This window comes from Nocardioides proteolyticus (assembly GCF_051280635.3).
GTDB lineage: Bacteria > Actinomycetota > Actinomycetes > Propionibacteriales > Nocardioidaceae > Nocardioides.
Genome location: NZ_JBNBPO030000006.1, coordinates 55860 through 149227, shown reverse-complemented (window position 1 = coordinate 149227; position 93368 = coordinate 55860). Strand labels below are relative to the sequence as shown.

The following is a 93368-nucleotide window of genomic DNA, read 5'->3' as shown; positions in this document are numbered from 1 at the left end:
CGGGCCGGATCGCGATCCGGCCGCCGGAGAGACCCTTGCCGACGTAGTCGTTGGCGTCGCCCTCGAGCCGGAGCGTGATGCCGCGCGGCACGAACGCACCGAACGACTGACCCGCCGACCCGAGGAACGTCAGGTCGATCGTGCCGTCCGGGAGTCCCTCGCCGCCGTACCTCTTGGTGACCTCGTGGCCGAGGATCGTGCCGACGGTGCGGTTGACGTTGCGGATCTGCAGCTGCGCGCGGACCGGCTCGCCGTGCTCGAGCGCCGGCGTCGCCAGCGGCACGATCTCGGTGACGTCCAGCGACCGGTCCAGGGCGTGGTCCTGCTCCTTGGTGCAGCGGACGTCCTGGTCGGGGAAGTGCGTCTCCGACACCTCCACCTTGTGCAGGATCGGCGACAGGTCCAGGCCGGCCGCCTTCCAGTGGTCGACGGCCTCGACGGTGTCGAGCGCCTGCACCTGGCCGACGGCCTCGTCGATGCTGCGGAAGCCGAGCTCGGCGAGCAGCTCGCGAACCTCCTGCGCGATGAACTCGAAGAAGTTCACGACGTACTCGGCCTTGCCGTTGAACCGGGAGCGCAGCACCGGGTTCTGCGTCGCCACGCCCACCGGGCAGGTGTCGAGGTGGCAGACCCGCATCAGGATGCAGCCGGAGACCACCAGGGGTGCGGTCGCGAAGCCGAACTCCTCCGCACCCAGCAGCGCCGCGATGACCACGTCCCGCCCGGTCTTGAGCTGTCCGTCGGTCTGCACCACGATCCGGTCGCGGAGGCCGTTGAGCAGCAGCGTCTGCTGCGTCTCGGCGAGACCCAGCTCCCAGGGGCCGCCCGCGTGCTTCAGCGAGGTGAGCGGGGACGCACCCGTGCCGCCATCGTGACCGGACACCAGGACCACGTCGGCGTGCGCCTTCGACACGCCGGCCGCCACGGTGCCGACACCGACCTCGGAGACCAGCTTCACGTGGACGCGGGCCGACGGGTTGGCGTTCTTGAGGTCGTGGATCAGCTGCGCCAGGTCCTCGATCGAGTAGATGTCGTGGTGCGGCGGCGGGCTGATCAGGCCCACACCGGGCGTGGAGTGCCGGGTCTTGGCGACCCAGGGGTACACCTTGTTGCCCGGGAGCTGGCCGCCCTCGCCGGGCTTTGCGCCCTGCGCCATCTTGATCTGGATGTCGTCGGCGTTGGTGAGGTACTCGCTCGTGACGCCGAACCGGCCGGAGGCGACCTGCTTGATCGAGCTGCGGCGCTCGGGGTCGTAGAGCCGGTCGGGGTCCTCGCCGCCCTCACCGGTGTTGGACTTGGCGCCCAGCCGGTTCATCGCGATGGCCAGCGTCTCGTGGGCCTCCCGCGAGATGGAGCCGTAGGACATCGCACCGGTGGAGAAGCGCTTGACGATCTCCGAGACGGGCTCCACCTCGTCGACGGGGATCGGCTGACGGCCCAGGGCACCCGGGTCCTTGAACCGGAACAGCCCGCGGAGCGTCATCAGCCGCTCGGCCTGCTCGTCGACCGCCCGGGTGTACTGCTTGAAGATGTCGTAGCGACCCGTGCGGGTGGAGTGCTGCAGCCGGAACACCGTCTCGGGGTTGAACAGGTGCGGCTCGCCCTCACGCCGCCACTGGTACTCGCCACCGATCTCGAGCTCCCGGTGGGCCGGCGCGATCCCGGCGGGCGGGTAGGCCTTGGCGTGACGCGCGGCGACCTCGTGGGCCACCACGTCGAGGTCGACGCCGCCGAGCTTGGAGGTCGTGCCCGTGAAGTACCTGTCGACCACCGCCTGGGACAGGCCGATGCACTCGAAGATCTGCGCGCCCGTGTACGACGCCACGGTGCTCACGCCGATCTTGGACATCACCTTCACGACGCCCTTGCCGAGCGCCTTGATCAGGTTGCGCACCGCCTGCTCGGGGTCGGTCTTGACGTAGTAGCCCTCGCGGGCGAGGTCCTCGACGGTCTCCATCGCGAGGTAGGGGTTCACCGCGGCCGCGCCGTAGCCCACCAGCAGTGCCACGTGGTGGACCTCGCGGACGTCACCGGCCTCGACGAGGAGGCCGACCTGGGTGCGGGTCTTCTCGCGCACCAGGTGGTGGTGGACCGCACCGGTCAGCAGCAGCGACGGGATCGGAGCCAGCTCGGCGGTGGAGTGCCGGTCCGAGAGCACGATGATCCGGGCGCCGGCGGCGATCGCGGCGCTGACCTCGGCACAGATCTCGTCGATCCGGGCCGCCATCGCCGCTCCCCCGCCCTCGACCGGGTAGAGACCGCGCGACACGTGGGTGACGAAGCCCGGGTGGTCGCCGTCGCGGTTGATGTGGCGGATCTTGGCCAGGTCGTCGTTGGAGATGACGGGGAAGGGCAGCACGACCTGACGGCAGGACGCGGGAGCCGGCTCCAGCAGGTTGGACTCCGGGCCGATCGAGCCGTTGAGCGAGGTGACGAGCTCCTCGCGGATGGCGTCGAGCGGCGGGTTCGTCACCTGGGCGAAGAGCTGGCTGAAGTAGTCGAACAGCAGCCGCGGCTTGTCGCTCAGCGCCGCGATGGGGGTGTCGGTGCCCATGGAGCCGATCGGCTCCCCACCGGTGTTGGCCATCGGCGTGAGCAGCACCCGCAGCTCCTCCTCGGTGTAGCCGAAGATCTGCTGGCGGCGGGTGACGGAGGCGTGCGTGTGCACGATGTGCTCGCGCTCGGGGATGTCGTCGAGGTGGATCATCCCGGCGTGGAGCCACTCCCCGTAGGGGTGCTCGTCGGCGAGCTGCTCCTTGATCTCCTCGTCCTCGACGATCCGGTGCTCCTCGGTGTCGACGAGGAACATGCGGCCCGGCTGCAGCCGGCCCTTGCGCACGACCTTGGCGGGGTCGAGGTCGAGCACGCCGACCTCGGAGGCGAGGACCACGAGGCCGTCGTCGGTGACCCAGAACCGCGAGGGACGCAGGCCGTTGCGGTCGAGCACGGCGCCGATCTGGGTGCCGTCGGTGAACACCACGCAGGCCGGCCCGTCCCACGGCTCCATCATCGTGGAGTGGAAGCGGTAGAAGTCGCGCCGCTTCTCGTCCATCTCGCCGTGGTTCTCCCACGCCTCGGGGATCATCATCAGCACCGCGTGCGGGAGGCTGCGCCCACCCATGTGGAGCAGCTCGAGGACCTCGTCGAACGAGGCGGAGTCCGAGGCCCCGGGGGTGCAGATGGGGAACAGCCGCTCGAGGTCGCCGGGGATCACCTCGGAGTCGAGCAGCGCCTCCCGCGCCCGCATCCAGTTGCGGTTGCCCATCACCGTGTTGATCTCGCCGTTGTGCGCGATGAACCGGAACGGGTGGGACAGCGGCCAGCTCGGGAAGGTGTTGGTCGAGAAGCGGGAGTGGACCACCGCCAGCGCGGAGGCCATCCGCTCGTCGAGCAGGTCGGGGTAGAAGTGGTCGAGCTGGTCGGTGGTCAGCATGCCCTTGTAGGCGAGCGTGCGGGACGACAGCGACGGGAAGTATACGTCGGTCTCGCGCTCGGCCCGCTTGCGCAGGCAGAAGGCGAGACGCTCCAGCGCCATGCCGGTGACCGGCTCCGCGGCGAAGGGGTTCGCCTGCACGAACAGCTGGGTGAAGGTCGGCATCACGCTCAGCGCCATGGTGCCGAGCACGCCCGGCTCGACGGGGACCTCGCGCCAGCCGAGGACCGAGAGGCCCTCCTCCGCCGCGATCTCCTCGATCCGGCCGCGGGTCTTGGCGACCTGCTCCTCGTCGCCGGGCAGGAAGGCGGTGCCGACGGCGTAGCCGCCGGCGGCCGGCAGCTCGAACCCGGCGTCCGCCGCCACGTCGCGGAGGAACGCGTCGGGGACCTGCATCAGGATGCCGGCGCCGTCGCCGGAGTTCTGCTCGGCACCGGCTGCGCCGCGGTGGTCGAGGTTGCGAAGGGCCGTCAGGGCCTTCACCACGATGTCGTGGCTGGCCTCACCGGTCAGCGTCGCGACGAAGGCGACGCCACAGGCGTCGTGCTCGTGACGCGGGTCGTAGAGACCCTCCGGCGGCGGGAACGCGTGCGTGTAGGGCACCAGGGTTCTCCCGTCGACTACGTCTGCGACCGCTCCGGTGACCGGACGGACCGCAGAAGGTGGGGCGCAAGGGACAGCACTGGCCCACGCGGCGGAAGCCTCAGGTTACCACCCTGTGAACCGGCTCCGCCCCATCTCAGTCGCTGGTGGACGCCTCGTCGGTCACATCCGCGGCGTCCCGGCTCTCCGTCGGGCTCGCCTCGTCGTCCGGCGCAGCCTCCTCCGCGGGCTCCCGCCCGTCGACGTACACGCTCTCCTCGCGGCCGGGCCGGTGCCGTCGGGACCACCAGAAGTACACCGCGGCGGCGACGAACAGCACGATCGAGGTCCACACGTTGAACCGGAGGCCGAGCACGTCGTCGAGCTGGACGTCGTCGATCCGGATGTACTCGATCCAGCCGCGGCCGAGCGTGTACGCCATGACGTACGCCGCCATCACCCGGCCGTGGCCGAGCCGGAACCGGCGGTCGAGCCAGATGATCAGCGCGAAGGCCGCGAGGTTCCACAGGCACTCGTAGAGGAAGGTGGGGTGGAAGGTCGCCACCTCCGGCGGCACCCCTCCGTTGGCCGCCACGGCGTCCCGGTAGTCCTGGCTGGCGAGGTAGGCGCTGCTGAAGTGGTCCTGGTCGATCTCCAGCGCCCACGGCAGGTCGGTGGGGCGACCGTAGAGCTCCTGGTTGAACCAGTTGCCCCAGCGGCCGATCGCCTGGGCGACGAGCAGGCCCGGGGCGACGGCGTCCATCAGCGGCAGGATCCGGATCCCCTTGCGGCGGCAGCCCAGCCAGGCCCCGACCGCGCCGAGCGCGACACCGCCCCAGATGCCGAGGCCGCCCTGCCAGACGTAGAGCGCCTCGACCGGGTCGCCGCCCTCACCGAAGTAGCGCTTCCAGTCGGTGGCCACGTGGTAGAGCCGCGCACCGACGAGACCGAAGGGGACCGCCCACACCGCGATGTCCTGGACGTCGCCGACGGTGCCGCCCCGCACCTGCCAGCGCCGCTCCCCGATCCAGATGGCGGCGACGATGCCGAGGATGATGCACAGCGCGTAGCCGCGCAGCGGGAACGGACCGAGCTCCCACACGCTCTGCGAGGGGCTCGGGATGGTGGCGGCGATCAGCTGCAGCGGCACGGCGGAGTCCTAGTCCTCGTTGAGCAGGGTGCGGATGTCGGCGGCGAACTCGGTGCTCGACGTCTCCTGGTTCCAGAGGACCACGGCCTCGTCGTCCTCGTCGATGCCGAGGGTGAAGGTCGAGTGGCCGCCCAGGTCGTAGCCGCCACTGGGGAGCTTCTTGCCGTCGTTGACGTAGATGGCCAGCGGGTCGCCGACCTCGACGATCGTCTCGAGGTCGCCGGTCAGCCCGATGAACGCGGGGTCGTAGCCGTCGAGGTAGCGCCGCAGCGTCCTGCGGTCGTCGCGCGCGGGGTCGGTGGTCACGAAGACCACGTCGACCTTCTCGCGCTCGTCCTCGTCGAGCCGGTTCATCGCTGCCGCGATGTTGTTCATGACGAGGGGGCAGTAGTCGGGGCACCGGGTGTAGCCGAAGAACACCAGGGTCAGCGGCTCGTCGGTGTCGGCGGCCAGGGAGAAGGGCTCCCCCGCGGTGTCGGTCAGCGGGATGTCCGGCGCCTGGTAGGGCTGCTGCACGCGGGTGCCGGAGAAGGTCTCCGGGTCCGCTGTCGTGCACGCGGCCGCGAGCAGGCCGAGCACCGCGCCCATCAGGACCGCGATCGGGCGGCGACTAGGCACGCGCTCCCCCGGCTGCCCCCTGGGCGAGGTCTTCGGTGAGCGCGGCCAGGGCAGCGAGCCCGGCCGCCCGGTCACCCGGGTGGTCCAGCAGCGTGCGCACGAACGCCGACCCCACGATCACGCCGTCGGCGTACGACGCCACCTCGGCCGCCTGGGCGCCGCTGCTCACGCCGATGCCCACGCCGACCGGGAGCTTCGTGGTGGCGCGGGCGCGGGCGACCAGCGGGCCGGCCAGCTCGCTGGACGTGGTGCGGGCACCGGTCACCCCCATCACCGCCGCGGCGTAGACGAACCCTCGGCACGCCGCCGTCGTCATCGCGATCCGCTCGTCGGTGGAGGAGGGCGCGACCAGGAAGACCTTGTCCAGGCCGCGGGCGTCGGCGGCGGCACTCCACTCCGGGGCGAAGTCGGGGGTGAGGTCCGGCGTGATCAGGCCGGCGCCGCCGGCGTCGTACAGGTCCTGCGCGAAGCGCTCGACGCCGTAGCGCTCGACCGGGTTCCAGTAGGTCATGACGAGGGTCGGGGTGCCGGTGGCGGCGACCGCCTCGACCGTGCGCAGCACGTCGGCGGTCCGGACGCCACCGTCGAGCGCCTGCTGGGCGGCGGTCTGGATGGTGGGTCCGTCCATGACGGGGTCGCTGTAGGGCAGGCCGATCTCGATCACGTCGCAGCCGGCGTCGACCATCGTCCTCAGCGCGGCGATCGCGCCGTCGACGTCGGGGAAGCCGGCGGGGAGGTAGCCGACGAGCGCGGCGCGGTCCTCGCCGCGGGCCTTCTCGAACGCGGCGCCGCTGGGGCTGCTGGAGGTGCTCATCCCTCGACCCCCTCGCCCGGCGGCTGGTCGGCCGGGCCGGCCCTGCCGAGCCCGAAGTGCTCCAGCGCGGTGCCCATGTCCTTGTCGCCGCGGCCGGACAGGTTGACCAGGATCGTCTCGCCGGGGCGCTCCTCGGCGAGGCGCAGCGCGCCGGCGACGGCGTGCGCGGACTCGATCGCCGGGATGATGCCCTCGGTGCGGGCGAGCAGCGCCATCGCGTCCATCGCCTCGGTGTCCGTCACCGGGAGGTACGACGCCCGGCCGGTCGCGGCGAGGTGCGCGTGCTGCGGGCCGACACCGGGGTAGTCCAGGCCGGCGGAGATGGAGTGCGACTCCACCGTCTGGCCGTCCTCGTCCTGCAGGACGTAGGTGCGGGCGCCGTGGAGCACCCCGACGCTGCCGGCGAAGATGGTCGCGGCGTGGCGCCCGGTCTCGACGCCGTCGCCCCCGGGCTCGAACCCGTAGATGGCGACCTCCGGGTCGTCGACGAAGCCGGCGAACAGGCCGATCGCGTTGGACCCGCCGCCCACGCACGCGGCGATCGCGTCGGGCAGCCGGCCGGTCAGGTCGAGGCACTGGCGGCGGGCCTCGTCGCCGATGCCGCGGACGAACGACAGCACCAGGCTCGGGAACGGGTGCGGGCCCGCGGCGGTGCCGAACAGGTAGGCGGTGTGGTCGACGCTGGCGACCCAGTCGCGCAGCGCCTCGTTGATCGCGTCCTTGAGGGTGCGGGAGCCGCTCTTGACCGGCACCACCTCGGTGCCCAGCAGCTGCATCCGGGCGACGTTGAGCGCCTGGCGCTCGGTGTCGACCTCGCCCATGTAGACGGTGCAGTCGAGGCCGAGGTAGGCCGCCGCGGTGGCGGCCGCGACGCCGTGCTGGCCGGCCCCGGTCTCGGCGATCACCCGGGTCTTGCCCATCCGCTTGGTCAGCAAGGCCTGGCCGAGCACGTTGCGGATCTTGTGGGCACCGGTGTGGTTGAGGTCCTCGCGCTTGAGCAGGATCCGCGCGCCGGCCCGCTCGGAGAGCCGCCGGGCGTCGTACAGCATGCTCGGGACGCCGGCGTAGTTCTGCAGCAGCTGGTCGAACTCGTGGGTGAAGGTCGGGTCGAGCATCGCCTTCTGCCAGGCGGTGTCGAGCTCGTCGAGGGCGGCGATCAGGGCCTCCGGCATGAACCGGCCGCCGAAGGCGCCCGGCCCGCCGAACCAGCCCAGCTCGTCGGCGTCGTAGCGGCTCGCCGGGGTCATCGGGTCAGTCCCGTCATCGCGGCGACCGCGGCCCGCGGCGCCCCGTCCTTGACCAGCGCCTCACCCACCAGGACCGCCCGGGCGCCCTCGTCGACGTAGCGCTGGACGTCGGCCGGGCCGGTGACGCCCGACTCGGCGACCAGCACCCGGTCGTCGGGGATCTGCGGAGCGAGCCGGCCGAAGACGTCGGCGTCGACCGCGAGGGTCTTCAGGTTGCGGGCGTTGACCCCGACCAGCTCCGCCCCGAGGTCGACGGCGCGCTCGGCCTCGGCCTCGTCGTGCACCTCGACGAGCACGGTGAGACCCAGCTCGCGAGCGGTGTCGTGGAGCCGGCGCAGCTGGTCGCCGGGCAGGCTGGCGACGATCAGCAGCGCCAGGTCGGCGCCGGCCGCGCGGGCCTCCAGGAGCTGGTAGTCGGTGACGATGAAGTCCTTGCGCAGCAGCGGGACGTCGACCGCGGCCCGAACCGCGCGCAGGTCGTCGAGGCTGCCACCGAACCGGCGGCGCTCGGTCAGCACGCTGATCGCCGCTGCGCCGCCCGCGGCGTACTCGACCGCCAGGGCGGCCGGGTCCGGGATGTCGGCGAGGTCGCCCTTGCTCGGGCTCCTCCGCTTGACCTCGGCGATCACCGACGAACCGGCGGCCCGCAGCTGCGGCATCGGGTCGAGCGCCGGCGCCACGTCGGCCAGCGCGGCCCGCAGGTCGGCCTCCGGGACCTCGGCCTGGCGGATCGCGAGGTCCTCGCGGACCCCGGCGACGATCTCGTCGAGCACCGTGGCCCGGGCGGTCTGAGGGGCCTGGGGGGCCGACATGCCGCCTCCGTAACGTCTGGACAACCGCCGGCGACTCTCGCCAGCAGGTGGTGTCGAGTCTCCCATGCGGCCGTTAGGGTGCCTCACACCGCCCGAAACTCGGTCGGGCAACAGCCAAGCGACAGAAGGGTCTTTCACCGTGAGCTATTCCAACGAGCCCCCCAACTACGGGACTCCTCCGCCGCCCCCGGGCGGCTACGGCGGCGGCCAGGGCGGGTACGGCGGCGGCCAGGGCGGCTACGGCGACCAGGGCGGCTACGGCGGCGCCCAGCCGCAGCAGACCTCGGTGATGGCGATCATCTCGCTGGTCACCGGAATCCTCGGCGTGCTGTGCTGCGGGTCGCTGATCTTCAGCGTCGCCGCGATCATCCTCGGCTACCTCGGCAAGAAGGAGACCGACTCCGGCCAGAAGAGCGGCGGCGGCATGGCGCTCGCCGGCCTGATCCTCGGCGGCGTGGGCGTCGTGCTCAGCATCATCTGGATCATCCTGTGGATCACCACCGGGAGCTTCAACTTCTACAGCGACATCTGACCACCACCGGCAGCAACCGCACGGTCGGCGGGGTCAGGGCGCGAGCCAGGACCCCGCCGCTGTGTTTCTCAGCGCGGTGAACACCACCATCGCGCCGACCAGGGCGAGCATCCCCACCGTCACCGCCCGGTCGGACGGCTGCCAGCGCCGACCCGACCAGCGGCCCGCCGCCCACAGCCAGAACACCACCGCGAGCACCGGGATCGCGGCGACGAAGAGCAGGTTGCTCGACGCGGCGTCGGCGAAGCGCAGGTTGGTCAGGTCGTTGACCGCCCGGAGACCGCCGCAGCCCGGACAGTCGAAGCCGACGGCGGCCAGCGGACAGAGTCCCCAGGAGCCCTGCTCGTGCGGGTCGCGCAGGTGCAGCGCCAGGGTCGCGGCGCCGAGACCGCCGGCCACCAGCGCGGGCGGCACCATCCGCCGCCAGCGAGGCTTCTCGCTGCGGGCGACGGGCGGGGCCGCGAGCGTCACGGGATCAGTGGCCGGAGCTGTGGAGCCCCAGCTTGGCGAGCACGGCGAACACCACGGCGCTGCCGACGACCAGCGCGCAGCCGATCCAGAACAACGCCCAGTTCAACGGGGAGGTCGACATGCCGATCGCACCGACCACGAAGCCGACCAGGGCGACCAGGACGGCGGTCCAGGCAGCGGGGGTGTTGCCGTGGTTGTCGGCCATGTGTAGTGAGCTCCTCGTTCAGGCGGGCGGATCGGGCTCGATTCTAGGGCGTCGCCGTTCGGTGGGATCGGTGCCCTCGTCCAGCGACTTCCACAGGTCCAGGTTGGACTGCTCCTCCGGCTCCTGATCGGCACCTGCGGCCGCCTCCCGGTCGGTCACCGCACCGCCCGTCGGGGCGTCGTACCGGGTGCCCATCTCGGGCCAGCCGGGCGTGAACCGGATCGCGGCGGCGGCGGCCGCTACGGCGAGCAGCGAGGCCGCCAGGGCGACCCAGAACCACACCGTGCGCTCGACCGGCACCGCGCCCCCGCCGAGCCCGATCCGCGCGGCGAGGTCCGCCGCGGCGTCCTCGTGCTGCACGAACCCGCCGACCGCGACCACGGCCAGCATCCCGGCAGCGGCGACGGCGGCGAGCACCGCGACGACCCTGCGGAACAGTCCCCGGGTCACCAGCAGCACGCCCCAGCAGGCGAGCGCGACGAGTGCCAGCGCGCCCGCCAGCGGGAACTCGACCCGGTTGAAGTCGTCACCGGTGTAGGCGGACGCGCCGATCGCGCGGAGGTGCTCCTCCGACACCCGGAGCATGGCGCGGTGCCCCGCGACCGCACCGAAGCCGCTGGCCGCCAGGCCGAGCAGCACGACCGGCCCGAAGGTGCGGCGGGCGGCCGGCGGCTCAGCCACCGAGCAGCCCGTCGTCGAAGCAGGTGCGGGTGCCGGTGTGGCAGGCGACGCCGACCTGGTCGACCTTGACCAGCAGCGTGTCACCGTCGCAGTCGACCCGGACCTCCCGGACGTGCTGGGGGTTGCCGGAGGTCTCCCCCTTGACCCAGTACTCCCCGCGGGAGCGGCTCCAGTACGTCGCGCGCCCCGTGGTGAGCGTGCGGTGCAGCGCCTCGTGGTCCATCCACGCCAGCATCAGCACCTCGCCGGTGTCGTGCTGCTGGACCACCGCGGGCAGCAGCCCGTCGGGGGTGCGCCGCAGGCGCTCGGCGATGGCGGGGTCGAGGGAGGTCACCGGCCCATTATCGCCTGCCCTGCTGGGCGACCCAGGACGCGTGCAGCCGGGCGTACGGCGCGTCGGGCTGGCCGAGCAGCTCGGCGTGCGGTCCGTGCTGCACGATCCGCCCGCGGTCGACGACGACGACCACGTCGGCGGCCTCGGCGGTGGAGAGCCGGTGGGCGATGGTGACCGACGTCCGACCGCTCATCAGCCGCTCCAGCGCCCGGGCGATGCGGGTCTCGAGCTGCGGATCGACCGCACTGGTGGCCTCGTCGAGCACCAGCAGGTCGGGGTCGGCGAGCTGCGCGCGGAGGAGCGCGACCAGCTGCCGCTCGCCTGCCGACAGCGACTCCCCGCGCTGGCCCACCCTGGTGTGCACCCCGTCGGGCAGGCCGGCCAGCCAGTCGCCGAGCCCGATCTCCTCGGCCGCGTCGCGGATCTCCTGCTCGGTCGCCCCGAGACGCCCGTAGCGGACGTTGGCGGCCAGGGTGTCGTCGAAGAGGAAGCCCTCCTGCGGCACCAGCACCACGCTGCTGCGCAGCCACGTCTCGGCGATCTCGCGCAGGTCGACCCCGTCGAGCAGGACCCGGCCCCGGCCCGGGTCCATCAGCCGCGTCAGCAGCTTCGCGATCGTCGACTTGCCCGACCCCGTCTCGCCGACCACGGCGACGCGCTGGCCGGCCGGGATCTCGAGGTCGATGTCGCGGAGCACCTCGGCACCGCCGGGATAGGCGAACGACACGCCGTCGAACCGGACGTCGATCGCCCCCTTCGGCAGGGTGCGGCCGCCCGGACCCGGGTCGACGAGGTCGGCGGGCGTCTCCAGGATGCCGATCACCCGCCGCCAGCCGGCGATGGCGTTCTGCGCGTCGGTGAGGATCTGGGTGCCCATCTGCACCGGCCCGACGAAGAGGGTGACGAGGAACGCGAAGGCGAGCACCTCGCCGGCGGTGATGCCGCCGCCCCAGAGGTAGCCCTGGCCGAGCCAGATCCCGACGATCAGCACCGCCGCGTTGGCGAGCCCGGCGGAGATGCCGCCGAGGCTGAACGAGAACGCGGTGAAGCCCTGAGCGCGGGTGCTCGCGGCCCGGTGCCGGTCGACCGCGGTGTCGATCCGCTCCTGGGTGCGCGCCTCGATCGCGTAGGACTTCACCACCGCCGCCCCGACCACCGGCTCGGAGACCGCCGACAGCAGGTGGCCGACCTGGCGTCGTACGGTGCCGTAGGCGGCGGACAGCTTGCGCTGGAAGTAGCGCAGGCTCAGGAACAGCGGGGCGAAGCAGAGCCACACCACCAGGGCCAGCTGCCAGCTGTAGACGAGCATCACGATCGTCGCGATGAGCACCTGGCCGATGCTCACCACGAACAGCAGGCCGCCGAAGACGAGGAACTGGCTGACCTGGTCGACGTCGCTGGTCACCCGGGAGACGAGCGCGCCGCGACGCTCGGTGTTCTGGGTCAGCAGCGGCAGGTCGTGCACGTGCCGGAAGGCCTTGACGCGCAGGGTCGCCAGGCCGCGCTCGGCGGTGGAGAACAGCCGCGCGGTCATGGCGTACGACGCCCAGCTGGTCACCACGATGGCCGCTCCGGCCAGGACCGCCATCCAGGCCGTGAAGGTCGCGTCCGGGCCGTCGGGGCCACGCAGGCCGTGGTCGATGGTCTGCTGCACCGCGATCGGCACCACGACCTGGCCGACGGAGGCGAGCACCGCGAGGAGCAGGGTGCGACCGATGCCCTCGACGAGCTCGGGCGAGTGGCGGATGCCGCGGCGGATGGTGTCCCAGGCACCGATGTCCTCGCCGGTGCTCATCAGGGTCTGCTCGGGGGCGGCCGTGCTCATCGGGTCACCACCTCGGGCTCGTCGGCCTCGTAGGCGTTGACCAGGCGGGCGTAGTCGGCGTTGCGCGCGACCAGCTCCTCGTGCGGGCCGCGGTCGGCGATCACGCCGTCGACGAGGTACAGCACCTCGTCGGCGAGCCCGATCGTCGCCTTCCGGTAGGCGACGACGACGAGCGTCGTGTCGGTCTCCCCCAGTCCGGCCAGGATCCGGGCCTCGACCTCCGGGTCGACGGCGGACGTGGCGTCGTCCAGGACCAGCAGCCGCGGCCTGCGCGCGAGGGCGCGCGCGAGCGCGATCCGCTGCCGCTGGCCACCGGACAGCGACGTGCCGCGCTCACCCAGCCGGGTGTCCAGGCCGTGCGACAGTGCCGCGACGAACCCGTCGGCCTGGGCGGTGCGGAGCGCCTCCCACACCTCGGCGTCGGGGATGTCGGCTCCGAGGGTGACGTTGCCGCGCACCGTGTCGTCGAACAGGAAGGCGGTCTGCGGCACGACGGCGAGCGTCTCGGCCAGCGCGCCGTGGCGCAGGTCGCGCACGTCGGTGCCGTCGACCCGGATGACGCCGTCCTCCACGTCCACGAGGCGGGCCAGCAGCGTGGTGAGCGTGCTCTTGCCGGAGGCGGTGGCGCCGACGAGCGCGACGGTCCGTCCCGGCTCCACCGTGAAGGTGAGGTCGCGCAGGAGCGGCCGGTCGGGGGTGTAGCCGAACGCCGCGTGGGCCACCTCGAGCCGCGCGCCGCGGCCGGCGTCGGGCGGCGCCGGGCTGTCGCCGTACTCCATCGCGCCGCGGGCGCGCAGGACCGCCGAGACCCGGCGGTAGCCGACGACGCTGCGCGGGAAGTCGCCGAGCAGCCAGCCGATCGACCTGATCGGGAAGGACACCACGGTGAGCAGGTAGGCGACGGTGACCACGTCGCCGGCGACCGACGCGCCGCTCACGACGCGCTGCACGCCCAGCACCAGGACGACGAGCACCGCCAGGTTGGGCAGCGCCGCGAGCGTGGGGTCGAAGGCGGCGCGGATCCGGCCGACCTTGATGTTGGCCTCCCGCAGCTCGGCCGCCTTGGCGCGGAACCGCGCCGTCTCCTCCGGCTCGCGCCCGAGGGTCTTGACGACCAGCGCGCCGTCGAAGGACTCGTGGGCGATCTCGCTGAGCTCGGCGCGGAGCTGCTGGGCGCGGGTCGCCCAGCCCTGGGCGAGCCGCTGGTAGACGACGTTGGTGCCGATGACGAGCGGGAAGACGAGCAGGCCGACGGTCGCGAGGGCGAGGTCGACGACCAGCATCTGGATGACGGCGATCACCATCATCGCGACGGTGCCCACGGCCATCGGCAGCGGCGCGATCGGCCCCCACGCAGCCTCCACGTCGGCGTTGGCGTTGGACAGCAGCTCGCCGGTGGGATGCCGCTGGTGCCACTCGAGGGGCAGGCGGAGGTACTGGCGGGTGACGGCGCGGCGGCTGTGCGCCTGCATGCGGTACTGCATGACGCCGGCGCCGAGCCGGCGCGCGACGATGCCGACCGCACGGAGGATGGCGACCCCCAGGAACAGGCCGAGCACCGCCCACAGCAGCCCCGCCCCGATCTCGCCGTCGCGGAAGGCAGGGAGGACGACGTGGTCGGTCGACCAGCCCAGCACCCAGGCGTCGGCGACGGTGAGGGCACCGAAGAGGAGGCTGCCGACCGTGGAGAGGGTGAAGATCACCGGCTCGCGCTTGATCGCCACCCAGAGGACGCCGAACCCCGCGGAGGTCGTGCCGCGTGCCGTGCTGTCCGTGCTCAAGTCGCTCCCTGCGCTTCCCCGTGGTTCTCGCCCAGCCTGCACGCTGTGCGCGCCGCTCGCGACGCAATAAGCGCCAACCGTGCGAGAGTGGCCGTCTATTCCAAAGACCGCAAAACCACGGCGCACGACCACAGGGGGAGTCATGGCGGACGACCGCAGTCGCGAGGAGCTGTTCCTGGGCCACCTCGACCGGCTCACCGGCGGCGCCGAGCCGCAGTTCGCGTCGGTGGAGTCGACGACGCCGGACCTGCCGGGGGTCACCGCGATCGCGTACGACGACCTTCCCGAGCCCGGCCACTTGGTAGGCATCACCTACGGCCTCTCGCTGGCCGAGCACGAGGCCTGGCTCTACGGCAAGCCGGAGCTGTGCATCTGCGTGCGGTCCGAGGACCGGCGCTGGGCGCTCGCCGTCGCCTACCTGGCCGAGGTGCTGCGCGGTCGCGCGCCGTTCTCCTACGGCGACCTGCTCGAGCTCGGCGAGCCGATCTCCCCGGAGTCGGAGATGGACGGCTTCGTGGTCTTCGCGCCGGCCGTCCTCGAGGAGGCCGACGCGGCGATCGACCTGGGCGAGGAGCTGCCGGTGCACCTGATGGGCGTGTACCCGACGTACGAGAGCGAGCGCACGTTCATCGACGAGCAGGGGCTCGAGGCGTTCTGGAAGCTCGACTGGGACCCCTACGACGTGACCCGCCCGCCCGCGGCCTGACGGCCGCCTCCGGACGACCACGCGTCAAGGACCCGCCGGATGATGGCGGTGGTCGAGATCTCCGTCGTGCGAGGGACGAGCTCCAGCTTCCCGGCGGCGAGGGCTGCGCCGTACACGGCTTCGGCGGCCGGCGGGGCCAGGTCGTCGCCGTGGACCACGACGTCGATGGCGTGCTGGGCCAGGAACTCCTCGTCGACCTGGAACGGTGCGTCGGCGATGACCTCGTCGACGTATCGACAGGCGGCGACCACGGCGACCCGCTCGGCGAGGCTCATGATGGGCCGCCGCTTGTAGGCTTCCGCCGTCTCGTCGCCCAGGACGCCGACCAGGAGCCAGCTGCCGCGGGCGCTGGCGGCCTGGAGCAGCTCCACGTGCCCCGCGTGGAACAGGTCGGCGACCATGTCGACGTAGACCCGCGGACCATCCGATGCCGGTGTCAGAGCATCCATGCCGACTGATCATTCCCCAGATCAGGTGACCCTTCAGCCGGAGGCGGATTCAGGCGGTGGTCGCACCGGGTGGTCCTGTTCGCCCCGACAGTAGCTAGTCCAGGGCTTCGGCGGGTGCGCCAGTCGAAAGGCTTTCGGGGACGGTTGTTGAGCTCGGCGGCGATCTGATCGAGCATCCCGGGCCCGTAGAAGGACAGGTCCGAGATTGGCCATCTCGCTGCCCTGGTCCCAGGTCAGCGTGCGGCGAAGTTGATCGGGCAAGGTCGCCATCTTCGCGACCATCTCCTGCACGACGTCGGCGGTGTGCGATCCGGGCAGGTGGAGCAGCATCACGAAGCGGGTGGTCCGCTCAACCAAGGTTCTCACCGCGGTGCCCGGCGTGCCGAGGATCAGGTCACCTTCCCGATGGCCGGGGCACGGCCCGGTCCTCGACCTCGGCCGGCCGTTCGCTGATCGGCACCATCCCGCGCAGCCGTCCACGGCGTTGGTCCTCCTTGCAGTGGGGCTTACGGATGCTGCGGCCGGTGCGCAGGTGCTGCACGAGTTCTCGTTTGAGCGCACCGCGACTCTGCACGTACAGCGCTTGGTAGATGGTCTCGTGTGACACCCACATCTCCGGTTCGTCGGGGAAGTCGATTCGCAGCCGGCGAGCGATCTGCTCGGGACTGTGGTTCTCCTTCAGACGATCCTGCACCTCGTTCCTGAGTGGGGTGTTGGCGGCCAGCTTGGACGGCTTCGGACGCCGCAGTTCACGGTCAGCATCAGCCTGCGCGACCGAGGGAATGTAGCGACGAGCGCAGTAACGGTCCTTGCCGCTGTAGTGGTACTTCAACCGGCGCAGCTCGCGGCTGATAGTCGATGGGCTTCGGCGCAGAGCGCGCGATGGCGCGCACGCCCTGTCCTTCGGCGCGTAGCAGTCCGATGTGCTCACGTTCGGCGAAGCTAAGGCATCGGCTCCGCTCATGGGTCCCCGCTCGAGGCATCACCCCACCACGCTGCTGAAGAGCTTGCTGGTCACCGCCTGTGACACGCCGATGATCTCGCCGACGGTGTCCCTTGAGCATCCTGTCCGGATCGCCGTCCAGAACTTCGCGACCTGCTCTGCCGGCATGGCCGGCTTGCCACGCCTGACTTCTTCCACAATGCCCTCCAGGCCCGGGATCAGGTGTTGCGATCACCGCGAGAACTCGAGGGGCGACGCCTGTCGCGTTTGTGTCGGAGGCTGGTGCTGGAATTGCTTCATGACGCCGGCACTGCAGGACATGACCGAGGACCAGCTCCTCGAGCATGCCGAGGACTGCCACCGGCGGGAGCGCGAGGCGGCGGTCGAGAAGCTGCGGATCGCCTACCAGTGGGCTGTGCTGCACAACCCGGAGCGGCTGGGCGCCGACACCGACAAGCCCGGCCGGCTCAAGGCGAGGCGACTGGGCGGCGCAGGCACGCCGATGGTCACCGAGACCGCAGCTGCGAGGCTCGGCGCCCGGCTGGGCCTGTCGCTGTACGCCGCGCAGGGCCTGATCGCCGACGCCCTCGACATCTACCTGCGCCACCCCCAGCTCGCCGAGCGGGTCGAGGCACTGGAGGTCAGGGCGTCCTACGCCCGCCACGTCGTGGCGCAGACCCGCGACCTGACCGCCGAGGAAGCCGCCTTCGTCGACCACGAGGTCACCGAGTCCGCCGACGGCCGCATCCCGTGGTCCCGCTTCGAGTTGCTGGTCAGGGCGAAGGTTGCTGCGGCGGCCCCAGAGCTGACCCGGCGTCGCGAGGAGGAGGCAGCCAGGGCCACGTTCGCCAAGAAGTGCCGTGGCGAGGGCCATGGGATGGCTACGTTCATGGTGCGGGCCGACGTCGCCACCATCGACCTGCTCGACGCCGCCGTCGGCGCCGCGGCCGGGAGGCTCGCCGCGTCCATGCCCGAGGCCACCGACGACGAGCGACGCGTCCACGCCGTCCGCCTGCTCTCCAACCCCGGCGCCGAGGGCGCCGCAGCGGACCTCCACGACCTCTCCCCTGCCGTGCAGCTCTACGTGCACGTCTTCCCCGGCGGTGACGGGATCGCCCGTCTCGAGGGCCACGGGCCCGTCACGGAGGCCTGGATCAGTCGCGTCCTCGGGCCGCGGTGCCGGTTCCGGATCACCCCGGTCCTCGACATCGCCGGCCAGGCGCCCGTCGACGCCTACGAGATCCCGGCCCGGCACCGCACCGCGGTCCGGATCCTGGCCCCGGCCGACATCTTCCCGTTCGCCGCCAACACCACCCGGGCCACGGAGATCGACCACACCATCGCCTGGTCCGACGGCGGCCCTTCCGCCATCGGCAACTACGGGCCGATGACCCGCCGCCACCACCGGATCAAGACCCACGACACATGGGACGTCAAGCAGCCCTATCCCGGCATCTACCTGTGGCGAGATCCCCACGGGGGCTACTTCCTCGTCGACCACACCGGCACCCGACGCCTCGGCAACAGCGATCCCGACCCGCCACCCGACGGTCACCTCAGCCCCAGCGAGATCGCCTTCACCCGGCTCGCCCTGGAGTACCACGCAGCCTGATCGTCGAACCGCTGTCGTGTCGCGTCCGTTCTGATCAGCCGATGCTGCGGCGATGCGCGAGGCGAAGGGCTGTCATCACCCTCCCGCTGGGCAGGGGCGTGGCGAGGCCGGCAGTTTCTGCAATGGTGACGGTCGTGAAACGCCCCGCACTGCACATCTGGCCCGACATCGCCTGAGGATCCGACTCGCTCGGCCACAGGTTGATCGTCGACGTCGTACCTACGGGCTCTCCCTGAAGTTCGAGGATCTTGGAGAACGCCGAACACGCCTCCGTCGCTGTCAGGGCACGCCCCGCTTCGAAGGTCTCGCGAATCTGCTGCAGGGTCTGCTCCCCGTCGGCATCCAGAGCCGGGCCTGCGTCCTCCATCATCCGAACGAGTTCAGGTAGCCCCTGCGCCCAGTCTTCGGCGGACAGCGATCCGACCTGCACGAAGCCTGCATCGGTGGGCCACTGGCATGCCGGTAACCCGCCTACGAGTTCGGGCCTCGCCTTCCCGACGGGGCTACCCGCGAAGGCTGCCAGTTCTTCGGCGGACAGCAGATCACAGGAGTCCGTATCCGCCGTCGCAGTCGTCTGCGTCGTGGCCGATTCCGTCCTCGGGGACGAAGGTGAGGACGAGTCGGAAGAACCCGAGGAGCACCCGCCTGCCAGTAGGGCGGCGGAGACAAGCGCGACTGCGGCACGCATGAGCTGGATGCTTGCACATTTCGAACGCAATGCTTGGCCGGATCGATTCGGCCGCGGCCACTCACGATGAGCCGACTGCTCGCGATCCGATGAGTCCAGTCCTCCGCACCGGTCCAGAAGAGAGCGACACCCGAGGCAGGAGGACCAGCATGATCATCGTCGCGGGCTCGCTCACCGTCGCTGCCGATGAGCGGCAACGCTACCTGGACGCCGTCGAGCAGGTGACGAGGGAGGCGCGGCGGGCGCCGGGATGTCTGGACTTCGTGCAGTCCGCTGACCTCGTCGAGCCGACCCGGATCGTCATCTACGAGCGGTGGTCGTCGGAGGAGGACCTTCACCGGTTCCGCAGCGCCGGGGACCCGGCGAAAGCGGCGCCGGCCGAGCTGCCGCAGGTCGTGGCGGCCGACGTCGCGAAGTACCGGGTCGCCGCCGTCGAGGCTCCGTGAGGGCCGATCCACCGGCCACGCGCGCGGCCGTATCCGCCCGGGGCCTCGCGTGATGGCCTTGCGCCACGTCGTTAACTGGATATGATGTGTCCGGTTTCACTGAGAGGAGTGCCCGTGCGGATGAGCGAGGGCGTCGAGTGGGCGGCGCACGTCTGCCTGCTCCTCCACTGGCTGCAGGCCGACGACCCGACCCCGGTGCCGGTCGCCCGACTGGCGGAGGCCTACGACCTTCCGGCGCCCTACCTCGTCAAGCAGGTGCAGGCGCTCACCCGGGCAGGGATCACCGAGTCGGTGGCCGGCAAGAACGGCGGCGTACGACTGGCTCGCTCGCCGGAGCAGATCACGCTGATGGACGTCGTCGCCGCCATCGAGGGCCCCGACGACGCCTTCGTGTGCACCGAGATCCGGCAGAACGGGATGAACGCCGGGCGCCCTGCGCGCGACTTCGCCCGCCCCTGCTCGATCGCTCACGCCATGCGGCAGGCCGAGCTGGCCTGGCGGCGCCACCTCGCCGCGACCAGCATCGCCGACCTCTCCGCCGATGTGGGCCCCGGCGTCCACGCCGACGCCCGGCGCCACTTCGCCCGGGCCTGACACCGGCACGTCCCCACGCGCGCCGACGAACCGCCAAAACTGGACATCCGATATCCACGACAACGAAGGAGACGCCATGACCCGCCCCACCCTGCACGAGGCAGCACCGGAGACCGCTCGGCTCGTGCTCACCCTGGACAAGCGGATGCGCACCTCGCTCGGCCCGGTCCTCTACGACCTGGTCAAGCTACGCGCGTCCCAGATCAACGGCTGCGCCTACTGCGTCGACATGCACGCCACCGACCTGGAGCGGCAGGGCGTGCCCGGCCGGACCGTGCACGGAGTCGCGGCGTGGCAGGAGAGCCCCTTCTTCGACGCCGAGCAGCGCGTCGCGCTCGCCTTCACCGAGATCCTGACCGCGGGTGTCGGTGCGGTCGACGACGCTCTGTGGGAGGAGGCCGGGCGCCTGCTCGGCGAGGAGCGCCGCGCCGACCTGGTCGCGGCGGTCGGCGTGATCGGCCTCTGGAACCGCGTCAGCATCACCTCCCACGTCCAGCCCACCCCCTGAAACCGAAGGGCCCCCGATGAACGCGCTGCTCCAACGGCTCCGTCCGACCATGGCGGGCCGCCTCCACACCGCGGACGACGCAGACCTGGCCGACCACGCCCGACCGTGGAACCTGGCGGTCCGCCAGTCCGTCCTCGCGGTGGCCGAGCCGATGTCGGTCGACGAGGTGGTCGCCCTGGTGCGCGCCGCACGCGACGCGGGCCTGGTGCTCGCTCCGCAGGCGAGCGGTCACGGGGCGAGCGGCAACACCGCCGACACCGTCCTGGTCCGCACCCACCGGATGCGCGCCGTGACCGTCGACCCGGTTCGACGGACCGCGGTCGTCGGCGCCGGCACGTCGTGGGGCGAGGTGCAGGCCGCTGCGGCGCGCCACGGCCTCACCGGCCTGCCCGGCAGCTCGCCGGTCGTCACCGTGACCGGCTACACCCTCGGCGGCGGGCTGAGCTGGTTCGGGCGCCGGCACGGCTGGGCCTCCGACGGCGTGGTCGCGATCGAGGTCGTCGACGCCACGGGCACGGTGCGCCGCGTCACCGCGGACAGCGAGCCGGAGCTCTTCTGGGCACTTCGTGGGGGCGGCGGCGACTACGCCTTCGTCACCAGCCTCGAGATCACCCTGCACCCGGCTTCCGAGCTCCACGGCGGCCGGATGACGTGGCCCGTCGCCGCCGCTGCCGACGTCCTCGCCACCTTCCGCGAGGTCGCGGCGCACGCGCCGCGCGAGCTGACCACGTGGTTCGAGCTGCTCCACTTCCCCGGCTCGGAGCCGATGGTCGCGGTGGACGCCACCTACCTCGGCGCCGAGGCGGAGGCACGCGCGCTGCTGGCGCCGTACGACGCGATCGCGGGGCGCTTCGCCGACAGCCGCCGGCGGTTGGGGGTCGACGAGATCGGCACGATCACCGCCGAGCCGACCGACCCGGCCCCGGGTGCGTCCCGGGGTGAGCTGCTGCGGGTGCTCGACGACGAGGCTGCCACGGCGCTGCTGAAGGACCCGATCGCTCCGCTGCTCACCGTCCAGGTGCGCCACCTCGGCGGAGCCCTCGCCGAGCCGTCCGACGGTCCGCACGGCGCGCTCGAGGAGCCGTTCGCGCTCTACCTGTTCGGGATCCCCGGCTCGCCCGAGGCGGCCGCCGCGGTCCGCGCCCGCCAGGCCGACCTCGTCCACGCGCTCGGCGACCGGGTCACCGGTCGCAAGCCGTTCAGCCTCCTCACCCCGGGCGACACGCCGGCCGCCGCGTTCCCCGCGGCGACCCTCGAGCGGCTCCGGGCCGTCAAGCGACGGTGGGACCCCACCGCGCTGTTCCGGAGCAACTACCCGGTCTGACCGCGACGCGGCTCGCGAGCCTCAGTCGAAGTCGGCGGCCGAGTACTCGCGAGGCTCGACGAGCACCATCCAGTTGCCGCTGTTGTCGCGGACGACGGCTTCGACGCCGTAGGGGCGCTCGGCCGGCTCCTGGACGAACTGCACGCCCTGGGCACGCAGCTCCTCGCACGTCTTGCGGCAGTCGTCCACGTTGAGTCCCAGGCCGTGCATGCCGCCCTCGTCGAGCGCCCGGTTGATCGCCTCCACCATCTGCGGGGAGTGCGGCGGGCCGGGGACGGTGAGGTTCACCTGCAGCTCCGGCTGGCTCGGGTGGACGACCGTGCACCAGCGGTAGCCGTCCCCGAGGCTGATGTCGTCCTTCTCCTGGAATCCCAGGACGTCGACGTAGAAGCGCTTCGACGCATCCACGTCCTTGACGAAGACGCTCGTGATGCTGATGTTCGTGATCATGGAACGGGAGGCTAGCTGCGGGCGTCCGCCACCGGCTTCTCCTGGATTGCGGAGCCGTGAGCCTCGTCCGGGGCTCGCTCGGCAAGGCCCCACATCAGCACGAAGCAACCCGGGATCCGCGGAGCGGCCGCGCCCCACCGCTGCTGGAAGGCGCGTGGAGTCTCGCCCGTCACCTTGCGAAACCGGGCGCTGAAGGACCCGATACTGGCGAACCCGACGGCCTGGCAGACCTCGGTCACGGTGAGGTTCGTGGTGCGGAGCAGATCCTGCGCGCGCTCCAGCCGCCGTTCCGACAGCAGCACGCCGGGCGTCGCGCCGTACGTCGCCGCGAACAGCCGGTGGAAGTGGTACTTGCTGAGCCCGGCGGTCCGGGCCAGGTCGTCGAGGTCGAGCGGCTCCGCGAAGTCGCGGTCGATCCGGTCGCGAGCACGCCGCAGGTGCACCAGGACGTCGTCCGGGGCCCTGCGACCGGTCGTGCTCACCGGACCGGTGCGCCTGCCGCGGCGAGGGTCTGCTTGACCTCGCCGATGCGGAGGGTGCCGAAGTGGAACACGGTGGCGGCCAGGACGGCGTCCGCGCCCGCCTCCACCGCGGGCGGGAAGTGCTCGAGCGCACCGGCACCGCCGGAGGCGATGACCGGGATGCCGACCTCGGCGCGGACGGCCCGGATCAGCTCGAGGTCGAACCCGTCGGTCGTGCCGTCGGCGTCCATCGCGTTGAGCAGGATCTCCCCTGCGCCCAGCTCGGCGGCCCTCGCCGCCCAGGCGACCGCGTCGATGCCGGCGGAGCGCCGGCCGCCGTGGGTGGTGACCTCGAAGCCCGAGTCGGTCGGGGCGCCGTCCCGGACGCGGCGTGCGTCCACCGACAGCACCAGCACCTGGTTGCCGAACCGGGTCGCGATCTCGGCGATCAGCTCGGGCCGCTGGATGGCGGCGGTGTTGACCGCGACCTTGTCCGCGCCGGCACGCAGCAGCCGGTCGACGTCCTCGACCGAGGAGACGCCCCCGCCCACGGTGAGCGGGATGAACACCTGCTCGGCGGTGGCGGAGACGATCTCCATCGTCGTCGCCCGCCCCTCGTGGGAGGCGGAGATGTCGAGGAAGGTCAGCTCGTCGGCGCCCTCGGCGTCGTAGAGCCGGGCCAGCTCGACCGGGTCGCCGGCGTCGCGGAGCTCCTGGAAGTTCACGCCCTTGACCACCCGGCCCGCGTCCACGTCGAGGCACGGGATGACGCGCACGGCCAGCGACACGCTCAGCCGCCCTTCGTGAGGGCGAGGGCGTCTTCCAGCGTGAACTGGCCGGTGTAGAGCGCCGTGCCGGCGATGGCGCCCTCGACGCCGAAAGGCACGAGGTCCATCAGGGCCCGGATGTCGTCGAGGGTGGTCACGCCGCCGGACGCCACCACGGGCCGGTCGGTGGCGGCGCAGACGTCCCGGAGCAGCTGGAGGTTGGGGCCCTGCAGCATCCCGTCCTTGTTGACGTCGGTGACGACGTAGCGTGCGCAGCCCTCGGCGTCGAGCCGGGCGAGCGTCTCGTAGAGGTCGCCGCCGTCCTTGGTCCACCCGCGCGCCGCCAGCGTGCGGCCGCGGACGTCCAGCCCGACGGCCACCCGGTCGCCGTACGTCGCGATGGCGCGTGCGCACCACTCCGGCTGCTCGAGCGCGGCGGTGCCGATGTTGACCCGTCGGCAGCCGGTCGCCATCGCGGCCTCGAGCGACTCGTCGTCGCGGATGCCGCCGCTCATCTCGACCATGATGTCGAGCCGGCCGACGATCTCGGCCTGGAGCTCCCGGTTCTCGCCCTGGCCGAACGCCGCGTCGAGGTCGACCAGGTGGATCCACTCGGCGCCGGCCTGCTGCCACCGCAGGGCCGCCTCCACCGGGTCGCCGAAGCGCTTCTCGGACCCGTCGACGCCCTGGACGAGCTGGACCGCCTGGCCGCCCTTGATGTCGACGGCAGGCAGCAGCTCGAGGTACTCGCTCAACGGACTTCTCTCCTCTAGAGGGACTGGACCCAGTTGCGCAGCAGCTGCGCTCCCGCGTCGCCGGACTTCTCCGGGTGGAACTGCGTCGCGGCGAGCGGGCCGTTCTCGACCGCGGCCACGAACCGGTCGCCGCCGTGCTCGGCCCAGGTCACCAGCGGCTGGTGGGAGTCGGGCGTGCGGTCGTTGGTCACCAGCCGCCAGTGCCGCACGCCGTAGGAGTGCACGAAGTAGAACCGCTCCTGCTCGATGCCGGCGAACAGCCGGGTCCCCTGCGGTACCTCGACGGTGTTCCAGCCCATGTGCGGCACGATCGGCGCCTGCAGCCGCTCGACGACCCCGGGCCACTCCCCGCAGCCGGCGGTCTCGACGCCGTGCTCGATGCCCCGCTCGAAGAGGATCTGCATGCCGACGCAGATGCCGAGCACCGGCCTGCCACCGGAGAGCCGGCGGGCGATCACCCGCTCGCCGCGGATCTCACGCAGCCCGCGCATGCACGACTCGTAGGCACCGACCCCCGGCACCAGCAGGCCGTCGGCCTCCATCGCCGCCTCCAGGTCGCCGGTCAGGGTGACGTCGGCGCCGGCGCGCTCCATCGCGCGCACGGCCGAGCGCAGGTTGCCGGAGCCGTAGTCGAGGACGACGACGGAGGGTGTCTTGGCGGACATCGGCTACAGGGTGCCCTTGGTGGAGGGCACGCCGGTCTCGCGCGGGTCGACGGCGACGGCGTCGCGGAAGGCACGGGCGAAGGCCTTGAACTGGGTCTCCACGATGTGGTGCGGCTCGCGGCCCGCGAGCACGCGCACGTGCAGCGCGATGTGGGCGTGGAAGGCGATGGTCTCGAAGACGTGCCTGGTCAGCGAGCCGAGATACGACACGCCCGAGCCGCCGAGCGCGACGTACTGCTGGCCCTCGGGCTCGCCGGTGTGCACGCAGTACGGGCGGCCGGACACGTCCACCACGGCGTGGACCAGCGCCTCGTCGAGGGGCACCGTCGCGTCGCCGAAGCGGCGGATCCCGGTCTTGGCACCGAGCGCCTCGCGCAGCGCCTGGCCCAGCACGATGGCGGTGTCCTCGACCGTGTGGTGGGCGTCGATGTGCGTGTCGCCCTCGGTCTGCACGGTGAGGTCGACGAGCGCGTGGCGCGCGAAGGCGGTGAGCATGTGGTCGTAGAACCCGACGCCGGTGGAGACGTCGTGGCGGCCGGTGCCGTCGAGGTTGACCTCGACGACGACCTTCGACTCGCTCGTCTGCCGCTCGATGCGTGCGGTCCTGGCGGTCATGCTCGTTCTCCGTTCACTTCGGTCAGTGCGGCCCGGAAGGCCGCCATCTCCTCCGGTGTGCCGACCGAGACCCGGAGCCAGCCCTCCGGGCCGGTCTCCCGGATCAGCACGCCGCGGTCCAGCAGACCCTGCCAGACAGCATGGCGGTCGGCGAATCGGCCGAACAACACGAAATTGGCGTCCGACTCGGCGACGGCGTACCCCTCGGCGCGGAGCCAGCCGACCAGCTCGTCGCGCTCCGCGCGCAGCTGGTCGACCTTGCCCAGCAGCTCAGGGGCGTGCCGGAGCGCCGCGAGCGCCGCGGCCTGGGTGACCGCGGAGAGGTGGTAGGGCAGCCGGACCACCCGGATCGCGTCGCAGATCGCCGGGTCGGCCGCGAGGTAGCCGAGCCGCAGGCCCGCGCCCGCGAACGCCTTGCTCATGGTGCGGGTGACCACAAGGTTGCGGTAGCTGGGCAGCAGCTCCAGGGCGCTCGGCACGCCCGCGCGGCGGAACTCGCCGTACGCCTCGTCGACCACCACGACGCCCTCGTCGCCCGCCGCCTCGCACAGCACGGCGACGGCCTCGCGGGGCAGCGCCGTGCCGGTGGGGTTGTTGGGGCTCGGCAGCAGGATCACGCTCGGCTGCTCGCGCTTGACCAGGTCGCGGGCCGCGTCGAGGTCGAGCGCGAAGTCCTCCGCTCGGTGGCCGGTCACCCAGCGGGTGGAGGTGTCCCGCGCGTACTCCGGATACATCGAGTACGTCGGCGCGAAGCTCACCGCCGTGCGCCCGGGCCCTCCGAAGGCCTGGAGCAGCTGCAGCATCACCTCGTTGGACCCGTTGGCCGCCCACACCTGCTCGGGCCGGATCCGCCCGTCACGACCGTCGCTCCCGTCCCGCGACAGGTACGACGCCAGAGCGGCGCGCAGCGCCACGAACTCGCGGTCCGGGTAGCGGTTCAGCGTGGCGGCAGCCTCGGCGACGGCAGCCGCGATGTCGGCGACGCACTCCGGGGACGGGCCGTAGGGGTTCTCGTTGACGTTGAGCTGCACCGGCGCGACCTCGGCGGACAGCTGAGGGGCGCCGTAGGGCTCGATGCCCCGCAGCTCCTCGCGCAGCGGCGGCCAGGCCGGCCCGGTGGTCGGTGCGGTGCCCGCGCGGTCGGGCGTCACGGCGTCATCCGCACGGTCACGGCGGCGCCGTGGCCGGGCAGGTCCTCGGCCTCCGCGAGGGTCACCACGTGGCCGGCGACGTCGGCGAGGCCCTCGCGGGAGTACTCCACGACGTGCACGGACTTGGTGAAGGCGCGTACCGACAGCCCCGAGGAATGACAGGCGCAGCCGGCCGTCGGCAGCACGTGGTTGGACCCGGCGCAGTAGTCGCCCAGGCTCACCGGCGCGTACGGACCGACGAAGATCGCCCCGGCGTTGCGCACCCGGGCGGCCCAGGCGGCAGCGTCCTCGGTGTGGATCTCGAGGTGCTCGGCGGCGTAGGCGTCGACGACCGCGAGCCCCTGCTCCAGGTCGCGGACCAGCACAATGCCGGACTGCTTGCCCGCCAGCGACGTGCTGATCCGCTCGGCGTGCCGGGTCACGGCGACCTGCTTCTCCAGCTCCGCCTCGACGTCGGCGGCGAGGCGCTCGGAGTCGGTGACAAGCACGGCCGCGGCCAGCGGGTCGTGCTCGGCCTGGCTGATCAGGTCGGCGGCGACGAAGCCGGCGTCGGCGGAGTCGTCGGCGAGGATGGCGATCTCCGTCGGGCCGGCCTCGGAGTCGATCCCGACCTTGCCCTTGAGGATCCGCTTGGCGGTGACGACGTAGATGTTGCCCGGGCCGGTGACCAGGTCGACGCGCTGCACGGGCGCGCCGCCCGGTCCGGACGCGGGCAGGCCGTACGCGAACATCGCGATCGCCTGCGCGCCGCCGACGGCGTACACCTCCTCGACGCCGAGCAGGGCGCACGCGGCGAGAATCGTGGGGTGCGGGAGGCCGCCGAACTCGCGCTGCGGCGGGCTCGCCAGGGCGATCGACCCCACGCCGGCTGTCTGGGCGGGCACGGCGTTCATCAGCACGCTCGACACCAGGGGTGCCAGGCCACCGGGCACATAGAGCCCGACGCGGTCGACGGGCACCTTGCGGTGGGTGACCCGCGCACCCGGCCCCAGGTCGGTGACCGCGTCCTGCTCGAGCTCGTTGGCGCAGGTCGCGCGGAGCCGGCGGATCGACTCCTCCAGCCCGGACCGGACGCCGGGGTCGAGCTCGGCCAGCGCCCGCTGCAGCTCCTCGGGCGGCACGCGGAGGTCGTCGACCAGCACGCCGTCGAACCGCTCGCCGTACTCCCGGACGGCTTCGAGGCCACGGGTCCGCACCGCCTCGCAGATGTCATGCACCGCCGGCACCGCGGCCTCGACGTCGAAGTCGGCACGGGGCACGGCCGCGCGGTAGTCGACGCCCGCCGACGTGGGGTCGAGGTCGCGCAGGTCGATGCGGCGGATCCGCCGGATCGAGCTTGTCGAGGTCACCGGTCGATTCTACGCGGGCCTCGCGCCACGCCTGGTGTCGGCGACGCCTGCCGGACGGCCGGTGGCTAGGGTCGGGACCGTGACCGTCGAGCTCCCGATGTTCCCGCTCAACAGCGTGGTCTTCCCGGGAGTCAGCCTGCCCCTGCGCGTCTTCGAGGACCGCTACCGCGCGCTGGTCCACCACCTGCTGCGGATCGACGACCCCGCCGACCGGGTGTTCGGCTCCGTCGCCATCCGCGAGGGCTACGAGATCGGGGAGCACGGCGCACAGTCGCTGTTCCGGGTCGGCGTGCGACTCCAGCTCACGGAGGTCGAGGCGCACGCCGACGGCACCTTCGACGTGGTCGCCGTCGGCCGCGACCGGATCCAGCTCGACCGGCTGCGCACCACCGAGGACTACCCCGTCGGCGAGGTCAGCGAGCTGCCCGAGCCCGAGGTCGACGTCCCGACGGAGGTGGTGCAGCGGGCACGCGCCACCTTCGCGGCCTACCGCATGGTGCTGCAGGAGATCGCCGCCGACCCGCTGGACGGTCCGCTCCCGGCCGACCCCGGCTACCTGTCGTGGACGCTCGCCGCCTGCGCGCCGCTGCCCATGGGCGAGCGCCAGGAGCTGCTGGAGGCGCCGGACGCGGCGGAGCGGCTGATGCTGGTGACCGACCTGCTGCGCACCGAGCTGCGGGCGATGAACGTGATCTCGTCGCTCCCCGCGACCGAGGTCGCGCGCACCCGCTGGTCACCGAACTGATTCTGGCCAGGAGGGGACGTGGCGACGAGGAGGAAGGCCCTGGGAGGGACCCCGGCGACCGTCGCGCTGACGGCGGCCGGCGTGCGCTTCACCGTGCACGACTACGCCCACGACCCCCGCTCGGAGTCCTACGGCGAGGAGGCCGCGCAGGCCCTCGGTGTGGAGCCGGGCCGAGTGTTCAAGACGCTGTTCGCCGACGTCGACGGGGCGCTGGTGGTGGGCGTGGTGCCGGTCTCGGGACAGCTGGACCTGAAGGCCCTCGCGCGCGCGATCGGCGGCCGCAAGGCGGTCATGGCCGATCCCCGGACGGCCGAGCGCGCCACCGGGTACGTCGTCGGCGGCATCTCCCCGCTCGGACAGCGCAAGCCGCACCCGACGGTGGTCGACGAGTCCGCCACCACGCATCCGACGGTCTTCGTCTCCGCCGGCCGCCGTGGCCTGGAGGTGGAGCTGGACCCGGCCGACCTAGTCAGGCTGACGGCTGCTCGGGTCGCTCCCATCGGCCGCTGAGGGCGAGCATCACGACGAGGTAGCCGAGCAGGCCGCCCACCGGCCACACCAGGTAGGGCGTCGGGACCTCGACGACGCCGTCGTCGTCGTGCAGCACGTCGGCGACGAAGCCGGGGAGGGACACCACGCCCTGGGCGACGTGGAGGTGGCCCGGCAGCCGAGTGCCGATGTCGACCTGCCCCACCTTCTCCTGCGGGTCGGGCGGGCTCTGGCTGACACCCACGAAGAACATCACGACCGCGCCCACCACGCCGGCGAGGGCGACCACGACAACCCCCGCGATCGCGCGGTCGCGGGACAGCAGGGCGGTCACCACGCCGAGGACCAGCCCGAGACCGATGCCGAGCAGGACGTAGGTCGCCGTGCCGCCGAAGTCACGCGCGACGCCGGGGTCGAACGGCGTCGGCAGCCACAGCGGCCCCTGGGCCGTCTCGTAGATCCTGCCCGTGGGCGCCGGGGCCCACCAGCGCCACCACAGCCACCCCCCGAGCGCACCGAGGGCGCCCGCCAGAGCCAGCGGGACGGCGATCACCCGGGTCACGGAGCGACGCTCATCCCGCGAGGCACCCGGGGCCGAGGAGCTGCTTGAGGTCGGCGAAGAGGGCCGGGCTGGGGGTCACCCGGAGATTGTCCCCCAGGCGCATCACCTTCGTGGAGTCGCGGCTGAGCAGCTGGAGCCGGACCTCGGTCAGCCCGGGGTGGGTGGTGAGCACCTCGCGGAGCTGCTGCACGACCGGGCCGGTGCACCGGGTGGACGGCAGGCTGATCACGACCGGGCCGTCGCTGCCCCGGTCGAGGTCGGGCACCGTGACCTCCTGGCCGCGCAGCTGGGGCGTGTCGCGGTCCTTGTCGAGCGCGCCCCGGACCCGGACGATGGCGTCGTCGGTGAGGTACGGCGCCGCGAGCCGGTAGGAGCTCGGGAAGAGCAGCACGTCGATGGCGCCCTCGAGGTCCTCGAGCGTCACGGTCGCCCAGGGATCGCCGTTCTTGGTGATCTTGCGCTGCACCGAGGTGATCAGGCCGCAGACCGTGACGTTGGAGCCGTGCGGGCGGTCCTCGTCGGTCACCAGCTGGCCGATCGTGCAGTCGGTGCCGTTGGAGAGCACGTGCTCGAGGCCCAGCAGCGGGTGGTCGGAGACGTAGAGCCCGAGCATCTCCCGCTCGTGGCCGAGCAGCGTCATCTTGTCCCACTCGTCGAGCTCGGGGATGGAGACGGTGACGCCGAACCCGGCACCGACGCCGTCGTCCCCGCCGTCGTCGCCGAGCCCGGCGAACAGTGAGTCCTGCCCGATCGCCTCGTTGCGCTTGATGTCGACGTACTGGTCGACGGCGGTCTCGTGGATCGCGACGAGGGCACGCCGGCGGTGCTTCATGTCGTCGAACGCACCGGCCTTGACGAGCGAGTCGATGACCCGCTTGTTGCACACCTGCGCCGGCACCTTCGACAGGAAGTCGTTGAAGTCGAGGAACCGGCCCTTCTCCAGCCGGGCCGCGACGATCCCGTCGACGACGTTGGCACCGACGTTGCGGATGGCGGTCAGGCCGAAGCGGATGTCGCGGCCGACCGGGGTGAAGTTCGACGCGGACTCGTTGACATCGGGCGGCAGCACCTGGATCTTCATGCGGCGACACTCGTTGAGGTAGATCGCCATCTTGTCCTTGTCGTCCTTCACCGACGTCAGCAGCGCTGCCATGTACTCGGCCGGGTAGTTGGCCTTGAGGTAGGCCGTCCAGTACGACACGACGCCGTACGCCGCGGAGTGCGCCTTGTTGAAGGCGTAGTCGGAGAACGGGAGCAGGATCTCCCACAGCGTGGTGATCGCCGCCTGGGAGTAGCCGCGCTCGAGCATGCCGGCCTGGAAGCCGGCGTACTGCTTGTCGAGCTCCTCCTTCTTCTTCTTGCCCATCGCCCGGCGGAGGTTGTCGGCCTGTCCCAGGCTGAAGCCCGCCAGGACCTGGGCGATCGCCATCACCTGCTCCTGGTAGACGATCAGGCCGTAGGTCTCCCCCAGCACCGGCTCCAGGGCGTCGGCCAGCTCGGGGTGGATCGGCTCGATCGGCTCGCGGCCGTTCTTGCGGCGGGCGTACTTGTTGTGCGAGTCGGCGCCCATCGGACCGGGGCGGTAGAGGGCGCCCACGGCGGAGATGTCGGCGAACTTGTCGGGCCGCATCGACCGGAGGAGCGCGCGCATCGGGCCGCCGTCGAGCTGGAAGACGCCGAGCGTGTCGCCGCGGGAGAGCAGGTCGTAGGTCGCCGGGTCGTCGAAGGGCAGGTCCTCGAGGACGACCTCCTCCTGCCGGTTCATCCGGATGTTCTCGAGCGCGTCGTCGAGGACGGTGAGGTTGCGCAGGCCGAGGAAGTCCATCTTGACCAGCCCGAGCGCCTCGCACATCGGGTAGTCGAACTGCGTGATGATCGCGCCGTCCTGCTCGCGCTTCATGATCGGCACGATGTCGATCAGCGGCTCGCTCGACATGATCACGCCGGCGGCGTGGACGCCCCACTGACGGATCTGGCCCTCGAGACCCAGCCCGGTCTGGTAGATGGTGCGGACCTCGGCGTCCTGCTCGTAGAGGGAGCGGAACTCGCCGCCGTCGCCGTAGCGCTTGTGCTCGGGGTTGAACAGGTCCTTGAGCGGGACGCCCTTGCCCATCACGTCGGCGGGCAGCGCCTTGGTGATGCGGTCGGAGATCGCAAAACCGTGGTCGAGCACCCGGGCGGCGTCCTTGATCGCCTGCTTGGCCTTGATCCGACCGAAGGTGGCGATGTAGGCGACCCGGTCGCTGCCGTACTTGTCGCTGACGTACTGGATGACCTCGGTGCGCCGGCGCTCGTCGAAGTCGATGTCGAAGTCGGGCATCGAGGGCCGCTCGGGGTTGAGGAAGCGCTCGAAGATCAGGCCGTGCTCGAGGGGGCACAGGTCGGTGATCCGGAGGGCGTACGCCGCGATCGACCCGGCGCCGGAGCCGCGGCCCGGCCCGACTCGGATGCCGTTGTCCTTGGCCCACTGGATGAAGTCGGCGACCACGAGGTAGTAGCCGCAGTAGCCCTTGGCGGAGATGACCGACAGCTCCATGTCGACCCGGTCGCGGACCTCCTGGGTGAGCCGGTCACCGGGGTAGCGCGACTCGATCCCGCGCCACACCTCCTTGACGAACCACGACTCCTCGGTCTCGCCGGCGGGGACGTCGGCGCGCGCCATGTAACCACCGGTGGACTCGGTGAACTCCACCTCGCAGCGCTCTGCCACGAGCAGGGTGTTGTCGCAGGCCTCGGGCATGCCGAACCCGTCGGCCCACAGCTCGCGCATCTCGGCGGCGGACTTGATGTAGTAGCCGCCGCCGTCGAACTTGAGCCGGTTGGTGTCGGCCAGCCGCTTGCCCGAGGCGACGCAGATCAGCGCGTCGTGGGCCTCGGCGTCCTCGGGGTTGTTGTAGTGCGAGTCGTTGGTGGCGATCGGCGCGATGCCGAGCTCCTTGCCGAGCCGCAGCAGGTCGTCACGGACCCGCTTCTCGATGTCGATGCCGTGGTCCATCAGCTCCAGGAAGAACGAGTCCTTGCCGAAGATCTCCTGGAACTCCGCGGCCGACCTGCGCGCCTCGTCGTACTGCCCGAGGCGCAGGCGGGTCTGGATCTCGCCCGAGGGGCAGCCGGTCGTCGCGATCAGGCCGCGGGCGTACTCGTGGAGCAGCTCGCGGTCGGCACGCGGCTTGTAGTAGTAGCCCTCGAGGCTCGACCGGGAGGAGAGCCGGAAGAGGTTGTGCATCCCCTCGGTGGTCTCCGCCCACATCGTCATGTGGGTGTAGGCGCCACCGCCGGCGACGTCGTTGCCGCCCTCCTCGGCACCGTCCACCCCGTTGCCCTTGCCCCAGCGGACCCTCCGGCGCTCGCTGCGGTGGGTCTGCGGAGTGAGGTAGGCCTCGATGCCGATGATCGGCTTCACGTCGTGCTTGCGGGCCTTGGACCAGAAGTCGTACGCGCCGTGCAGGTTGCCGTGGTCGGTCATCGCGATCGACCTCATGCCGAGGTCGTTGACGCGGGTGAAGAGCCCGTCGAGCAGCGACGCACCGTCGAGCATGGAGTACTCGGTGTGGACGTGCAGGTGGACGAAGTCCGCTCCCCCGGAACCGGCTGCCATCGGGTGTGTGGGTCTCCTCTGCTCCGTGCGGGCGTGGTCGTTCGACGCAGGTCACGACCTGTGGGCCGAAGGGGAAGGACCACAGACTACGTGACCGCGGACGTGATGGTCGCAGGGCTCACCGACACATCGGGGGCGCCCCTCAGCTGGTGGCCACCGACACCACGAAGCCTGCGGCAGCGGCCACCAGGAGCAGGGCGGCCGGCGCCGCGAACACCGCGACCAGGACCAGGCGCTGCGCCCTCCCGAGCACTCCCGGCCGGCGCTGCGCCCACCACCAGCCCAGCGTGAGCCACAGCAGGGCCACCGCGACCAGCGGGAGCGAGAGGGAGGCCCACCGCGCCCAGAGGCTGGTGCGGTAGGCGGTCCCCGACCCGGGGTCCGCCCGGACCGCGTAGGACTCCCCGGGCTCGCCGTCGTGGTAGAGCTCGGCGGCATAGGGCCGGCCCCCGTCGGCCGGGGTGAGCACGCCCACGCACTGCGCGCGGGCGGTCGTGCCGTCGTACTGCAGGTCGCGACCGCAGTCGGTCGCGGTGAACGAGCCTGCCTCCCCGGTGACGCCGAAGCCGAGCAGCAGCTCCTGGCGGCTGCCGAGGAGCAGCAGCACCAGCACCACCAGGAGGACGCCTGCGAAGCCGAGGACGCCGCGCCCCGACGTCCCTGCTGGGCCCGCGTCCGCCGCGGCGACCGGTGTCTCGCTCATGACCCGCATTCTGCTGCGGGTCGCCCGTCGCGGGTGGGCAATTCGGGCGTCAGGGCCCGCGCCACTCCATCCGGATGTCCGGTGCCCCCTCCTCGTTGCCGGAGCCGTCGGTGCGCTCGCGCTCCGCGAGTCCGCGCGCCCCGTAGAAGTCGCGGGCGGGCCGATTCGACTCGAACACCCAGAGCCCGAAGCCGTGCGGTCGCAACGACTTCACGAGGGCCAGCAGGGCCGACCCGATCCCGCGGCCGGCGTGCTGCGGATCGACGTAGAGGTCGTCGAGCCACGTCGCGGTGAACCGGGCGTAGCCCACCACCCGGCCGTCGAGCTCGGCGACCCACGTCTCCTGCCCGGCACCGTGCTCGGCGATCCGCTCGGTCAGCCAGGCTCGCACCTCGGGCTCCTCGTGCACTGACGCCGGCATCGGCGCGGACGCCCGTGCGGCGAGGTGCACGTCGGCGACCTCCGCGGCGTCCTCGGCGGCTGCCGGGCGCAGGACCAGGCCCTCCACGCCCGTCAGTCGGAGTCGCGGATGACCTCGAGTGCGCGCGCGAGGTCGTCGGGATAGGTCGACTCGTACTCCACGTGGTCGCCGCTGTCGGGGTGATCGAAGCCGAGCCGGACCGCGTGCAGCCACTGGCGGGTCAGGCCGAGCCGCTTCGCCAGGACCGGGTCGGCGCCGTAGGTCAGGTCGCCGCAGCACGGATGCCTCAGAGCGGCCATGTGCACCCGGATCTGGTGGGTGCGTCCGGTCTCCAGGTGCACCTCGAGCAGGCTCGCGAACCGGTGGGCCTCGAGGGTCTCGTAGTGCGTCACGCTGGCCCGGCCGCCGTCCATCACGGCGAACTTGTAGTCCGCGCCCGGGTGCCGCCCGATCGGTGCGTCGACGGTGCCCGACAACGGGTCGGGATGCCCCTGCACCAGCGCGTGGTAGGTCTTGTCGACGGTGCGCTGGCGGAACGCGTTCTTCAGCACCGAGTAGGCGTGCTCGGACTTGCAGATGACCATCACGCCGGAGGTGCCGACGTCGAGGCGCTGCACGATGCCCTGGCGCTCCGAGGCGCCGCTGGTCGCGATCCGGAAGCCGGCCCCGGCGAGGTGGCCCACCACCGTCGGCCCGCGCCAGCCCGGTGAGGGGTGTACGGCGACGCCCACCGGCTTGTCGATCACCACGATCGAGTCGTCGTCGTGGATGATCTTGATGCCCTCGACGATCTCGGGCACCACCTCGAGGGGGTCGGCCTCCGCGGGGATCTCGACGTCCAGGACCGACCCGGGCAGCACGCGCTCGCTCTTGGTCGCGACCTCCGCGCCGTCGAGCCGGACCAGCCCGTCGGCGACCAGCTCTGCAGCGCGCGTCCGCGAGAGTCCGAAGAGCTGCGCCATGGCGACGTCGACGCGCTCGCCCTCCAGGCTCTCCGGGACCGGGAGGCTGCGGCTGTCCGCCGTGCTCACCGGGCTCGCTCCCCGCCCGGACCCTCGGCGTCGCCATCGGCGCCGCTACCGGCGTCATCATCGGGATCGGTGTCCGCGTGGGTCTCGGTGTCCGCGTGGGTGTCGGTGTCGGCGGCCGGGCCGCTCGGGGCGGCCGGGCCGTCGCTCGCCGCCGTGGCGGGCTGCTCGTCGCCGAGCCGGCTGCCGTCCATGGTGATCCCCCGGACCACCTGCAGCAGGATCAGGCCCACGCCGAGGTTGATGCAGATGTCCGCGACGTTGAAGACCGGCCAGTTCGGCAGCATGAGGAAGTCGACGACGTGGCCGTGGAACGCCCTCGGGTCCCTCGCGAGGCGGTCGGTGAGGTTGCCGGCGATGCCGGCGAGCAGGCACCCGAGACCGACGGCCCACACCCGGTCGGCGAGGCGCCGGCTCATCCAGAGCACGACCACGGTCGCGACCAGCGCCAGGATGCTCAGCCCGACCGTGAAGCGGGTCCCCAGGCTGAACGCGGCGCCCGGGTTGTAGGTGAGGTGCAGCTGCAGCAGCTCACCGACGACCTGGACGTCGGGCTCGCCGGCGAGCCGGGTGACCGCGAGCTGCTTGGTGACCTGGTCGGTCGCGTAGAGGACGGCCGCGACCACGGCGAAGACCAACCACGTCCGGGGGGACACGGGACGGAGCGGCCGCCGGGGCTCCTCGGACCCGCTGCTGCGGTGGGTTACCGGCGTTCCTCGCGCTGCTTGCATGTCATGCACAGTGTGGCACGCGGGAAAGCCATCAGCCGCATCTTCCCGATGGCGTTGCCGCACGACTCGCACACGCCGTAGCTGCCGTCGTCGATCCGTGCCAGGGCGCGGTCGATCTGTGCCAGCTTCTCGCGCTCGTGATTGAGGACGGTCAGCTCGTGGTCGCGCTCGAAGCTCGTCGCGCCCAGGTCCGCCTGGTCCTGGCCGGCGCCGTCACCGGAGTCGCGGAGCAGCCCGGAGAGGTCCGCCTCCTGCTCCTCGAGGATCTGTGTGCTGTGGGCGCGCTGCTCGTGGAGCTCGGCGAGCACCTCGGCGAGCTCCTCCTTCGACCACGCCTCCTCGTGCTCGAGGACCACCAGCTCCTGCGGAGCGGCCTTCTTCGCCGGAGCCTTCTTCACAGCTGTCTCCTTCGCCGGGGCCGCCTTCTTGGCCGGAGCGGCCTTCTTGGCCGGAGCGGCCTTCTTGGCGGGGGTCGCCTTCTTGGCGGGGGTCGCCTTCTTGGCCGGAGCGGCCTTCTTGACCGGAGCGGCCTTCTTGGCGGAGGTCGCCTTCTTGGCGGGGGCGGCCTTCTTCGCCGGGGCGGCCGTCTTGGCCGGAGCGGCCTTCTTCGCCGGGGCCGCCTTCTTCGCCGGGGCCGCCTTCTTCGCCGGGGCCGCCTTCTTCGCCGGGGCCGCCTTCTTGGCCGGAGCGGCCTTCTTGGCGGGGGCCGCCTTCTTCGCCGGGGCCGCCTTCTTCGCCGGGGCCGCCTTCTTGGCGGGGGTCGCCTTCTTGGCCGGGGTCGCCTTCTTGGCCGGAGCGGCCTTCTTCGCCGGGGCCGCCTTCTTCGCGGCGGCCGACTCCTGGGACTTCCGGGGGCGGATGATCTTCCGCGCGGCGGACGCGGCCTGACCGGCCAACGACTTCTTCGTGGTGCGGGCCATGACGGTCTCCTCGGGAACCGGTGGCCGTCGCCGGGAGGCGACAGGCTGCACGGAGGCTAGCGGCTGTAACCCAGGTCACCAAGGGGGCGCACCGCGTCAGCCGGGATGATGTCCCGGAAAAACGCGACCGGCCGGCCGCTGGCGCGGGCCGGCCGGTCGTTCGAACGAGGGGCGCTCAGCCCTCCTCCTCGCCGAGGATCGAGCGCAGCCGCTTGGGCGCGGGGGCCTCCTCGACGGGTGCCAGCGTGTCGCCGGGCGCCTGCAGCGACTCCAGCTGCTGGGTGAAGTAGCTCTTGAGCCGCGAGCGGTACTCCCGCTCGAACGACCGGAGGGTCTCCACCTCGGCCGAGAGCTTGTCGCGCTCCTTCTCGAGGTCGCCGAACAGCTGCGTGCGACGCTCGGCCGTCTCGCTGTCGAGCATCTCGGCGCGGGTCCGCGCGTCGGCCTCGAGGCGGTCGGCCTTCGACTTGGCCTCCGACTCCAGCCGCTCCGCCTTGGTGCGCGCCTCACCGACGATCTTGTCGGCCTCGTTCTTGGCGTCCTCGACGAGCTCGTCGGCGTTGCGGGTCGCGATCTCGAGCAGTCGTGCGGCCGCGTTGGACGCCTCCGGGACCGTCTCGACGCGGATCGTCTCGACGCCCCCGACCACGGCGGGAGCGGCCACCGGAGCGGGCTCGGCCACCGGAGCGGGCGCCGGCTCGGGCTCGGGCGCGATCTCGGGCACGGGAGCAAGCTGCGTCGGCGCGTCGAAGGCGGCGGGGCCGCCGGCCTGGGCGGCCGCCAGCTTCGCACGGAGGTCGTCGTTCTCCTGGGTGAGGCGGGCGAGCTCTGCCTCGACCTCATCCAGGAACTGGTCGACCTCGCCCATGTCGTAGCCCTCGCGCAGCCGGACCGGCGTAAAGCGCTTGTTGCTCACGTCCTCAGGCGTCAGCGGCATGACCTCACCTATCTTCGAAGAACAGGACACTCTGTCTCACCGAACCTTAGCGCCTGCGCCCGAGAAGGCCGCACCACCCGGCATCCCGCCGTGCAGCAGCGCCCGATCGGCCCGTGACCGCGGCGTCCGCTGCCGCTCAGCCCAGCAGCGTGGACCGGTTCACGAAGAGCAGCACGTAGGCCAGGATCATCACCAGGATGAAGCTGAGGTCGAGCGCGAAGTTGCCGATGCGGATCGGCTTGATCACCCGGCGAAGTGCCTTGATCGGCGGATCGGTCACCGTGTAGGCGAGCTCGAGGAAGACCAGGACCGGGCCTCGCGGCTCCCACGACCGGGCGAACACCTGGACCCAGTCGGTGATGAAGCGGACCCAGAGGAACCCGATGAAGGCGAAGAGGATGCCTTCGAAAACCCACCCGACCACGGTCACGGGGCGAATGTAGTCGAGCGCTCCCAGCCTGCTGCACCCAGGTCAACTGCGCGCGCGGCAGCGCGGCGGGAGCCGCCGTACTGCGAGCCTGCTCGGCGTCCTGCGGCGAAGACGCGCTCGCGCCGAAGGCAGCTAGCTCTGGTTGAAGAACCCGTCGCCGGCGATCCGCGCCTTGTCCTCCGCGGCGACCGTGACGTTGGGCGGCGACAGCAGGAAGACCTTGTTGGTCACCCGCTCGATGCTGCCGCGGGTCGCGAAGATCAGGCCGGCCGCGAAGTCGACGAGCCGCTTGGCGTCGGCGTCGTCCATCTCGGACAGGTTCATGATCACCGGGATGCCCTCGCGGTACTGCTCGCCCACCGCGCGCGCCTCGTTGTACGTCGTCGGGTGCAGCGTGGTGATCCGGGACAGCTCGGCGACCACCGGCTGGGCCGGCGCGACCGCCACCGGCCGGCGACGCTCGTCGAGGTCGGCCACGGAGCCGGACGGCACGGCGCGGACGTTGCGGGTCGACCGGGGCTCGCGCGCCCCGGTGTCCTCGGTCGGCTCGTCGTCGTACGCGTCATAGCCGGTGTCCTCCAGCAGGCCGAGGTACTCACCGATCCTGCGCATCGCACCGCTCATGACTGAAGCCCTCCGTGATCTGTGCCCCAGCGCTTCGGGACACCTCGTGGTGTTGTGGACATTACTGGACCGCAGGCCTCGATCCGAGGACCGCGGTGCCGACGCGGACGTGTGTCGCGCCGGCCTGGACGGCCGCCTCCAGGTCGCCGCTCATGCCGGCGGAGAGGACGGTCGCATCGGGGTGGTCGACGAGGAAGGTCTCGCGGACCTCCGCGAGCCGGCCGAAGGCGGCGGTGGGGTCCTCGCCCAGCGGCGCGACGGCCATCAGGCCGCGCAGCCGCAGCTCGGGCACGCCGGCCGCCTGCTCGGCGAGCGCGGCGAGGCGGTCGGGCGGGACCCCGGCGCGGTGGTCGCTGCCGGGCGGGTCGAGGCTGACCTGGAGGAGTACGTCGACCTGCCGGCCGCTCTCCGCCGCTCCCCTCGCGAGGCGCGGCAGCAGCTCGGGCCGGTCGACCGACTCCACGACCGCGGCGTAGCGGGCGACCGCGGCCGCCTTGTTCCGCTGGAGCCCGCCGATGAAGTGCCACACGAGACCGGCCGCGGGGCCCTCCGCGCACGCAGCGACCTTCTCCTCCGCCTCCTGGTGGCGGTTCTCGCCGACGTCGGTCACCCCCAGCTCCGCGAGCAGCTCGACGTCGGAGGCGGGGAAGAACTTGGTCACCACCACGAGCCGGACCTCGTCCGCCGGTCGCCCGGCCTGGGCGCAGGCGGCAGCGATCCGCTCGTGGACCCGGCGCAGCCCTGCCGCGACCTCCGCACGCCGGTCGGTCCCGGGCGTCACGCGGCACCCCTCCGGACCAGGCCGGCCAGGCGGCCGGCACCGGCGCCGTCGCGCCGGAACGAGTAGAGGTCCGCCGACTCGCGCGTGCAGCGGGCCGCATCGACGACGCGCACGCCGGCGTCAGCGAGCTGGTCACGGACCCCGGCGCCGATGTCGAGCGACGGCGTGCCCCAGGACGTGGTGGCCCGGGTCGACGGAAGAGCGGTCGCGACCTCCTCCTGCATCGCCGCCGGCACCTCGTAGCAGGCACCGCAGACGTGGGGCCCGACCCACGCGGTGAGCGCGCGGGCACCGAGGCCGCGCATCTCCTCGACCGCGTGCGGCACCACCTCGGCCAGCAGCCCGGGGCGCCCGCAGTGGGCGGCACCGACTACCCCCGCCGTCGGGTCGGCGAGGAGCACCGGCACGCAGTCCGCGGCGCGGACCATCAGGGTGACGCCGGCGAGGTCGGTCACGACCGCGTCGGCCGACGGACGCGGCGCGCCCTCGGCCGGCGGCGCCCCGGTCACCACGTGCACGTCGCCCCCGTGCACCTGCACCAGGTCGACGAGCCGGTCGCCGGGGGCGAAGTCGGCGAGCACGATCTGGAGGTTGCGCGCCACGGACGCGGGATCGTCGTCGGAGGCAAGGGCCAGGTTGAGCGCGTCGTACGGCGCGGCGCTGACCCCGCCGGCCCGGTCCGTGAAGGCCAGGTCGACGGGGCCCTGCGACGTGCGGAAGGCGTACATCCTCCGGGACGCTCGTTCGGCTCGCTCCTCAGGGACCGCCGCCCTACTTGAGGAAGTCGGGCACGTCGAGGTCGTCGCCGTCGTCGAACTGCAGCGGCGCCGGGTTGGTCCGGGCCCCGACCGGCTGCGGCTCCGGCTGCGGCTCCGGCGTCGGCTCGGCGGCGCGGCCCTCGGAGCGGGCCTGACCGGCCTGCTCCTGGCCGGCGGGCTCCTCGCGCCGGCTGGCCACCGCACCCGCCGCGGCCCGCGTCTCGGCAGGGGTCTGCTGCGGGCGGGTCTCGCGACGGACGGCCGGCTCCTGGCGCTTGGGCAGGCCGCCGTCGAAGCCCGCAGCGATCACGGTGACCCGGACCTCGTCGCCGAGCGCGTCGTCGATGATCGTGCCGAAGATGATGTTCGCGTCGGCGTGGACCGCGTCGGCCACCATCGCCGCCGCCTCGTTGATCTCGAAGATGCCGAGGTCCGAGCCGCCGGCGATCGAGAGCAGCACGCCGTGCGCGCCGTCGATCGAGGCCTCCAGCAGCGGGCTGCTGATCGCCATCTCGGCGGCGGCCAGCGCGCGGTCCTCGCCCCGGGCGGAGCCGATCCCCATCAGCGCGGAGCCGGCGTTGCTCATCACCGCCTTGACGTCGGCGAAGTCGACGTTGATCAGGCCCGGGGTGGTGATCAGGTCGGTGATGCCGGAGACGCCCTGGAGCAGCACCTGGTCGGCCTGCTTGAACGCGTCGAGCATCGACACGTTGCGGTCGGAGATCTGCAGCAGCCGGTCGTTGGGGATGACGATGAGGGTGTCGACCTCCTCGCGGAGCTTCTCGATGCCCTCGTCGGCCGACTTCTTGCGCCGTGCGCCCTCGAAGGTGAAGGGGCGGGTCACCACGCCGATGGTGAGGGCCCCGAGCGAGCGGGCGATCCGGGCGACGACCGGCGCTCCACCGGTGCCCGTGCCGCCGCCCTCGCCCGCGGTCACGAAGACCATGTCGGCGCCCTTGAGCACCTCCTCGATCTCCTCCGCGTGGTCCTCGGCCGCCTTGCCGCCCACGTCGGGGTTGGCGCCGGCGCCGAGGCCCCGGGTCAGCTCGCGTCCGATGTCGAGCTTGACGTCGGCGTCGCTCATCAACAGCGCCTGGGCGTCGGTGTTGATCGCGATGAACTCGACGCCCTTGAGGCCGACCTCGATCATCCGGTTGACGGCGTTGACGCCGCCACCACCGATGCCGACGACCTTGATGATGGCCAGGTAGTTCTGTGCAGCTGCCACGACGCTTCCCCTTGGTGTGTCCGACGTCTGTTGTCTGTGTGATCCGGGCGACCGGCGTGTCCCACAACCCTTACCCTCAGGCTGAGGGTTATAGTTATGTCAACCTCGTCGTGCCGACGACAGTAGGTTCGGTTCGTCGGCCGACCGCGCAGACACGCCGCAGGCCGTGTCGATCCGGACGGAAAATGCCGGCGGTCAGCGCGTCGTCGGCTGGCCGGGCACCGACACGTCGTAGACCCGCGCGTCCCGGTCGAGCAGCGCGAGGAGCACGCGCGCCTTGTCGCCGGACTGCTCGGCGCTCCCCCAGCGGACCTCGCGACCGTCGCGGAGGTGCAGCAGGATCTGGTCGACCGTGCGCACCTCGACGTGGCCGACCAGGGCGGCCACCTCGGGATCGAGGGCGGCGACCACCTTCGCGCCCTCCTGCAGGGCGTCGTCGTCGGCCTCGGGGCCGACCTTGACCCGCGGCAGGTCGTCGGGTGCGCGCCGGAGGCTGCCGAACGGCACCCCGGCGGAGTCGAGCTTCTTCAGGGTGTCGCCGCGGTCGAGCACGGCGACCGGCGTCCGCTCGACGATCTCGATGCGCACGTGATGGGGCCACTTGCGGGAGACGTCGGCCGACTTCACCGTCGGCTCCACCCGCTCGAGCCGCTTCTCGATCCGCTCGAGGTCCACCGTCGCGAGCGGCCCGCCGGTCTCGACTTCGGCCACGGCCAGCACCCGCCGGTCGGTGAGCTGGTCGTTGCCGACCACCTCGACCCCCTCGGTGCGCAGCCAGGAGGAGAAGTAGAGGGCGTAGCAGGCGAGGCCGACGAGCGACACCGCCAGGACCAGCGCGACGACGTAGCGCCAGGTGAGCCAGCGCCTGGCCCGCTGGCGCCGTGCGAAGGCCTTGCGTGCCCGCTCCTGCGCGGAGCCCCGACCGCGGCGCTTGCTAGGGCGCACCATCGCCGTGCTCCCCCAGCGCCGCGAGCAGCTGCGGCGCGAGCGCCGTCACGTCACCGGCACCCAGCGTCAGCACGACGTCGCCGGGGCTGGCGAGGTCAGCCAGGACCGGCAGCACCGCGGAGCGGTCGGGCAGGAACCGGACCCGGTCCTGCGGGAGCGGGACCGCGGCGGCCACCAGCGCGCCGGTCACCTCCGGGTCGGGGACCTCGCGGGCGACGTACACGTCGAGCACGACGACCTCGTCGGCCGCACCGAGCGCCTCGCCCATCTCGACGGCGAAGATGCGGGTGCGCGACACCAGGTGGGGCTGGAAGCACACCACGAGCCGGCCCGCCTCGCCGACGAGCGAGCGCGCCGCCTCGATGTCGCCGCGGATCTCGCTGGGGTGGTGGGCGTAGGAGTCGTAGACGGTGACTCCGCCGGCCATCCCCTTGCGCTCCATCCGGCGGCCGGTGCCGACGAAGGAGCCCAGGCCGTCGGCGAGGGCGGCGAAGCCGAAGCCGAGCTCCAGGCCCATCGCGAGCGCGGCCAGGGCGTCGATCACGTAGTGGCGCCCGGGGATCCGCAGCGAGACCTCCCCGAGGACGGCGCCGTCGCGCTCGACCTCGAAGGTGGTGCCGCCGTCGACGGTGCGCAGCCGGACCGCCCGCAGGTCGGCGTCGCGGTCGACGGCCACCGACACGACCCGGCGGCCGGCGTCGCGCTGGCGCTGGGCGAGCCGGGCGCCTCCCTCGTCGTCGACGCCGCAGACCAGGAACCCGTCGGGGTGCACGCCGTCGGCGAAGGTCTCGAAGGCCTCGGCGTAGGCCTCGGGGGTGCCCCAGATGTCGAGGTGGTCGGCCTCGACGTTCAGCACGATCGCGGCGAAGGTGTCGTAGACCAGGAAGGCGCCGTCGCTCTCGTCGGCCTCGGCGACGAACAGCTCGCCGGCACCGAGGTCGGCGTTGCGACCGGTCGCGGTGAGCACGCCGCCCACGGCGTACGACGGGTCGGCGCCCGCCGCGATCAGCGCGACGGCGAGCAGGCTGGTGGTCGTGGTCTTGCCGTGCGTGCCGGCGACCGAGAGCACCCGCCGGTCGTGCATCACGGCGGCCAGCCCGGCGGACCGCGGGAGCAGCCGGAGGCCGCGGTCGACGGCCGCGACGACCTCGGGGTTGTCGTCGCGGGCCGCGGTCGTCACCACGAGCGTGTCGGCGTCGGCCACGTGCTCGGCGGCGTAGCCGAGGTGCACCGGCACGCCGACCTCGCGCAGCGGGACGAGGAAGGGGGTGTCGTTGTCGTCGCTGCCGGTGACCGGCACTCCGCGCCGCGCCATGATCCGGGCGATGCCGGAGAGCCCGGCGCCACCGATGCCGACGAAGTGGACCCTGCCCAGCTGCTCGGCGGGGAGGATGACCTCGGGGACGGGAAGCCTCATCCGCCGCCCTCGCGCCGTGAGGACGACCCGGCGGCGTCGGCGATGATGCCGGCGAGCCGCTCGTCGGCGTCGCGAGGCACCAGGGCCGCGGCCGCCTCGCCCATCCGCGCCAGCCGTGCCGGGTCGGACACCAGCCCCGGCACGGTCTGGGCGACGTAGCCGGCGGTGACCGCCGCGTCGTCGACCAGCAGCGCTCCCCCGGCGTCGACGACGGGGCGGGCGTTGAGCGCCTGCTCACCGTTGCCGATCGGCAGTGGGACGAAGATCGCGGGGACGCCGGTGGCGGCGGCCTCGACGACGCTGGACGCACCGGCCCGGCAGATCATCAGGTCGGCCGCCGCGAGCGCCAGGTCCATCCGCTCGACGAAGGGCAGCACGACGTAGGGAGCCTCGCCCGCAGCCGGCTCCCGCCACTCGGGGTCCTCGGCGCCCTTGGGGCCGACCACGTGCAGCACCTGCACGCCCGCGTCCGCGAGCACCGGAGCGGCGCCGGCGACGGCCCGGTTGAGCCGCCACGCACCCTGCGACCCGCCGGTCACGACCAGGGTGGGGCGCTCGGCGTCGAGGCCGAAGAACGCACGCGCCTCCGCGCGGAGGGCGGACCGGTCGAGGGTCGCGATCATCCGGCGCAGCGGCAGGCCGACGTACTCCGCCCTCCTCAGGGGCGTGTCGGGGAAGCTGACGGCGACCCGGGTGGCGACCCGGGCGCCGACCCGGTTGGCGATGCCGGGCAGCGCGTTCTGCTCGTGGACCACCAGCGGCAGGCGTCGCCGCCGGGCGGCGAGGTAGGCGGGCATCGAGACGTAGCCGCCGTAGCCGACGACCACGTCGGGCCGGACGTCGTCGACGACGTCGAGCGCGGCCCGCACCGCGGACCGGAGGCGCGCCGGCACGAGCGCCAGGTCCTTGCCCGGCTTGCGCGGCAGCGGCACGGGCGGGACCAGCCGCAGCGGGTAGCCCGCGGCCGGGACCACCGTGTTCTCCAGACCGCGCGGCGTGCCGAGGCAGGTGATCTCGACGCCGGGGTCGAGGCGGCGGAGGGCGTCTGCGGTGGCGAGCAGCGGCGAGGTGTGCCCCGCGGTGCCTCCACCGGCCAACAAGACTCGCATTGGATGAAGGCTATCGACGGGCCGACAGGCCGGCCGACCGGGCACGCCGGCGCTGCGCGAGCGCCCGCGCTGCCGCCGGCTCGCGTCGCGCGAAGCCGATGACGAGCCCCAGGGCGGCCAGGGTGGGCAGCAGGCTCGAGCCGCCGTAGGAGACCAGCGGCAGCGGGATCCCGATCACCGGGAGCAGCGCCAGCACCATGCCCACGTTGATCATCATCTGCCCCAGCAGCCAGACCACGACGCCGAAGGAGCAGTAGCGGATGAACGGGTCGCGGCTCTCGCGGGCCACCCGCAGGCCGGCGTAGGCGATGACCAGGAACAGCCCGACGACGAGCAGCGTGCCGACCAGCCCGAGCTCCTCGCCGAGCACGGCGAAGATGAAGTCGGTGTGGGCCTCCGGCAGCTGGCCCCACTTCTGCTGGCTCGCACCGATGCCCTCGCCGAAGATGCCCCCGCTGGACATGGCGTAGAGGCCGTGCGCCGGCTGCCAGCCGGTGCCGTGGTAGTCCTTGAACGGGTCGGCGAACGTGGCGATCCGGGCCAGCCGCTCGGTGTCCGTGGCCGCCAGCCCCAGCGCCAGCGCGCTGACCGCCATCAGGGCGAGCACGAACAGCCGGGTGGGCGCGCCGACCACCCACAGCATCGCGATCAGGATCGCGAAGAAGACCAGCGCCGTGCCGAGGTCGCGACCGACGACGACGAGCGTGGTGGCCAGCGCCATCCCCGGCACCACCGGCACCAGCATCTGGTGCAGGCTGCCGAGCCGGCGCTCCTTGTTGGCGTAGATGTGCCCCGCCCAGATCACGAGCGAGAGCTTCGCGATCTCCGACGGCTGGATCTGGACCGGGCCGAGCGCCAGCCAGTTGGTGTTGCCGTTGGCCTCCACCCCAATCACGGCGGTGAGCGCGAGCAGGAGCAGCGAGACCGAGAACGCCGGGTAGGCCAGGCCGCGCACCCAGCGGACGCTGACCCGGGAGGCGATCCACGCGCAGGGAATGCCGAGGGCTACCCACATCAGCTGGCGTCGTACGACGGCGTAGGAGTCGCCGGTCTCGCGGTAGGCGTAGACGCTCGAGGCGCTCAGCACCATGATCAGGCCCAGGGTCAGCAGCAGCGCGGTCGCCCCGAGCAGCAGGTAGTAGGTCGTCAGGGGCCGGTCGAGGGCGACCCGCAGTGCGGAGACCCAGCCGGGACGGCCGGAGCGGGCACCCCGGGGGGGCCGGCCGACGCGGAGCCTGGTGTGCTCGGGGTTCGCGGTGGTGATGGCGACCCCTCCTCCGTCGGTGCCGGCTACTGCTGCGCGATCGCTTCCCGCACGGCGGCGGCGAACGCGTCGCCCCGGGCGGCGTAGTCGGAGAACTGGTCCATCGACGCGCAGCCCGGCGCCAGCAGCACGGTGTCGCCCGGGCGGGCGGCTCCGGCGGCTGCGGCGACGACGCGCCTCATCAGGTCGCTCCCGTCTACCGCACCAGTCTCGCCGGGCGTCACCTCGATCACCGGCACATCCGGTGCGTGTCGCGAAAGCGCCTCGGCGATGACCCGGCGGTCGCGACCGATCAGCACGGCGGCGCGGATCCGGGATCCCACCTGCTGCACCAGCCCGTCGAAGCTGGCGCCCTTCGCGAGCCCGCCGGCGACCCAGACCACCGGCTCGTAGGCCGCGAGCGAGGAGGCGGCGGCGTGGGGGTTGGTGGCCTTGGAGTCGTCGACCCAGGTGACGCCGGCGTGCTCGCCGACGACGGCGATGCGGTGACCGTCGGGCCGGAACGCACGGAGCCCGTCGCGCACCGCGGCCTGGCTGACGCCGTGGGCACGCGCGAGCGCGGCCGCCGCGAGCGCGTTGGCGACGAAGTGCGGCGCGCCGGATGCGAGGTCGCCGACGGTGCACAGCTCGGCGGCGCTGGTGTGCCGCTCCTCGATGAACGCACGGTCGACGAGGTACTCGTCGACCACTCCGAGCATCCCCACGCCGGGGACCCCGAGCGTGACGCCGATCGCGCGGGCGCCCTCCACCACGTCGGCGTCGCGCACCAGCTGCTCGGTGACGGGGTCGGCTGCGTTGTAGACGCACGCCCGCTCGACCCGCTGGTAGATCCGGCCCTTGTCACGGGCGTAGTCGTCCATCGAGGGGTACCAGTCCAGGTGATCCTCGGCGACGTTGAGCACCGCGGCGCTCTCCGCGGCCATCGAGTCGGTGTAGTGGAGCTGGAAGCTCGACAGCTCCACCGCGATCACGTCGTACGGCTCGGGATCCATCACCGCCTCGGTGATGGGCAGCCCGACGTTGCCGGCGGCCACACTCCGCAGCCCCGCCTGGCGCAGGATGGCGTCGAGCATCTGGACGGTCGTCGTCTTGCCGTTGGTGCCGGTCACGCACAGCCAGGGCGCCGGGCGGTCGGGGTCGCGCAGTCTCCAGGCGAGCTCGACCTCCCCCCAGACCGGGACGCCTCGCTCCCGCGCGGCGACGAGGATCGGTGCGTCCGGCCGGAACCCGGGCGAGACCACGAGCAGGTCGGCGCGGTCGGGCAGGTCCGCGGTGGCGCCCGGGTGGATGTCGATGCGGGCGCCGAGCACCTCGAGAAGCTCTGCGCGCTCGAGGACCCGCGGGTCGGCACCCTCGGCGACCGCGTGCACGTCGGCGCCGAGGTGCAGGAGATTGTCGACCGCCGCGGCCCCGCTGGTGCCGAAGCCGGCCACGACCGCGCGGACGCCCTCCCACGAGTCCCGGCGGCCCAGAGCCGCCGGATCGGGCCGGCTCATCGGGGCACGCTCACAGCCGGGACACCCACTCGGCGTAGAAGATGCCCAGGCCGGTGGCGACGCAGAGCCCGGTGATGATCCAGAACCGGATCACCACGGTGACCTGCTCCCAGCCCAGCATCTCGAAGTGGTGGTGGATCGGCGCCATCCGGAAGATCCGCTTGCCCTTGGTGACCTTGAAGTAGCCGACCTGCAGCATGACGGACAGGGTCTCGAGGACGAACAGGCCACCGAGGACCACCAGCAGCAGCTCGGTGCGGGTGAGGATCGCGAAGCCGGCCAGCGCACTGCCCAGCGACAGCGAGCCGGTGTCGCCCATGAAGATCCGTGCGGGTGACGCGTTCCACCACAGGAACCCGAAGCAGGCCCCGGTGATCGCGGCGGCGATGATGGCGAGGTCGAGGGGGTCGCGGACGTTGTAGCAGCTCGCGGTGGGCTCGTCCTGGCAGTACTGGTTGTTCTGCCAGATGTTGACCAGCATGTAGGCGCCGAAGACCATCACCGACGCCCCCGCGGCGAGGCCGTCGAGCCCGTCGGTGAGGTTCACCGCGTTGGAGAACCCCGCGACGAAGAGCCAGATCAGCAGCAGGGCGAGCACGGTCGGCAGGACCAGCCAGTCGATCTCGCGCAGGAACGAGATCTTCTCGCTCGCCGGCGTCCGGCCGTTCTCGTCGGCCAGCCAGGGCGAGAGCGCGAGGCCCCCGAACACGAGCGCGATGACGGTCTGGCCGGCCATCTTCGCCTTGCTCCGGAGCCCGAGGCTGCGTTGCTTGGAGATCTTGATGAAGTCGTCGAGGAACCCCACCATCCCCATCCCGACGAACAGGAAGAGGAGCAGCAGGGCCGAGGCGCTGGGGTGGGTCCAGGTGATCAGCTTGGCCCCGAAGTAGCCCACGACCGCCGCGAGGATGATGACGACGCCACCCATGGTGGGCGTGCCGCGCTTGGTGTGGTGGCTCGTCGGCCCGTCGTCGCGGATCTCCTGGCCGTAGCCCCACTGGGTGAACCACCGGATGACGACACGGGTGCCCAGCAGCGAGATCAGCAGAGCGATGCCTCCGCCGAGCAGGATCGCTCTCACTGCGTGAAATCCTCCAGGATCTGCGCTGCCACCAGCTCCAAGGCGGCGCCGCGCGACGCCTTGACGAGGACGACGTCCTCCGCACCGGCATTCTGCCGCACCCACCGAGCGGCCTCGTCCCGGCCCGCCGTGACGACGATCTCCGCGGATCCTCCTGCGGTCGCGTCGGCCTCCTCGGCGCCCTCGGCAATGCCGCGCGCCTGCTCCCCCACCACGACCACCACGTCGACACCGAGCTCGGCGGCCGCCCGGCCGACGGAGCGGTGACCGGCGTCGTGCTCGTCACCCAGCTCGCGCATCTCCCCCAGCACGGCGACGGTACGACGTCGGCGGCGGTCGCCGCGGCCGATCGCGACCAGCGCCTCCAGCGCCGCCCGCATCGACTCCGGGTTGGCGTTGTAGGCGTCGTTGACCACCACCAGCCCGTCGGCGCGCTCGGTGAGCTCCATCCGCCACGGGGAGGCGGCCTCGGCCGACGACAGCGCCGTGGCGACGTCGGCGGGCGGCAGCCCGACGGCGATCGCCATCGCAGCCGCCGCGGCGGCGTTGAGGACCTGGTGCGGACCGGTCTGGGTGAGCGACACCGCATGCCAGTCGCCGTCGTGACCCAGCTCGAAGGACGGCCGGCCCAACGGGTCCAGGGCGACGCCGCGCCACCGGACGTCGCCGGCGGTGCCGAAGGTCAGCACACGGGCCGAGGTGCGCTCGGCCATCGCGGAGACCAGCGGGTCGTCGGCGTTGAGCACGGCCACCCCGTCGGCGGGCAGCGCGGCGACGATCTCGCCCTTGGCGCGGGCGATCGCGTCGCGGCCCCCGAACTCCCCGACGTGCGCGCTGCCGACGTTGAGCACGGCCGCCACGCGGGGCGGGGCCACGGAGCACAGGTGGCCGATGTGGCCGATCCCGCGCGCGCCCATCTCCACGACGAGGTGGCTGGTGGCCGGATCGGCCCGGAGCACCGTCAGCGGCACGCCGATCTCGTTGTTGTTGTTGGCGGTCGTCGCCACCACGCGCCCGTCGCCCGCCAGCGTGCGAAGCACCGACGCCAGGTAGTCCTTGGTGCCGGTCTTGCCCTGCGAGCCGGTCAGTGCCAGCACCGTCGCGTCGAGCCGGTCGGCGACGTGGCGGGCGAGCAGCCCGAGCGCGGCGACCGGGTCGGGGACGACGACGGTCGGCGCCGCCGTCGGGCGGCTGCCCAGCACCGCGTGGGAGCCCGCGGCGTAGTCGTGACCGTCCACGCGCTCCCCCACCACGGCGACGAACAGCCCGTCGGCGACCGGCGAGCGGCTGTCGACGTACGCCGGTCCGGAGACCAGGACGTCGTCGCCGACCAGCTGCCCGCCGGTGACGGCCGCGATCTCGGAGAGCCGCAGCGGGATCATCGGTCACCCCCCATCACGTCGTCCAGGATCTCGCGGACCACGGCGCGGTCGTCGAAGGGGTGCACCACTCCGGCGACCTCCTGACCGGTCTCGTGACCCTTGCCGGCGACGATCACGACGTCACCCGCCGAGGCGCCGGCGAGGGCCCGCGCGATGGCGGCGCGCCGGTCACCGACCTCCAGGACGTCCGCGCCGCCGGCCTCGCGTGCGCCGGCGAGCACCTCGGCCCGGATGGCGCCGGGGTCCTCGGTGCGCGGGTTGTCGTCGGTGACGATCACCAGGTCGGCCAGCGACGCCGCGATCCGTCCCATCACCGGCCGCTTGCCCCGGTCGCGGTCGCCTCCGGCGCCGATCACGACCACGAGCCGCCCCTCGGTGACGGGCCGCAGGGTGCGCAGCACGGCGTCGACCGCGTCCGGCTTGTGCGCGTAGTCGACGACCACGGTGAAGTCCTGCCCGGCGTCCACCCGCTCCAGCCGGCCGGGTACGCCCGCGGAACCGGCGATCCCGTCGGCCACGGCCTGCGCGTCGAAGCCCGCCTCGGCCGCGGCGGCGATCGCCGCCAGGGCGTTGGCGACGTTGAACCGCCCCGGCAGCGGTACGGCGCCCGCCACCGTCACGCCCGCCGGCCCCAGCACGGTGAACCGCGACCCGGCCGGCCCGAGCTCCACGTCGGCCACCCGCCAGTCGGCGTCGGCGCCGGCCGCCGCCGCGTAGGTGCGGACCGGCACGGGCGCCTCGGCGGCCAGCCGCCGGCCGTGCTCGTCGTCCACGCAGACCAGGCCCGTCCGGGCGTGCTCCGGCGTGAACAGCGTCGCCTTCGCCCGGAAGTAGTCCTCGACGTCGCTGTGGAAGTCGAGGTGGTCGCGACCCAGGTTCGTGAAGACCGCCACGTCGAACACCACCCCGTCGACCCGGCCCATCACCAGCGCGTGGCTGGACACCTCCATCGCGCAGGCGGCGACGCCGAGCTCGCGCATCCGTGCGAACAGCCCGTGGAGGTCGGGCGCCTCCGGCGTGGTGAGCGCGGTCGGGAGGTCCTCCCCGGCGATCCGGGTGCCGACGGTCCCGATCGCGGCGCTGCGCACGCCCGCTGCGAGCAGACCGCTGTCGAGCAGGCGGGTGACCGTCGTCTTGCCCTGGGTGCCGGTGACGCCGATCGTGCGGAGCGCCTCGGCCGGCTGGCCGTAGACGGCGGCCGCGACGGCGCCGAGGACGGCCCGGGGCCGGTCCACCACCAGGACCGGGAGGCCGGCGGGCTCGGCGAGCGCCGCGCCCTCGTCGTCGGTCAGCACGGCGACCGCCCCGGCCTCCGCGGCCTGGGCGGTGAAGGTGGCGCCGTGCGCGCGGGACCCGGGGAGCGCGGCGTACAGGTCCCCGGGCCGGACGGTGCGCGAGTCCAGCGTGACCCCGGAGATCTCGGCCTCCCCCCGCGCCGTGGTGCCCAGCCGGCGCGCGAGCTCCCGCAGCGGCGTCAGGGGCGGGCGCGCTGGGCGGGTGGCGGGCCGGTCCGTCACCACGCGCCCCTCACCACTCGACCGGCGTCTGGTTCGGGCGCCCACCGGTGGGCGGCACGCCGTACCGCCGGAGCGTGTAGCTCATCAGCTTGGCGAACGCCGGTCCGGCGACGCTGCCTCCGCCGCTGCCCTTGCGCGGGGCGTGCACCACGACGTAGACGGTGAACCTGGGGTCGTCGGCGGGCGCGAAGCCCGCGAACGACACCGAGGTGGTGCCGTCGTAGCAGCCGCACTCCTCACCGACCCGCTGCGCGGTCCCGGTCTTGCCCGCGACGCGGTAACCCGGGACGGCTGCCCGCGGGGCGACGCCTGCCTCGGGGTCGATCACGCGCTCCATCATCAGCATCGTCTCGTGGGCGGCCTTCTCGCTGATCACCCGGCGGCTGGTCGCCGACCCGCTGCCGACGGCCTCGCCCTCGTCGGTGGTGGCCGTGCCCTGCACCAGGCTCGGGTCGATCCGCACCCCGCCGTTGGCGATCGTGTTGACCGCGGCGACCATCTGCACGGCGTTGACCGACAGCGACTGGCCGAAGGCGATGCGGTCGCCGACCTGCGAGGTCCAGGCCGGGCCGCTCGGCACGATGCCCTTGGTCTCGCCGCCGAGCCCGATGCCGGTGCGCTGACCGAGGCCGAAGCGGGTGAGGTACCTGCGGAGCTGACCGCGCGCGAACTGGTCGGCGGCCAGCACCGTGCCGACGTTGGAGGACTTGGCGAGAACGCCGGCCAGGGTCAGCCGCAGCATCCCGTGGTCCCAGTAGTCGCCGATCGGCCGGTCCTGCCGGTGCAGCTTGCCGGGGACGCGGAACTTCTGCTCCTTGAAGGCCAGCCCGGCGTCGACCAGCGAGCCGATGGTCAGCACCTTCTCCACCGAGCCGGGCTCGTAGACGTCGGTGAGCGCGGAGGACTTGTACAGGTGCTCGCCGTACTCGTAGGGGTCGGCGGCGTCGTACGTCGGGTAGTCGGCGAGCGCGAGCAGCTGGCCGGTGCGGCTGTCCATGACCACCGCGATGCCCGACTCGCCACCCGAGCGCTGGACGGTCTGCTGGAGGACGCGCTGGGTGTACCACTGCAGGTCGCGGTCAATGGTCGTGCGGAGGTCCTTGCCGTCGACGGCGGGCGTCACGGTGTTGTCGCCGAGCGGGATCCGGTTGCCCGCCCCCACCTCGTAGCGCGCCTTCCCGTCCTTGCCGGAGAGATAGGTGTCGAAGGAGTCCTCCAGACCGGCGAGGGCTTGGGCCGAGCCGTCGTCGCGGGGAGTCCCGAGGAAGCCGACGAGGTTGGCTGCCACGTCGCGGTTGGGATAGATCCGCAGCGGGTCCCGCTCGGTGAACAGTCCCGCGAACGGCCGCCCCTTGTCGTCGCGGAACCGCTCGGCGGCGTCGGCGACGACCTTCTCGGCCCTGCTGGCCGGCACCTGCCGGGCGACGTACTGGAACCGGCTGCCCTCCACCCGGAGCCGCTCGAGCGTCTCGAAGTAGTCCACCCCCAGGCGGTCGCTGAGGAAGGTGGCGAGCTCGGGAGCGACCTTCGCCGTGACCGCGGGGTCCGCGACCACCATCCGCCCGTCGACCGACTCGGCGAGGGCCTCGCCGTTGCGGTCGAGGATCTCGCCGCGCGTCGCCGGCAGAGCGACCTCCTCCGACCCCTCCTGGGCCGCCATCTGGGCATAGGCCTTCGGGTCGACGCCCTGGAGCTGGACGAGCCGGGCCGCGAAGACGGACAGCACCATCGCGATGAGCAGGAACCCGATCTGCATCCGCCGGTGCGGCGAGCCGCGTCGGCCCCGGCCCGCCTGGCGCGACGGGATGCGCCGGAGGCGGCGGGTGGTGATCGGTCGGCTCAACGCTCTCGTCCTGCTCGCTGTGTGCTTCGTGCCCGGGCTCCACAAAACCTAGGCGGCCGGGTCACCGATTCCGTCGGGGCGCGCCGTCGCGCCCGGGCTCGGACCTGGCGGCGGGCTTCGACTTCGCGGTCACCCGGACCGGCTCGGGGTCCAGCGCCGCCGGCCTGCGGGGGCCGGGCATGCCCAGCGGGATGCTGTCCGCCGCCGACGCGGGCGTCGGGCGGCCCTCGATCCGGCCGGTGCCCAGGTGCAGCACCCCGGCGGGGGTCGAGGGGATGACCATGCCCAGCCGCTGGGCCTCCCGGGCGATCCGCTGCGGCTGGCGCAGCTCCTGGATCTGCATCTTCAGCGCCTCCTGCTGCGCGCCGAGGTCGGTGGCCTGCTGCTCCAGCGCGGTGGCCCGGAAGGACGCCTGCTGCATCGAGGTGTTGAACAGCAGCAGGCCGACCACCCCACCCAGCAGGATGACGCTGACGAAGGTCACGAACGGCACCCGCGGCGCCCGCGTGCGCCGGCGGGGCACGACCGTGAGCCGTGCCCGCTGCAGGGCGGCCTGCGCCAGCCGGGGCGCCACCTGGGGCAGCCGGCCCCGGGCCTGCGGCGCGGTGCTGCTCATGAGTGGTGGTCCCGGCTACGTGGTGAGGTGCTCATGGCTATGCGGCTCCTTTGCCGGACGACCTGCGTGGGCGGGTGCGCTCGATGGCGCGCAGGCGGACCGAGGCCGCTCGCGGGTTCTGCTCGATCTCCTCCGACGACGCCTGCTCGGCGCCCCGGGTGACCAGCCGGAAGGCCGGCTCGGAGCCCTCCGGCACGAACGGCAGGTCGACCGGCACCGTGGAGCGGGTGGCGTCGGCGAAGACCCTCTTCACGAGCCGGTCCTCGAGCGAGTGGTAGGACTCCACGACCACCCGTCCCCCGACCCCGAGCGCCTCGACCGCGGCCGGCACGGCGCGCTCGAGCACCCGCAGCTCGTCGTTGACCTCCATCCGGAGCGCCTGGAAGGTCCGCTTCGCCGGGTGGCCGCCGGTACGACGCGCGGGAGCCGGGATGGCGTCGTACAGCAGGGCCACGAGGCGGCCCGAGGTGGTGAACGGCTCCTTCGCGCGCTCGCGGACGACGGCGTCGGCGATCCGCCTCGCCATCCGCTCCTCGCCGTAGTCGCGCAGCACCCGGGTGAGCTCGGCCGCGCTGTAGGTGTTGAGCACGTCGGCGGCCGTCGGACCGGTCGTCCCGTCCATCCGCATGTCCAGCGGGGCGTCGACGGCGTAGGCGAAGCCGCGCTCGGGCAGGTCGAGCTGCATCGAGGAGACGCCGAGGTCGAACAGCACGCCGTCGACCTCCCGCAGGCCGAGGTCGGCCAGGACGTCCGGGATCTCGTCGTAGACGGCGTGCACGCCGGTGAACCGCTCGCCGTACGGCGCGAGCCGCTCGCGGCTCATCGCCAGCGCCTGCGGGTCCCGGTCGATGCCGATCACCCGAGCGAGCGAGCAGCGGGAGAGGACCGCGTCGCTGTGCCCGCCGAGGCCGAGGGTGGCGTCGACGAGGACGGCGCCCTCGCGGTCCAGCGCGGGCTCGAGGAGGGCGACGACCCGGTCGAGGAGGACGGGGACGTGACGCGGCGTGGTCATCGCGGCCTCAGCGACCCGCGCCGGTGGAGACCAGGAGGAGGAGGGCACAGCCGAGCGAGACCGCCGCGGAGAAGGCCATCAGCACGACCGCGTCGCGCGCCTGCTCGCGCACCCGCGGCCGTGGCCCGGCGGTGCGGCCGCCGGACAGCTCCGGCGGGTGCGTGCGCGTGACGCTCATCGTTCGACCCCTACTGCTCGGTCACCCGACCCGGTGACCCTGGACTGTGGACGCGGATCCGCAGAGCCAGGTCCCTGCCCGCTCCCGGTGCCGTGCGTGTTCGGGTGCCGTCTGGTGCCGGGGAAGTGCCCCAGATGGCGGGTGACCGCCGAGCCGTGCCCGCCTGGTGCCGGGGAAGGTGCCCCAGGTGGGTGCGGCGTCGGTGGTGCCGGGAGCGGGAGCGGGCTGAGACCTCGTCCTGCGGATCCGCTGTTGAGTTGTCAGGTGCTGCTGTTCGTCGGCTACTCGTCGTCGTCCTCGTCGAGGTCGGCGAACTCCTCCAGCGCCTCCGCCTGGAACTCGGCCCAGGCCTGGGGGTTCCAGATCTCGAGCCGGTCCCGGACCCCGATCACGACCACGTCGCGCTCGAGGCCGGCGTACTCCCTCAGGTGCGCGGGGATCCCGACCCGCCCCTGCTTGTCGGGCCGGCTCTCGTCACCCCCGGCGAAGAGCACGCGGGCGTAGCGCCGGGCGGCGCGGTTGGTCATCGGCCGCGCGGCAGCGCGCTCGGCCTCCTCCGCGAAGACGTCGGTCGGCCACACGACGAGGCACTTGTCCTGTCCCTGTGTGACCACGAGCCCCTCCGCCAACCGGTCCCTGAACTTCGCCGGGAGGAAGACGCGCCCCTTCTCGTCGAGCTTGGGGGTGTAGGTGCCCATGAAGAGCATCGGGCACCTCCGTCTTCCTCCACTTTCCCCCACAGTACTCCACTTTCCACCACCGTCAACCACCGAACGGCGCGATTCGCGCTCGGACCGGGCGGTCCGGGCCGGTGTCGGAACAGGGCCGCGACCTCCCCGGAACGGTCGGACGCGTCCGGAGCGATGTCGCGAACCCGCAGGTCAGCGGCACGCGGGGAGCCAGGTGGGGACCCGCAGCCGGTCGACGGCGGGGCCGGTGGAGCGGAGTGGAGGGAGAGGTGGAGCGCCGGTGGGGAATCGGCGCTCGGCACACCCGGCGTGCCCATCCGAGCCGTAGGCTCTCCACCGAGCGACCAGCACGACCGCGGAGGAGAACAGACGTGGAGCCGCCGACCACCGGGCAGCCGGGCCCCGCGGGCGACCAGACCCTGCGTCGCACCGCCGCGCCAGCCGCCGTCCCCTCCGCTGCCGGCTCCGCCGACGTCGACACCGTGGCCCGGGTGGCCGGCCGGATCCGGGCCAACATCGAGAAGGTGATCGAGGGCAAGAGCGACGTGGTCTTCGCCTCGGTGGTCGTCCTCCTCGCCGAGGGCCACCTCCTCCTCGAGGACGTGCCCGGCGTCGGCAAGACCATGCTGAGCAAGGCGCTGGCGCGCAGCATCGACTCGACCGTCCGCCGCATCCAGTTCACGCCCGACCTGCTGCCCTCGGACATCACCGGCGTGTCGGTCTACAACCAGTCGACCCGCGAGTTCGAGTTCCGGCCGGGCGGCGTCTTCGCCAACATCGTGATCGGCGACGAGATCAACCGCGCCTCGCCCAAGACCCAGTCCGCGCTGCTGGAGTGCATGGCCGAACGACAGGTGACCGTCGACAACGTCACCTACCAGCTCGAGACGCCGTTCATGGTGATCGCGACCCAGAACCCGGTGGAGATGGAGGGCACCTATCCCCTGCCGGAGGCGCAGCGCGACCGGTTCCTGGCACGGGTCTCCGTCGGCTACCCGGTGCCCGCCGCCGAGATCGCCATGCTCGCGAGCCACGGCGAGCTGAACCCGCTCGACGACCTGGAGCCGGTCACCGACGGCGCGGAGATCCGCAAGCTGTGCGCCATCGTCGGCCAGGTGCACGTCTCCGAGAGCGTCCAGCGCTACGCCGTCGCCCTCACCTCCGCGACCCGGGACAACCCCGAGCTGCTGCTGGGGGCGTCGCCGCGCGCCACCCTCCACCTGGTCCGGGCCGCCAAGGCCCGGGCCGCCCTGCACCGTCGCGACTACGTCCTGCCCGACGACCTGCGGGCGCTCGTCCAGCCGGTGCTCGCCCACCGGCTGCTGCCGAGCTCCGAGGCTGCCGTAGGCGGGCGCGGCGTCGCCGCCATCCTCGAGGGCATCGCGGCCCGGGTCCCGGTGCCCGACCCGCGCGCGTAGCGCCATGCGCACCGGCCTCTCCTCCCTGACCCTCCGCGGTCGCGCCTTCCTCGCCGCAGGCCTCACCGCGATCCTGTGCGCCGTGCTCTTCGGGCAGCCCGCACTGAGCCGGATCGGCGTCCTGGTCCTGACCCTGCCGCTGATCGCCGTCGTGGTGGTCGCGCTGCGCCGGCACGATCCCTCGGCGGAGCGGCAGGTCCGGCCGCGGCTGGTGCGCGCCGGCGAGCCCGCCGAGGTCGAGCTTCGCGTGCGCAGCGACCGGCGCCGACCCGATGGCGCGCTCCTGGTGGAGGACGCCCTCCCCTACGCCCTGGGCTCCCGTCCCCGGTTCGTGCTCCAGGGCCTCGGCCGGGAGTGGGAGCGCACCGTGAGCTACGCGGTGCGCTCCGACGTCCGCGGCCGGTACGTCGTCGGCCCGCTCGCGCTCCGGGTGGCCGACCCGTTCGGCCTGGTCGAGCTCCGCCGCGTGCTGCCCGGGACCGCGGAGCTCACCGTGACACCTCGGGTGCTGCCACTGCCGTCGATCCCGCTGGCCGGCGGCTGGCAGGGGTCGGGCGAGCACCGGCCGCAGGGGTTCGCCGCCGGGTCCGCGGAGGACGTCAGCGTGCGTGAGTACCGACGCGGCGACGACCTGCGGCGCGTGCACTGGCGCAGCTCCGCCCGGATGGGCGACCTCATGGTCCGCCGGGAGGAGCAGCCGTGGGAGGCGCGGGCCACGGTGCTGATCGACAACCGCGTGCTGGCGCACCGCGGGCAGGGACTCGCCTCCAGCTTCGAGGCGGCCGTCGTGGCCGCGGCCTCGATCGTGGTCCACCTCGAGCAGCACGGCTACACCGTCCGGCTGGTAACCGCCACCGCGACCGGGCCCGAGGGTGCCGAACAGTCGCTGGAGCACCTCGCCATGCTCGCCACCACGGGCCAGCCCTCGCTCGACGTGTCGTGGTCCGGCGAGCAGGCGCGTGGTGGCGTCGTGGTCGCGGTGCTGGGCGGCGAGGTGCGTGGCGACAGCACCGCTCTCCGGCGGATCCGCCACGACGCGGGCGTGGCCCTGGCCGTCGTTCTCGACGTCGACGGTTGGACATCGCAGCGCAGGAGCGCCGACCCGACGGCGATCGCGGCGCCGCTGGTGTCGCTCGCGTGGCGCGCCGCGGCGGTCGGCCCTCGCGACCGCCTGGACAGCGCCTGGCGCGAGCTCGGCAGCGCGCCGGCACGGAGCGGGGGGTCACGATGAGTCGACGCCGTACTCCGGTGGGCCGGAGCCTGGCGCTGGGCCTCGTGGCCGCTGCCACCACCTGGGCCGCCCTGACCTCCTGGCGCGGCTTCCTCGTCGGGGCGTCGGACTACCTCGCGCCGCTGATCCTCGTCGTCCTCCTCGTCGCCGTCTCGGGTGCGCTGCTGCGGTCGGCAGGCACGCCGCGACTGGTGACTGTGGCCGTCCAGGTGGCGCTGACGTCCGCGCTCGTCACCTACCAGGTGACCGGGTCCCCCCTGCCCGTCGGCCCCGGCGCGGCGGAGCTGACCGAGGCGCTGCGCGCCTCCGTCGAGTCGGCTCGGCTCTACGCCGCACCGATCCAGGCGGACGCTCCCCCGGTGTGGCCGCTGCTGCTGGTCGGCGGGGCGGTCTTCGCACTGGTCGTCGACCTGGTCGCCTGCACCTTCCGGCAGGTGCCGGGTGCCGGCCTGGCCCTGCTCGCCGTCTACTCCGTGCCGAGCGGCCTGCTGGAGGAGGGGCCTGGCTGGGGCAGCTTCCTGGTGGCCGCCGTCGGGTTCTTGGCGATGCTCCACCTCGACGCCCGCGAGCAGCTGCTGCAGTGGGGGCGTCCGGTCGGACCCGCCGACGGCGCGGCCTGGCACGACGGCAACCCGGTGCGCGACGCCGTCCGAGCCGGAGTCGGCCGGATCGGCGTGACCGCGACCGCACTCGCACTCGTGGTGCCGGCGTTCATCCCCGTCCTCGACGTCGACCTGTTCGACATGGGCGCGGGATCCGGCGGCGGCGACATCCGGATCCGCAAGCCCATCGCCGACATGCGCCGCGACCTCCAGCGCGACGCCGACATCCCCCTCATCCGGATCCGCACCGACGACCCGGCGCCCCAGTACCTGCGGGTCTCGGTCCTCAACCGCTACACGGGCGACGAGTGGAGCAGCGGCGACCGCGACGTCGCGAGCGACAACCGCGCCGACGGCCGCCTGCCCGACCCGGTCGGGCTCTCCCCCGAGATCCCGCGGCGGGAGTTCTCCTACGACGTCGAGGTGACCGACCAGTTCGACTCGACGTGGCTGCCCACCCAGTTCCCCGCGGCGGCGGTGGAGGCCGAGGGCGACTGGCGGTTCGATCCCGCCACCATGGACTTCCTCGCGGCCGACGACGACCTCGACACCCGCGGGCTGAGCTACCAGATGCGCGGCGTCGCGCTGGACTACGGCACCAACGGCAAGCACTTCCGCGACGCGACGACGGGCGCGGTGGGCCGCGAGGCGCTCGAGGTGACTCCGGACGTGCCGGCCATCGCCCAGGACCTCGCCGACAGCGTCACCGCCCCGGCCACCAACGACTACGAGCGCGCACTCCTGCTCCAGCGCTGGTTCCGGCGCGACGGCGGCTTCACCTACGACCTGCGCCGCGCCCCGGAGGGCACCGGCAACGAGACCCTGGCGACGTTCCTCTCCGCGCAGGGTCGGGTCGGCTACTGCGAGCAGTACGCGTCGGCCATGGCTGTGATGGCCCGGCTGCTGGGCATCCCCGCCCGGGTGGCCGTGGGGTTTCTGCAGCCGGACCGACTCGGCGACGGGACGTGGGAGTACAGCAGCCACGACCTGCACGCGTGGCCCGAGCTGTACTTCGCGGGCGCCGGCTGGGTCCGCTTCGAGCCGACGCCGGCCGGGCGCGTCCAGAACGTGCCCGACTACAGCCGGGTGCCGGTCGCCGGTCGAGGCGTCGACCTCCCCGACCAGCCGACCAGCCAGCCGTCGGCCAGTGCCGGCGCGACCACCGTGGCGCCGGGCCGGCCCACCACCGCACCTCCCGAGGAGCAGGAGGCCGCGGCGGGCGAGGCCGCCGGCGACGAGAGCGGACTCAGCAGCCGCCTGTTGGTCACCGCTGTCGTCGCCGCAGCACTGCTGGCCCTGCTGGCCGCGCTGGCCCTGGGCCCGCGCGCCGCCCGGGCCCGCGCGCGACGTACCCGCCTCGACGGCGGCCCCGACGAGGTGTGGGCGGAGCTGCACGCGACCGCGGTCGACCTCGGCGTGCCGTGGCCGGATGGGCGGTCTCCGCGCGAGGTGGGATCGGCGCTGGCCGGCCACCTCGCCGACCCCGACGCGCCGACGGTGGAGCGGCCGGCGACCGGCCCGGGCGCGGCGCCCGAGGCGGCCGACGCGCTCGACCGCGTCGTCTCGCAGGTCGAGCGCTCCCGCTACGCCCGCCCGGGCGCGGTGGCGACGATGGAGCGCACCGGCCTCCAGGCGGACGCGGCCACGGTGATCGACTCCCTCGCCGCCGGGGTGGCCCCCCGGGCGCGACAGCGAGCCGAGTGGTTGCCGAGGTCGCTGTGGCGCCGGCGGTGAGAGCAGCCCGAGGGGGCTAGAAGCCGCCGCTCTCCTTGCGGCGGCGCCAGCGCGCCTGGAGCGTGTCCATGAAGCCGGACGACCGGACCGGCGCGCGGCCCCCGCGGCCACGAGAGCTGCTGCGGCCCCCGTCGACGACGCCGAACCCGGAGGGGTGAGCGGCCATCCGCGGGTCGGTGCCGGTGCGCTGTCCGCGCAGCGCACTGAGCAGCATCGTGGCGGACAGCAGCATGATCACGAAGCCGGCGACGCCGACAGGCCAGTAGCTGCTGATCGCACCTGCCATCATCACCGTCACGCCGATGGCGAAGACCAGACCCGCGACGAGTGCTCGTCGCCGCGCCGCCTGCCGGAGCGTGGTGCCGCGCAGGGTCGAGGCGAACTTCGGGTCCTCCTCGCTGAGGGCGCGCTCCATCTGCTCGAGCAGTCGCAACTCCTCTTCCGAGAGTGGCACCAGTTCCCTCCGACACGTCCAGGGCGGAAGTCCGCCAATGGGTCCTCCAAGTGTAGGCAGGCATTCGCCGGCGGGGTAGGCCGTCCCCCGAAATTGTGCGGTCCACGTCACTTCGTGGACCGCGGGGCGGACGCCGGTCAGGGCGCGGAGCGCCGCAGCAGGCTGGCGCGGCGGACGGCGGCCTGACCGAACCGGCTGGTCGCCCGGTCGACCGCCCGGTCGGCGTCGGGCCAGCCGGGGTCGCGCTCACCGAGGGCGAGCTGCCGCCCGTCCCCCGGCCGTTTGCGCCGCAGGCCCTCGACGCGCACGCCGACCAGCCGCACCGCGGGGCGCCGAGGACGTAGGGCGTCGAGCAGGACGTCGAGCAGCCCCACGGCCACGGCATACACCTCCTGGGACACGTCGGTCGGCTCCGCCAGCGTCCGCGACCGGTGGACGGTGCTGAAGTCGCCGAACCGCACGGTGATCGCGACGGTGCGACCGACCTTGCCGGCCGCGCGCAGCCGGCTCGTGACCCGGGCGCTGAGCCGCAGCAGCTCCCGGCGGAGGGCACCGCGGTCGCGGACGTCGACCGCGAGGGTGTGCTGGGCCCCCATGCTGCCCTCGGGCTCTCCCTCGCCGAACCCGAAGACGCCGGCGCCTCCCGGGCGGAGCCGCGTGCGGTCGGCTCCCCACGCCAGCGCGTGCAGGTGGGAGCCGAGGTGCGGGCCGAGCAGCCGGCGCAGCTGGTCGACCGGGAGCGCGGCGACGTCGCCGACGGTGACCAGGCCCAGGCGGCGCAGGCGGTCGCGCGTGGCCGCACCGACGCCGTAGAGATCGCCGACGTCGAGCGGGTGCACCTCGGCGACGAACCGCTCGGGAGGGATGATCCGCACGCCGTCGGGCTTCGCCTGCCGACTGGCCAGCTTGGCGACCGACACCGACGCAGCGATGCCGACCGAGCAGGTGATGCCGTGCTCGGCTCGGATCCGGGAGCGGACGCGGGCGGCGATCGCCTCGGGCGGCCCGAACAGGCGCACCGCGCCACGCACGTCCAGGAACGCCTCATCGAGGGAGGTGACCTCCACGATCGGGGTGATGGCGCGGAACGTCTCCATGATCGCCCGCGACACCGGCGTGAGCAGGTCGAAGTCCGGTGGCATGGTCACCGCCTGCGGACACAGCCGGCGCGCCTCGACGCCGGGCATGCCGGAGCGGATGCCGAAGCGGCGGGCGGGGTAGTTGGCCGAGAGCACGACGCCGCGGTGCCCGCCGCCCACCACCACCGGCACGTCGTGCAGCTCGGGGCGGTCGCGCACCATCACCGAGGCGTAGAACGCGTCCATGTCGACGTGCAGGATCGGGCAGCGCAGCGGCTGCGACGGCCGCGGCGACCGCGGCGACCGCGGCGACCGCGGCGACCGCGGCGACATCGTCACGCCGCTCCCGGGAGCGACTCAGCCGCGCGTGGCCAGCAGGTGCAGCTGCGCGGCGAGGGGGAGGTACTCCGGCCGCTCCGCCACCGCGCGCTCGAGCTCGACCAGGGCCGTGGCAGCCCCCGGCTCGAGATCCACCAGCGCGGCCGGGACGAGGTCGGTGAACACGCGCACGCCGTGGACCGTGGTGACGGCGAGGTCGGCGTCGCGGAGCAGCGACATGATCTCGACCGCGGTGAAGCGGCGGCCGGTGCGGGCGTCGACCGGCTCCTGGTCGTCGAGCAGCGCCCGCGCCTGCTGGAAGTGACCGGCCATCGCCCGGGCGACCACGGCGGCGTGGCGCTGGCCGACCACGAGGCTGAGCGTGCCACCCGGCCGGAGGACCTCGGCGACGTGCCGCAGGGCGACCACCGGATCGGCCACCTCGAGCACCCCGTGGCACAGGACGACGTCGGCGGTGGCGGCACCCACCACGTCGACCAGGTCGGTGACGTCGCCCTGGAGGCCCGAGACGTCGACGTCCACCTCGCGCGCGCGACGCGCCAGCGCGGCGAGCGCGTCGGGGCTCGGGTCGACGACCCGGACCCGGTGCCCCGCCTCGGCCAGCCGTACGGCGAACCCGCCGGTGCCGCCGCCGAGGTCGACCACGTCGCGCGGGTCCCCGGCGAGCGCGGCCTCGAGGGCGTCCCAGACGACGGCGGTCCGGACCGAACCGCGCTGCTCGCGAGCCATGCGGTCACCCTACTGATCCCGCTCGGCGCGTGCGTCGCCGACGGCGCCACGCCGCCGCTCACCTCATCCGGCGGCGCGGCCCGCGAGCTGGTCGCCGACCGGCGCGTGCGGAGCCAGGCCAAGCGACTGCTCGACCACCGCGAGGAAGCGATCGGCATCACGCACGAGGTCGTCGGCCTCGCGCTCGGTGACGGCGCGGGAGGAGCCCGCCTCGGCGGCGGCCCGCTTGGCCGCGCCCGCCGCAAAGTAGGTGGCCCACTCCCCCATCTCGGGCGCGACCTCGGTGAGCAGCACCCAGGCGTTCTTCTGGTGGCGCCGGCGACCGGACGCGGGGCGGGCGCGCGCGGCCAGCAGCGCCGCAGCCGCCCTCAGCGCCGCGACGTGGGCGCAGGCGTAGCGGGTCGCGACGTCACGGGCGACGACCGCCTCGCTCAGCGACTCGGCCGCGCGCAGCAGGTAGTTGTGCGTGGTCGCCGGCAGCGTGTGCGGGCTGAACGGGTCGATGGTCTGCTGAGCCACGGTGTCCTCCTCCAGAGCGGGCGGCTCCGGCGGAGGCGGGGGGTCGAGTGCGCCTCCGCCGGAGAGTCGTTCGAACACGTGTTCGAACACTCCCGAAGGTACACCCCTCCCCCGACAGGGCTCAAGAGCCGCGTGCGCCGTCCCGGTCGGCGGCGCGGCGCTCGCGCTCCTCGGGCGGATAGGCCGCCTCGCGGACGAAGTGGCGGCTCTGCGGATGCCAGACGAAGACCAGCGTCACCGCGCTGACCACGGCGGCGGCGATGGCCGACCACTTGACCATGGTCGGCGGCGCGGTGCGGACCGTCGCCACGGTGACGAGGAAGATCCCGACCACGATGGCGGCCAGCGAGTGGCGCGCCCAGTTGTGCCCGTGGCGGAACAGCGGGATCAGCGTGGCGGCGAGCACGGCCGTGACGCCGTACAGCACCAGGATCACGGGCACGAACTCGACCGGCTGCACCGTGCTGTCGCCGTCCTGCATCGGCGACCAGACCATGCCGAGGTCGTCGCGGTAGACCACGACGAGCACGCACACCACCAGCCCGGCAGCCACCAGGAACCACAGCAGCCAGGTCGCGATCTCCACCGCCGGCGGTCGCTTGGTCATCGTTCCTCCCAGTTGCCTCGATAGGGTCGCCCCCATGTCGGAGCATCCCTCGATCACCCGGTTCCGCGAGGAGCACCACCGCCGGGGCGGAACCGGTGAGATCGTCATTCTGCCCGACTCGGTGCACACCGCCGCACTGGCCGCGGAGGCGCTGGGCTGCGAGGTCGGGGCCATCGCCAACAGCCTGCTCTTCGACGCCGACGGATCACCGGTGCTGATCCTGACGTCCGGCGCCCACCGCGTGGACACCGCCCTGGTCCGCGGCCGGATCGGCGGTCCCGAGCTGCGCCGCGCCACGCCCGCGTTCGTCAAGGAGCACACCGGCCAGGCGATCGGCGGGGTCTCCCCCATCGGACACCCCGCGCCGGTCCCGACCTACCTCGACACCTGGTTGCGGAAGTACGACGTGGTGTGGGCCGCGGCCGGTCACCCGGCCGCGGTGTTCGCCACCTCCTACGACGAGCTGGTCGCGCTCACCGGCGCGACCACGATCGACGTCGAGTAGGCGCCGTGGCACGCATCGTCGTCATCGGCGGGGGCCTCGGTGGCATGGCGGTCGCCGCGCGCCTCGCCAAGCAGCGCCACGAGGTCGCGCTGCTCGAGGCGTCCGGACGGCTCGGCGGCGCCCTGGCGCCGGTGCACCAGGACGGCTACACGTGGGACGGCGGCCCGACGTCCACCCTGCTGCCCGCAGCGTTGCGCGACCTCTTCCGCAAGACCGGCCGCCCCCTGGAGACCGAGCTGGGGGCCGAGCTGGAGCCGCTGGACGTGCTGCGCGAGCACCGCTTCGCCGACGGCACCACCCTCGCGCTGCCCGGCGGGTCCCGCGCGGCCCAGATCGAGGCGTTCGACGAGCTCGACGCGGGTCTCGGCGACAGGTGGGCCCAGCACGTCGACCTCTACGGACCGGTGTGGGACGTGCTGCGCCGTCACTACGTCGAGGTCCCGTGGGACCCGCACGCCCCGGCCGCCGTGCCGCAGGAGCTGGCGTCCCTCTTCGGCCTCCGCGAGACGATGCACCGCCGGCTGCGGCACGACTTCCGCGACGACCGGCTGGCCCTGGTGGCCGGCCATGCGGCCGTGTCCGAGGGCCACGACCTGCGGAACGTGCCGGCCTGGGTCGGCGTCACCAGCTATCTGGAGCAGTGCTTCGGCGGCTGGCGGGTGCCGGGCGGCATGCGCCGCCTGGTCGAGCTGCTCACGGCGCGGCTGGCGACCCGCGGCGTCACCGTCCGCACCGGGCTGGAGGTGCGCGACCTCGTCGTCCGGTCAGGGCGGGTGGCGGCCGTCCGGACGGCGGAGGGCGACGCCGACGCCGACGCCGTGGTCGTGGCGGTCGACCCGCGCCGGCTCCCCGCGCTGGCGCCGTACGTCGAGCGCACCATGCCCGCAATCCCGCCCGTCGTCGCGCACCTCGGGCTCGACGGCGACGTCCCGGACCTCACCCACGACGTGGTGTTCCACGCCGAGCCGCTGCTGACGGTCCGGCCGGGTGGCGTCGGGCCCGACGGGCTACCGGGCTGGACGCTCCACGGGCGGGGCAAGATCGCCGAGGACATGGTCGTCGCGCTCGCCCGCCACGGGATCGACGTCCGCGACCACGTGGTCACCCGCGTCGACCTCTCCCCCCGCCAGCTCGTCGAGCAGTGGCACGGCTCCCCCATGGGCGTGCTGTGGCAGGGCCGCGGGACGGTGCGCCGGAGACTGGGGCCGACGACTCCGGTCGGCGGCGTGTACGTCGCCGGCGCGCACGCCGCACCCGGCGCGGGCGTGCCGTTCGTGACGCAGTCGGCGGCGCTGGTGACCCAGGTGATCGGGCCCGCCTGAAGATCCTCGGGCGGAGCCCTCAGTGGGGCAGGCCGAGCGCCTCGTAGATCTCGCGGGTCGCCTTCGACCGGTTGAGCGTGTAGAAGTGCAGGCCGGGTGCGCCGCCGGCGAGCAGGTCGCGGCACAGCTCGGTGGAGATCCGGATGCCCTCGGCCCGCAGCGCGGCCGTGTCGTCGGCGAGCGGCTCGATCCGGGCGAGCACCTCGTCGGGCATGGCACGGCCGGAGAGCTCGACCATGCGGTGCATCGAGCGCAGGTTCAGGATCGGCATGATCCCCGGCACGATCGGCATGTCCACGCCCGCGGCGCGGCACCGCTCGACGAGCCCGAAGTAGTCGGAGGCGCGCAGCACCATCTCGGTGACGGCGAACTCGGCGCCCGCCTCCTGCTTGGCCGCCATCACCTTGACGTCGTCGTCGAGGCTGGGAGCCTCCACGTGCCCCTCGGGGAAGGCGGCGACACCGATGCAGAAGTCGTCGTGGTCACGCACGAGGGCGACCAGCTCGCTGGCGTGGTCGACGCCGCCTGCGGTCGGGATCCACTCGGTGTGCGGACCGCCGGGCGGGTCCCCGCGCAGGGCCAGCACGTTGCGCACGCCGGCCTCGCGCAGCTCCCCGAGCACCTTCTGGATCTCCTCCACGGTGTGCCCGACGCAGGTGAGGTGCGCCATCGGCAGCAGGGTCGTCTCGCGGGCGATCCGGCCGGTGATGGCGACCGTCGTGTCGCGCGTCGTCCCGCCGGCTCCGTAGGTGACCGAGACGAAGGTCGGAGCGTACGGCTCCAGCTCCCGGATCGCGGTCCAGAGCTGCTCCTCACCCGCGGCGTCCTTCGGCGGGAAGAACTCGAAGGAGTAGGAGCGCTCGCCCGAGCGGATGCGCTCGCCGATGCGGCTGCTGGGGTGGGACATGGGGGCAATCCTAGGGAGACTCCGCCGATCCGGTGCGGAAGTCCGCTGGTTAGGCTCCCCGCTGTGACCGAGGACGCGTGGGACCCGACCGCTCTCCGCGAGGACGTCCAGGCCGCGCTCGACCGGTTCCTCGGTCAGCAGGCCGAGCGGCTGGGACCGCTCGGCGAGGACGCGGCGCGGCTCCTCGGCGAGGCGCGCGCGGTGGTCTCGGGCGGCAAGCGGTTCCGGGCCGCGTTCTGCTTCTGGGGCTACGCCGCCGTGGCCGGCGTCCCGTCCGGCGCCGAGGCCGACGCCGTACGGCGGGCCGCGGCCTCGCTCGAACTGCTCCACGCCAGCGCGCTGGCCCACGACGACCTGATGGACGCCTCGGACACCCGGCGCGGACGACCCTCCACCCACCGCGGATTCGAGGCGAGCCACCGGGCCGACGGGTGGCGCGGCGACCCGGCGCAGTACGGCGCCGCCGCCGCGATCCTGCTGGGCGACCTCCTGCTCGCGTGGTCCGACGAGCTGCTCCGGCGGTGCGGCCTCGGCTGGGACCGCGTCGGCCCCGCCCTGGAGGTGCTCGACCAGTGCCGCTCGGAGGTGATCGCGGGCCAGTTCCTCGACGTCTCCGCGCAGGCGCGGGGCCGGGCCACCGTCGACGAGGCGATGACGGTGCTGCGCTACAAGTCGGCCAAGTACTCCATCGAGCGGCCGCTCCACATCGGCGCCGCGCTCGCCGGCGCGGACGCCGCCACGCTCACGGGTCTCACCGGCTTCGGCCTCCCGCTCGGCGAGGCCTTCCAGCTCCGCGACGACCTGCTGGGGGTCTTCGGCGACCCGGCGACGACCGGCAAGCCCGCCGGCGACGACCTGGTCGAGGGCAAGCGGACGGTGCTGGTCGCCCTGGCGCTCGACGCTGCCGCTCCCGAGGACGCCGCCCGTCTCGACGCCGCGCTCGGCACGGAGCTCAGCGACGACCAGGTCGCCGACCTGCGGTCGACCATCGAACGCTGTGGCGCCCGCGAGCAGGTCGAGGCGATGATCGACGACCTGGGCGCCCGCGCCGTCGCAGCGCTGCACCGCGGCCGCGACGAGGCCGGCTGGGACCCCGCGGCCTGCGCCGTGCTCGAGCAGCTGGCCGGCGCTGCCACGCGCCGCGCTTCCTGACGAGCCTCGACCGATCCGGCTCGCCGGGACGGCTCACTCCAGCAACTGCACCGCGTCGGCCGGGCCCGGGCCACGCAGCAGCACCTCGAGCGCCGGCGCGTCGGGCCCGCGGGCGGCGAGCACCCGAACCACCGCGCCGAAGCCGCCTGCGTCGGCGCGGGCCACCCCGCTCCAGGCGTCCCACAGCAGGACGGTCGGCACGGGCAGGTCGCGCAGGCAGTCGTTGAGCGCGTCGAGGTTGGCACCGTAGTGGGCCGGGAAGCCGAGCACGTCGCCGAGCGCGACGAGAGCGTCGCGCCGGGTCGCGAGACCGGCCCCGTCGACGTACCGGAACCGCCACCCGGCGTGCTCCACCGCCCGGCGGACCTCGCCGACGTCCAGTCCGGACTCCCACCGGTGCACCCCCGGCGGGCGGCGGCCCGCGAGCACCGCGGCCAGGCCGCTCATCGCCAGATCCTCTCGAAGGACCGGTAGTGGTCCGCGGTCCAGTAGAGCTCTCCGCCGTCCCCCGCGACGATCCGCCGTGCGCCGCGGTCGTCCTCGCCCGGCGTGGGGACGGTGTACTCGGCGTAGTAGCCGCGGGGCCGGTCCGGCAGCAGCCCCTCGAAGTTCTCGAACGTCGAGCCGTCCCTGCCCGGATGCGGGAACGGACCGCCCCGGTCGATGAGGGACACGGTCGCGGCGGCCTCGGGCGGGAGACTCGCGAGCGGCACGTAGGCGATGCCGTGGTCGTCGGCGGCCGGCATGGTGGCGGACGGGCCCGGGTCGGGCGGCTGTCGGTCCGGACCAGCACCGTCCTGCAGCCACCACGCGGCCAGCGCGACGAGCACCACGGGGACGGCCGCCAGGGCTCGCCTCGCCCGGCGTCCGGTCGCCCCGGCCGGTGGTCGCCGTCCCGTCACGGCGCGACTAGAGGGCGAGCGCCTGGGCGCGCCGCTTGACCTCCGAGCCGCGGTTCTCGCGGAGCGCGTCGATCGGGCGTCCGGGGAGATCGGCGTCGAGGAAGATCCAGGCGATGCACTCCCGGTCGTCGAAGCCGTTGTCGTGGAGCAGGGTGAGCAGGCCCGGCAGCCCCTTGACCGGCTCCCCTTCCTCGTCGAGGAACAGGGCGGGGATGGCCTGACGACGGCCGGGCGCCGGGACGGCCGCCGCGAGGTGGTGGTCGCGCACCATCGTGCGCACCTTGGCCGGCGTCACCCCCATCCGACGGGCGGCGTCGTCCCAGTCCAGCCAGTCGGTGACCAGGACGCTGAGGTCGTGGTCGGCGAGTCGCGGTTCGCTCATGGGGCCATCCTCCCCCACCGCACCGCGCGGTGCTGGGGCCCCACCGGCGTGGCCTCCGGGTGCGGCCGCGCCCGCGCCGTACGATGGGCGCTCCGGTCACTTCCCCGGCCGGACGAGAGAGGCCTGCACAGGAGGGTCGCTGTGCACGACGACCAGCGCGCCCGCGGCGACGCCGCCGCGCTGTCCGGCGACCCCGCTCCGCGCCGCACCCAGGACCACCAGGCGGGCCGTCTCCTCGAGGGGCGCTACCGGATCGGCTCCCGGATCGCCCGCGGGGGCATGGCCAGCGTCTACGAGGCGTTCGACGTCCGGCTGGACCGCACGGTGGCCGTCAAGGTGATGCATCCCGGGCTCGGCGACCCGACCGCACACGGCGACGAGTCGTTCGCCCGCCGGTTCGTCAGGGAGGCCAAGGCCGCCGCGCGGCTCAGCCACCCCAACGTGGTGTCGGTCTACGACCAGGGCCGCGACGACAGCGGCGACGGCACCATCTACCTCGTCATGGAGTACGTCCCCGGACACACCCTGCGCGACACCATCGCGAAGGAGGCGCCGATGTCGCCCGAGCGGGCGCTGGCGCTGCTGGACCCGGTGCTCTCCGCGCTCGCGTCCGCACACCGGGCCGGGCTGGTGCACCGCGACGTGAAGCCGGAGAACGTGCTCATCGCCGACGACGGGCGGGTCAAGGTCGCCGACTTCGGGCTGGCGAAGGCCGTCACGGCCGACACCCAGCACACCGCCACCAACGGCGTGCTGATCGGCACCGTCTCCTACCTCGCGCCCGAGCTGGTCGTCGAGCAGCGGGCCGACGCCCGGGCCGACGTCTACGCCGCGGGCGTGATCCTCTACGAGCTGCTCACCGGCCAGAAGCCGCACACCGGCGAGACGCCCATCGCGGTCGCCTACCGCCACGTCCACCACGACGTCCCGCCACCGTCGGCCGTGGTGCCGGGTCTCCCGGCGTACGTCGACGCGCTGGTGGCCCGAGCCACGAGCCGCGACCCGAGCCTGCGCCCGGCCGACGCGGGAGTGCTGCTGCATCACGTGCACCGGGTGGGCCAGGCGCTGCACGAGGGGCTGCGCGAGGATCCCGAACTCGAGGCCGACCTGCTCCCGCCCGTCCGGGTGCCCGACGGGGCCGACGGGGTCGATGGCGGACGTCAGGTGGGCTCGGACACCACGCCGGAGCCGCTCACCACGTGGTTCCCGGCCGACGAGGAGCGGACCTCGGTCATCGCGTCTCCCGGGGCGTCCTCCGCAGGGGCACGGGGCCACGAGCGACCGACCACTCCGCCGCCGGGCGACGCCGGCCCGGACCGGCGTCCTGGCCGGCCGCGACGCCGACGCGGGGTCGCCCTGCTGCTGGCGGTGGTGCTGGTCGTCGCCGCTCTCGGGTCGGCCGGGTACTGGTTCGGGTGGGGCCGCTACACGACCACGCCGAGTGTCGTGGGGCTCACCCAGGCCGCGGCGGCGGACCGGCTCGCCTCGGCCGGGCTCGAGCTCCGGGTCGCCGAGGAGGTCTACTCCGAGAGCGTCCCGAAGGGCGAGGTGGTCAGCACCGACCCGCGGCCCGGCGAGCGGATCCTGCCCGACGACGCCGTGGCCGCCACGGTGTCGCTGGGGCCCGAGCGCTACGACGTCCCGGACCTGCGCGGGCTGACGGTGGCGGAGGCGGAGCAGCGCCTGTCCGACGTCAAGCTCGTCGCCGGGCGGGTGCTGGAGCGCTGGTCGGAGACCGTGCCCGAGGGTCAGGTCATCCGCAGCGATCCTCCCTTCGGCTCGGAGAAGGCCACGGACGTGCCGGTCGACACGGCGGTCCGCCTGGTCGTGAGCAAGGGACGCAAGCCGATCAAGGTCGGCAGCTGGGTCGGCAAGGACGCAGGGACCGCCCGGAAGGCGCTCGAGAAGCGGGGCCTCGAGGTCGAGGTCGCCGGCTCCGAGTTCAGCGACACCGTCGCCGAGGGCGACGTGATCAGCCAGGACCCGGACAAGGGGACGCTCCACAAGGGCGACACCGTGGAGCTCGTCGTGTCCAAGGGCCCGGAGCTGGTCACCGTCCCGTCGGTGCGCTACCTGTCGACCGGCGACGCCGTCGACAAGCTCGAGGCCCTCGGCTTCGAGGTGAAGAAGGAGCGCGCCACCATCTACCTGACGGGGCAGGTGGCGTGGGACACCCGGCCCGGCCCGGGCAACAGGGCGCGCAAGGGCAGCACGGTCGTCCTCCTCGTCGTCTGAGCCGCCACGGCGCCGTGGCGGCGCGTGCGCCGTGGGATTTCGGCGGGCGACGGCGCCGCGGATACCCTCGTCCCGCGATGACGACCGCCGCCCCCAGCCGCCCGATCGGCACCCACGTCCTCGCAGGGCGGAACCTGGTGGCCGGCGCCCTCCGCAACGCGGTCGAGATCGGGTGCGAGGCCCTGCAGGTCTTCTGCGGGAACCCGCGAGGATGGGCGTGCTCGGAGGGCGATCCCGCGGTCGACCGTGAGTTCCGCGACGCGACGGCCGAGCTCGGCATGCGCGTGCTGATCCACACGCCCTACCTGGTGAACCCCGGCTCCCCGACGCCGGCGACCTACGAGCGGTCGCTGGCGCTGATCGCCCACAACCTGCGTCGCGCGGTGGAGATCGGCGCCGAGGGCGTCGTCGTGCACACCGGCTCCTACGTCGACCCCGCCACCGACGGCGACGGCGGTGCCGAGCGGCACTCCGCCGCCCTCCGGCGGATCCGGGAGGGCCTGCTGCCGATCCTGGACTCGATCGAGGACGACTCCGCGCCCTGGCTGCTGCTCGAGCCGACCGCCGGGCAGGGGCGGTCGCTGTGTGCGGGCATCGACGACCTCGAGGCCTACCTCGCCGCGCTCGACCACCACCCGAAGGCGGGCCTCTGCCTGGACACCTGTCACGTGTTCGCCGCCGGTGAGCCGTTGGACGAGCCGGGCGGTGCCAAGGCCGCCCTCGACCGGATCGTCGAGATCGGCGGGCAGGGGCGGCTGCGGCTGATCCATGCCAACGACTCCAAGGACGTGCGGGGAGCGTTCAAGGACCGCCACGAGAAGATCGGGCAGGGCCATATCGGGACCGCCGCGTTCGCGGAGCTCTTCGCGCACCCGAAGACCGAGGGCGTGCCGTTCGTCCTCGAGACGCCGGGCTCCCGCGGAGCCGACGACCCCGACATGGCGCTCCTCCGGTCGCTCCGCGACGGTCCACGCGATGGCTGACGGCGGGGTCGGTCGCCGTACCTCCGTCCTGGCGGCTCTCGCGCTGCTGGCCATGACCGCGTCGTGGGGCTCGACCTTCTTCCTGATCAAGGACCTGCTGGAGCGGGTGCCCACGGTCGACTTCCTCGCCGTGCGGTTCGTGGTCGCCGGAGCCGCGATGCTGGTCGTGGCACCGCGGGCGATCGCCCGGCTCTCCCCGGAGACGCGCAGGCGGGCGGTCCTCCTGGGCGGTGTCTACGGCCTCGCGCAGATCCTGCAGACCGCCGGCCTGGCCCACACCCCGGCCAGCGTCTCCGGGTTCATCACCGGGCTGTACGTCGTCGCGACCCCGCTCCTGGCCGCCGTGGTGCTGCGCTCGCGGATCACCGGGCTGACCTGGGCGGCCGTCGCGCTGGCGACGGCGGGCCTCGGCGTGCTCACCCTGGACGGCCTCTCCATCGGGTACGGCGAGGCGATCACCCTGGTGGCGGCGCTGCTCTACGCGGCGCACATCGTCGGCCTCGGGGCCTGGTCGAGACCCGCCGACGCGCTGGGCATGTCGATCCTGCAGGTGCTCGTCATCGCCGCCATCTGCCTGGTCGCCGCACTCCTCTCCGGCAGCCCCGGCGTCGTGCTGCCCGCGACCGGCGGCGACTGGGCGTCCCTGGTCTACATGGCGCTCGTGGCCGGGGCCGCCGCGATGCTGGCGCAGACGTGGGCGCAGGGTCATCTGGCACCGACGCGCGCGGCGATCATCATGAGCATGGAGCCGGTCTTCGCCGCGTTCTTCGCCGTGCTGCTCGGTGGCGAGGCGGTGACCCTGCGGATGGCCGTCGGCGGCGCCATGGTGCTGGCCGCGATGCTGGTGGTGGAGGTGGCGCCCCGCCGGAAGATCGAGGCCGAGGTCCCCCATATCGCGGTCTGAGGTCGCGCGCGTCCCTGTTGGAGGGGTCTGGACTCCGCCGGCGAGCGGGCGCACCATGGGGGCGGGAGGGACCCTTTCGAGGAGGACCCCGATGGCAAGCCACATCATCTACGTCCACACCACCGTCCCCGCTCCGCCGGAGGTCGTGTGGGACGTGCTCACCGACGTCGCCCACAGCGCGGAGGTGTTCCGCAGCGTCCGGCGGGTCGAGCTGCTCACCGACGGCCACTTCTGGGCCGGCACCCGCTGGCGCGAGGAGCGGAACCTGTTCGGGCACCATGCCGCCGGCGAGCGCCACGTCGTCGAGTGCGAGGTGCCGCGGCGGCTCGTCGTGGAGACCGAGGTCGGCCGCGACGTCGTGCGCAGCTGCTACCGGGTCACTCCGTTCGGCGTCCGGGGCGACCGGACCCGCCTGGCGATGACCACCCGGCTGGACACGTCGCGAAGGTCCGGCGTCGGGCGGCTCGAGTGGCTGCTCCTGGGCGGCCACAGCTACGAGCGCACCCGCCGGCTCCTCCAGCGCGACATCGAGGACATCGAGGCGGAGGTCCGTCGCCGCGGCGAGAGCACCGGCAAGCACGCGGCGTAGCCACCGGAGGCCGCGCCGCTGCGGAGCCGGTCGGGGTAGCGTGACCCCGCGATGACCACCCCGACGTACTGCACCAGCTGCGGGCACGAGCTCGGGATAGGCCGGTACTGCACCAACTGCGGCATGCCCGTCCCTGGCCGGCATCCCGAGGCGGCGCCCGGCCCCGCCGCGCCCGTGACCGTGCCGGTCCCCGACCCGCCGGCGGTGACCCCGGCGGCCGGCACCGCGCCGCCGGCCGCCCGCTACCCGCTCTACGCCGACGGGCTGCCTGAAGGCGCGCCGTCCACCGCTGACCGGGAGCGGCCGGCGAGCCTCACCGAGGTGCTCGGGCCGCCGGTGCCTCCCCCGCCCGGGGAGCCACCGGGTCGGCCTCGCGGACGGCGATGGCCGTGGTTGGTCGGCGCGCTGGTGCCCGTGCTGGCGCTGGCCGTCGCGGCCGTGGTCGTCCTCGCGGGCTCCGACGAGGGCGGCCGGGCGGCCGACCCTCCCGCCGCCGAGCAGACGGCCGACGACGAGGACGGCGGCGGGCCGCGGGCCGACGCCGACGGCACGGAGGGCCCGGTCGAGCAGCCGGACCCCGAGGAGGTCGTGGACCTGACCGACCGGGCGCAGGCCGAGGTGCCGGCCGTGGCACCTCCGAGCCGGGACCGGCAGAACAACCCGGTCGACTTCGAGGCGGCGAACCTCACCGACGGCCGTCCGCGCACCAGCTGGCGGATGGCCGGCGACGGGACCGGCGAGACGATCACCTTCGACCTCGGCGGCGACGTGGTGCTCACCGAGGTCGGGCTGATCAACGGCTACGCGAAGGTCGACGGCCCCGACAACTGGTACCGCGGCAACCGCCGGATCCGCACCGTCCAGTGGGAGCTCGACGACGGCAGCCGGATCACCCAGCAGCTCGAGGACGGCCGCGCTCTGCAGCCGCTCACCATAGACCCCGTCGAGACCAGCACCGTCACCCTGCACCTGGTCGCCGTCACACCCCCCGGCACCGGCCCCAACGGCCGGGACTTCACCGCGATCAGCGAGGTCCGCTTCCTCGGCGCCCCCGCCTGACCCACGAGGTGGCAGGTTCCGCACCACGAGGTGGCAGGTCTCGCACCACGAGGTGGCAGGTCTCGCACCACGAGGTGGCACGTTCTGCACCACGAGGTGGCAGGTTCCGCACCACGAGGTGGCAGGTTCCGCACCGCCTCGACCGCGCTCGAGGCCTCAGAGCCCGGCGAGCACCTTCGCGGCCGTCTCGGCATCGCCGCGCCCGACGTCGAGGTGGGTGACCAGCCGGACCGTGCGCGGCCCGACGGCGCCGATCAGCACTCCCGCCTCGCGCGCACGGCCCACGAACGCCCCCGCGTCGTCGCGCTCGAAGGTCACGATGTTGGTGTCCACGGTGGCCGGGTCAACTCCGCACGACTCCGCGAGCAGGCGGGCGTGCGCGTGGTCCTCGGCCAGCCGGTGGACGTGGTGGTCGAGCGCGTGCAGCCCTGCGGCGGCGAGCACGCCGGCCTGCCGCATGCCGCCGCCCATCCGCTTGCGGAGCACGCGCAGCCCGGCGAGCACGTCGCGAGGCCCGACCACGAGCGAGCCCACGGGGGCGCCCAGCCCCTTCGAGAGGCACACGGCCAGCACGTCGGCCACCGCGCCGTACTCCTCGAAGGGCGTCCCGGTCGCGACGTGCGCGTTCCAGATCCGCGCGCCGTCGAGGTGCACGGCCGCACCCCGCTCGTCGGCGAAGGCGCGCAGGGCCCGCAGGTCGGCCAGCGGCAGTACGGCGCCGCCGGCGAAGTTGTGGGTGTTCTCGACCGAGATCGCCGCGGTGGGCACGAAGAAGGGCCCGAGATCGGGCGCGAAGAGGTCGGCCACCGCGGCGAGGTCGAGCTGTCCGCGCGGGTGCGACCAGGTGCGCATGGTGACGCCGCCGATGGCGCCGTGGGCGCCCAGCTCCGCGCGGGCGATGTGGGCCCGGGCCTCGCACAGCACCTCCTGCCCCGGCGCGACGAGCGCGGAGACGGCCAGCACGTTGGCCATCGACCCGGTGGGCGTGAAGAGGGCGGCCTCGTGGCCGAACATCCCCGCCACCCGCTCCTCCAGGGCAGCGACGGTCGGGTCCTCGCCGTACACGTCGTCGCCCACCTCGGCGGCCGCCATGGCGGCGCGCATCGCCTCCGTGGGGCGCGTCACCGTGTCGGAGCGCAGGTCGATCATGGCTCGGTGACGCTCAGGCGCGACGCAGCATCTCGGCGACGAGGAAGGCCATCTCGAGCGACTGGACGCGGTTGAGCCGCGGGTCGCAGACCGACTCGTAGCGGTTCGCGAGGTCGGCGTCCTTCAGGTCCTCGCCCCCGCCGACGCACTCGGTGACGTCGTCACCGGTGAGCTCGACGTGGATGCCGCCCGGCCAGGTGCCGAGGGCGCGGTGCACGTCGAAGAAGCCCTGCACCTCCTCGATCACGTCGTCGAAGCGGCGGGTCTTGTAGCCCGAGCTGGCCTCGAAGGTGTTGCCGTGCATCGGGTCGCACACCCACGCCACCTCGATGCCGGACGCGGTGACCTTCTCGATCAGGTCGGGCAGGCCGTCGCGGATCTTCTGCGCGCCGAAGCGGGTGATGAAGGTGAGCCGGCCCGCCTCGTTGTCGGGGTTGAGCTTGCCCGCCAGCGCGATCGCGTCGTCGGCGCTGGTCGTCGGGCCGAGCTTGACGCCGATCGGGTTGCGGATCCGGCTGAGCAGCTCGACGTGCGCGCCGTCGAGCTGGCGGGTGCGCTCGCCGATCCAGACGAAGTGCCCGGAGACGTCGTACGGCGCCTGGGTGCGCGAGTCGATCCGGGTCATGGCGTGCTCGTACTCGAGCACCAGCGCCTCGTGCGAGGAGTGGAAGTCGACGCGGCGCAGCTCCTCGGCGTCGATCCCGATGGCGTGCATGAACTGCATCGCCTTGTCGATCTCCTGGGCCAGCTTCTCGTAGCGCTGGCCGTAGAGGGAGCCGCTGACGAAGTCGGTGTTCCAGGTGTGCACCTGGCGGAGGTCGGCGTAGCCGCCGGTGGTGAACGCGCGGATCAGGTTCAGCGTCGACGCCGAGGCGTTGTAGACGTCGAGCAGCCGCTGCGGGTCGTGGCGACGCGCCTCCGGGGTGAACTCGAAGCCGTTCACGGCGTCGCCGCGGTAGGCCGGCAGGGTGACCCCGTCGCGGGTCTCGGTGTCGCTGGAGCGCGGCTTGGCGTACTGACCCGCCAGCCGGCCGAGCTTCACCACGGGCACCGAGCCGGCGTAGGTGAGGACCACGGCCATCTGCAGCAGCACCCGCAGCTTGTTGCGCACGTTCTCCGCGCTGACGCCGGCGAGGGTCTCGGCGCAGTCACCGCCCTGCAGCAGGAACGCCTCGCCGCGGGCGACCGCGGCCAGGTTGCCCTTGAGGTCGTCGCACTCGCCGGCGAACACCAGCGGAGGCTGGGTGCGCAGCCGGTCGACGACGGCGGCGACGGCCGCCGGGTCGTCGTACGTCGGCTGCTGCCGGGCGCCGAGGGCGTGCAACTGCTCGAGGGACGGGATGGTCACCCCCCAAGGGTACGGCGCCCGCGGGGTCGGCGCCGATTCAGCGACCCACTCCGTGGTCGGCCCGGGCGCCCGCCGAGCGCCCGCAGAGCTCCACAGGGTGCCGCCGGCTCAGTCCCTGCTGATGATCTCCAGCGAGCAGAGCAGGTGGAGGAAGGCGTCGGCGAACGGGTTGTCCGCGGTCGCCCGGCGGACGACCTGCCAGTCGACCTGCTCGCGGACCGCGCGGGCCACGGGCAGGGCGGCGGAGAAGTTGCACGAGTGCTCCTCCATCGCGCCGAGCTTGTCGCTCATCAGCACGGTGGCGGAGAGCACCGGCATCAGCACCGACTCGACCTCCAGCTCGTCGGCGTCCTCGAACCGAGCGCGTTGGATCGGCACCCCGCCCGCACGGTAGATCACGTCCACCATGGCGCCGTCGATGAAGACCTTGAACAGCCAGTCCTCGGGTGGCTGCACGACCTCGAGCTCCCGCGCGGTGAGCAGGTCCTTGGCGCGGGGGGCGTCCTCCTCGGCCACCATGAAGTCCACGTCGTGGTCGGGCTCCGGCCCGCCGCGGGCCCAGAGCCCGTAGCTGCCGGCCAGCGCGAACGGCGCCTCCCCCTCCTTCAGGGTCACGGCAACGGTCTTCAGCGCCTCGCGCAGGGCCCGTTGATCGGCGGTCAGGTCGCGCCTGTGGGACATGGGTCGCATCACCTCTGGGCCGACAGGTACCCCGCGCCAACGGCGCTATGCGTCGGGTAGGAGTGGGTACCGCTCCGACGATGCGCCTGGTGACCTTCAACATCCTCAACGGACGATCGCTGGACGACCACGACGTCGATCCCGCCGTGCTCCACGCGGCGGTGAAGGAGCTCGACCCCGACGTCCTGGCCCTCCAGGAGGTGGACCGCAACCAGCAGCGGTCCGGTCGCGCCGACCTCACCGCCGTCGCGGCCGAGGCGATGGGCGCCGACGAGCACCGGTTCGTGGCGGCACTCGCGGGCAGCCCCGGCGCCACCTGGACAGCCGCCACCGGCGACGAGCAGCCCGACGACGCCGCCTACGGGATCGCGCTGCTGAGCCGGCTGCCGGTGCTCGGCTGGGAGGTGATCCGGCTCCCCGTGCTGCACACCCGCGTGCCGATGCGGTTCCCCGGTGACGTGCTGCCCACGATGGTCCACGACGAGCCCCGGGTCGCCGTCGCGGCCACGGTGGAGACGTCCCTCGGAAGGCTGACCGTCGCGAACACGCACCTGTCGTTCGTGCGGTGGTGGAACGGCTGGCAGCTGTCGCACCTGGTGACGGCGCTGTCGGGCGCGCGGCGGCCGCTGCTGCTCGCCGGCGACCTCAACATGGGGGTGGACCGGGCCGCGCGGATCACCGGCATGCAGCCGGTCGCCCTGCACGACACCTTCCCCGCCGACGAGCCGGTCGAGCAGCTGGACCACGTGCTGGCGGACGCGCCGGTCCGGGCGCGGTCGGAGGCGCGGCAGATGCCGCTCTCCGACCACCGGGCCCTGGTGGTCGACCTGGACGACGCCTGAGCGAGTCCCTCAGCCGAAGAAGACCTGCGCCTCGGCGTACTCCTGCGGGCTGACGACCTTCAGCTCGCCGGTGCCCTCGATCAGCGGCACCCGCACGATGTCGGTGCCGCGCAGGGCCACCATCGTCCCGTAGTCGCCGTCGGCGACGGCGCCGATCGCCTGCAGCCCGAAGCGGGTCGCCAGCCAGCGGTCGAACGCGGTCGGCGTGCCACCGCGCTGGACGTGGCCGAGCACGACGGCCCGGGCCTCCTTGCCGGTGCGCGACTCGATCTCGGAGGCGAGCCGGTCGCCGATGCCACCGAGCCGGACGTGCCCGAAGGCGTCCTTCTCGCCGCTGGCGAGGGTCATCCCGCTGCCGTCGGCGGGCACGGCGCCCTCCGACACCACGATGATCGGCGCGTACTCGCTCTCGAACCGGGTCTCGACGTGCGCGCAGACCGCGTCGATGTCGAACGGCACCTCGGGGATCAGCACCGCGCTGGCGCCACCGGCGATGCCGGCGTGCAGGGCGATCCAGCCGGCGTGCCGGCCCATCACCTCCACCACAAGCACGCGGTGGTGGGACTCCGCCGTGGTGTGCAGCCGGTCGATGGCCTCGGTGGCGATGTTCACCGCCGTGTCGAAGCCGAAGGTGAAGTCGGTGCCGGACAGGTCGTTGTCGATGGTCTTCGGGACGCCCACGACGTCGACCCCCAGGTCGGCCAGCTTCGTGGCGACGCCCAGTGTGTCCTCGCCGCCGATCGCGACGAGAGCGTCGACACCGGCGGCCGCGAGGTTGTCCTTGATCCGCTGGACGCCGTCGTCGAGCTTGAACGGGTTGGTGCGGGACGAGCCGAGGATCGTCCCTCCTCGCGGAAGGATCCCGCGGCACTGCTCGATCCCGAGCGGCATCGTGATCCCCTCGAGCGGGCCCTTCCACCCGTCGCGGAAGCCGACGAAGTCGAAGCCGTGCTCCTTGACGCCCTTGCGGACCACCGCGCGGATCACCGCGTTGAGTCCCGGGCAGTCCCCGCCACCGGTCAGTACGCCGACACGCATGTGTCTCCTCCCATCGGATGGCCAGCCAGTGCGAGCCTAGCCAGGTCGCGGGCGCCGCGGCCGGAGCGCACCTCGCTACCGTGACGCCATGACGTTCTCGATCGTGGCGCGCTCCGCCGACGGACAGTCGTGGGGTGTGGCCGTCGCCTCGAAGTTCCTCGCCGTGGGCTCGGCGGTCCCGGCGGCCGTGGCCGGCGTCGGGGCCGTGGCCACCCAGGCCGACGCCAACGTCGCCTACAAGGGTCTAGCGCTCGCCCACCTCGACGAGGGTGCCACCGCCCCGGTCGCCCTGCAGCGGCTCCTCGAGGAGGACGGCGGACGTGCCCACCGGCAGGTCGGCATCGTCGACCTGGACGGCGGGTCAGCGACCCACACCGGCGCGGAGTGCATCCCGTGGGCCGGCGGCGCCGCGGGCGACGGCTACGCGGTGCAGGGCAACTGCCTCGCCGGCGCCGAGGTCGTGCAGGCCATGGAGCGGACCTGGCTCGACGGCGACGCCGACGCGCCGCTGCAGGACCGCCTGCTCGCCGTGCTGGCCGCGGGCGACGCCGCGGGCGGGGACCGGCGTGGGCGCCAGTCCGCCGCCATCCTGGTCGTCCGGGACGGCGCCGGGTACGGCGGTCTCGACGACGTCGCCGTGGACCTGCGGGTCGACGACCACCCCGCCCCCATCGACGAGCTGGCCCGGTTGCTCGACCTGCACGAGCTGTACCTGACCGCCTCGACCGAGGAGGAGAAGGTCGTCGTCGATCCCGAGCTGCGACGCGAGCTCGAGGAGTTCGCGGCCGGCGCCGGCCACCGGGACTTCCACGCATGGGTCGGCACGGAGAACTACGAGATGCGGGTCGCCGCCGACCTCTCCTGGATCGACCGGCGCATCCTCGACATCGTCCGCTCGGCGGACGCGTAGGTCCCGCCGTGGCCGAGCGGCCGCTGGAGACCCTGCGCCAGCCGGTTCCCCGGGTCGACGACGGCGAGCGAGCGACGTCGCTGGCGTTCCTGGCGTTCGCACGTGCCTGCGTGATGAAGAAGGTGGAGGGTCTCGGCGACGACCAGCTCCGGCGCCGGCACGTCGTCTCCGACACCACGCTGATCGGGCTGGTGCAGCACCTCGCCGACAGCGAGCGGTACTGGTTCGGCCACGTCCTGACCGGCGACCCTCGGTACGCCGACGTCGACTTCTCGATGGTCGTGCCCGAGCACCGTCGCGCTGCCGAGGTGGTCGCCGACTACCGGGCCGCCATCGCGGACAGCGACCGCAACCTCGCGGGCGTGGCGCTCGACGACCTCACGCCGGTCGCCGCCGTCGACGGGCGGCCCCGGTCGGTGCGGTGGGTGGTGGCGCACATGACCAGCGAGGTCGCGCGGCATGCCGGCCACGCCGACATCCTGCGCGAGCTGACCGACGAGGTCACCGGCCGCTGACCGACGCCGGCGCTTCCTCGGCGCCTCGTCACGCGGGACCGGTCAGCGCGTCCGGGTCGAGCCGCGGCGGCACGTGCGCGAGTGCGGTCCGCACCAGCGCCGTCCGCGCACGGACGACCACGGCACGGCGCAGCCGGCCCACCTCGTCGCCGACGAGGCCCTCGACGACGTCCCTGATCTCCTGGTCGGACCACGACGGGCGGGTGCCCGGGGCCACGTCGACGTCAGGCAGGGCGACGAGCACGGGAAGGACCTGCGTGCCCAGGGCGTCGAGCATCTTGAACCGCTCGTAGCGCCCCATCGCCTCCCATGCGGCGTCCGCGTCGGCCCCCGCCCTCCGGAACCCGCGTCGGGTCGAGAGCACCGACTTCGCCGCCCCGGTCAACGCCGCGGTGAGCTCGTGCTCGGTGAATCGCATGGGTCCAGCATGGCGCAGCGCTCGGCCGGTCACCCGGACGCGCCCGCGGTGAGCCGGTCGAGAGCGGCCTGGGCGGCGTCGCGCTCGGCCCCGGCCGCTCGCAGCTCGGCGGACGCCTCGTCCCGGACCTCCTCGGCCTCGGCGATCTCCTCCTCCACCGCCTCCGCCTGCTCCTCGAGCTCCGCCAGCCGGCGCCGCAGCTCGTCGATCTCCGCCTGGAGCTGCAGCGAGCGGGCGGAGAGCCGCTCGACCTCCGCCACCGCCTCCTCGTGGGCCGCGGAGGCCTCCTCGTGCTCCTCGGTGGCGGCGGCGAGCCGCTGCTCGGCGGCCGCCCGCGCCTTCGCCTCCTTGTCCGGGTCGGGCACCACCTTCAGGGCCGGCGGACCCGGCACCGGCGCCTCGCGGGCCGTGGCCTCGAAGCCGAGGGCCTCCGGGACCGCCAGCGCCGAGGCCAGCGCCGCGGCGTCCATCGGCTCCACCCCCGTCGTGCTCAGCGCGCTGACCAGCAGGCCGCTCCGCACCGCCCGACCGCACTCGGCGTCGACCATGGCCGCGGTCAGCGTGGCCTCCACCTGGTCTGCGACGGCCTCGGTCACCCGCACCCCCTCGTCCGCGGCCAGGCGGCGCGCCTGGGTGGTGACCGCGGCCGTGACCTGGCGACGCTGCTTGGTCAGCGTGCGGAGCTCGCCGGCCGACATCGCCTGCTGGGCCTCGCGGAGGGCGGCCCCGACGCTGAGCAGCTGGTCGACCTGGCCCGCCTCGCGTCGTACGAGCAGGTTGGTGACCCAGGCGGCCGTGCTGGGCTTGCGCAGCGCCTTCACCCGGGGCGCGAGCGGGCTGCCCTTGAGCTCCTTGGCCCGGGCGTCGCGAGCCGGGGTGAACTCCGGCAGCGGGAGCGAGTAGAGCTCGTCCGCCACCCCGAGGAGGTCGGCGTCACTCATCGAGTCCCTGCTCGATGGCGTAGCGGGTCAGCTCCACCCGGTTGTGCATCTGCAGCTTGCGCAGGGTGTTCTGCACGTGGTTCTGCACCGTGCGGTGCGACAGCACCAGGCGCTCGGCGATCTGCTTGTAGGACAGGCCCTTGGCCACCATCTTGAGGATCTCGGTCTCACGCTCGGTGAGCCGCTCCCCCGGCGGCGTGGCGGGCTGGTTCATCCGCCGGAACTCGCCCAGCACCAGGGCCGCCAGCCCCGGCGTGAAGACCGAGTCGCCGGCCGCGACGCGCTGCACGGCGGCGACCAGCTCGGCGCTCGAGGCCGACTTCACCAGGTAGCCGGTCGCGCCCGCCTTGACGGCCGCGAGCACGTCGTCCTGCTCACCGGAGGCCGACAGGACCAGCACCCGCGACGACGGCACCTCCGCGAGGACCGTCGCGGTGACCTCGACCCCGCTCGGCTCCGGGATCTGCAGGTCGAGTACGACGACCTGCGGCCGGGTCGCGCGGAACCGGTTGATCGCCTCGGTGCCGGTGGCGGCCGCGGCGACGACCTCGAACCCCGCGGCGGCCAGGTCGCGCTCGACCGCCTCCCGCCACATCGGGTGGTCGTCGACGACCATCACCCGGATCGCTTCAGCCATGGCGCGACCCTAGCGGGACTCAGCCCTGGTGGAACCGGCCCCGGCGGTGCAGCAGCGGCTGGGTGTCCTCGCCGACCTCCACGTGCTCCAGGACCGCACTGACCTCGACCGACCAGCCCACCTCGCGCTCGGCTGCCAGCCGGGCGCCTGCCCAGGTCCCGGCAGAGGAGAGCCGCGGCCCCCATTGCGTGGTCTCGAACTCCGCCTGCCGGAACGGTCCCCCCGGCGCCGGCGCGGTGCCGGCGAACGCCTCGGCCAGGTCTCGGTCGGGCCAGGTCAGCAGCTGCAGGACGGTCACGCCGGTGTCGCGCAGCGCCTCCAGCAGGTCGGAGTCGGGATCCAGCAGGGCGAGCACGGTCGGCTGCGGTCCGAGCGCCACCATCGCGGAGGTCACCGTCAGGCCGGCACGGTCGCGGCCGGCGCCGGACGTCCACAGGGTCACTGCGCCGCCCAGCCGGCCGCGGAGCCGGCGCGCCGGGTCGGGGTGGGCGTCGGCGAACGGATGACTGCTGTGGATCGTCACGTTCGGTCTCCTTCCGGGGTCCGTGGCACGACGAACGTCCACTCGGTGCCATGGGCGCCGGTGTCGAGGGTGCAGGTGCCGCCGAGCTCGGCGATCCGGCCGCAGATCGACTCCTTCACGCCGAGCCGTCCCTCCGCCTCGGCGGTGTCGAGCCGCCCGTCCGGGATCCCGGGTCCCTCGTCGCGGACGGAGACCTCGACCCGGTCGCCGAGGTCCTCCAACAGCACCCACGCCGGCGCCTGCTCGCCGACGTGGCGCGACACGTTGTCGAGGCAGGCGGAGACGGCGGCGGTCAGCTCGGCGACGACGCCCCGGGGCAGCGGGACCGATCCGGCAGGCAGCGCCACCTCCGTGCCCGGCCGGCTCGCGAGCGCGCCCAGGGCCGCGGCGAGGTCGGCCTTCTCGTCGGCGGGGCCGGCCGCGGTCACGGCCGCCTGCGAGCGGATCAGGACGCGCAGCGCCTGCTCCTGCTCGCCGGCCAGCCGGCCGAGGTCGGCGGCCGGGCCACCGAGCTCGCTGCCCCGCCGCTGCACCAGGGAGAGCACCTGCAGCACCCCGTCGTGCACGACCCGCGCCAGCCGCGCCCGCTCCGCTGCCGCGGCGGCCTCCCGCTGAGCCAGGTCGCGCTCGGCGGCCATCTCCTTCAGCGACTCGCAGACGAAACCCAGCATCGATCCCGCCAGGAGCACCAGGAAGACGTTGCCCCAGTCCTTCTGCCCCACCTCCGCGCGGCTGAGGAGGTCGACGGCGCCGAGCAGCACGGCGGCCGTCGTACCCCCGCGCCAGCCGTAGCGGACCGCCCAGGCCAGCAGCGCGCCCACGATCCAGTAGCCGGGCAGCGTCGCCTCGAACCAGGGGCCCTTCACCAGCGGCGTCACGAGGAGCATCGCCACGGCGATCCCGAGGTCCAGCGCCAGCACGGCCGGCAGCCGCCGCTCCGGGGCGGCGTAGACGACGATCGACGCCAGCGTCCACGCCGCCATCACCCCCAGGCAGGCCCACGCGGCGACGGGATGCTCGAAGTTGTTGCGGTAGGCGTTGACCCCCACCGCGTAGAGCAGCACCACGACCCGCAGGACGGCGAGCGCCCGGAACATCCGGTCCTCGACGGCGACCGCGGCCCGGGTCGTCGTACCGCTCGGCGAGGGGGTGTGGGTCAGGACGCCAGCTTCCGCTGCTCGTCGCCGTCCCGTCCCTCGCCGCGGTCGGCCTTCTTGGCCTCCTCCTTGGCGCGGGTGGCGTACATGTCGACGTACTCCTGGCCGGAGAGCCTCATGATCTCGTACATGATCTCGTCGGTGATGGAGCGCAGGATGAAGCGGTCGTTCTCCATGCCGGCGTAGCGGGAGAAGTCCAGCGGCCGGCCGATCCGGACGTACGGGCGGGTCCAGCGTCCGAACTTCTTGCCCGGCGGCGCGACGATGTCGGTGCCGACCACGGCGACGGGGACAACCGGCACCCCGGTCTCGAGCGCGAGCCGCGCGATGCCGGTCTTGCCGCGGTAGAGGCGACCGTCGTGGGACCGGGTGCCCTCCGGGTAGATGCCGAAGAGCTCACCCTGGGACAGCACCCGCTTGGCGGACAGCAGCGCACCGGCCGCGGCGTTGGCCCCGGACCGGTCGATCGGGATGTTGCCCGTGCCGCTGAAGAACTGCTTCTGGAACCAGCCCTTGACGCCCGGCGAGGTGAAGTACTCCGCCTTGGCGACGAAGCTGACCTTGCGCGGGATGACGAGCGGCATGAACAGCCAGTCGGCGTAGGACAGGTGGTTGCTCGCGAGGATGGCCGGGCCCTCGAGGGGGACGTTCTCGACGCCCTCGGCGCGCGGCCTGAAGACGACCTTCAGGAGCGGGCCCAAGGCGACGAACTTGAGGAACCAGTAGAACAACCGACCTCACCCCATCCCTTCCACGTGCGACCCGGATCGCACCCGACCTGGACGCAGCGTAGTGCCTGGTCGGCGATCCTCATGCACCTGCGGCACAATCCCGGCCATGACGTCGACGCCGTCGCCACTGACCGAGCCGCTGACCATCGCCGCCCGACCGGAGTTGACCGGCGGCCGCCGGATCGGCGTGCTCCTCAGCCACGGGTTCACCGGCTCGCCGGCCTCCGTGCGGCCGTGGGGCGAGGCGCTCGCCGCCCGTGGGTACGGCGTCGCCGTACCGTGCCTTCCGGGCCACGCCACGCGGTGGCAGGACCTCAACAAGCACACCTGGGCCGACTGGTACGGCGAGATCAGCCGGACCTTCGACGACCTGCGCGCCGAGCACGAGGCCGTCGTCGTCGGCGGTCTGTCGATGGGCGGCGCACTCGTGCTGCGGCTGGCTGCGGACCGCGGCGACGCGGTCGCGGGCGTGGTCGTGGTGAACCCCGCCGTCGCCACGAAGCGCCTCGACGTGAAGCTGTTGCCGGTGCTGAAGCACCTCGTCGGCTCCTTCCCCGCCATCGGCAACGACATCAAGAAGCCGGGTCAGGACGAGGTGGCCTACACGCGCACCCCGCTGAAGGCGGTGCACTCGATGATGCGGGCCTGGCCCGGCCTGCTGGGCGACCTCCACCGGGTGACGGCGCCGCTGCTCTACTTCCGCTCGGACGTGGACAACGTCGTGGACGAGGCGTCGGAGCCGCTGATCCTCGGCGGGGTGTCCTCCCGCGACGTCACCCGCGTCGCGCTGCCCGAGAGCCACCACGTGGCGACGCTGGACAACGACGCCCCGATGATCTTCGAGAAGACGGCCGCCTTCGTCGCCCGGGTGACCGGTGACCCGTCCGGCCCCGCCTAGCGCTGGCCGGCGCGGCGTAGCCTTGCCCGTGTGAAGCGGGACGAGCCGGACGACCACGACGAGGCCTGGCAGGCGATCGTCGCGAACTACGGCGACCCGGTGCTGGGACCCGACGACGCGACCGAGCCCGTCGAGCAGCCGCTGAGCGCCGGACCGCGCGCCGCCGACGACCTGGGACGGCCCGACGACAGCGACGAGCGGCAGGCCCTTCCGGAGGATCCCGACGACTCGTTCGTGCCGCCGCGGCCGCCGCCGGTCCCCAAGCCGCCGTTCGACCGCCGGCTGGCCTGGCTCGGTGTCTTCGGGGCGCCCGCCATCCTGCTCGCCGTCGTGGTCACCGGCATCGACCTCCCCCAACTGCTGGGCTGGCTGCTCGTCGGGTGGTTCGTCGGCGGCTTCCTCTACCTGGTGGCCCGGATGCCTCCCTCGCCGCGCGACCCCTGGGACGACGGCGCGCAGGTCTGATCCGCGGCCCGAGCGAGCGAGCGCCTAACGGCCGTCGCGGGCGAGGAGCGCCGCCCCGACGGCTCCGGCCTCGGGTCCGAAGCGGGCGGCGACCAGCTCGGGCACGGTGCGGTAGCTCGTGCCCTGCAGCGAGTCGCGCAGCGCGGCGCGGGCGGGGTCGAGCAGCAGGTCGCCGACCGAGGAGACGCCGCCACCGACGACCACCAGGCGAGGATCGAACGCCGACACCAGCCCGGCCGCGCCGACCCCGAGCCAGGTGCCGACCGACGCGAACGCCTGGCGCGCCACCTCGTCGCCGGCCCGAGCCATCGCGGTGACCTCCGGTCCGTCGAGGTGCCGGCCGAGCGCCACCCGGGTGACCCGCTCGAGCGCCCGGCCGCTGCAGTACTGCTCCCAGCAGCCGCGAAGCCCGCACTCGCAGGCCAGCCCGTCCGGGACGACCTGCATGTGGCCGAACTCGCCGGCCAGACCGTGCACGCCGCGCACCAGCCTCCGGTCCAGGACCAGCGCGCCACCGATGCCGGTGCCGATCGTGATCATCAGCATCGCGTCCACCCCGCGGGCCGCCCCGGCCGCGAGCTCCGCGAGGGCGGCGCAGTTGGCGTCGTTGTCGAGCACCACCCGGGTCGCTCCGCCCGCCCGTCCGGCCGCGGCGTGCACGCGGTCGCGAAGCCGTCGCTCGAGCCGCGCGCGCAGCGGTACGTCGCGCCAGGGCAGGTGCGCCCCGAAGAGGAAGCGCTCACCGGGGCCGTCCACCAGCCCCGCGGCGGAGACCCCGACCGCCGCCGGCGGCACGTCGGCGAAGACGTCCAGGGCGGCCGCGACCACCGCCTCCTCCACCTCCGACTCCGGCGCGGTGCGCCCCGGCATCGGCCGGGTCGACACGGCCTCGACCTCACCGTCCCCGCCGAGCCGCACCGCGAGGACCTTGGTGCCGCCGACGTCCACGCCGACGAACTCACCGGCCACGGCGAGCCTCAGCGCCGCGCGAGGTCCGCGGCGCCGATCACGCCGGCGCGGTTGCCCAGCTCGGCGAGCCGGATGTCGGCATGGGGCCGAAACCCGCGGCCGGTCAGCTCCTTGCGGAACGAGGCACGCAGCGGGTCGAGCAGCAGGTCGCCGGCCTCGCTCACCCCGCCGCCGATCACGATGACCGCCGGGTCGAGGACCGCCACCAGGGAGGCGATGCCATGGCCGAGCCAGCCGCCGAGCAGCTCGAACTGCTCGACCGCGAAGCGGTCGCCCGCCCTGGCCGCCTCCGTGATCATCGGCCCGGTGATCGCGCTCGCGTCGCCGCCGGCGCGCTGCACGAGGTCGCGAGCCAGCAGCGAGCCGGCCGCCACCGCCTCCCGGGTCTCCCTGACCAGCGCCGTCCCGCTGCCGTACTGCTCGAGACAGCCGCGGTTGCCGCAGCCGCACTGACGACCCTCGGGCACCACGCACAGGTGACCGATCTCGGCCGCCACGCCGTGAGCACCCCGCAGCAGGTGGCCGTCGGCGATGACGCCGCCGCCCACGCCGGTGCCCACGGTGACCATCAGCTGGTCGTCCACGTCCCGCCCGGCGCCGTACCGGAACTCGCCCCAGGCCGCCGCGTTGGCATCGTTCTCCACCACGACCGGCACGCCGACCAGGTGGGACAGGTCGGCGCCGAGCGGCTCGTTGCGCCAGGCGATGTTGGGGGCGAAAAGGACCGTCGAGCGGTCGGAGGCGATGTAGCCGGCCGCGCCGACACCGACGGCCTCGACGGGGTGCGCTGCGGACAGGTCGCCGACGAGCGCGGCCGCGGCCCGCTCCATCGCCTGCGGGTCGGTGGCGGGCGAGACCACCCGCGACTCGGCGAGGATCCGCCCCTCGGGGTCGACGACGGCACCCGCGATCTTGGTGCCGCCGATGTCGATCCCGCAGGTCAGGGAGGAGACGCTCACCGGCCACCTCCGGGGACGTCGTCGGAGCCGGCCCCGTCGGCCCCGTCGGCGTCTGCATCGTCGAGGTCGATCCGCTGCACGTCCCTGCCGCGCGCGCCGCCGCCGCTCGTACCTGCCGGCGGCGCCGTCTCCAGCAAGCCGGCGGCCGCCTGGAGCAGCGACGACGCCGCCACGCTGAGGTGGGCGCGCACCTCGGGCGACGTGTGCCGCACCGCGTGCACGACCCGGCACACCGGGCAGTACCGGCACTCGGCACTGTCGGTGGCGACGTGTTCGTTCAGCTCGTGGGCCAGCGCGGCGGCCTGGCCGGCGAGCCCGCCCACCGCGTCGGACGCGCCGCCCGACTGCTGCCGAGCCAGGTCGGCGAGCGTCCCGAAGAGCCGGAGCGCCTCCTCACCGACGCTGCCCACGTCCTGGTGGGCGCCTCCGGCGCGCCGACCGTCGGCCGGCCCGTCGTCTCCGTGCTGTCCGGGAGCCTCGTCACGGTCACTCATCGCGCTCCTCCTGCCGCGGGCCGGGCCGCGGCGTCCTCCTCGCCGAACCGCACCCGCAGCTCGCCGTCCACCACCCGTGCACCCTGCACGCGGAGCCGCGCGATGCCGGCGGGCAGCGTGAGCAGCCGTCGCGCGGAGCCGACCGTCACCACGAGCTCGTCGCCGTTGCGAGCGAGGTCGACCTCCGCGCGGGTGACGAACGGCAGTGCCAGGTGCAGCACCGCCGTTCCCGGCGCGGGCCGGGTGACCCGGAACGGGCCCTCACCCACCGGCGGCGCGAGCGGGTCGTCGTCGCCGTACAGCTCGGCGGCGAGCTGCGAGAGTGCCTCCACGCCGACGGGCTCCGCGGGCAGGTACTCCGACCGCCAGATCGGCAGCCCGGCGAAGGACTGCGCGACCTCGGTCAGGACCGACTGCTGCGCGTCCACCCAACCGGCGCGCCACGCGTCGCCGGCGGCGTCGGGGAAGACCCGGTTCGCCACCACGCCGTCGACCCGGTAGCCGAAGAGGCACAGGCTGGTGAACGCCCGACGCGCCTCGGCCAGCACCACCTGCTCGGGCGTGAGCACCAGCCGCACGCTGGCGTCCGCACCGGAGAGCAGGTCGTGCACCTCGTCGAGCTCGCCGTGGAGCCGGGTGACCGCGTCGAACACCGCGTCGCCCGGCATCGGGACTCCGGCGGCGCGGTTGAGGACCGGACGCAGCGCCTTCACGAGGCGACGCTGGATGGGCAGCAGCCGCTCGAGGTACCAGCCCAGCGCCTCCGGGAGCGCCAGCAGGCGCAGCGTCTCGGCGGTCGGCGCGCAGTCGACCACGATCACGTCCCACCGGCCGGTGCGCGCGTGCTGGCGGAGCTCCAGCAGGGCCAGCACCTCCTCCGCGCCCGGGATGACGGTGATCTCCTCGGCCGCGACCGGGTCCATGCCGACCGCGTCCAGCACCGAGAGCAGGTAGCCCTGGATGTCGGCCCACGACTGCTCGAAGCGTCGCTGCGCGTCGACGTGCTGGAGGAACAACGAGGGCGAGATCTCGGTGGGCTCCGCGGGACGGACGTCGGCGCCGGCGCCGTACGCGTCGGCCAGCGAGTGCGCGGCGTCCGTCGAGATCACCAGGGTGCGGAGCCCGCGCGACGCCGCGAGCGCAGCAGTCCCCGCGGCGACGGTCGACTTGCCGACGCCGCCCTTGCCGGTGAACAGGAGGATCCGCACGCGCTGGCCCCGTCGCGCCGTCAGGCGCCGGACTCGACGCGCTTCTTCAGACCCTTGAGCGCGGTGTCGATCAGGATCTTCTCGCCCTTGCGCTTGAGCATCCCGATGAGCGGGATGGAGACGTCGAGGGCGAGGCGGTAGGTCACCTCGGTGGTGCTCGGCGCGGTCTCCCGCAGCACGTAGGCGCCGTCGAGCGCCTTGAGCATCTTGCCCTCGACGAGGGTCCAGGTGACCTGACGGTCGCCGTCCCAGTCGTAGGCCAGCGTGTACTCGTCCTTGATCGGCGACACGTCCAGCGCGAAGAACACCTTGCGCGCGCGCCCGGCCTGACGCGGGTCGCCGTCGTCGTAGGTCTCGCGGACCTCGGCGACCGTGACGCCCTTCGCCCACTGGGGGTAGGCCTCGAAGTCGGCGATCACGGCCATCACATCCGTCGCGGGGGCGTCGACGAGGATCGACGAGGACGTCTGTTCGGCCATGCGCGCAGGCTACCGGACGAGGCACCGCGGGATGTCCGCGGTCGCGCCCGGGAGTAACCTGCCAGCGGCCCCAACCAGGAGGAACGGTGCGCGAGTACTCCACCCCGCAGACCGTCGAGGTCGCCACCACCGGCAACCTGACCGACGATGTCGTCCGCAACGCCGACGAGGCGCCGGAGGCCGTGCAGTTCAGCCGCCCCGACGGCGACGACGGCTGGGACGACGTCACGTGCCTGGCCTTCCTCCAGGAGGTCACCGCGGTCGCCAAGGGCCTCGTCGCCGCGGGGATCGGCCCCGGCGACCGCGTCGCGATCATCTCCCGCACCCGCTACGAGTGGACCCTCCTGGACTACGCCGGCTGGTTCGCCGGGGCGGTGACGGTGCCGATCTACGAGAGCTCCTCGGAGGACCAGATCCGGTGGATCCTCGACGACTCCGGTGCCCGGGCGGTCGTCGTGGAGGACGCCCGGCTCCAGGCGAGGGTGGAGGCGGTCGGAGCGGGGCTGCCCCGACTGGAGCACGCATGGGTGATCGAGGACGGCGCGGTCGACATGCTCGCCGAGCTGGGCGCCGACGTGCCCGACGACGAGCTCGAGCGGCGTCGTACGGCCGCGGCGCCGGAGGACCTCGCCACCCTGATCTACACCTCGGGCACCACGGGCAAGCCCAAGGGCTGCATGATCACGCACGGCAACTTCGAGACCGAGCTCGGTGTGGCCGTCCACGAGCTCCAGCGACTCTTCGAGGCCGACGACGCCTCGACGCTTCTCTTCCTGCCGCTCGCCCACGTGTTCGCGCGGATCATCCAGGTCGGCTGCGTGAAGTCGCGGACCCGGCTGGGCCACAGCGGCGACATCAAGAGCCTGCTCCCCCAGCTGG

The 93368-nt window shown here is 73.2% G+C and carries 98 protein-coding genes and 2 pseudogenes (1 of these 100 only partly in view); 27 read left to right on the top strand and 73 right to left on the bottom strand.

Going from position 1 to position 93368, the window contains the following annotated elements; all coding sequences use genetic code 11:
* From gltB to trpC, 6 genes are all read right to left on the bottom strand, one after another.
* The coding region (gene gltB, locus ACPOLA_RS05680; RefSeq protein WP_435769424.1) for a glutamate synthase large subunit at positions 1–4036 on the bottom strand (4036 nt) is incomplete at its 3' end.
* A 136-nt stretch (positions 4037–4172) separates the two neighbouring features.
* Positions 4173–5165 carry a prolipoprotein diacylglyceryl transferase gene (lgt, locus tag ACPOLA_RS05675; RefSeq protein WP_435769423.1) on the bottom strand — a complete coding sequence of 331 codons (993 nt, stop codon included), beginning with the start codon at positions 5163–5165 and terminating at the stop codon, positions 4173–4175.
* Between the two features lie 9 nt (positions 5166–5174).
* Entirely contained in the window at positions 5175–5783 is a 609-nt protein-coding gene (locus tag ACPOLA_RS05670; RefSeq protein ID WP_435769422.1) for an SCO family protein, read from the bottom strand.
* Positions 5776–6597: a tryptophan synthase subunit alpha gene (gene trpA / locus ACPOLA_RS05665; RefSeq protein WP_435769421.1), complete on the bottom strand. Its 822-nt coding sequence runs from the start codon at positions 6595–6597 to the stop codon at positions 5776–5778. The genes ACPOLA_RS05670 and trpA overlap by 8 nt, the downstream gene beginning before the upstream one ends.
* Positions 6594–7844: a tryptophan synthase subunit beta gene (gene trpB, locus ACPOLA_RS05660; protein ID WP_435769420.1), complete on the bottom strand. Its 1251-nt coding sequence runs from the start codon at positions 7842–7844 to the stop codon at positions 6594–6596. The genes trpA and trpB overlap by 4 nt, the downstream gene beginning before the upstream one ends.
* Positions 7841–8656 (bottom strand): indole-3-glycerol phosphate synthase TrpC, encoded by an 816-nt coding sequence (gene trpC, locus ACPOLA_RS05655; RefSeq protein ID WP_435769419.1) that lies wholly within the window; start codon positions 8654–8656, stop codon positions 7841–7843. The genes trpB and trpC overlap by 4 nt, the downstream gene beginning before the upstream one ends.
* 139 nt (positions 8657–8795) lie before the next feature.
* Between trpC and ACPOLA_RS05650 the strand changes: the two genes are divergently transcribed.
* Positions 8796–9188, top strand: coding sequence for a DUF4190 domain-containing protein (locus ACPOLA_RS05650; RefSeq protein WP_435769418.1), 393 nt, complete (start codon positions 8796–8798; stop codon positions 9186–9188).
* Between the two features lie 33 nt (positions 9189–9221).
* Here ACPOLA_RS05650 and ACPOLA_RS05645 read toward each other — a convergent pair whose 3' ends face one another.
* From ACPOLA_RS05645 to ACPOLA_RS05620, 6 genes are read right to left on the bottom strand one after another with little or no spacing between them, the layout of a single operon-like run.
* The gene (locus ACPOLA_RS05645; protein WP_435769417.1) at positions 9222–9659 is read right to left on the bottom strand and encodes a DUF2752 domain-containing protein; all 438 of its coding nucleotides are present in this window, start codon (positions 9657–9659) and stop codon (positions 9222–9224) included.
* A gap of 4 nt (positions 9660–9663) precedes the next feature.
* The gene (locus ACPOLA_RS05640) at positions 9664–9864 is read right to left on the bottom strand and encodes an HGxxPAAW family protein (RefSeq protein ID WP_435769416.1); all 201 of its coding nucleotides are present in this window, start codon (positions 9862–9864) and stop codon (positions 9664–9666) included.
* Between the two features lie 18 nt (positions 9865–9882).
* Positions 9883–10545, bottom strand: coding sequence for a Trp biosynthesis-associated membrane protein (locus ACPOLA_RS05635; protein WP_435769415.1), 663 nt, complete (start codon positions 10543–10545; stop codon positions 9883–9885).
* Positions 10538–10879 carry a phosphoribosyl-AMP cyclohydrolase gene (gene hisI, locus ACPOLA_RS05630; RefSeq protein ID WP_435769414.1) on the bottom strand — a complete coding sequence of 114 codons (342 nt, stop codon included), beginning with the start codon at positions 10877–10879 and terminating at the stop codon, positions 10538–10540. Before hisI ends, ACPOLA_RS05635 begins: the two co-directional genes overlap by 8 nt.
* A 7-nt stretch (positions 10880–10886) precedes the next feature.
* On the bottom strand, positions 10887–12704 hold the full coding sequence (locus ACPOLA_RS05625) for an ABC transporter ATP-binding protein (RefSeq protein ID WP_435769413.1): 1818 nt from the start codon (positions 12702–12704) through the stop codon (positions 10887–10889).
* Entirely contained in the window at positions 12701–14485 is a 1785-nt protein-coding gene (locus ACPOLA_RS05620; RefSeq protein ID WP_435769412.1) for an ABC transporter ATP-binding protein, read from the bottom strand. The genes ACPOLA_RS05625 and ACPOLA_RS05620 overlap by 4 nt, the downstream gene beginning before the upstream one ends.
* Before the next feature lie 142 nt (positions 14486–14627).
* Between ACPOLA_RS05620 and ACPOLA_RS05615 the strand changes: the two genes are divergently transcribed.
* Entirely contained in the window at positions 14628–15191 is a 564-nt protein-coding gene (locus ACPOLA_RS05615; protein WP_435769411.1) for a suppressor of fused domain protein, read from the top strand.
* On the opposite strand, the gene ACPOLA_RS05610 is transcribed toward ACPOLA_RS05615, so the two are convergent.
* Both ACPOLA_RS05610 and ACPOLA_RS05605 read right to left on the bottom strand, forming a co-directional pair.
* A complete protein-coding gene (locus ACPOLA_RS05610) occupies positions 15161–15640 on the bottom strand; it encodes an adenylyltransferase/cytidyltransferase family protein (protein ID WP_435769410.1) in 480 nt (159 codons plus the stop codon). The genes ACPOLA_RS05615 and ACPOLA_RS05610 overlap by 31 nt on opposite strands.
* A 94-nt stretch (positions 15641–15734) precedes the next feature.
* Positions 15735–16751: pseudogene (locus ACPOLA_RS05605) on the bottom strand (IS30 family transposase).
* A 130-nt stretch (positions 16752–16881) separates the two neighbouring features.
* Here ACPOLA_RS05605 and ACPOLA_RS05600 point away from each other — a divergent pair.
* The gene (locus tag ACPOLA_RS05600; protein WP_435769409.1) at positions 16882–18195 is read left to right on the top strand and encodes an HNH endonuclease signature motif containing protein; all 1314 of its coding nucleotides are present in this window, start codon (positions 16882–16884) and stop codon (positions 18193–18195) included.
* Positions 18196–18229: 34 nt separating this feature from the next.
* Here ACPOLA_RS05600 and ACPOLA_RS05595 read toward each other — a convergent pair whose 3' ends face one another.
* Positions 18230–18625 carry a hypothetical protein gene (locus ACPOLA_RS05595; protein ID WP_435769408.1) on the bottom strand — a complete coding sequence of 132 codons (396 nt, stop codon included), beginning with the start codon at positions 18623–18625 and terminating at the stop codon, positions 18230–18232.
* Between the two features lie 407 nt (positions 18626–19032).
* On the opposite strand from ACPOLA_RS05595, the gene ACPOLA_RS05590 reads away from it, so the two are divergent.
* The 4 genes from ACPOLA_RS05590 (at position 19033) to ACPOLA_RS05575 (ending at position 21755) form a co-directional block, all read left to right on the top strand.
* Positions 19033–19329 (top strand): putative quinol monooxygenase, encoded by a 297-nt coding sequence (locus ACPOLA_RS05590; RefSeq protein ID WP_435769407.1) that lies wholly within the window; start codon positions 19033–19035, stop codon positions 19327–19329.
* Between the two features lie 120 nt (positions 19330–19449).
* Positions 19450–19923, top strand: a complete 474-nt coding sequence (locus ACPOLA_RS05585; protein ID WP_435769406.1) for an RrF2 family transcriptional regulator — start codon at positions 19450–19452, stop codon at positions 19921–19923.
* 76 nt (positions 19924–19999) lie between these two features.
* Entirely contained in the window at positions 20000–20431 is a 432-nt protein-coding gene (locus ACPOLA_RS05580; RefSeq protein WP_435769405.1) for a carboxymuconolactone decarboxylase family protein, read from the top strand.
* A 16-nt stretch (positions 20432–20447) separates the two neighbouring features.
* The gene (locus ACPOLA_RS05575; RefSeq protein ID WP_435769404.1) at positions 20448–21755 is read left to right on the top strand and encodes an FAD-binding oxidoreductase; all 1308 of its coding nucleotides are present in this window, start codon (positions 20448–20450) and stop codon (positions 21753–21755) included.
* Positions 21756–21776: 21 nt separating this feature from the next.
* On the opposite strand, the gene ACPOLA_RS05570 is transcribed toward ACPOLA_RS05575, so the two are convergent.
* Genes ACPOLA_RS05570 through hisD form a run of 8 tightly spaced genes read right to left on the bottom strand, consistent with a single transcriptional unit; the run spans position 21777 to position 27941 of the window.
* Positions 21777–22205 carry a VOC family protein gene (locus ACPOLA_RS05570; RefSeq protein WP_435769403.1) on the bottom strand — a complete coding sequence of 143 codons (429 nt, stop codon included), beginning with the start codon at positions 22203–22205 and terminating at the stop codon, positions 21777–21779.
* Positions 22206–22216: 11 nt separating this feature from the next.
* On the bottom strand, positions 22217–22687 hold the full coding sequence (locus tag ACPOLA_RS05565; RefSeq protein ID WP_435769402.1) for a helix-turn-helix transcriptional regulator: 471 nt from the start codon (positions 22685–22687) through the stop codon (positions 22217–22219).
* A complete protein-coding gene (gene hisF, locus ACPOLA_RS05560) occupies positions 22684–23454 on the bottom strand; it encodes an imidazole glycerol phosphate synthase subunit HisF (RefSeq protein WP_435769401.1) in 771 nt (256 codons plus the stop codon). The genes ACPOLA_RS05565 and hisF overlap by 4 nt, the downstream gene beginning before the upstream one ends.
* A gap of 2 nt (positions 23455–23456) precedes the next feature.
* Complete coding sequence (gene priA, locus ACPOLA_RS05555; RefSeq protein WP_435769400.1) at positions 23457–24188, bottom strand: bifunctional 1-(5-phosphoribosyl)-5-((5-phosphoribosylamino)methylideneamino)imidazole-4-carboxamide isomerase/phosphoribosylanthranilate isomerase PriA; 732 nt, start codon at positions 24186–24188, stop codon at positions 23457–23459.
* A 14-nt stretch (positions 24189–24202) separates the two neighbouring features.
* Positions 24203–24853 carry an imidazole glycerol phosphate synthase subunit HisH gene (gene hisH, locus ACPOLA_RS05550; RefSeq protein WP_435769399.1) on the bottom strand — a complete coding sequence of 217 codons (651 nt, stop codon included), beginning with the start codon at positions 24851–24853 and terminating at the stop codon, positions 24203–24205.
* Positions 24854–24856: 3 nt separating this feature from the next.
* The gene (hisB, locus tag ACPOLA_RS05545) at positions 24857–25468 is read right to left on the bottom strand and encodes an imidazoleglycerol-phosphate dehydratase HisB (protein ID WP_435769398.1); all 612 of its coding nucleotides are present in this window, start codon (positions 25466–25468) and stop codon (positions 24857–24859) included.
* On the bottom strand, positions 25465–26619 hold the full coding sequence (locus ACPOLA_RS05540; protein WP_435769397.1) for a histidinol-phosphate transaminase: 1155 nt from the start codon (positions 26617–26619) through the stop codon (positions 25465–25467). The genes hisB and ACPOLA_RS05540 overlap by 4 nt, the downstream gene beginning before the upstream one ends.
* Positions 26616–27941, bottom strand: a complete 1326-nt coding sequence (hisD, locus tag ACPOLA_RS05535) for a histidinol dehydrogenase (protein WP_435769431.1) — start codon at positions 27939–27941, stop codon at positions 26616–26618. Before hisD ends, ACPOLA_RS05540 begins: the two co-directional genes overlap by 4 nt.
* A 106-nt stretch (positions 27942–28047) precedes the next feature.
* On the opposite strand from hisD, the gene ACPOLA_RS05530 reads away from it, so the two are divergent.
* Complete coding sequence (locus ACPOLA_RS05530; protein ID WP_435769396.1) at positions 28048–28713, top strand: LON peptidase substrate-binding domain-containing protein; 666 nt, start codon at positions 28048–28050, stop codon at positions 28711–28713.
* Between the two features lie 18 nt (positions 28714–28731).
* On the top strand, positions 28732–29223 hold the full coding sequence (gene ybaK, locus ACPOLA_RS05525) for a Cys-tRNA(Pro) deacylase (protein WP_435769395.1): 492 nt from the start codon (positions 28732–28734) through the stop codon (positions 29221–29223).
* Here ybaK and ACPOLA_RS05520 read toward each other — a convergent pair.
* The 26 genes from ACPOLA_RS05520 to mraZ form a co-directional block, all read right to left on the bottom strand.
* Complete coding sequence (locus ACPOLA_RS05520; protein ID WP_435769394.1) at positions 29183–29764, bottom strand: hypothetical protein; 582 nt, start codon at positions 29762–29764, stop codon at positions 29183–29185. The genes ybaK and ACPOLA_RS05520 overlap by 41 nt on opposite strands.
* A 10-nt stretch (positions 29765–29774) precedes the next feature.
* A complete protein-coding gene (dnaE, locus tag ACPOLA_RS05515; protein WP_435769393.1) occupies positions 29775–33362 on the bottom strand; it encodes a DNA polymerase III subunit alpha in 3588 nt (1195 codons plus the stop codon).
* Positions 33363–33504: 142 nt separating this feature from the next.
* Complete coding sequence (locus tag ACPOLA_RS05510) at positions 33505–34065, bottom strand: hypothetical protein (protein ID WP_435769392.1); 561 nt, start codon at positions 34063–34065, stop codon at positions 33505–33507.
* 49 nt (positions 34066–34114) lie between these two features.
* A complete protein-coding gene (locus tag ACPOLA_RS05505; protein ID WP_435769391.1) occupies positions 34115–34573 on the bottom strand; it encodes a GNAT family N-acetyltransferase in 459 nt (152 codons plus the stop codon).
* 5 nt (positions 34574–34578) lie between these two features.
* Positions 34579–35517 (bottom strand): RluA family pseudouridine synthase, encoded by a 939-nt coding sequence (locus ACPOLA_RS05500; RefSeq protein ID WP_435769390.1) that lies wholly within the window; start codon positions 35515–35517, stop codon positions 34579–34581.
* On the bottom strand, positions 35514–36170 hold the full coding sequence (gene lspA, locus ACPOLA_RS05495) for a signal peptidase II (protein ID WP_435769389.1): 657 nt from the start codon (positions 36168–36170) through the stop codon (positions 35514–35516). The genes ACPOLA_RS05500 and lspA overlap by 4 nt, the downstream gene beginning before the upstream one ends.
* A gap of 47 nt (positions 36171–36217) precedes the next feature.
* Entirely contained in the window at positions 36218–37165 is a 948-nt protein-coding gene (locus ACPOLA_RS05490; RefSeq protein WP_435769388.1) for a TraR/DksA family transcriptional regulator, read from the bottom strand.
* A gap of 175 nt (positions 37166–37340) precedes the next feature.
* On the bottom strand, positions 37341–38102 hold the full coding sequence (locus ACPOLA_RS05485) for a DivIVA domain-containing protein (RefSeq protein ID WP_435769387.1): 762 nt from the start codon (positions 38100–38102) through the stop codon (positions 37341–37343).
* A 136-nt stretch (positions 38103–38238) separates the two neighbouring features.
* A complete protein-coding gene (locus tag ACPOLA_RS05480; RefSeq protein WP_435769386.1) occupies positions 38239–38532 on the bottom strand; it encodes a YggT family protein in 294 nt (97 codons plus the stop codon).
* A 132-nt stretch (positions 38533–38664) separates the two neighbouring features.
* Positions 38665–39156 (bottom strand): cell division protein SepF, encoded by a 492-nt coding sequence (locus ACPOLA_RS05475; protein WP_435769385.1) that lies wholly within the window; start codon positions 39154–39156, stop codon positions 38665–38667.
* A gap of 61 nt (positions 39157–39217) precedes the next feature.
* Positions 39218–39937, bottom strand: coding sequence for a YggS family pyridoxal phosphate-dependent enzyme (locus ACPOLA_RS05470; protein WP_435769384.1), 720 nt, complete (start codon positions 39935–39937; stop codon positions 39218–39220).
* Positions 39934–40665, bottom strand: a complete 732-nt coding sequence (gene pgeF, locus ACPOLA_RS05465) for a peptidoglycan editing factor PgeF (protein WP_435769383.1) — start codon at positions 40663–40665, stop codon at positions 39934–39936. The genes ACPOLA_RS05470 and pgeF overlap by 4 nt, the downstream gene beginning before the upstream one ends.
* A 43-nt stretch (positions 40666–40708) precedes the next feature.
* The gene (gene ftsZ / locus ACPOLA_RS05460; RefSeq protein ID WP_435769382.1) at positions 40709–41923 is read right to left on the bottom strand and encodes a cell division protein FtsZ; all 1215 of its coding nucleotides are present in this window, start codon (positions 41921–41923) and stop codon (positions 40709–40711) included.
* 195 nt (positions 41924–42118) lie between these two features.
* Positions 42119–42871, bottom strand: a complete 753-nt coding sequence (locus ACPOLA_RS05455) for a cell division protein FtsQ/DivIB (RefSeq protein ID WP_435769381.1) — start codon at positions 42869–42871, stop codon at positions 42119–42121.
* The gene (murC, locus tag ACPOLA_RS05450) at positions 42858–44288 is read right to left on the bottom strand and encodes a UDP-N-acetylmuramate--L-alanine ligase (protein WP_435769380.1); all 1431 of its coding nucleotides are present in this window, start codon (positions 44286–44288) and stop codon (positions 42858–42860) included. The genes ACPOLA_RS05455 and murC overlap by 14 nt, the downstream gene beginning before the upstream one ends.
* Positions 44285–45397: an undecaprenyldiphospho-muramoylpentapeptide beta-N-acetylglucosaminyltransferase gene (murG, locus tag ACPOLA_RS05445; RefSeq protein ID WP_435769379.1), complete on the bottom strand. Its 1113-nt coding sequence runs from the start codon at positions 45395–45397 to the stop codon at positions 44285–44287. Before murG ends, murC begins: the two co-directional genes overlap by 4 nt.
* A gap of 10 nt (positions 45398–45407) precedes the next feature.
* A complete protein-coding gene (gene ftsW / locus ACPOLA_RS05440; RefSeq protein ID WP_435769430.1) occupies positions 45408–46661 on the bottom strand; it encodes a putative lipid II flippase FtsW in 1254 nt (417 codons plus the stop codon).
* Between the two features lie 26 nt (positions 46662–46687).
* Positions 46688–48157, bottom strand: a complete 1470-nt coding sequence (gene murD, locus ACPOLA_RS05435) for a UDP-N-acetylmuramoyl-L-alanine--D-glutamate ligase (protein WP_435769378.1) — start codon at positions 48155–48157, stop codon at positions 46688–46690.
* Between the two features lie 10 nt (positions 48158–48167).
* Positions 48168–49238, bottom strand: coding sequence for a phospho-N-acetylmuramoyl-pentapeptide-transferase (mraY, locus tag ACPOLA_RS05430; protein WP_435769377.1), 1071 nt, complete (start codon positions 49236–49238; stop codon positions 48168–48170).
* The gene (locus ACPOLA_RS05425) at positions 49235–50620 is read right to left on the bottom strand and encodes a UDP-N-acetylmuramoyl-tripeptide--D-alanyl-D-alanine ligase (RefSeq protein ID WP_435769376.1); all 1386 of its coding nucleotides are present in this window, start codon (positions 50618–50620) and stop codon (positions 49235–49237) included. Before ACPOLA_RS05425 ends, mraY begins: the two co-directional genes overlap by 4 nt.
* The gene (locus ACPOLA_RS05420) at positions 50617–52137 is read right to left on the bottom strand and encodes a UDP-N-acetylmuramoyl-L-alanyl-D-glutamate--2,6-diaminopimelate ligase (protein ID WP_491483272.1); all 1521 of its coding nucleotides are present in this window, start codon (positions 52135–52137) and stop codon (positions 50617–50619) included. Before ACPOLA_RS05420 ends, ACPOLA_RS05425 begins: the two co-directional genes overlap by 4 nt.
* Positions 52138–52147: 10 nt before the next feature.
* Positions 52148–53980, bottom strand: a complete 1833-nt coding sequence (locus tag ACPOLA_RS05415; protein ID WP_435769374.1) for a peptidoglycan D,D-transpeptidase FtsI family protein — start codon at positions 53978–53980, stop codon at positions 52148–52150.
* A gap of 61 nt (positions 53981–54041) precedes the next feature.
* A complete protein-coding gene (gene ftsL / locus ACPOLA_RS05410; protein WP_435769373.1) occupies positions 54042–54596 on the bottom strand; it encodes a cell division protein FtsL in 555 nt (184 codons plus the stop codon).
* Positions 54597–54633: 37 nt separating this feature from the next.
* Positions 54634–55608: a 16S rRNA (cytosine(1402)-N(4))-methyltransferase RsmH gene (rsmH, locus tag ACPOLA_RS05405; protein ID WP_435769372.1), complete on the bottom strand. Its 975-nt coding sequence runs from the start codon at positions 55606–55608 to the stop codon at positions 54634–54636.
* 7 nt (positions 55609–55615) lie between these two features.
* The gene (locus ACPOLA_RS05400) at positions 55616–55786 is read right to left on the bottom strand and encodes a hypothetical protein (RefSeq protein ID WP_435769371.1); all 171 of its coding nucleotides are present in this window, start codon (positions 55784–55786) and stop codon (positions 55616–55618) included.
* Between the two features lie 281 nt (positions 55787–56067).
* Positions 56068–56493, bottom strand: coding sequence for a division/cell wall cluster transcriptional repressor MraZ (mraZ, locus tag ACPOLA_RS05395; RefSeq protein ID WP_435769370.1), 426 nt, complete (start codon positions 56491–56493; stop codon positions 56068–56070).
* A gap of 401 nt (positions 56494–56894) precedes the next feature.
* Between mraZ and ACPOLA_RS05390 the strand changes: the two genes are divergently transcribed.
* From ACPOLA_RS05390 to ACPOLA_RS05380, 3 genes are read left to right on the top strand one after another with little or no spacing between them, the layout of a single operon-like run.
* Complete coding sequence (locus ACPOLA_RS05390) at positions 56895–57893, top strand: AAA family ATPase (protein WP_435769429.1); 999 nt, start codon at positions 56895–56897, stop codon at positions 57891–57893.
* 4 nt (positions 57894–57897) lie between these two features.
* On the top strand, positions 57898–59124 hold the full coding sequence (locus ACPOLA_RS05385) for a DUF58 domain-containing protein (protein WP_435769369.1): 1227 nt from the start codon (positions 57898–57900) through the stop codon (positions 59122–59124).
* A 17-nt stretch (positions 59125–59141) separates the two neighbouring features.
* Positions 59142–61460, top strand: a complete 2319-nt coding sequence (locus ACPOLA_RS05380) for a transglutaminase TgpA family protein (RefSeq protein WP_435769368.1) — start codon at positions 59142–59144, stop codon at positions 61458–61460.
* Positions 61461–61476: 16 nt separating this feature from the next.
* Here the strand turns inward: ACPOLA_RS05380 and ACPOLA_RS05375 are convergent, their stop codons facing one another.
* From ACPOLA_RS05375 to ACPOLA_RS05355, 5 genes are all read right to left on the bottom strand, one after another.
* Positions 61477–61914 carry an SCO2097 family morphological protein gene (locus ACPOLA_RS05375; RefSeq protein WP_435769367.1) on the bottom strand — a complete coding sequence of 146 codons (438 nt, stop codon included), beginning with the start codon at positions 61912–61914 and terminating at the stop codon, positions 61477–61479.
* 137 nt (positions 61915–62051) lie between these two features.
* The gene (gene dinB, locus ACPOLA_RS05370) at positions 62052–63326 is read right to left on the bottom strand and encodes a DNA polymerase IV (RefSeq protein WP_435769366.1); all 1275 of its coding nucleotides are present in this window, start codon (positions 63324–63326) and stop codon (positions 62052–62054) included.
* Between the two features lie 24 nt (positions 63327–63350).
* Positions 63351–64061, bottom strand: coding sequence for a class I SAM-dependent methyltransferase (locus tag ACPOLA_RS05365; protein WP_435769365.1), 711 nt, complete (start codon positions 64059–64061; stop codon positions 63351–63353).
* A 63-nt stretch (positions 64062–64124) separates the two neighbouring features.
* Positions 64125–64580 carry an SAV_6107 family HEPN domain-containing protein gene (locus tag ACPOLA_RS05360; RefSeq protein ID WP_435769364.1) on the bottom strand — a complete coding sequence of 152 codons (456 nt, stop codon included), beginning with the start codon at positions 64578–64580 and terminating at the stop codon, positions 64125–64127.
* A gap of 121 nt (positions 64581–64701) precedes the next feature.
* Positions 64702–65187, bottom strand: coding sequence for a hypothetical protein (locus tag ACPOLA_RS05355; protein WP_435769363.1), 486 nt, complete (start codon positions 65185–65187; stop codon positions 64702–64704).
* Between the two features lie 34 nt (positions 65188–65221).
* Here ACPOLA_RS05355 and ACPOLA_RS05350 point away from each other — a divergent pair, with 34 nt between their 5' ends.
* Both ACPOLA_RS05350 and ACPOLA_RS05345 read left to right on the top strand, forming a co-directional pair.
* Positions 65222–65692 carry a YbaK/EbsC family protein gene (locus tag ACPOLA_RS05350; protein ID WP_435769362.1) on the top strand — a complete coding sequence of 157 codons (471 nt, stop codon included), beginning with the start codon at positions 65222–65224 and terminating at the stop codon, positions 65690–65692.
* A 5-nt stretch (positions 65693–65697) separates the two neighbouring features.
* Complete coding sequence (locus tag ACPOLA_RS05345; protein WP_435769361.1) at positions 65698–67014, top strand: phytoene desaturase family protein; 1317 nt, start codon at positions 65698–65700, stop codon at positions 67012–67014.
* A 19-nt stretch (positions 67015–67033) separates the two neighbouring features.
* Here the strand turns inward: ACPOLA_RS05345 and metF are convergent, their stop codons facing one another.
* Positions 67034–67921: a methylenetetrahydrofolate reductase [NAD(P)H] gene (metF, locus tag ACPOLA_RS05340; protein ID WP_435769360.1), complete on the bottom strand. Its 888-nt coding sequence runs from the start codon at positions 67919–67921 to the stop codon at positions 67034–67036.
* Between the two features lie 63 nt (positions 67922–67984).
* On the opposite strand from metF, the gene ACPOLA_RS05335 reads away from it, so the two are divergent.
* Positions 67985–69073, top strand: a complete 1089-nt coding sequence (locus ACPOLA_RS05335; RefSeq protein WP_435769359.1) for a polyprenyl synthetase family protein — start codon at positions 67985–67987, stop codon at positions 69071–69073.
* A 33-nt stretch (positions 69074–69106) separates the two neighbouring features.
* On the opposite strand, the gene ACPOLA_RS05330 is transcribed toward ACPOLA_RS05335, so the two are convergent.
* From ACPOLA_RS05330 to ACPOLA_RS05320, 3 genes are read right to left on the bottom strand one after another with little or no spacing between them, the layout of a single operon-like run.
* The gene (locus ACPOLA_RS05330) at positions 69107–69520 is read right to left on the bottom strand and encodes a barstar family protein (protein WP_435769358.1); all 414 of its coding nucleotides are present in this window, start codon (positions 69518–69520) and stop codon (positions 69107–69109) included.
* A complete protein-coding gene (locus ACPOLA_RS05325; protein ID WP_435769357.1) occupies positions 69517–69975 on the bottom strand; it encodes a guanyl-specific ribonuclease in 459 nt (152 codons plus the stop codon). Before ACPOLA_RS05325 ends, ACPOLA_RS05330 begins: the two co-directional genes overlap by 4 nt.
* Before the next feature lie 7 nt (positions 69976–69982).
* Positions 69983–70357, bottom strand: a complete 375-nt coding sequence (locus ACPOLA_RS05320) for an Rv2175c family DNA-binding protein (protein ID WP_435769356.1) — start codon at positions 70355–70357, stop codon at positions 69983–69985.
* Between the two features lie 180 nt (positions 70358–70537).
* On the opposite strand from ACPOLA_RS05320, the pseudogene pknB reads away from it, so the two are divergent.
* The 6 genes and pseudogenes from pknB to ACPOLA_RS05290 all read left to right on the top strand — a co-directional run.
* Positions 70538–72382 (top strand): annotated as a pseudogene (gene pknB, locus ACPOLA_RS05315) (Stk1 family PASTA domain-containing Ser/Thr kinase); the annotation flags it as partial.
* The gene (locus ACPOLA_RS05310) at positions 72374–72592 is read left to right on the top strand and encodes a PASTA domain-containing protein (protein WP_435769428.1); all 219 of its coding nucleotides are present in this window, start codon (positions 72374–72376) and stop codon (positions 72590–72592) included. The pseudogene pknB and the gene ACPOLA_RS05310, both read left to right, overlap by 9 nt.
* A 77-nt stretch (positions 72593–72669) precedes the next feature.
* A complete protein-coding gene (locus ACPOLA_RS05305) occupies positions 72670–73575 on the top strand; it encodes a deoxyribonuclease IV (protein WP_435769355.1) in 906 nt (301 codons plus the stop codon).
* Complete coding sequence (locus ACPOLA_RS05300; protein ID WP_435769354.1) at positions 73568–74479, top strand: DMT family transporter; 912 nt, start codon at positions 73568–73570, stop codon at positions 74477–74479. The genes ACPOLA_RS05305 and ACPOLA_RS05300 overlap by 8 nt, the downstream gene beginning before the upstream one ends.
* 91 nt (positions 74480–74570) lie before the next feature.
* Positions 74571–75068 (top strand): SRPBCC family protein, encoded by a 498-nt coding sequence (locus tag ACPOLA_RS05295; protein WP_435769353.1) that lies wholly within the window; start codon positions 74571–74573, stop codon positions 75066–75068.
* A gap of 51 nt (positions 75069–75119) precedes the next feature.
* On the top strand, positions 75120–76127 hold the full coding sequence (locus ACPOLA_RS05290) for an NADase-type glycan-binding domain-containing protein (protein ID WP_435769352.1): 1008 nt from the start codon (positions 75120–75122) through the stop codon (positions 76125–76127).
* 156 nt (positions 76128–76283) lie between these two features.
* On the opposite strand, the gene ACPOLA_RS05285 is transcribed toward ACPOLA_RS05290, so the two are convergent.
* The 3 genes from ACPOLA_RS05285 to ACPOLA_RS05275 all read right to left on the bottom strand — a co-directional run bounded on the left by ACPOLA_RS05285 (position 76284) and on the right by ACPOLA_RS05275 (position 79305).
* Positions 76284–77276 (bottom strand): threonine aldolase family protein, encoded by a 993-nt coding sequence (locus tag ACPOLA_RS05285; RefSeq protein WP_435769351.1) that lies wholly within the window; start codon positions 77274–77276, stop codon positions 76284–76286.
* A gap of 13 nt (positions 77277–77289) precedes the next feature.
* The gene (locus ACPOLA_RS05280; RefSeq protein WP_435769350.1) at positions 77290–78624 is read right to left on the bottom strand and encodes a class II 3-deoxy-7-phosphoheptulonate synthase; all 1335 of its coding nucleotides are present in this window, start codon (positions 78622–78624) and stop codon (positions 77290–77292) included.
* A gap of 108 nt (positions 78625–78732) precedes the next feature.
* Positions 78733–79305 carry a hypothetical protein gene (locus ACPOLA_RS05275; RefSeq protein ID WP_435769349.1) on the bottom strand — a complete coding sequence of 191 codons (573 nt, stop codon included), beginning with the start codon at positions 79303–79305 and terminating at the stop codon, positions 78733–78735.
* Between the two features lie 80 nt (positions 79306–79385).
* Between ACPOLA_RS05275 and ACPOLA_RS05270 the strand changes: the two genes are divergently transcribed.
* Positions 79386–80147 carry an endonuclease/exonuclease/phosphatase family protein gene (locus ACPOLA_RS05270; protein WP_435769348.1) on the top strand — a complete coding sequence of 254 codons (762 nt, stop codon included), beginning with the start codon at positions 79386–79388 and terminating at the stop codon, positions 80145–80147.
* A gap of 9 nt (positions 80148–80156) precedes the next feature.
* Here the strand turns inward: ACPOLA_RS05270 and ACPOLA_RS05265 are convergent, their stop codons facing one another.
* Positions 80157–81185 carry a 6-phosphofructokinase gene (locus ACPOLA_RS05265; protein ID WP_435769347.1) on the bottom strand — a complete coding sequence of 343 codons (1029 nt, stop codon included), beginning with the start codon at positions 81183–81185 and terminating at the stop codon, positions 80157–80159.
* Between the two features lie 88 nt (positions 81186–81273).
* Here ACPOLA_RS05265 and ACPOLA_RS05260 point away from each other — a divergent pair, with 88 nt between their 5' ends.
* Together ACPOLA_RS05260 and ACPOLA_RS05255 are read left to right on the top strand one after the other, a co-directional pair.
* Positions 81274–82095 carry a DUF1028 domain-containing protein gene (locus ACPOLA_RS05260; protein ID WP_435769346.1) on the top strand — a complete coding sequence of 274 codons (822 nt, stop codon included), beginning with the start codon at positions 81274–81276 and terminating at the stop codon, positions 82093–82095.
* An 8-nt stretch (positions 82096–82103) separates the two neighbouring features.
* A complete protein-coding gene (locus tag ACPOLA_RS05255; protein ID WP_435769345.1) occupies positions 82104–82610 on the top strand; it encodes a DinB family protein in 507 nt (168 codons plus the stop codon).
* A 28-nt stretch (positions 82611–82638) separates the two neighbouring features.
* Here ACPOLA_RS05255 and ACPOLA_RS05250 read toward each other — a convergent pair whose 3' ends face one another.
* From ACPOLA_RS05250 to ACPOLA_RS05225, 6 genes are read right to left on the bottom strand one after another with little or no spacing between them, the layout of a single operon-like run.
* Positions 82639–83028, bottom strand: coding sequence for a hypothetical protein (locus ACPOLA_RS05250; RefSeq protein ID WP_435769344.1), 390 nt, complete (start codon positions 83026–83028; stop codon positions 82639–82641).
* 29 nt (positions 83029–83057) lie between these two features.
* Positions 83058–83969, bottom strand: coding sequence for a hypothetical protein (locus tag ACPOLA_RS05245; RefSeq protein ID WP_435769343.1), 912 nt, complete (start codon positions 83967–83969; stop codon positions 83058–83060).
* A complete protein-coding gene (locus ACPOLA_RS05240; RefSeq protein WP_435769342.1) occupies positions 83962–84606 on the bottom strand; it encodes a response regulator in 645 nt (214 codons plus the stop codon). The genes ACPOLA_RS05245 and ACPOLA_RS05240 overlap by 8 nt, the downstream gene beginning before the upstream one ends.
* 19 nt (positions 84607–84625) lie before the next feature.
* Positions 84626–85129: a flavin reductase family protein gene (locus ACPOLA_RS05235; RefSeq protein WP_435769341.1), complete on the bottom strand. Its 504-nt coding sequence runs from the start codon at positions 85127–85129 to the stop codon at positions 84626–84628.
* The gene (macS, locus tag ACPOLA_RS05230) at positions 85126–86289 is read right to left on the bottom strand and encodes a MacS family sensor histidine kinase (protein WP_435769427.1); all 1164 of its coding nucleotides are present in this window, start codon (positions 86287–86289) and stop codon (positions 85126–85128) included. The genes ACPOLA_RS05235 and macS overlap by 4 nt, the downstream gene beginning before the upstream one ends.
* On the bottom strand, positions 86286–87017 hold the full coding sequence (locus ACPOLA_RS05225; protein WP_435769340.1) for a lysophospholipid acyltransferase family protein: 732 nt from the start codon (positions 87015–87017) through the stop codon (positions 86286–86288). Before ACPOLA_RS05225 ends, macS begins: the two co-directional genes overlap by 4 nt.
* A 106-nt stretch (positions 87018–87123) precedes the next feature.
* Between ACPOLA_RS05225 and ACPOLA_RS05220 the strand changes: the two genes are divergently transcribed.
* Together ACPOLA_RS05220 and ACPOLA_RS05215 are read left to right on the top strand one after the other, a co-directional pair.
* Positions 87124–87915 (top strand): alpha/beta hydrolase, encoded by a 792-nt coding sequence (locus tag ACPOLA_RS05220; RefSeq protein ID WP_435769339.1) that lies wholly within the window; start codon positions 87124–87126, stop codon positions 87913–87915.
* Positions 87916–87945: 30 nt separating this feature from the next.
* Complete coding sequence (locus ACPOLA_RS05215) at positions 87946–88380, top strand: hypothetical protein (RefSeq protein ID WP_435769338.1); 435 nt, start codon at positions 87946–87948, stop codon at positions 88378–88380.
* Positions 88381–88404: 24 nt separating this feature from the next.
* Here ACPOLA_RS05215 and ACPOLA_RS05210 read toward each other — a convergent pair whose 3' ends face one another.
* The 5 genes from ACPOLA_RS05210 to ACPOLA_RS05190 are packed head-to-tail and all read right to left on the bottom strand — an operon-like array spanning position 88405 to position 92489.
* Positions 88405–89349: an ROK family protein gene (locus tag ACPOLA_RS05210; protein WP_435769337.1), complete on the bottom strand. Its 945-nt coding sequence runs from the start codon at positions 89347–89349 to the stop codon at positions 88405–88407.
* Positions 89350–89357: 8 nt separating this feature from the next.
* Positions 89358–90308 (bottom strand): ROK family glucokinase, encoded by a 951-nt coding sequence (locus tag ACPOLA_RS05205; RefSeq protein WP_435769336.1) that lies wholly within the window; start codon positions 90306–90308, stop codon positions 89358–89360.
* Positions 90305–90802 carry a hypothetical protein gene (locus ACPOLA_RS05200; protein WP_435769335.1) on the bottom strand — a complete coding sequence of 166 codons (498 nt, stop codon included), beginning with the start codon at positions 90800–90802 and terminating at the stop codon, positions 90305–90307. The genes ACPOLA_RS05205 and ACPOLA_RS05200 overlap by 4 nt, the downstream gene beginning before the upstream one ends.
* Complete coding sequence (locus ACPOLA_RS05195; protein WP_435769334.1) at positions 90799–92010, bottom strand: ArsA family ATPase; 1212 nt, start codon at positions 92008–92010, stop codon at positions 90799–90801. Before ACPOLA_RS05195 ends, ACPOLA_RS05200 begins: the two co-directional genes overlap by 4 nt.
* A 20-nt stretch (positions 92011–92030) precedes the next feature.
* Positions 92031–92489, bottom strand: coding sequence for an SRPBCC family protein (locus tag ACPOLA_RS05190; RefSeq protein ID WP_435769333.1), 459 nt, complete (start codon positions 92487–92489; stop codon positions 92031–92033).
* An 86-nt stretch (positions 92490–92575) separates the two neighbouring features.
* Here ACPOLA_RS05190 and ACPOLA_RS05185 point away from each other — a divergent pair, with 86 nt between their 5' ends.
* A protein-coding gene (locus ACPOLA_RS05185; RefSeq protein WP_435769332.1) for an AMP-dependent synthetase/ligase crosses the window boundary here: on the top strand, positions 92576–93368 show its start. Its footprint extends 998 nt past the window's final position; the window shows 793 of its 1791 coding nt (coding positions 1–793); it begins with the start codon at positions 92576–92578; the stop codon falls past the right edge of the window.

What these genes read in the sequence shown, in the direction of transcription:
- trpA (WP_435769421.1), bottom strand. Translation starts at nt 6,597, where the DNA reads ATGAGCACCTCCAGCAGCCCCAGCGGCGCCGCGTTCGAGAAGGCCCGC.
- trpB (WP_435769420.1), bottom strand. Translation starts at nt 7,844, where the DNA reads ATGACCCCGGCGAGCCGCTACGACGCCGACGAGCTGGGCTGGTTCGGC.
- trpC (WP_435769419.1), bottom strand. Translation starts at nt 8,656, where the DNA reads ATGTCGGCCCCCCAGGCCCCTCAGACCGCCCGGGCCACGGTGCTCGAC.
- ACPOLA_RS05640 (WP_435769416.1), bottom strand. Translation starts at nt 9,864, where the DNA reads ATGGCCGACAACCACGGCAACACCCCCGCTGCCTGGACCGCCGTCCTG.
- ACPOLA_RS05625 (WP_435769413.1), bottom strand. Translation starts at nt 12,704, where the DNA reads ATGAGCACGGCCGCCCCCGAGCAGACCCTGATGAGCACCGGCGAGGAC.
- ACPOLA_RS05615 (WP_435769411.1), top strand. Translation starts at nt 14,628, where the DNA reads ATGGCGGACGACCGCAGTCGCGAGGAGCTGTTCCTGGGCCACCTCGAC.
- ACPOLA_RS05610 (WP_435769410.1), bottom strand. Translation starts at nt 15,640, where the DNA reads ATGGATGCTCTGACACCGGCATCGGATGGTCCGCGGGTCTACGTCGAC.
- ACPOLA_RS05600 (WP_435769409.1), top strand. Translation starts at nt 16,882, where the DNA reads ATGACGCCGGCACTGCAGGACATGACCGAGGACCAGCTCCTCGAGCAT.
- ACPOLA_RS05590 (WP_435769407.1), top strand. Translation starts at nt 19,033, where the DNA reads ATGATCATCGTCGCGGGCTCGCTCACCGTCGCTGCCGATGAGCGGCAA.
- ACPOLA_RS05585 (WP_435769406.1), top strand. Translation starts at nt 19,450, where the DNA reads ATGAGCGAGGGCGTCGAGTGGGCGGCGCACGTCTGCCTGCTCCTCCAC.
- ACPOLA_RS05580 (WP_435769405.1), top strand. Translation starts at nt 20,000, where the DNA reads ATGACCCGCCCCACCCTGCACGAGGCAGCACCGGAGACCGCTCGGCTC.
- ACPOLA_RS05575 (WP_435769404.1), top strand. Translation starts at nt 20,448, where the DNA reads ATGAACGCGCTGCTCCAACGGCTCCGTCCGACCATGGCGGGCCGCCTC.
- ACPOLA_RS05570 (WP_435769403.1), bottom strand. Translation starts at nt 22,205, where the DNA reads ATGATCACGAACATCAGCATCACGAGCGTCTTCGTCAAGGACGTGGAT.
- hisH (WP_435769399.1), bottom strand. Translation starts at nt 24,853, where the DNA reads ATGTCCGCCAAGACACCCTCCGTCGTCGTCCTCGACTACGGCTCCGGC.
- hisB (WP_435769398.1), bottom strand. Translation starts at nt 25,468, where the DNA reads ATGACCGCCAGGACCGCACGCATCGAGCGGCAGACGAGCGAGTCGAAG.
- dnaE (WP_435769393.1), bottom strand. Translation starts at nt 33,362, where the DNA reads ATGGCAGCCGGTTCCGGGGGAGCGGACTTCGTCCACCTGCACGTCCAC.
- ACPOLA_RS05510 (WP_435769392.1), bottom strand. Translation starts at nt 34,065, where the DNA reads ATGAGCGAGACACCGGTCGCCGCGGCGGACGCGGGCCCAGCAGGGACG.
- ACPOLA_RS05490 (WP_435769388.1), bottom strand. Translation starts at nt 37,165, where the DNA reads ATGGCCCGCACCACGAAGAAGTCGTTGGCCGGTCAGGCCGCGTCCGCC.
- ACPOLA_RS05485 (WP_435769387.1), bottom strand. Translation starts at nt 38,102, where the DNA reads ATGCCGCTGACGCCTGAGGACGTGAGCAACAAGCGCTTTACGCCGGTC.
- ACPOLA_RS05475 (WP_435769385.1), bottom strand. Translation starts at nt 39,156, where the DNA reads ATGAGCGGTGCGATGCGCAGGATCGGTGAGTACCTCGGCCTGCTGGAG.
- pgeF (WP_435769383.1), bottom strand. Translation starts at nt 40,665, where the DNA reads ATGTACGCCTTCCGCACGTCGCAGGGCCCCGTCGACCTGGCCTTCACG.
- ACPOLA_RS05455 (WP_435769381.1), bottom strand. Translation starts at nt 42,871, where the DNA reads ATGGTGCGCCCTAGCAAGCGCCGCGGTCGGGGCTCCGCGCAGGAGCGG.
- murC (WP_435769380.1), bottom strand. Translation starts at nt 44,288, where the DNA reads ATGAGGCTTCCCGTCCCCGAGGTCATCCTCCCCGCCGAGCAGCTGGGC.
- murG (WP_435769379.1), bottom strand. Translation starts at nt 45,397, where the DNA reads ATGCGAGTCTTGTTGGCCGGTGGAGGCACCGCGGGGCACACCTCGCCG.
- murD (WP_435769378.1), bottom strand. Translation starts at nt 48,157, where the DNA reads ATGAGCCGGCCCGATCCGGCGGCTCTGGGCCGCCGGGACTCGTGGGAG.
- ACPOLA_RS05425 (WP_435769376.1), bottom strand. Translation starts at nt 50,620, where the DNA reads ATGATCCCGCTGCGGCTCTCCGAGATCGCGGCCGTCACCGGCGGGCAG.
- ftsL (WP_435769373.1), bottom strand. Translation starts at nt 54,596, where the DNA reads ATGAGCAGCACCGCGCCGCAGGCCCGGGGCCGGCTGCCCCAGGTGGCG.
- rsmH (WP_435769372.1), bottom strand. Translation starts at nt 55,608, where the DNA reads ATGACCACGCCGCGTCACGTCCCCGTCCTCCTCGACCGGGTCGTCGCC.
- ACPOLA_RS05400 (WP_435769371.1), bottom strand. Translation starts at nt 55,786, where the DNA reads ATGAGCGTCACGCGCACGCACCCGCCGGAGCTGTCCGGCGGCCGCACC.
- mraZ (WP_435769370.1), bottom strand. Translation starts at nt 56,493, where the DNA reads ATGCTCTTCATGGGCACCTACACCCCCAAGCTCGACGAGAAGGGGCGC.
- ACPOLA_RS05385 (WP_435769369.1), top strand. Translation starts at nt 57,898, where the DNA reads ATGCGCACCGGCCTCTCCTCCCTGACCCTCCGCGGTCGCGCCTTCCTC.
- dinB (WP_435769366.1), bottom strand. Translation starts at nt 63,326, where the DNA reads ATGTCGCCGCGGTCGCCGCGGTCGCCGCGGTCGCCGCGGTCGCCGCGG.
- ACPOLA_RS05365 (WP_435769365.1), bottom strand. Translation starts at nt 64,061, where the DNA reads ATGGCTCGCGAGCAGCGCGGTTCGGTCCGGACCGCCGTCGTCTGGGAC.
- ACPOLA_RS05355 (WP_435769363.1), bottom strand. Translation starts at nt 65,187, where the DNA reads ATGACCAAGCGACCGCCGGCGGTGGAGATCGCGACCTGGCTGCTGTGG.
- ACPOLA_RS05350 (WP_435769362.1), top strand. Translation starts at nt 65,222, where the DNA reads ATGTCGGAGCATCCCTCGATCACCCGGTTCCGCGAGGAGCACCACCGC.
- metF (WP_435769360.1), bottom strand. Translation starts at nt 67,921, where the DNA reads ATGTCCCACCCCAGCAGCCGCATCGGCGAGCGCATCCGCTCGGGCGAG.
- ACPOLA_RS05330 (WP_435769358.1), bottom strand. Translation starts at nt 69,520, where the DNA reads ATGAGCGGCCTGGCCGCGGTGCTCGCGGGCCGCCGCCCGCCGGGGGTG.
- ACPOLA_RS05320 (WP_435769356.1), bottom strand. Translation starts at nt 70,357, where the DNA reads ATGAGCGAACCGCGACTCGCCGACCACGACCTCAGCGTCCTGGTCACC.
- ACPOLA_RS05305 (WP_435769355.1), top strand. Translation starts at nt 72,670, where the DNA reads ATGACGACCGCCGCCCCCAGCCGCCCGATCGGCACCCACGTCCTCGCA.
- ACPOLA_RS05300 (WP_435769354.1), top strand. Translation starts at nt 73,568, where the DNA reads ATGGCTGACGGCGGGGTCGGTCGCCGTACCTCCGTCCTGGCGGCTCTC.
- ACPOLA_RS05295 (WP_435769353.1), top strand. Translation starts at nt 74,571, where the DNA reads ATGGCAAGCCACATCATCTACGTCCACACCACCGTCCCCGCTCCGCCG.
- ACPOLA_RS05290 (WP_435769352.1), top strand. Translation starts at nt 75,120, where the DNA reads ATGACCACCCCGACGTACTGCACCAGCTGCGGGCACGAGCTCGGGATA.
- ACPOLA_RS05285 (WP_435769351.1), bottom strand. Translation starts at nt 77,276, where the DNA reads ATGATCGACCTGCGCTCCGACACGGTGACGCGCCCCACGGAGGCGATG.
- ACPOLA_RS05275 (WP_435769349.1), bottom strand. Translation starts at nt 79,305, where the DNA reads ATGTCCCACAGGCGCGACCTGACCGCCGATCAACGGGCCCTGCGCGAG.
- ACPOLA_RS05270 (WP_435769348.1), top strand. Translation starts at nt 79,386, where the DNA reads ATGCGCCTGGTGACCTTCAACATCCTCAACGGACGATCGCTGGACGAC.
- ACPOLA_RS05265 (WP_435769347.1), bottom strand. Translation starts at nt 81,185, where the DNA reads ATGCGTGTCGGCGTACTGACCGGTGGCGGGGACTGCCCGGGACTCAAC.
- ACPOLA_RS05260 (WP_435769346.1), top strand. Translation starts at nt 81,274, where the DNA reads ATGACGTTCTCGATCGTGGCGCGCTCCGCCGACGGACAGTCGTGGGGT.
- ACPOLA_RS05250 (WP_435769344.1), bottom strand. Translation starts at nt 83,028, where the DNA reads ATGCGATTCACCGAGCACGAGCTCACCGCGGCGTTGACCGGGGCGGCG.
- ACPOLA_RS05245 (WP_435769343.1), bottom strand. Translation starts at nt 83,969, where the DNA reads ATGAGTGACGCCGACCTCCTCGGGGTGGCGGACGAGCTCTACTCGCTC.
- ACPOLA_RS05240 (WP_435769342.1), bottom strand. Translation starts at nt 84,606, where the DNA reads ATGGCTGAAGCGATCCGGGTGATGGTCGTCGACGACCACCCGATGTGG.
- ACPOLA_RS05220 (WP_435769339.1), top strand. Translation starts at nt 87,124, where the DNA reads ATGACGTCGACGCCGTCGCCACTGACCGAGCCGCTGACCATCGCCGCC.
- ACPOLA_RS05200 (WP_435769335.1), bottom strand. Translation starts at nt 90,802, where the DNA reads ATGAGTGACCGTGACGAGGCTCCCGGACAGCACGGAGACGACGGGCCG.
- ACPOLA_RS05190 (WP_435769333.1), bottom strand. Translation starts at nt 92,489, where the DNA reads ATGGCCGAACAGACGTCCTCGTCGATCCTCGTCGACGCCCCCGCGACG.